Below are 115,343 nucleotides of genomic sequence, written 5' to 3' on the forward strand. Positions count from 1 at the left end.
TGGTTTGTCGGAGGCGGAGGCTTTGGCCGAGGCCGAACGGACCGGTGAGCCGGTGGAGATATCCGCACTGCGCGGTGAGAGCCGTGAGGTGTTCGCGACCCCGGAGGGTGAGTTCGATGCGCGCGAGTACTTGCGTCCTGTATGGGCTCGGACAGGGGGTGGCTGGCAGCGTGTTGACACGGACTTGGTGGCTACGCGGGACGGGACTGTCGCGCCGAAGGCGTCGACGGTGGGACTGGAGTTCTCCGGCGGTGGCAGGGTGCCGTTGGTGCGGATGGAGCGCGCCGGGCGGGTGCTGAGTTTGTCGTGGCCCACGGCATTGCCGGAGCCGCAGGTGCAGGGAGCGGTGGCCACGTATCCGTCGGTGCTGCCCGGTGTGGATCTGCGGATGACGGCGCAGGAAGACGGGTTCAGCCAGCTTCTGGTCGTCAAGACGGCTCAGGCCGCGGCGAGTACGGACCTGGCGGAGCTGCGCATGAAGATGTCCGGCGAGGGCCTTGATGTTCAGGAGACGGATGAGGGCGGTCTTAAGGCGCGGGACGTGGGCGCCCAGGGGGCTGTCTTTGAGGCGCCCAGGCCGATGATGTGGGACTCGAGCCCGGGCGGGACGGCCACGCGGACTGCCTCGGCCGGCAGGGCGGTTGCCTCGGATGTGGCTGCCTCGGATGCAGGAGCCGAGCCGGGCGCGGCGGAGTCGGGCAAGCTGGCGGCGGTCGGTGTGGAGGTGCCGACCGGGCAGGACGAGCTGGTGCTGACCCCGGATGCCGATGTGCTGAAGGGTGAGGACACGACCTATCCCGTCTACATCGACCCGCAGTGGTATTCGCCGCGGGCGTCGGCATGGACGATGGCGTCGAAGTACTGGGCGTCGTCGCCGCAGTGGAAGTTCAACGGGGATGCGGACGCCGGACTGGGCTATTGCAACTGGTCGTACTGCAACCCCAATGACACCAAGCGTCTCTTCTACCGCATCCCGGTGTCGACGTTCGCAGGCAAGTCGATCCTGTCGGCGGAGTTCGTGGTGCGCAACACGTGGTCGGCGTCGTGTTCGGCCCGTTCGGTGGAGCTGTGGCAGACCAAGGACATCTCCTCGTCGACCACGTGGAACAGCCAGGACGCCTCAGGCTTCTGGGTCAAGCAGCTGGACTCGGCATCGTTCGCGTACGGCTACTCGGGCTGTGCCGCCAAGGACGCCGAGTTCGACGTGAAGTCGGCGGTACAGGCAGCGGCCAACTCCAAGAGTTCCACGATGACCTTCGGACTGCAGGCGGCCAGCGAGTCGGACGCGTACGGGTGGAAGCGGTTTTCCGACAAGGCGTATCTGCGGGTCAAGTACAACCGTCCGCCGTCCCAGATCAAGCTCTCGCAACTCACCATGAGCCCTGGCGGGTCGTGTGTGCCGGCCGACAAGATGGTGCGTATCCGCTCCACGGCGACGGTCCGCGCGAACGACGTCACCGATCCTGACGGGGACGCGGTCTCGGTGCAGTTCCAGGCGTCCTGGGACGCGGGTGACGGCGCGGGGTGGAAGGCCCGCTGGACCTCGGCCAGGACGACGAGCAAGGCGAGCGGTTCGGACTTCTCGATCGTGCTGCCCAGCAGCATCCCCAAGAACAAGCATGTCGACTGGCACGTCCGCTCCTACGACGGAGCGCAGTGGTCGTCCTGGAGCTACAGCGGGGCACACGGCTGCCACTTCATCTACGACACCTCCGTACCGGTCGGCCCAGTGATCACTTCCGCACAGTACGGGGCATCCGATTCCGAGGACCCGGACGATCCCTGGTGGGACGGTGTCGGGCGGTACGGCACTTTCAGTGTCGGAACCACGTCCACAGACGTGACGAAGTACTGGTTCGGCATCAACACCTCTCCCAGCAGTGCCAACACCCTGACCACCACGGGCGGCGGCGTCAAGACGATCAAGTTCATGCCGACCAGGCCGGGCGTCAACTTCATCACCGCGCAGGCATTCGACGCGGCCGGCAACGGATCCGAGCCCACCACGTACACCTTCAGGGTCCGCGCCGGCCAGCCCGATCGGGTCACCTGGCAGATGGACGAAAACTCCGGCGCAGCCAAGGTGGCAGGAGCAGGCGGTGACTGGCCGGCCGTACTCCACGGAGCCACTCCCGGCGGACCGGGCGTGGCCGGGAGCGGCCTGACGCTGGACGGTACCGACGACTACGCCGCCACCGTCTCGCCTGTGCTCAACACCGGCAAGAGCTTCACGGTGTCGCTGTGGGCCAAACTGCCCGGCACCGACCCCGGCCGCCCGAGTGTCGCGCTGTCCCAGCCCGGCCAGAACCACAGCGGCTTCGAGATCTACTACTCCTCCGCACTGGGCGGCTGGGTGTTCCTGCGGCACGCCGACGACGCCTCCTCCGGAGGCACGGCCGCGCGGGCGGTGCAGCCCGCCTGCGCCGCCGGCGACACCCCGTGCGTCACCAGCCGGCTGAGTGAGTGGACCAACCTGGTAGGGGTCTTCGACAATCCGAATCAGCAGATCAGGCTGTATGTGGGCGGCAAGCTCGTCGGCAGCGCCGCCTACAGTCGGCCCTGGGACGCCCGCGGGGGGACCATCCTGGGTGCGGCCAAGCACTACGGCGCGCTCGCCGACTACTTCCCCGGATCCCTCGACGACGTCGAACTCTTCGACTACCAGCTCACCGACACACAGGTGGCGAAACTCGCTGCCAGATCGCCGGTTGACACCGGTCGGCCCGCCAAGCTGGTGTGGCCGCTGGACGAAGCCGCCAACGCCACCGCCGTAGTAGGCCGCGGCCAGGCTGCCGACGCGGTACTCAAGGGCGGCGCCGCCACCGGCACCGCAGGGGTGAGCGGGCGCGCCGTGTCGTTCGACGGCGTCGACGACCACGCCACCACTGGCCGCCCGCTCCTGGACACCTTCCAGAGTTTCACCGTCTCGGCATGGGTGCAGCTGCCCAAGGACAAGGAAGCCAGGGCCATGACCGCCGTGTCCCAGCTCGGCACCGTACGGCGCAGCTTCGAGCTGTACCACTCCTCCGCATTGGGCGGGTGGGTCTTTTCGCGGCCCGAGTCCGACGTTTCGGGTGCGGCCATCGTCCGCGCCACCCACACCGCCTGCGTCGCCAACACCAACTGCGCGGCCGGCCGCTTCGGCGAGTGGAACCATGTTGTCGGCGTCTACGACGCAGACGCCGGCAAACTGCTGCTCTACGTCAACGGCACCCTGCAGGCCAGCACACCCTTCAGCAGCCGCTGGTCGTCCGAGGGCCCGGTGAGCATCGGCAGCGGCCTCAACCCGGACGGCGCGGTGGCCAGCCCGCTCAAGGGCAGCACTGACGACGTGCGGCTCTACGACCGGGTCGTATCGGGTGACGAGGTGCAGCAACTGTTCAAGCAGCGTCCTCTGGTCAAGAGCCGCTGGACCTTCGAGGAGACCGCAAACGCCACACCCGTCACTGTCCCGGATGCCGCTGGTACGGGAAACGTGCTCACGATGAACGGCGGCGCGAGCAAGTCCGACACGGGATTCATCGACTTCGGCGCCATGGAACTCGACGGAACGTCCGGCTACGCCTCCGCGAGCAGCATGCCGGTCGACACCTCGGGCAGCTTCACGATGACCGCGTGGGCCCAGGCCGCGGCCATCCCCGCAGGAACGGTGGCCCTCACCAGCGCCGAAGGCAGCAAGCAGAGCGCCTTCACGGTCCGGTTCGTGCCCGATGCGGCCGACCCCGAGAACAGCCCCGGACGCTGGCAACTGACCGTGGCCGACAAGGACGCCACCGACGCCGAAGTGGTGCAGGCCGACAACGGTGGGTTTTCTGACGCCCGTGAGTGGAACCACCTGGCCCTGGTCTACGACGGCTTCGCCAAGGAAGCCCGTCTCTACGTCAACGGCGGCCTGGCCGGGGTGGCTTGCCCCGACACCGACGGTGACGGCGTCAGCGACAGCGACACCTGCGCGGACCAGGTCCCCTGGGCGGAGAACGCGCTGTCTTTCAAGGCCACGTCACTACAGATCGGTCGCAGCGGAACCGGCAGCAGCGCCGGTTCCTACTTCCCCGGTCTGGTGGACGACGTGTGGACCTTCCAAGGCGCGCTGAATGACAGTCAGATCGCCGAACTGGCCGGTTCCTTCTTCGACATCCCCACCGAAGTGCCCGCCGGTTCCTGACTGCCGGTTCCGAGGCAGCGTGCGTGCTCCGGAACCTGTCTTCCCGATTTCCCTGCTCATCCCGGCTGCCGAGAACGCAGCGCATCCGACCTGGAAACGTGCCCGGACCACCTCTCCACCGCACAGTCGGACGGCTGCGGTCAGCCACCTCGGTCCTGTCCACCTCCATAGCCCACCCTTTCCCGGCGACGCGTGTGCTTCACGACTCGAGCACCGGCACGCCACTCAGCCATGGACGGCATCACGCATGAGACGCAAACCATCACGTCTTTCATCCAGAGCGCTGCACAGGCCGGTATCCCTGGTCATGTCCGCGCTCATGGTCGGCGGACTGATCCAGGCCGCCGCCTCACCCACCGCGGCTGCCTCCGGACACCCGTTGCCGAGTGTGCCCAGGGCCGACAAGCCCGTGGCCGGCACCGACGGGCTCAAGCCCCGGCCCCGACGGCTTACCAAGGGCCCGCGGACGCCGGTCGAACCGCCCCGGCGTTCCTGGCCGAAGCCCGGCACCGCCACCGTGAAGATACCCAAGCACGGCTCCGGCCGGGCCGGTGACCTCCCGCTGCGCATAGCCCCGCCGAAGAGGCCGAAGGACGCTGTCCAAGGCACCGTCGAAGCCCGTCTGCAAAGCAGAGGACAGGCCGAACGCGCCGGTGTCGACGGACTGCTGTTCACCCTCAGAACCACGGACCGCCCGAAGAAGGACGCTGCGAGCGGCTCCGCGAAGGCATCCGCCTCGGGCAGCGCGGGCGAGGTCGCTGTGACCGTCGACTACGCCAGCTTCGCCCAAGCCTACGGTGGCGGCTACGCATCACGGCTGCACCTGGTCGAACTACCCGCCTGCGCCCTGACCACCCCCGCCAAGGACGTCTGCCGCAGGAGCACCCCGCTCGCCACGCGCAACGACACCGACCGCCACACCTTGACGGCGAACACGGTGCCCTTGCGCTCCGGAGCGGTGACCGTCCTGGCTGCCGAGCCGGAGACCGGTGGTGAGAAGGGCGACTTCAAAGCCACCTCTCTGTCACCGTCGGCGACCTGGAGCACCCAGCTCAACACCGGCGACTTCACCTGGTCCTACGACATGCCGGTGCCGGACGTCCCCGGCGACCTCACCCCGGAAGTGGGCCTGGACTACTCCTCCGGCTCCATCGACGGCCGCACCGGCACCACCAACAACCAGGGCTCCTGGGTGGGTGACGGCTTCGAGCTGTCACCCGGTTTCATCGAGCGCCGCTACAAGCCGTGCGCCGAGGACGGGGAGAAGAACGCCGACGGCAACAAGCCGGGCGACCTGTGCTGGTCGTACGACAACGCCTACTTGACCTTCAACGGCAAGGGCGGCGAACTGGTCCCCGCCGGAAACGACGAGTTCAAACTGCAGCAGGACGACGGGACCCGGATCGCCCGCCTGACCAGCGCCGAGCGCGGCAACGGTGACAACGACGGCGAGTACTGGCGGCTGACCGCTCCCGACGGCACCCGCTACTACTTCGGCTACCACCGGCTGCCCGGCTGGACGGACGGCAAGGAGACCACCGACTCGACGTGGACCGTGCCGGTCTTCGGAAACAACACGGGCGAACCGTGTCACGCCTCCGACTTCGCCGGATCCTGGTGCCAGCAGGCCTGGCGGTGGAACCTCGACTACGTGGTGGACACCCACGGCAACGCCATGGGCTACCACTACGCCAAGGAGACCAACTCCTACGGCCGTAACCTCAAGGCCGACGATGACACCCCCTACACCCGCGGCGGCTACCTGCGGCGGATCGACTACGGCCTGCGCTCCTCACGCATGTTCGCCGACAAGCCGCTGGCCCAGGTCGTCTTCGACAGCGCCGAGCGCTGCCTGCCCCAGGACGGCGTCACCTGTGCGGCCGACACCATCGACAGCAAGTCGTCCTACTGGTATGACACGCCATGGGACCTGAACTGCAAGCCCGGCACCAAGTGCGACAACGGCCGACTGACACCGTCGTTCTGGACCCGCAAGCGGCTGACTGCGGTCACCACTCAGCTCCTGAAGTCCGACGGCTCCTACGGCAAGATCGACTCCTGGCAGCTCACCCACCGCTGGGGCATGGCGGACACCGACTACCAGCTGCTCCTCGACGGTGTGCAGCACACCGGCCACACCGCCACCCCGTCGATCACGCTGCCCAAGACCACCTTCGCCTACACCCAGCTGGCCAACCGGCTGGACCGGATCGGCGACGGCTACGCCCCCTTCATCAAGTCGCGGCTGTCCACTGTTGCGGACGAGTCTGGCGGTCAGATCGACGTCAACTACTCCGCGCCGGCTTGCGACGCCGACGCACTGCCCACCCCCGAGACCAACACGACCCGTTGCTTCCCGCAGTACATCGGCGGCGACAGCAGCGACGCCCCGGACCGCGAGTGGTTCAACAAGTACGTCGTCACCTCCGTGACGGCCACCGACCGTACCGGCGGTGCCCCGGACCAGGTGACCGCCTACGAGTACCTCGACGGTGCCGCCTGGCACTTCGATGACGACGACGGCCTCACCAAGGAGAAGTACAAGACCTGGTCGCAGTGGCGCGGCTACGGGCATGTGCGGGTCAAAGGTGGCGGCCAGGGCGGCGCCGCCGCCATGAGGTCGCAGCAGGACCACTACTTCCTGCGCGGCATGGACGGCGACCGCAAGACGCCGACGGGCGGCACCAAGTCCGTGACCGTCACACTCGGCGCCGGCGAGGGCGATGCCATCACCGATCACGAGTCGGCCACCGGCTTCGAGTACCGCACCGTCACCTTCGACCGGCCCGGCGGCAAGGTCCTGGACAAGACAGTGAACCGGCCCTGGCATCACGAGACGGCCAAGAAGGTCCGCGGCTGGGGCACCGTCACCGCCAACTTCACCGGCACCTCCGAGACGAAGGACTACACGTCGCTGGACGACGGCGCCGGCGCCAAGTGGCGTACGACCGCCACCTCCACCAGCTATGACACCGTTGCCGGACGGGCTACCCGGGAGGAGGACCAGGGAGACACCTCCACAGCGGACGACGACCAGTGCACCCGCACGACCTACGCGACCAACGCCGACAAGAACATCCTCCTGCTGCCCGCACGCGTGGAAACCGTTGCCAAGGCGTGTGACGCCACGGTCGACCGGACCGAGGATGTCATCGATGACGTCCGCACCGCCTACGACGGCGGCTCCTACGGCGCGGCCCCGACCAAGGGCGACGTGACGGCGACCGCGCCGCTCAAGAGTGACAACGGCACGAAAGCGACCTACCTGGAAGCGGGCGCCACCTACGACGACTACGGACGCGAACTCACCGTCACCGACCTGACGGCCGACGTGACCGTGACCGGCAGTGCAGACCCCGTGCGCACCACCCGCACCGACGGCCGTACCACCACGACGACCTTCCTCCCGGCCATCGGCCTGCCCACCCAGACCAAGACCACGACGCCGCCCGCCAACCCGAACAACCCGGCGAGCGCCCAGACCGTCACCAAGGACCTCGACCCGCTGCGCGGACTGCTGCTGAAGCAGACCGACACCAACGGCAACGTCACCAACTACGCCTACGACGCCCTCGGCCGCTCCATCAAGGTGTGGCTCGCCGACCGCGCCACGAGCGGTGTGTCGACGTACGAGTACGCCTACTCGGTAACGGAGGGCAAGCCCGTCACCGTTGCCACCAGACTGCTCAACAACGAGGGCGGTCAGATCACGTCGTACAAGCTGTATGACGGGTTCCTGCGCGAGCGTCAGTCCCAGGCGCCCGGCCCGAGCGGTGGCCGGATCATCTCCGACATCTTCTACGACGAGCGCGGACTGACCGCCAAGACCTTCGCCCCCTACTACGCCATGGGCAGCCCTGTCGCCGAACTCTTCAAACCCGACGACGCGTTGGGCGTGGAGAACCAGACCCGCACGGACTACGACGGCCTGGGCCGCCAAGTCGAAGTACGGCAGATCGCCGGTAACGGCGACGGCGGAACCGTCCTGTCCACGACAAAGACGATCTACGGCGGTGACCGCACCACACTGATACCGCCGGTCGGCGACACCACCGTCACCTCCCTGGTCGACGCCCGCGGCAACGTCACCGAACTGCGCCAACATCACACCCGAGACCCCCAGTCCGCCTACGACACCACCACCTACGACCACACCCCCTCGGGCGACCTGCTGAAGGTCACCGACCCGGCCGGCAACAACTGGAGCTACACCTACGACCAACTCGGCCACCAGATCTCCTTCAGCGACCCGGACCGAGGCCGCACCGACACCAAGTACGACGACCACGGCCAGGTGATCTCCAGCACCGACCAGCGTGGTACCGCCCTGTTCAACACCTACGACGGACTGGGTCGCAAAACCGAGCTGCGCGAAGGCTCCGCAACCGGAAACCTCCGGGTCAAGTGGACCTACGACACCGTCACCGGCGCCAAAGGCCAACTCGCCGAGTCCACCCGCTACGTTGACGGCCAGGCGTACACCGCCGCGGTGACCGCCTACGACAAGCTGTACCGGCCCACCAGGACCGCGACGGTGATCCCCGCGTCCGAGGGCGCGCTGGCCGGCACCTACCAGTCCGGCACCGCCTACAAGCCCTCCGGCCTGGTCGCCTCGCTCAGCTACTCCGCAGCCGGCTCCCTGCCGGGCGGATCGATCAGCTACACCTACGAGGACCAGACCCTGCGGCCGATCGCCGTCTTCGGCCAGGGCATGACCTCGAGCGCCACCTACAGCCACACCGGCAAACCGCTCATCTACACCTTCGGCCTGACCAACGGCGGGCAGAAGACCCAGGTCACCAACACCTACGAGTTCGGCACCCAGAGGCTGTCGAGCACGCGCGTCGACCGCGAGGGACAGGCGGGCGTCGACCAGAACGTCACCTTCCGCTATGACGAGGCCGGCAACGTCCTCTCCTTGCGCGATACCTCCCGTACCGGCACCGACAACCAGTGCTTCACCTATGACTACCTGCGCCGGCTCACAGAGGCGTGGACCCAGGGCGACCAGACCTGCGCGGACTCCCCGTCCGCAGCCAAACTTGGCGGCCCCGCCCCGTACTGGCAGTCGTACACCTATGACAAGGCCGGAAGCCGACTGACCGATACCCGCCACGACATCGGAGGCGACACCGCCAAGGACGTCAAGCGCACCTACGAGTACCCTCCTGCGGGCCAGCCCAAGGCGCACCAGCTGTCCGCGCTCACCACCCAGGGACCTGCCGGCACCAGCCGAACCGACTACGTCTACGACGCGACCGGCAACACCACCGACCGCGGCGCGCAGCACCTGGACTGGGACGCCGAAGGGCTCCTCGCCAAGGTCACCGAACCCGTTGACGGCAAGCCCGACAAGGTCACCGAGTACCTGTACGACGCCAATGGCAACCGGCTCATTTCCCGCACGGGCGACCGGACCACCCTGCACCTCGGGCACACCGACGTCACCCTCGACAAGGGCGCGAGCAAGCCGAAGGCGACCCGCTACATCGACCTCGGCAGCGGCCACCAGGCGGTCCGCGCCGACGACGGCAGCTTTTCCTTCACCCTCGCCGACCATCACGGCACCGGCCTGCTCGCCGTCGCCGCTGCCGACCTGGCCCTCACCCAGCGCCGGGTCACGCCCTTCGGTGAGACCCGCGGCACGGCACCAGCCGCATGGCCCGGAACGAAGGGCTTCGTCGGCGGTATCGACGAGACCAAGGACACCGGCTTCACCCATCTGGGCGCCCGCGAGTACGACCCCCAGACCGGCCGGTTCCTGTCCGTCGACCCGATCATGGACCTCGCCGACCCTCAGCAGATGAACGGCTACACCTACGGCAACAACAACCCGCTGGTGTACGCCGACCCGGACGGGAAGTTCTTCGGCTTCCTGGAAATGTTCAAGCTGGTGAAGAAGGCCATCAGCCTGCTCCTCAACAAGGTGCCCAACAAGAACCCGGGCTTCATGCGGCCACGGGCACAGGCACCAGCGGTGAGTAATGGGAAGCTGCGCGGAGCGCTCCAGCAGATCTACCCCAAGGCCCAAGCCAAGAAGGTCTTCGGCGACGGCAAGCTGTCGACGGCCGTCATCCATGAATTCAACACGGGTAAGCCCCTGCCGTCCAAGACTCAGCTGCATCTGCAAAAGGGCTGGGAAACCATGAACGCTCTCTCAGAGATCCTGGAAAACAACCGCAAGGCCAGAGAGACGGGCAAGAGCACAAAGAAAACTCCTCTGCTGTCCGACAGCGATCTGAAGGTGGCCAAAGCCGAGGCCCAGGAACTGTGGGAAGCGCTCAACTCACGCGACGTCACCGGCAGTATCAAGAGGCGGATGGACGCCGACGTCGGCATGAAGAGCGCCGTCAAGACGAGCTTCGATCAGGTAGCCAAGACGCCCGCCGTCAAGGAACTCACGGGGACCGAGTTCAAGCCGGTCCAGTACAAGAGTCCCCAGCCGGTCGGCCAGCCCACCAGGTTGCGTGGCTTCTCCAGGACACTCGGTATCGTCGGCGGTATCACGACAGCCGCCCAGGCTCCCTCTTACGTACACGAGTACGGCTGGGACAGGGGCGCGTGGGAATTGGCCAAGGACATCGTGGACCCGTTCGGGTTCCACGAGGCCCTGGAACCGCCGAAGACGAGTGGAGGCATGTGCCCGCCCGAGAGCTGCGCCTGACCACGAGGCCGGCAGGCTGTCCGTGACAATGAGTCCGGCAAGCCGCGCCCGAAAATGGAGGACGGGGCCCGTCGTACATCCCGCACGCCGGGCCCCGCGCCTGTGACAGCGACCCCCACACCCGACAGGAAGACATGAGCGACACCCCCGCCAAGGAGATCCGGGCCGATGAGATCCCCTCGCTGCTGCTGCGCATGATCCCGGAGTCCGCCGACTCCATCACCGAGACGTACCACCGGCCCGCGAAAGCGGCTGTAGTGACCGAGGAAACGTGGGTGCGGCCGTATCGGCTGCTGGCCGAGTGCTTCACGATGCCTGTGCTGATGCCCGAGCTGGAGAGCGACAGCCCCGACACCGAACTGCTCAGCAGGTGCTGGGAGTTTGTGGAGCGCATCGTGGCCCACCCCACGGAGCATGTCAGCGGCGCTGTCTACTTCGAGGTACTCGAACAGCTTCTGAACGCCCCCGGCTTGGTAGAGGCCGCCTGGCCCTACATGAAGGAACGGACGCGGGCGCGCACTCTGAAGATGCTGGACTCCTACGACGTCCGCCTGCCCGGGATCAACTGGCGCTAGCGACCATGAGGACGGGGCCTGCCGCGCACCTCGCACGACGGGCCCCCGACCCTCAAGCTCCGCTGATGCTTCGCCCCCGGCGCTCCGGCGGTGGTCCCACTCCCGCAGCTGGTGGGCGGGAGTGATTCGCACCGGACTCCACCGTGCGGCTGAGCTGGTTCCGTGGCACCGGGGCGGACTTCACCGCCGCAGCGGGACGCATGGCCGGCCAGGGCAATGTCGCCCTCGGCCTCGACCGGGAGCTTCCGGCACAGTTCCGGCCGCCGTACCGGCTGCTGACGTATGTGTTCGAGCGGCGCGGTGCAAACCCACCGCTGCGGCCTGATGGACCTGGATCCCGGCCTGCGGAAACGGACTGCCTCCCTGCGGCTCGTCCCGCGCAGCAGACGCGAGCGTCCCCGGGGCCGGCTCATGGCTCCCGATCCGGAGCCGGACGACGAGGCACTGCGTCGCTGGTTGACACCGTGTGCGGACAGTGTCATTGACGGCATGAGCGGGTGGGTGGACACGACCCACGTCGAACGCCTGGACGCAGCCGCTGAAGTGCTGTGGCGGCTGGCCAGTGGAAGCAGCCTCCAGCTGGTCACAGGCCCGGAACGAAACCCCGTACAGGAACGCTACGCCGCCGATCTGGCCTTCCTGAGCGGGCTTGGCCTCGGCATTCGTTTCCTGCTCCGTGCCCTGGTCCGCTGGATAGTGGAGTCCGATGACTTCCGAGCCATACAGCGGGGATTTCGGGCACATCGAGGAGCCGGAGGCATGTGCGCGTGGACGTGTTGGTTCCGTCGGCACTCTCACCGCACCGTCGGTCGTGAACCGTCCCCGTTCAGGTCGTGTTCGGGCGGGCCAGGCCGTGGTCGTAGGCGAAGATCACCGCCTGGACGCGGTCGCGGGCGCCGATCTTGGCGAGGATGCGTCCGACATGGGTCTTGACGGTGGACTCCGCGAGGACGAAGTGCGCGGCGATCTCGCCGTTGGTCCAGCCCCTGCCGACGGCGACGAGGATCTCCCGTTCGCGGCCGGTCAGGGCGTCGAGCCTCGGGTCCGCGGCCGAGTGGCCGGTGCCGTACGCCGGGGGGTGACGGGTGAACTCGTCCAGGAGGCGGCGGGTGAGCGCGGGGGCGATGATCGCGTCGCCCGCCGCCACCGCCCGGATCCCGGCGAGGAGTTCCTCGGGCCGCGCGTCCTTGAGCAGGAAGCCGCTGGCGCCCGCGCGCAGGGCCGCGTGCACGTACTCGTCGAGGTCGAACGTGGTCAGCACCAGGACCCGCGAGCGGTCGCCGGCGGCGACGATGCGACGGGTGGCCTCGATGCCGTCCATGCCGGGCATGCGTACGTCCATGAGCACGACGTCGGGCCGCAGTTCCGCGGTCATGCGGACGGCCTCCGCGCCATGGGCGGCCTCCCCGAGCACCTCCGTCTCGGGGATGGAGTCGAGCAGCATCCGAAACCCGTAGCGCTGGAGCGGCTGATCGTCCACAACGAGCACGGTGGTCATCGGGCACCGCCCGGGGAAGTGGGGGCGTGGGTGGTCTTCGGACGTCGGGCGCTGTTCGTTGGCGGCCTCGCGGCGACGTTCTGGGTGGGCACGGTGGTCATCGGGTGCCGCCCGGGGAGGTGGGGGCGTGGGTGGTCGCCGGCCGCTGGGCGCCGTTCGTCGGCGGCCTCGCGGTGACGTCTCCGGTGGGCGTGGTGGTCATCGGGCACCGCCCCGAGGTGTGAGGGGTGTGGGCGTCATCGGGTGCCGTCCCGGGGTGTGAGGTCGAGGGTGGTTTCGACCAGCCAGCCGCCGTCCGGTGTCGGGCCCGCGGTGACGTCTCCGTCGTAGAGCGCGGCCCGTTCACGCATGCCCACCAGGCCGTGGCCTTCCTCGTTCGGTGTTTCCGGGCGGACGGCCGGGCCGCTGTCCCTGACCCGGATGCGCAGCCGGTCGTCCTCGACGAGGACCGCCAGCCGCACCCGGGTGTCGGAGCCGGCGTGCTTCAAGGTGTTCGTGAGGGCCTCCTGGACGATGCGGTAGACGGTCAGCTGGACCCCGCCGTCCAGCGCCTCCACGTCGCCCGCGGTGCGGTAGACGACGTCGAGACCGGCGCCGCGCACCCCCGCGCACAAGGCGTCGATGTCCGCGATGCCGGGCTGCGGGCTGAGCTCCGGCCGCTGCGCGGAACCGTCCGCCTCCCGCAGCACGCCGAGCACGCGCCGCAGCTCCCCGAGGGCCTGCCGGCCGGTGTCGCCGATGAGCCGCAGCGCCTCCGTGCCGCGCTGCGGCTCCCGGTCACCGGCGTAGGCGCCCGCGTCGGCGAGGGTGATGATGACGGACAGGTTGTGGCCGACGATGTCATGCATCTCCCGGGCCACCCGGGCCCGCTCGGTCGCCGTCGCGAGCCGGCTGCGCTGGTCGCGTTCGATCTCCAGCCGGGCCGCCCGCTCGCGCAGCCCGGCCAGCTGGGCCCGCCGGATCCGTACCATCAGACCGAGCGCCACGGCGGCGGTCGCCGTGCTCAGCAGCAGGAACAGCGCGTCCCAGACGGACACCGCGGCCGCCGCCCGCACCGCGACCAGCACCATCGCCGCCGCCATCACCCCGCAGGCCCACGGCAGCTGCCGGGGCCGCCCGTGCAGGGCCAGGCTGTACAGCGCGATGAACAGGGCGACGTCCGCGCGCAGCGCCACGTTCAGCGACCACTGGAGCGCGAACACCGCCGTGATCACGCCGAAGGCCGCCGCGGGCCTGCGCCGCCGCCACAGCAGCGGCAGCACCAGCCCGGCCTGCAACGCCAGCACACCCGCCACGGGCGGATGGGCGAACACCAGCCGGAACCGGTGCGGCCCGTCCTCGTCCCCGGAACCCGGGCTCACCAGGTCCGGCAGGCAGAACATCAGGAAGACGACGACCACCACCGCGGTGTCCAGCACCCAGGGCCGCGCGCGGTCGGCACGGCGCAGCCGCTGGCCGGCCCGGCTGAAGAAGCCGACCAGCGAGCCCGTACCGAGGACGTCGTCGGTGGTGGTCACGGAGGTCACCTGCCCATGGTGCAGGCTCAGACGTCGCTGCGCCGCAGCCGGTACGCCGCGCCCGCCAGCGCGAGCGCCGTCCAGCCGAGGAAAACCAGCAGTCCGGCGCCGGGGGAGAGGGCGGTGGAGTCGTGTGTCAGGGCGAACATCGACTGCCCCGCGTTGCTCGGCAGATAGCGGTTGACGTCGTCCTGCCAGGAGCTGGGCAGCAGCGACATCAGCCCGGGGACCAGCATCAGCGCGGCGACCAGCACCGAGATGCCGCCGGCCACGGACCGCAGCAGCGCGCCGAGCGCGGCGCCGATCACACCGACCAGGCCGAGATAGAGCCCGGCGCCCAGCAGGCTGCGGACGACACCGGCGTGCGACAGGTCCATGGCCGCGGGGGTGCCGGAGACGATGCCGCCGCCGATCAGAAAGGCGACGAACGCCCCGACCGTCCCGACCACCAGCGCGACCAGCCCGAACACGCCAGCCTTTGACCACAGCACGGGCAGCCGGCGCGGCACCGCCGCCATCGTCGAGCGGATCATGCCGGTCGAGTACTCCCCGGCCGTGACCAGCACCCCGAGCACTCCGAGGGCGAGCTGGGCGAAGTTCGTACCGAAGAGGGACAGGCTCACCGCGGTGGCGTGGGCGAAGTCACCGTCGAGGCGGCCGGAGTCGTATCCGGAGCGGTAGCGGGACGCGGCGATCAGCCCGAAGGCCACCAGGAACAGCAGGCCGAGGGCCAGCGTGATCCACGTCGAGCGCAGCGACCACAGCTTGGCCCACTCCGAGCGCAGCACCCGCGGCCCGGTCACCCGGTAGGCGGGGCGCGCGCCGAGGGTCCGGGGCGGTTCGGCGATCGTGGCCGGGGCGCTCATGCCGCCCTCCCCAGGGTCTCCGGGCCGGTGGTCGAGCCGTGGTACTCCACGGCGTCCCGGGTCAGTTCCATGAACGCCTCCTCCAGCGACACCGTGCGCGCGCTCAGCTCGAACAGCGCGATCCCGTGCTCGGCGGCCCGCAGCCCGATCTCCCGCGCGGTCAGGCCGGTCACCTCGAGTTCCTCGGCGCCGATCCGGCCGGTGACCTCGACACCCGGCCCGGCCAGCACCTCACGCAGCCGCGCCGGGTCCTGCGTCGCCACGTGCACCGTGTCCCCGCCCGCCTCGCGGACCAGGTCCCGTACGGTCGTGTCGGCCAGCAGCCGCCCCCGGCCCACGATGATCAGGTGGTCCGCCACCAGCGCCACCTCGCTCATCAGATGCGACGAGACGAACACCGTGCGGCCCTCCGCCGCGAGCGACGTCAGCAGGGTACGGATCCACAGCACGCCCTCCGGGTCGAGACCGTTGACCGGCTCGTCGAGCATCACCGTCTGCGGATCGCCCAGCAGCGCCGCCGCGATGCCGAGCCGCTGTCCCATGCCGAGCGAGAAGGCACCTGCCCGCTTCTTCGCCACGGCGCCGAGCCCGGCGAGGTCGATGACCTCGTCCACCCGGCCGAGCGGGATCCCGTGCGTCAGCGCGAGCGCCTTGAGGTGGTTGTACGCCGAACGGCCCGGGTGGATCGACTTCGCCTCCAGCAGCGCCCCGACCTCCTGGAGCGGTGCCCGGTGCCCGGCGTAGGGGCGGCCGTTCACCGTCACGGAGCCGCCGGTCGGGGCGTCCAGCCCGACGATCATGCGCATCGTGGTCGACTTCCCCGCGCCGTTGGGGCCGAGGAAGCCGGTCACGGTGCCCGGTTTGACGACGAAATCCAGCCGGTCCACGGCCGTCTTCTCGCCGTACCGCTTGGTCAGCTGCGCTGCCTCTATCACGCGTACTCCCTCGCTCGGGCCCCGGGCGCCGACAGCCGGTGCCCCAGGAACAACGCTAAGAACGAGCCGCCCTCGAACCGGTCGTACCGCGGACGGAACCCCGGCCCGGACGTCGTACCGGGGTACTACGACCGGCCGGCCGGCGGGCGACCGCGTACGGTGCCGAATCCCGCCACACCGGATCACTCCACCTGATCGGGCCCGCCGGCGGATGCCACGATGCACGGCATGACCTACCAGTTGCAGCCGATCAGCCCCGAGCAACACCTGACCTTCATCGCGTCCCGGCACCATCTGCTGGGTCTGCTGCGGTTCAAGGTCGGTACCGGTGGGCTCGGCCTCTACATGTCGCGCCGCTGAGGGGGCGGGGTGGTGGACGGCGCCGGGCCGAGTGAGCGGGCGGTGACCCGGGCGAGGTGGCGGGTGAACTCCTCCTGGGCGTCCGGGGTCAGGGTGCGCAGCGCGACCAGCGCGGTGATGACGACGTCGCAGAGTTCGGCCCGGACGTCCGCCCAGGTGTGCGAGACGCCCTTGCGCGGGTTCTGCCCGGTCGCGCCGATCACCGCCTGGGCGACCTCGCCGACCTCCTCCGACAGCTTCAGTACCCGCAGCAGCACGGCCTGCGGCGGGTCGTGCCGGTCGTGCGCGTCCAGCCAGGCCCACAACTCGTCGATGGCGGTCCAGAGATCCGCGGGCGCGGGTGTGCGCGTGTCCTGATCGGTCATGGACGCAGCCTGCCACGACCACGGCTACTCCTCGAACAGCGTCCCCTGCCGGCCCGCCGCCTCCTCGGCCGTCCGCCGCACCCGGCAGTTCCGGGCGCCCACCACGGCCGCGGTGACCGCCGCGGTCACCCCGAGCGCCGCCGGGACCATCCAGCCGCGGTCGAAGACATGGCCGACGGCGTGGTCGAGGGAGAGCCGGCCGGGGCCCGCGACGGCGAGGCCGGCCGCGGCCAGGCCCAGGGTCGCCGCGTACTCGTAGCCGCCCTCCTGGGCGAAGAAGCCGTTCGGCACGTGCACCGCCGCGGCGCCCGCCATCGCGCCGGCCGCCGCCGCACCCGCGGCGGGCGTGGCGAGGCCGAGCGCCAGCAGCGCGCCGCCGCCCGTCTCGGCGAGCCCCGCCGCCGTCGCGCTCGCCCGGCCCGGCGCATAGCCGACGGACTCCATGAACTGGCCGGTGCCCTCGATGCCGTGCCCGCCGAACCAGCCGAACAGCTTCTGCGCGCCGTGCGCGGCCAGCACTCCGCCGGTACCCAGCCGGAGCAGCAGCAGGCCCAGATCACGTCGGTCGTAACAGCTCACGGTGGCTCCCCATGCGGTTCGGGTCGACGGCCGGAACAGGGCTCCTGCCCGGGTGTCCACCGTCGCATCCGGGACCGCGGGGCAGCCCGCCCGGGCCGCCGTTCGGGTGGCGGGGCCCGCGGGGACAGTACGGCGGGTGCGGCCCACTTGTCTGGGGTGGCTCGCGTGTTGTCTGGGACGGTCGGTGTGGCTGGGGTGGCTTGCATGGGGGGTGTGGTGGGGCGGTAGTGCGGCGGGTAGGGCGGGTAGGGCGGGTGCGGGTCCACGGGGGCGGCCCGCCGTGGCTGGGGTGGTTCGCCTGGCGGGGTGCGGGGGCGCGGCGGGTGTGGTCTGTGCGGTGGGGTGGCCCGTGTCGCGGATGGGGTGGGCCCGGTCCACTCGGCTGGGGTGGCTCGTGGCGCGGAGTGTTTCCTGGGGTTGTCCTCGTGCGCGCTTCAACTCCTAGGCTCCCCTCGCATGGAGACCACCACCAGGACACTGGGACGCAGCGGTATCGAGGTGAGCGCCCTCGGCTTCGGCTGCTGGGCCATCGGGGGCGAGTGGGAGGACACCGAGGGCCGGCCGCTCGGCTGGGGCAAGGTCGACGACGACGAGTCCGTACGGGCCGTCCACCGCGCTCTCGACCTCGGTGTCACCTTCTTCGACACCGCCGACACCTACGGCACCGGGCACAGTGAGCGGGTGCTGGGCCGCGCGCTGGGCAAGCGCCGGGACGATGTCGTCGTCGCCACCAAGTGGGGCAACGTCTTCGACGAGCGCACCCGCACTCGCACCGGCGGCGACGACTCCCCGGCCCACGCCCGTCGCGCGCTCACCGCCTCGCTGCGCCGCCTCGGCACCGACCACATCGACCTCTACCAGCTGCACCTGTCCGACGCCGACCCGGCCCACGCGGCCGAACTGCGCGACCTGTGCGAGGAGTTCGTGGCACAGGGCCTCATCCGCGGCTACGCCTGGAGCACCGACGACCCGGCCCGCGCCGCGCTCTTCGCCGAGGGCCCGCACTGCACGGCCGTCCAGCACCGGCTCAACGTCCTCCAGGACGCGCCGGAACTCCTCGCGCTGTGCGAGGAGTTGGACCTGGCGAGCATCAACCGGAGCCCGCTGGCCATGGGGTTGCTGACCGGGAAGCGGCACGGGCCGCCGCCCGCCGGTGACATCCGCAGCAGGCCGCCGGCCTGGCTCCCGGGGTTCGGCGACGGCTCCGGCGCCGACCCGCAGTGGCTGGCCCGCGTCGACGCGCTGCGCGACGTCCTCACCAGTGACGGGCGTACGCCCGCCCAGGGCGCCCTCGCCTGGCTCTGGGCGCGCAGCCCGCGCACCGTGCCGATCCCGGGCTTCCGTTCGGTCGCCCAGGCCGAGGAGAACGCGGGCGCGCTCGCGAAGGGGCCGCTCACCGCCGGGCAGCTGGATGAGGTAGACCGGATCCTCGGCAGGTGAGCGGCCCGGGCGGCGACGGACGAGTCATGGGTGCCCTCGTCGACGAGCAGCACCGCAAGGCTGCAGCCGGGACCCCGCGAGCTGCGATTTTCATAAGACAGCAAATTCCTGGGGCGGTGCGGGCCCACTGACACGGAAGCCGTGTCGGATGCGTGTACGGTTCCCGGGATGCGTGAATGTTCCCGGCTCACGCGGCGCGCCGCCCTCGGCCTGGCGGCCGCCGCCCTCCCCCTGTCCGCCGCCGCCCCCGCGGCCGCCGCCCCGACCGTGATCGGCGGTGAGCTGCTGGCCCGCCCGGGCGTCCAGGTTCGCGGTGCCCGCGGGCTGCCCGGGAAGCTCACGGCCCGCTCGTGGCTGGTCGCCGACTGCGAGAGCGGGGAGGTGCTCGCCGCGTACGGCGCGCACACGCGGCTGGCGCCCGCGTCCACGCTGAAGATGCTGTTCGCGGACACCGTGCTCCGGAAGTTCGACCGCGCCGAGCGGTACAAGGTGACCGAGGCGGATCTGGCCGGGATCCCGGCGGGCTCCAGCCTCGTCGGTGTCAAGCCCGGGATCACCTACACCGTCGAGCAGTTGTGGCAGGGCGTGTTCCTGCGCTCGGGCAACGACGCGGTGCACGTACTGGCCCGCATGAACGGCGGGGTCGCCAGGACGGTCGCCGAGATGCAGGCCAGGGCGGAGGATCTGCAGGCCCTGGACACCCATGTGGTCAGTCCCGACGGTTTTGACCACGCGGGGCAGCTGTCGTCGGCGTACGACCTGACGCTCTTCGCCCGGCACGGGCTGAAGGACGCCGACTTCCGCGGTTACTGCGCCACCAGGACCGCCGACTTCCCGGCGGGCGGCAAGAAGACGTTCCAGATCCAGAACACCGACAGGCTGCTCACGGGGGCGTGGGGCCTGGACAGCTACGAGGGCCTGATCGGGGTGAAGAACGGCTACACCAGCAACGCGGGCAACACCTTCACCGGTGCCGCCACCCGGGACGGGCGCACCCTGCTGGTCACCGTGATGCACCCGGGCAACGGCGGCAACATCGTCTACGAGGAGACGGCCGCGCTGCTCGACTGGGGTTTCGGGAAGGGAAGTTCGGCGCCGGCGGTGGGTGCGCTGGTCGATCCGCTCAGCGAGGGCGGAGCGAGCGCGAGCCCGGAGCCGACGCGACGGTCGGCCCGGGCCGCCGCGGTACCCGTGGCTGAGCCGGCCAAGGAGACCTCGTCCTGGCGCCTGCTGGAGGGCGCGGCGGGCACGGTCGCACTGCTCGGCGCGGGCACCTGGGCCCTACGCCGCCGCAAGTCGGCTGCGCCGACGGAACCGACGGAGGCACCCCCGACCCCCGAGCGCGGCGGCCGCCACCGCAGCTGACGGTCTTTTTTCAGCGGGGGCGAGACACGGCGTCGGCGCGGGACCGCAGCTGCGGCGCCGAAGAAGACCTTGTCCTGCTGTCTTGCGGGGTGCGGCGAATTCGGCCGCGTTGCTCGGTGCGGGTGGAGCGGGCGCGAGCCTCGGGGCCGACGCGGTGGGCCCCCGGCTGCGGTGCCGTAGGTCGGCTGTGGCGGCGGGGGCCGCCTCGAACCGTCGGCGCGGGACCCCGGCTGCGGTGCCGTAGTCGCGCTGCTCGGGAATGGGGCGGCAGCCGTTCCGTGCCCGGTGCGTACCTCTGTTGTGAGGTCCACCCCCACCCGGGCTCGGTGGAACGGCTGCCGCTTCCCCCCCTCGGAGTGGTCCAATTGTGAAGCTCTGATGGAGGAAAGTTGAGCATAGGCTGCCGACCGGCCGCAAGAGGGCGGAGGTTCGAATTCCGGTTGTGCAGGTGGGGAGTTGGCGGGCGTGCGGCCGCTCAGCCCCGCCCCACGTACGGCATCGCCGTCGCCAGCACCGTCGCGAACTGCACGTTCGCCTCCAGCGGCAGCTCGGCCATGTGCCGCACGGTGCGGGCCACGTCGGCGACATCCATCACCGGTTCCGGGGCTACCGCCCCGTTGGCCTGCAACGCCCCCGTCTCCATCCGCACCGTCATGTCGGTGGCCGCGTTGCCGATGTCGATCTGGCCGACCGCGATGCCGTACGGCCGCCCGTCCAGCGAGAGCGACTTGGTCAGGCCGGTCAGCGCGTGCTTGGTCGCGGTGTAGGCGACCGACTGCGGGCGGGGCGCGTGCGCCGCGATCGAGCCGTTGTTGATGATCCGGCCGCCCCGAGGGTCCTGCCCCTTCATCTGCCGGTACGCCGCCTGCGCGCACAGGAACGCCCCGTTGAGGTTGGTGTCCACCACGTGCCGCCAGGCGTCGTAGGGCAGCTCCTCGACCGGGATCCCGCCAGGACCGAACGTGCCCGCGTTGTTGAACAGCAGGTCGACCCGGCCGAAACGGTCCACGGTCGCCGCGAACAGCCCGGCCACGTCGTCCGGCCGTGCCACGTCCGTGCGCACGGCGAGCGAGTCGCCCTCGGGGGCGAGCGCCGCCGTCCCCGCGAGCCGCTCGGCCCGCCGCCCGGCCAGCGCCACCGCCCAGCCCGCGCGCAGCAGCTCCACGGCCACCGCCCGTCCGATACCGGACCCGGCGCCGGTCACCACCGCGATCTTCGATTCCCTGTCGGTCATGGCACCGCAGCGTAGGCGCCGACTCCGTCAGGCGGAATCCGCCATCCGCCATCCGACCGGCAGGCGGTCGGCCCAGCCCGTCCTCAGACGGGCACGGCCTCCCCCGGGTACCGCACCCCGACCCGTTCCCGGATCGCGTCCAGCGTGCGCATCACGGCGAGCGTGCCGGACAGCGGCACGAGCGGGGACTCCGGCTCGCCGGCCCGGAGCGCGCGCATGACCTCCGCCGCCTCGTGCCGCAGGGTGTGCCGCGGGCCGTCGGACGGGTCGAGGACGAACTCCTCGGCATCGCGGCCGTCGCGGTGCAGCACGAACCGCTCCGGGTGGAAGAAGCCGCTCGGTACGTCGATCCGGCCGAGCGACCCGGTCACCGACGCGGTGACGGACGTACCGCCGACGATCGAGCAGTGCACCGCGGCCAGCGCCCCGCCGTCCCAGGACAGCAGCGCGCCCGTCTGGAGGTCGACACCCTCCGCGGACAGCACCGAGCGGGCCTCGACACCGGCCGGCTCGCCGAGCAGCAACTGCGCGAACGACACCGGGTACACGCCGAGGTCGAGCAGCGCGCCGCCGCCCAGCGCCGGGTCGCGCAGCCGGTGCGCGGGCGGGAAGGGGCCCGCGAGCCCGAAGTCGGCCTGCACGGTGCGGACTTCACCGATCGCTCCGTCGTCGACCAGCGCCTTCAGCCGGCGTACCAGCGGATTGCAGTACATCCACATCGCCTCCATCAGGAAGCGTCCCCGCTCGCGCGCCAGCGCGACCAGCTCCTCCGCCTCGGCCGCGTTCAACGCGAACGCCTTCTCGCACAGCACGTTCCGGCCGGCCTCCAGGCACAGCCCGGCCGCCGCCCGGTGCGCCGAGTGGGGGGTGGCGACGTACACGACATCGATGTCCTCGTCCCGGGCCAGCGACTCCCAGTCGCCGTACGCCCGCGGGATCCCGAACCGCTCGGCGAACGCCCGCGCCGAGTCCTCGGTCCGCGAGGCCACCGCCACGATCTCGGCGTCCGGCAGATCCACCAGATCCGCCGCGAACGCGGCCGCGATGCCGCCCGTCGCCAGAATGCCCCACCGCACGCTCTGCTCCGCCATTCCGGCCCCGCCCTCGCTCATGACTGCCTCGGCACTGTGTACGAACTGAGAGCATAGGTGCCTGTTCCACCGGACGGGGCGGCCGCACAGGCCGCAAGGGGAGGGGACCCATGCCCGAGCGCGCGACGGCGCCGACACCCGAGTCGGCACCGACACCCGAGAAGGCACCGACACCCGAGAAGGCACCGACACCCGAGACGGCACGCCCGGCCGCGGGAGGCGAACCCCGCCGCTCCGCGGCACGCCGCACCGGCCTGCTCGTCACCCTCGTCCTCGGCGGCCTCACCGCCACACCCCCGCTCGCGCTGGACATGTACCTCCCGGCGCTGCCGGAGGTCACCCGCTCCCTGCACGCGCCCGCCGCCACCGTCCAGCTCACCGTCACCGCCTGCCTGGCCGGCATGGCGCTCGGGCAACTCGTCGTCGGCCCGATGAGCGACCGCTGGGGCCGCCGCCGCCCGCTGCTGGCCGGCCTCGCCGTCTACGTCGTCGCCACCGCCCTGTGCGCGGTGGCGCCCACCGTCGAGGCGCTGGTCGCGCTCCGGCTGGCGCAGGGCCTCGCCGGCGCGGCCGGGATCGTGATCGCACGGGCCGTCGTCCGCGACCTGTACGACGGCATCGCGATGGCCCGCTTCTTCTCCACCCTGATGCTGATCTCCGGCGCCGCCCCGATCGTGGCACCCCTGATCGGCGGTCAGATCCTGCGGGTGACGGACTGGCGGGGCGTGTTCGCCCTCCTCACCGTGGTCGGGGCGGCACTGACGACGGTGGTCTGGCTGCGGCTGCCCGAGACGCTGCCGCCCGGCGAACGTCACAAGGGCGGGGTCGGCGCGGCCCTGCGCGCCATGCGCGGGCTCCTCGCCGACGCGCCGTTCACCGGCTACCTGCTCACCGGCGGCTTCGCCTTCGCCGCCCTGTTCGCCTACATATCCGCCTCGCCGTTCGTCATCCAGAACATCTACGGCGCCTCCCCGCAGACCTTCAGCCTGCTGTTCGGCCTCAACTCGGTCGGCCTGGTCGTCGCCGGGCAGATCAACGGCAAGCTGCTGGTCGGCCGGGTCAGCCTGGACCGGGTGCTGGCCGTCGGCCTCGCGGTCACCGTCCTCGCGTCGAGCGCCCTGCTGCTGATGTCCCTCGGCGCCTTCGGCCCGGTCGGCCTGGCGCCCGTCGCCGCCGCGCTCTTCGTGCTGATGTCCGCGATGGGCCTCACCCTCCCCAACGCCCAGACCCTCGCCCTGCTGCGCACCCGGCACACGGCAGGATCCGCCGCCGCGCTGCTCGGCTCCTCCACCTTCCTCATCGGGGCGGTCGCCTCCCCGCTCGTCGGCATCGCCGGGGAACACACCGCCGTGCCGATGGCCGTCGTCCAACTGGCGGCCGCAGCGGTGGCCGTCGCCTGTTTCGTGGGAATGTGCCGTCCATGGAAGGCGCACGCGGGCGCACCGCGCGCGGGCATCCGCCCGTCGGGCGTGGCCGAGCACACCAGGGAGGAGAGCTGAGCGCACCGAGACTGCGCGTCGACACACCGGAACGGGCCGGACTCGACCCCGCGGAACTCCGGCACCTCGTCCAGGAAGCGCACGCCCTCACCGGCGGCGACCGCCCCTGGGCGCCGGGCGTCGTCGTGGTCGCCGGGCGCGGGCCGGTGATCGCCGTGCAGGAGGCGGCGGGCTGGGCGGTCCGGTACACCGCGTACGACCCCACGACGGACCGCGGTGTCGAGCCGGCGCCCGCGGACCGGGTGCCGATGACCCTCGGCACGCCCTTCGATCTGGCCTCCGTCACCAAGCTGTTCACCGCCGTCGCGGCCGTGCAGCAGATCGAGCGGGGCACCCTGGGCATCGACGCGCTGGTCGGCGCCTATCTGCCGGAGTTCCGCGCGGCCGCCCGGCACCGCGTCACGGTGCGTCAGCTGCTCACCCACACCTCCGGGCTGCGGCCCGAACTGCCGCTGTACGACTGCCCGGACGACACGGCCCGGCTGGCGATGCTCCGCGCGGAGGCGCCCACGGCGCCGGCGGGCAGATACCGCTACTCGGACCTGAACCTGCTGCTCCTCCAGCTCCTGCTGGAGCGGATCACCGGCCGCACCCTCGACGTCCTGGTCCACCAGGGGATCACCCGGCCGCTGGGGATGACGGCGACCCGGTTCGGACCCTGCCCGGACGCGGCGGCGACCGAGGACCAGCGGCGGCCGTGGGCCAAGGCCGACCGGGGCATGCTGCGCGGCGTTGTCCACGACGAGAACGCCTGGGCGCTCGGCGGGGTGGCCGGCCATGCCGGGCTGTTCTCCACGGGCCGGGACCTGGCGGTGTTCTGCCGGACCCTGCTGGCCGGCGGACAGTACGGGCCGGCCCGCATCCTCGGCCCGGACTTCGTGGAGCTGCTGCTGACCCCGCCGGGGCTGGGGTTCGCCCTCGACCAGCGGTGGTTCATGGGGGAGCTGGCGGGCCGGGGAGCCGCCGGGCACACGGGCTTCACCGGCACCTCACTGGTCCTGGACCCGGCCACCGACACCTTCCTGGTGCTGCTGGCGAACACCGTGCACCCGCGCAGACGCGAAGCCGGCAGCACCCCACGCGCCCGCGCCGCGACCCGACTGGCCCGCGCCGTACGCCGCACGCCCCACCGGGACTGAACCCCGGGCACGGCAGCGCACGCGGCCCACCGGGGCGCGGCCGGCACGGTTTCGGAGGGGTGTGCGGGGGCTCTTACAATCGGCTGGTGAACGAGCCTGTACGTCCGGCCGAACGACTCCGGGCCGCGCTGGCGGAGCTGCTCGACGGGCTGCCGCCGTCGCAGGCGGCCTCGGCCGTGGAGCGGCTGATCGCCAACTATCGCGGGGCCACCCCGACCGACGCGCCGATCCTGCGGGACCGCGCCGACGTCGCCGCGTACGCCGCGTACCGGATGCCCGCGACCTTCGAGGCGGTGCGCTCCGCGCTGGCCGCGTTCGCGGCGGCCGTGCCCGGCTGGGCGCCGGCCGGCCACGCGGATGTCGGCGGCGGGACCGGCGCCGCGACCTGGGCGGTCAGCGCCACCTGGGCGGGCAGCCGGCCGGTGACCGTGCTGGACTGGGCCGAGCCCGCGCTCGCCCTGGGCCGGGAGATCGCCGCCGCCCACCCGGCACTGCGCGACGTCCACTGGCGGCGGGCCCGGATCGGCGCCGGGCTCACCCTCGACGCCGTCGACCTCGTCACCGTGTCCTACGTCCTCAACGAGCTGTCCGCGGCCGACCGCACCGCCCTCGTCGACGCGGCCGCGACCGCCGCGCAGGCCGTCGTGATCGTCGAGGCCGGCACCCCCGACGGCTACGCCCGCGTCATCGAGGCCCGGGACCGGCTGATCGGCGCCGGGTTCCGGATCGCCGCGCCCTGCCCGCACAGCGCCGGCTGTCCCATCGTGCCCGGCACGGACTGGTGCCACTTCGCCGCCCGGGTCAGCCGCTCCTCCCTGCACCGGCAGGTCAAGGGCGGCTCGCTGCCGTACGAGGACGAGAAGTTCAGCTACGTCGCCGCCACCCGCGCCCCGGCGGGACCGGCGCCCGCGCGGATCGTCCGGCGCCCGCAGATCCGCAAGGGACAGGTCCTGCTCGACCTGTGCGAGACCGGCGAACGGCTGCACCGCACGACGGTCACCAAACGCCACGGCGACCTGTACAAGGCGGCCCGGGACGCCGAGTGGGGCGACCCCTGGCCGCCCGCCGCACCGGATCCCATGGGTTAGCTTCACCCCATGGTCAAGAAGCCCGCCCCGGACGCCAGCCGACGCAGCGAGAGGTCGCGCCGCGCCATCTACGCCGCCGCCCTCGCCCTCGTCGTCGAGGTCGGGTACCCGAAGACCACCGTCGAGGCGATCGCCGCCCGCGCCGGGGTCGGCAAGCAGACCATCTACCGGTGGTGGCCGGCCAAGGCGGACGTCCTGCTGGAGGCGTTCCTGGACCTCGCCGAGCAGGCGGCCCGGGAGCTGGGCCAGGAACCGTACGCGATCCCCGACACCGGGGACCTCGCCGCCGACCTCCGGGCGGTGCTGCGGGCCACCGTCGACGAACTGCTCGACCCCCGGTTCGAGGCGCCCTCCCGCGCCCTCGCCGCCGAGGGCGTCGTCAACGAGCAGCTGGGCCGGGAGTTCGTCGCCAAACTGCTCGAACCACAGCTCCAGCTCTACGTCGACCGGCTCCGCTCCGCCCAGGACGCCGGGCACGTACGGGCCGACGTGGACCCGCGGATCGCCCTGGAGCTGTTCGTCTCGCCGCTGGCCCAGCGCTGGCTCCAGCACACCGGACCGATCTCGCACGCCTACACGGACACCCTCGTCGACTACGCGCTGAACGGCCTGGCCCCGCGCTGACCGCACCCCCCGGACGGGGCCGCGGTCTCCTGCGGCGCCGAATGGTGGGACCATGGGGCATGTTGTCCGCACTCCAGCGAGGCGAGGGGATTGATGAGCGCGACGTTCGGCGGCCGGTCCGGCCGGCAGGGCAAACTCTCCCAGTGGCTGCGGGGCCGCCGCACGTCACCGACCGCCGACACCGGCGGCCGTGAGGAACTGCTGCTCGCCGCCGCCGCAGCCGGACTGCCCCTCGCACCCGCCGCCCACCCCGCCCCCGGGTACCGCTGTTCCTGCGACCGGGTCGGCTGTCCCACCCCCGCCCGGCACCCGGTGTCCTTCGCCTGGCAGACGCAGTCCACCACGGACCACGCCCAGATCGAGCGCTGGGCCCGGCACCAGCAGCAGGCCAACTTCATCACCGCGACCGGCATGGTGCACGACGTCCTCGACGTGCCCCTGGAGGCCGGCCGGCAGGCGCTGCGGCGGCTGCTCGACTCCGGCGTCGAGGTCGGCCCGGTCGCCGAGAGCGACGACGGCCGCCTGCTGTTCTTCACCCTCACCCGCGGCACCCCCGAGGACGAGGACGAGTGGTGGCCGTGCGAGCTGGACTGCCACCCCGAGACCATGGACGAGCACCCCGGGCTGCGCTGGCACTGCCGCGGCTCGTACGTGCTGGTGCCGCCCGCCCGGCTGCCCGGCGACGACGACCAGCAGGTGCGCTGGGTGCGCGGCCTTGAGCATGCGCTGCCCGACCCGCTGAGCCTCCTGGAGGCCCTCACCGACGCCTGCGCCCGGCACGCGCACGAGGAGACCGACCACGCGGGCACGGGCTGGCCGCTGCGCCACTAGCGCAGTCCGCGGGGTGGGACCGTGGCCCACTGCGCGGCACGGCCCATACAGCCTCAGTTGCCCTGGGCCGCTGTCAGTCCCTGGATACGGCCCAGCAGTGACACCTGTCCGCTCCCGGCGCCGCGCTTCGGGTCGAGGGCGACCTCGTTGGAGACGAACTCCAGGGTCAGCGACTGCTTGACCTCGCCCTTCGTCAGGGCCTGCACGTCCTTGCCCGGGGCCGGCACGGAGGCGCCCGCGGCGGCGGTCTGCTTCTCGAAGTGGCGTGTGGTGAAGAACACCAGCGCCCCGCCGTCGGCCGTGCGCAGCGCCAGCGGCGCGTAGTCGCCACCGGTCAGCGGCTCGTCGATGTACTGCCGGGCCAGCCCCGGCTTGCTGGCCTGCCGGGCGCGCGTGGCGCGCCAGTCGCTGGTGTGCACACCGTCCGCGAAGGCGCTGCCGCCGCTCTTCAGGTACGTCGCGTACTGCTCGCTCAGTTCCTTGGGCGGTACGGCCAGGTCGGCCGAGCCGGTCGGGACGGCCTCGGCCCAGCCGTCCTCGTCGAGCTCGAACTCCGGCAGGCTGTCCGGGGCGACCAGCGTGAGATACGCCACCTGGAACGGCTCGCTCAGGTCACCGCGGGTGAAGACGAACAGCCAGCGGGCGCTGCCGCCCTTGTTGGCGGCGGTGTCGGCGACGAACCAGCGCGGCCAGCCGGCCTTCTTGGGGATGGTGAACTCGGCGTCCGACAGCTTCAGCGGCTGGTGTCCGGAGTTGCCGCCGGGGCTGTTCGCGTGCCCCGCCGTCAGCCGGGCCTCGTCGATGTCGGCGAGCGCGCCCGTGATGTAGTCGGCGTCCAGGGAGCTGTCGAACGCCTTGTCCGCCGCGTTGTAGGCGTCCGTGAACTTCTCCAGCGCCTTCGCCGCCTCGGCCTTGCTGGTGGCCGGGAGCACCTCGCGCTCTCCGTGCACCACCACGCATCCGCTCGCCGTCAGCGACAAAGCGGTCAGCGAGGCCGCTATGAGTGCCTTCCGGCCACGCCTGCGGAGCCCTTGCGGGCTGCGATCCCTGGTCATGAGGTGCCGTCACCTTCCCCTTCCCGGAGCCGAACCCTACCGGGCGTTTCACCGGCTCGGGACAGCCCGCTCGGGCGTCGTGGGTTGGGGTGCCGTTCCGTGGGCTCGGACTGGCCGTTCGGGCCGGGTGGTGGGGTGGCTGCGGGTGTGTCGTGGCTGAGCGCGCAGTTCCCCGCGCCCCTTCGGGGCGCGGGCGTATCACCGGGCTGTGGTGGTGTTGTGCGGGCCCGTGGCTGTGACCGGGAGGGTTGGCTGTTGTGGCGGGGGAGTTGACCCTGAGGTGCCGTTCCGCGGGCTCGGACTGGCCGTTCGGGGCGGGTGGTGGGGTGGCCGCGGGTGTGTTGTGGCTGAGCGCGCAGTTCCCCGCGCCCCTCCGGGGCGCCGGCGTATCACTGGGCTGTGGTGGTGTCCGGGCTCGTTGGTTGGGGGGCGGCTTCGGTGGGGGTGGATGGGCGGAGGAACAGGGTCAGGGTGGGGATCAGGTACAGGAGCCATACCGTGACCTGGATGATCGTCGGGTCGGGCTGGAAGTTGAGGACGCCCTTCAGGAGAGTCCCGTACCAGCTGTCCGGCGGAATCGTGTCGCTGATGTCGAAGGCCAGGTCCCGGATGCCCGGGATCCAGTTGGCCTCCTGGAGGTCATGGACGCCGTACGCGAGTACGCCCGCCGCGACCACCACGAGCATGCCACCGGTCCAGGTGAAGAACTTGGCCAGGTTGATCTTCAGCGCGCCCCGGTAGAACAGCCAGCCGAGCAGCACCGCGGTGGCCAGCCCCAGGGCGACGCCGATCAACGGCCGCGGGGTCCCGTCGCCCGCCGCGTGCACGGACGCCCACACGAACAGCGCGGTCTCCAGCCCCTCCCGGCCCACCGCGAGGAACGCCGTGGCGACCAGCGCCCCCGTGCCCATGGCCAGCGCCGCGTCCAGCCTGCCGTGCAGTTCGGACCGCAGATGCCGGGCGGTGCGCCGCATCCAGAAGACCATCCAGGTCACCAGCCCCACCGCGAGGATCGACAGCGAACCGCCGAGCGCCTCCTGGGCCTCGAACGTCAGCTCCTGCGAGCCGAATTCGAGCGCGCACCCGAAGCCCATGGCGATGGCCACCGCGATGCCGATGCCGATCCAGATCGGCCGCAGGGCGTCCCGGCGCCCGGTCTTGACCAGATAGGCGATCAGGATGCACACGACGAGGCTCGCCTCGAGCCCCTCGCGCAGACCGATCAGATAGTTGGAGAACACGGGCTACGCCTCCTCGGTCAGCAGCGTCCGGCCCCACCAGTCGTCCGCGTCGCGGACGCCGGGCGGGATCGCGAAGACAGCAGAACCCACATGCTGGATGTACTCGTTGAGCGCGTCCGACGCCGCCAGTCGGCGCTGGAGCGGAATGAACCCGGTGCGGGGGTCGCGCTGGTAGGCCAGGAAGAACAGGCCCGCGTCCAGCCGGCCGAGCCCGTCGGTGCCGTCCGTGAAGGAGTAGCCCCGGCGCAGGATCGTCACCCCGTCGTTGGCGTCGGGGTGGGCGAGCCGGACGTGCGCGGTGGGCTTCATCGCCTTCAGGAACGGCTCGTCGTGCTCCTTCGGCTTGCCGGCCGGCGCGCCCTCGCCCTTGTCCCGGCCGAAGACGTCCTCCTGCTCCTGGAGCGAAGTCCGGTCCCAGGTCTCGATGTTCATACGGATGCGCCGCGCCACGAGATACGACCCGCCGGTCATCCAGGCGGGCCCGTCCCCGTCCCCGACCCACACGAACCGGCTCAGCCGGTCCGTCTCGGTGCCCGCGATGTTGCGGGTGCCGTCCTTGAACCCGAAGAGATTGCGCGGGGTCTGGGCGTCCGGGGTCGTCGACGACGTCTTGCCGAAGCCGAGCTGCGACCAGCGGACGGCGACCTTGCCGAAGCCGATGCGGGCCAGGTTACGGATGGCGTGCACGGCGACCTGCGGGTCGTCGGCACAGGCCTGGACGCACAGGTCGCCGCCGGTGCGCGCGCGGTCGAGATTGTCGCCCGGGAACTTGGGCAGGTCGACGAGGGAGGCGGGCCGCCGGTCCGCGAGCCCGAACCGGTCGAAGAGGGACGGCCCGAACCCGACGGTGAGCGTCAGCCGGGACGGCCTCAGCCCCAGCGCCTCGCCGGTGTCGTCGGGCGGCGCCTCGGCCAGCCCGCCGTAGGCGCCCGCGCCGACCGTGCCGCCCGCGGTCATCCGGCGGGCGGCGGCCGTCCAGTCCTTGAGGAGCCGGACGAACGCGGCCCGGTCGTCGGTCTTCACGTCGAACGCGGCGAAGTGCAGCCGGTCCTGCACGGGCGTGGCGATGCCCGCCTGATGGGCGCCGTGGAAGCCGACCGCGGTGCCCGCCTCGGCGGCGGCCGGGTCGGCGTCCTGGCCGGCCCGGGTCATCGCGACGGCACCGCCGGCCGCGGCGGCGCCGAGCGCGAGCCCGGCACCGCCCCAGCCGATCAGCGCGCGGCGCGAGGGGCTGTGGCCCCCCTGGGTCTCCGTCATCTGCGTCCCCGCCTACTTCACGACCGCGGCGGCGAGCTTGGACAGCGGCTCGGCGAGCGCGTTCACCGCGTCCGACAGCTCCTTGCGCTGCTCCTCGGTGACCTTGTCGTACGAGACGAACTCGTACGAGGCCCGGTCCGAGCGGTACTTGTCGAGCAGGGCGTCGAGCGCCGCGAACTGCTTGTCCAACTCCCCGGTCAGCACCGCGTCGTTCGCCGAGGCGACCGGCTTGAGCAGCTCGTACGCCCGCTGCGCGCCCTCGACGTTGCCCTTGAAGTCGACGAGGTCGGTGTGCGCGTAGCGGTCCTCCTCGCCGGTGACCTTGCCGGTGGCGACCTCGTCGAGCAGCTCCTTGGCGCCGTTGGCCATGGAGGTCGGGGTGATCTCGGCGGTGCCGACCCGCTTCTGCCAGTCCTTCAGGTCGGTGACCAGCTGGTCGGCGAGGGTCTTCTCCTCGGCGCCGATCTTCTTGTCGTGCCAGAGGGACTTCTCCAGGCGGTGCCAGCCGGTCCACTTCTGGCCCTCTTCGAGCCCGTCCTCGCGGACGTCGACCTTGGGGTCGATGTCGCCGAAGGACTCGGCGACCGGCTCGGTGCGCTCCCAGCCGAGGCGGGAGGGGGCGTAGGCCTTCTTGGCGGCCTCCAGGTCGCCGTCCTTGATCGCCTGCGCGAAGGTCTCGACCCGCGGCAGCGTCTCGTCGGCCTGGTCCTGGGCGTACTGGCGGTACTCGGCGACCGCCTTGTCCAGCTTCGGGTCCCGCTTGGCGGTGCTGCCGCCGGTGACCGTCAGCTTCTGGCGCACGCCGTGGCCCTTCATCCCCGGGCGGCAGGCGATCTCGTACGAGCCCGCCTTCACCTCGGCGGTCAGCGTGTACTTGGTGCCCGGGCCGATGTTCTCCTTCTCGGAGACGATCCGGTCGTCCGGGAAGAGGATCTCGACCTCGGTGGCCCGGGAGCCCTTGTTCTCTATCTGGAGGGTGACTTGGCCGGCCGGCACCGACTTGGTCGAGGTGTCGCACGTCGAGTCGGCCGCGGTCACCTGGATCGCGTTGCCGTCCGCGGCATCGCTCTTCGCGGTGCAGGCCGTGAGGGCGGTCAGGGCGGCCACGGCCGTGGCCGCGGTGACGGTGAGGCGGACGGCACGCATGCAGGCTCCAAGCGGGAAGCAGTCTGGTGAGGCTGGCCTAACTTACCTGAGCCTTACCTCACACATACCCGCCCGGACGGTGATTCAGCTCTCACTGAAAGATCACAGACACGGCTTGATCTCGACGACTCAAAATCGCCGCCAAGGGCGGGTAACGGAGGGGTCAAGTCATGCGCCGCGGGACGATCAGGACGGCCCCGGTGCGGGGGTGCGGGAACACCTCGACGGGCTGCTCGTAGACGTCCGACAGCAGGTGTTCGTCGAACACCTCCGCCGGCGGGCCCTCGGCCGCGACGCGCCCCGCGCTGAGGATCGCGACCCGGTGCGCGTAGGCCGCCGCCAGGGCCAGATCGTGCAACACCACGACCACCGCGTCACCGGCGTGCGCCCTTTCCCGGCACAGCCGCAGCACCGACTCCTGATGCTTGAGGTCGAGGGCGGCGGTCGGCTCGTCCAGCAGGAGCAGCGGTGCGTGCTGGGCGAGCACCCGAGCGAGCGCGACCCGGGCGCGCTCCCCGCCGCTCAGCGCGGAGAACGGCCGCAGCGCGAAGCCGGTGACCTCCGTCGCCGCCATCGCCCGGGCCACCGCGAGGTCGTCGTCCGCGGGGGAGGAGGCGTGCGGCGCGCGGCCCATCCGGACCACCTCCGCCACCGTGAAGGGGAAGGACAGCGTCGACGACTGGGGGAGCACGGCCCGGCGCAGGGCGAGTTCGGCCGCGGACCACTGCGGGGCGGGGCGGCCGTGGATGCGTACGACGCCGGCGGCCGGCGCGAGATCCGCCGCGAGGGCGCTCAACAGGGTGGACTTCCCGGCCCCGTTGGGGCCGACGAGGGCGAGGAGTTCACCGGCGCGGGCGGACAGGTCGACGCCGTCCAGCACGGTGCGGGTGCCCAGGCGGACGCGCAGGCCCTCGGCCTCGGCGAGCACGGCACCGGGGACGGCCGGGGCGGGGGCGGCCGGCCTGGCACGCAGCAGTCTCACGGACGAACCCTTTCGATCGAACACCCGAGGGCGCGTCGGCGGACCTGGGCGGTGTGGGCAGGCGGTGGGCGTCATGCCCAACCCCCCTGTCTGCGGCGGGTTCTGCGGAGCAGCCAGAAGAAGAACGGGCTGCCGAGCAGGGCGGTCAGCACGCCGAGCGGAAGTTCGGCGGGCGCGGCGACCGTACGGGCCGTCAGATCGGCGCCGAGCAGGACCAGCGCGCCGAGCAGCGCGCTCGCCGGGATGAGGAAGCGGTGGCCGGGCCCGGCCAGCATCCGCAGCAGATGCGGTACGACGAGGCCGACGAAGGCGATGATCCCGGCGACGCTCACGGCCGCCGCCGTCAGCAGCGCGATGACCAGCACCAGCACGAGCCGCAGCCGCTCCACGTCCACGCCCAGATGCCGTGCGGGCCGCTCGCCGAGCGCCAGCAGGTCGAGCCGGCGGGCGTGGCCCGGGGCCAGGGCGAGCCCGAGCACCGCGCAGGGCAGCACGGCCAGCACCTTGGGCCAGGTCGCCTGGGACAGCGAGCCGAGCTGCCAGAAGGTGATCTGGTTCACGGCGGCGGTGTCCGCGAAGAACAGGAACAGCCCGATCAGCGCGCCCGCGAAGGCGTTCACCGCGATCCCGGTGAGGATCAGCGTCACCACCTCGGTACGGCCGCCGGACCGCGACATCCCGTACACCAGCAGGACCGTGCCAAGACCCGCCGCGAACGCGAACGCCGACACCGTCCAGTCGCCCAGGAAGTCGAGGCCGAACGCGATCGCCGCCACCGCGCCGACCGCCGCGCCCGAGGAGACGCCGATGACGCCGGGCTCGGCGAGCGGATTGCCGAACACGCCCTGCATCAGGGCCCCGGCGCAGCCCAGTGAGGCGCCGACCAGCAGCGCCAGCACGATGCGCGGGAAGCGGACGTTCCACAGGACCGACTCGGCCACCCGGTCGAGCGCGGAGCCGCCGACGCCCATACGGTGCAGCACGGAGCCGAGCACGTCGCCGGTCGGGATCGGATAGGCGCCCAGGCCCGCGGCCACCGGGACGAGCACCAGCAGGGCGGCGATCAGCCCGGCGGTGAGCAGCCAGGCGGTGGAGCGCCCGCGGCGCGCGGGGGGTTCGGCGGTCCGTTCGGCCGGTTCGCCGAGCACGGTCACTCGGCACCGTCCCGGTACAGCTGCGCGACCACCGTGGTGAGCACCTGGTCGGTGCGCGGACCGTAGTTCAGCAGCACCCCGTCCTCGACGGACACGATCCGCCGGTTCATCCCGGCCGGCGTCTGCGCGACGCCCGGGATCTTCACCAGTCCGTCGGTCCCGCCGACCGATTCGAGTCCCTTGGCCATCACCAGGATCGCGTCCGGCGCGGCCGCGGCGAGCGCCTCGGTGGTGATCGCGGTGAAGTCCTTCGTCAGGCCCGACTCGGCCCCGGCGTCGACCGCCCCGGCGGCCTCCAGCAGCGAGGTCGCGCCGGACCCCTTGCCGCCGATGAGGTAGACGGAGGCGGAGCCGCGCAGATAGAGGAAGGCGACCCGGGGCCGTTCGGTGTGGTCCGGGACCGTCCCGCGCACGGCGGCGATCCGCTGCTCGGAGCGCCGGGTCAGTTCCGTCCCGGCGGCCGGGACGCCGAGCGCGCCGGCCACCGCCCGGATGCGCGGGCCCACGTCGTCAAGGCCCCGGGCCGCGGCGACGACGAGCACCGGCACCCCGGCCGCGCGGATCTGGTCCATGGCCTCCTGCGGGCCGCTGGTCTCCTCGGCGAGGACCAGGTCGGGCCGCAGGGAGAGCACGCTCTCCGCGGACACGTCGTGGTTGCGGGTCACCACCGGGAGCTTCGCCGCCTGTTCGAAGGTGGCGGTGATGTCGCGGGCGACGACCCGGTCGCCGAGCCCGAGGGTGAACACGATCTCGCTGAGGCTGCCGGAGAGCGGGACGATGCGCCGCGTCTGGCGCACCGTCACCGTGCCGCCGTCGGCCGAGGCGACGGTGACGGGGAGTTTCGGTGCGGGGGTGTCCGGCAGCGGCTCGACGCGGTCGGCCGTGGTCGTCGTCGAGGTCCCCCCGGTCCTTCCCGGCTTCCCGGTCGCGTCGGCGGCTTCGGGGGAGCCGCCGCAGCCGGTCGCGGCCAGGGTGAGGGCGAGCACGGAGACCAGTGCTCCCGCCAGTCGGGTGCGCAAGCGTCGCACGGTCCTGTCCCGTTCCCTTCGGTTGCTTCCGAAATCTGCAAGGTTGAGCTTAGGTTAGCCTTACCTTTAATCGCTACCGGCTGTCGCATCCGGAGGACCTCCCATGCCCACGCCCCTACGGCACCCGTCTGCCGTGTTGTGCGCGGCCGTTCTGGGAGCGCTGCTGCTCTCGGTCCCCGCCGCGCACGCCGAGAGCCGTACCGTCCAGGGCGGCCGCCTCGACTGGGGCGTCAAATCGTCGTTCCAGAGCTATGTCACCGGGCCGATCGCCAAGGGCAGTTACTCGCTCACCGGCGGCGCGGCCACCGTGGGCAGCAGCCAGTTCCGCTTCCCCTCGGCGACCGGCAGCTACGACGGCGCCACCGGGGCGTTCGCCGCGTCCTTCGCGGGCGGCGTGCACTTCGTCGGCCACCGGAAGAGCGACGGCTCGTACCAGCTCGACCTCACGCTCAGCCGCCCCACCGTCCGGATCTCCGGCGCCACCGGCACGCTCTACCTGGACGTCACCAGCAAGGCGAAGGACACCGGGACGGTCACGACGTCCGCACAGGTGCCCTTCGCCTCCCTCGCCCTCGGCGGTATCGACATGAAGGGCGGCGGCACCGCCGTCGTCCTGAACAATGTGCCCGCCACGCTGACCGCCCAGGGTGCCACGTCCTTCGCCGGGTACTACTCGGCCGGGACCGCCCTCGACCCGGTCAGCCTGGCCGCCGACGTCAAGCCGGCCGCGCGGCCCACACCGACGGCCACGCGTACCCCCACCGCGACCGAGTCGCCCGCGAAGAAGGCGCCGTCGAAGGGCGGCGCGATCGCGGACGGCGCCGTCGACTGGGGGGTGCGCCGCACCTTCCGGGAGTACGTCACCGGCGACATCGCCCGCGGCAAGTGGACGCTGAGCGACGGCGCCCGGGACGGCGGAGCCCTCTTCCGCTTCCCGGCGGGCGAGGGCACCTACCGCAAGGGCGAGCTGACCGCGAGCTTCGACGGCGCCGTACGCTTCACCGGCGAACACGGCCTCGACCTGCGGCTGAGCGGCGTCCGGGTCACCGTCGCGGACGGCCGGGGCACCCTCTACGCCGATGTGAGCGGCGACGACCTCACCGGGAAGAAGATGCCGCTGGTGACCTTCGCCGCACCGGACTTCGCCGCCCGTGACGGACTGGCCTCGGTCACCGAGGCACCGGCGAAGCTCACCGCCGAGGGCGCCCGGGCCTTCGGCGGGATGTATCCGAAGGGCACCGAGATGGACCCGGTCTCGCTGGCCGTCGCCCTCACCGACGACGCCACGCTGCCCGCGCTGCCCGACCTGGGCAGCGTGGCCGACCCGACGCCGTCGGCCACGCCGACCCCGACCCGGGACGCCACGGCGGAGCCGGTCGCGGGCGAATCCGCCGACGGCGGCGCCCCCGTCCTGCCCCTCACCCTCGCGGCGGCCGGCCTGCTGCTGGCCGGTGCGGGCACCGCGGTCGCCGTCCGCAGGCGCCGCGCCCGCCCGGCCGCCGACGAGGACTGACCACCCCGACCCACACCCCGACGAAGGAGACGCAACCTCCCATGCCTGCCACCACCCCAAGGCGCCTCGCCCTCGCCGCCGCCCTCGCGGTCACCCTGGGCGCCGGCGCGTTCACCGCGACCAGCGCCTCGGCCGCCGAAGTCCCGCTCAGCGGTTACGAGTTGACGTGGGGCATCAAGCAGTCGTACCGCACGTACGTGACCAGATTCGCGGCCGGCACCTTCACGCCCGCGGACGGTGCGAGCCAGGCGGCCGACAACGGTGCCTTCACCTTCGTCCGGGGCACCGGCGGCTACGACTCCGACGCGCACACCGTGTCCCTCGGCTTCGAGGGCAGCCTGGCGATCGAGTCCAAGCTGCACGGCTTCGAACTGACCCTCAGCGACGTCAGGTTCGACAGCAAGGACGCCGAGATCACCGCCGACGTCACCCGCGGCGGCAGCACCACGCAGGACGTACCGCTCGCGACGGTCGCCGTCACCCGCCAGATGACGGACATGACGACCACGCTCACCAAGGAGGCCGCGGACGTCTTCGGCAGCGCGGGCTACGAGGGCGCGGCCGGCGACCCGCTGACGGTCGTCCAGACGACGTCCCCGTCCCCCTCCCCGTCGACGTCCGAGACGACCTCGCCGACGCCGTCCCCGACCCCCAGCGCGACCGAGAGCACCTCTCCGTCCCCGTCGGCGACCGGGAGCACGACGCCCTCCCCGACGGCCACGCCCGGCGGTTCCCCCTCCGAACCGGCCCCCGCCCAGGGCGAGATAGCCGACGGCACGCTCGCCTGGGGCGTCAAGGAGTCCTTCCGCAAGTACGTGGTGGACGGCGTGGCCCAGGGCACGATCACGGTGTCCGACGGCGCCACCCAGGCCGACGGCAACGGCGCGTTCACCTTCCCCGACGCGACCGGAAGTTACGACACCGACGCCGGCACCCTCGACGCCGCCTTCGACGGCGCCGTCAACTTCAAGGGCCACGAGAACAACGGGAGTTACGGCCTCGACCTGACCCTCGACGGCCTCCGCGCGACGCTCGACGGCGGTACGGGCGAGCTGACCGCCGATGTCACGAGCCTCGGCGAGAAGTCGGCGGACGTGGTGCTGGCCGACCTGAAGGCGCCCTCGGCGGACCTCACCGCGACGGACGACGTCATCACCGTGAAGGGCGTCACCGCGACGCTCACCGAGGCCGGCGCGAAGGCCTTCGGCGGCTTCTACCAGGCGGGCACCGAACTCGACCCGGTCGACCTGTCCGTGGCCCTGACCGACGACGCCGAACTCCCTTCCGACGACGGTGGTTCGGGCGGCTCGGACATCTCGGGCGGCACCGGCACCTCCGGCGGCACCGGCACGGCGAGCGGCGGCGTCACCGGCTCCACGACCGGCGGCGCGACCGGCAGCCTCGCCACGACCGGCTCGGAGGTCCCGGCGGGCGCACTGGGCGCGGGGGCCGCGCTGGCGGTGGCCGCGGGAACCGGAGTGGTCCTCGCGGTACGCAGGCGTCAGGTGCCGGTACCGGGGAACGCCCGCTCCTGAACCGGACCTGTACAACGGGGCGGCCGGCCGCCGCGACGGCCGGCCGCCCCCGGTGCTTGAATGCCTGGGTGACTGACTACGACGTGCTGCGCGTCTTCTGCGCGCCGAACGGCGGCTACGGCAACGAACTCGGCGTGGTCCGGGACGGCTCGGTGCTGCCCGAGCGGAGCGACCGGCAGGCGTTCGCCGCCAAACTCGGCTTCAGCGAGACGGTGTTCGTGGACGACCCGGAGCGCGGCGTCGTCGACATCTACACCCCCACCCTGCGCCTGCCCTTCGCGGGCCACCCCTGCGTCGGCACGGCCTGGCTGCTCGACGTGCCCGAACTGGTCACGCCCGCGGGGGTGGTCGGCGCCCGGCAGGACGGCGAGTTCAGCTGGATCGAGGCCCGCCCGGAGTGGGCGCCGCCGCGCACGCTGCGCCAGTACGCGACGGCCGCCGAGGTCGACGCCCTGCCGGTGCCCGAGCCCGGCACCTGGATCTACGCCTGGGCCTGGGAGGACGAGGCCGCGGGCCGCGTCCGCGCCCGCGCGTTCCCCGGCCGCGACGACGGAATCGACGAGGACGAGGCGACGGGAGCGGCGGCCCTACTCCTCACGGCCGAACTGAACAGAGCCCTCAACATAACCCAGGGCAAAGGCTCCCAACTCCTGACGGCCCCCCAACCAAACAACTGGATAGAACTAGCAGGCAGAGTAACCCTAGAAACCTAACCCACCCCCGAGCAACCCCGAAAAACCGCAAGCCAACCCTGAACCACGATGATGCGCCCCCCAAAGGGGCGCGAGGAACTGCGCGCCAAGCCACGACGAACCCGCACAAAACCACGAACGTGCCGCCCCCCAGGGGCGCGGGGAACTGCGCGCCAAGCCACAACAAACCCGCACCGAACCACGATGATGCGGCCCCCGAGGGGGCGCGAGGAACTGCGCGCTAAGCCACGACGAACCCGCACCCAACCACGAACGTACCGCCCCCGAAGGGGGCGCGGGGAACTGCGCGGTCGGCTGCAAACAAGCCGTACAGAACCAAAAACATCCACGGCACGCACATTTTCCCCGAACCCAGCGGAGCGCTCACGCGCTGAGAGAAAACTCCGCCCCCAACCCCCGAAACACACCGGAATTCAAAGCGAACGCACCCTGACACTCGGCCACGATCCGCTGCTTCTCCAGATCATCAACCCGCACCGCGTCCAGCAGTTCACGGTACCCACGCTTGAACGCGGCCGGATTGTCGATGCCCTCGAAGACATAGAACCGCACCCCGTCGCCCTTCTTCGCGAAGCCCCACGTCCGCTCCGCCTTGTCGCGGATGATCTGACCACCGGACAGGTCGCCGAGGTAACGGGTGTAGTGGTGCGCGATGTACCCGGCGGGCCACTGCTCCGCGCACTCCCGCACCCGGTCCGCGTAAGCCACCGTGGCGGGCAGCGCGGAGAGCCCGGCGCGCCAGTCGGGCCCGCGCAGATGGGCCAGGTCGTGCTCCAGGGCGGCCAGCCGGAACAGCTCAGGTTTGATGAAGGGGCCGGCCACGGCGTCGGAGGCCAGCTGCTCGGCCCCGGACTCCAGTGCCTCGTACACGAACCACAGCTGCTCGGTGTAGCGGGCGTACGCGTCGACGCCGAGCCTGCCGCCGAGCAGGTCGCTCATGAACGTCGAGGTCTCCGCCTCCACGTGCTGCTCATGGGAGGCGGTGCGGATGACTGTCGAGAAGGACTCCATAGAACGAATCATCTAAGGTTAGCCTTACCTAAGTCAATACTTTTCCCGACGCATTGTCGGTAAAAGAGTAACAAGAAAAGGCCCGCCACCACCCGTGGCGGGCCCCTCGGGCGCTTCCGGGTGCTACGGCAGGGTGAGGATCTCCGCCCCCGAGTCCGTGACCACCAGCGTGTGCTCGAACTGCGCGGTCCGCTTGCGGTCCTTCGTGACCACCGTCCAGCCGTCGTCCCACATGTCGTACTCGTACGTGCCCAGCGTCAGCATCGGCTCGATGGTGAACGTCATCCCCGGCCGCATGACCGTCGTCGCGTGCGGGCTGTCGTAGTGCGGGACGATCAGCCCGGAGTGGAAGGACGAGTTGATGCCGTGGCCGGTGAAGTCCCGTACCACCCCGTAGCCGAAGCGCTTGGCGTACGACTCGATGACCCGGCCGATGACATTGATCTGCCGGCCCGGCCGGACCGCCCTGATCGCGCGGTCGAGGGCCTCCCGGGTCCGCTCCACCAGCAGCCGCGACTCGTCGTCCACGGCGCCGACCGGATACGTCGCGTTGTTGTCGCCGTGCACCCCGCCGATGTACGCCGTCACGTCCAGATTGACGATGTCACCGTCGCGCAGCACCGTCGAGTCCGGGATGCCGTGGCAGATGACCTCGTTGACGCTGGTGCACAGCGACTTGGGGAAGCCTCGGTAGCCGAGCGTCGACGGGTAGGCGCCGTGGTCGCACATGTAGGTGTGCGCCACCGCGTCCAGCTCGTCCGTGGTCACCCCGGGCGCGATGATCTTCGCGGCCTCCGCCATCGCCTGCGCGGCGATCCGGCCCGCGACGCGCATCGCCTCGACCGTCTCGGGGGTCTGCACCTCCGGCCCGGTGTACGGCGTCGGCGCGGGCTTGCCGACGTACTCGGGGCGGCGGATGTTTCCGGGTACCGAACGGGTGGGAGACAGCTCCCCTGGTACGAGCAACGACTGGCCAGACATGCCAGCGAGTCTAACCAGCGGACATGGGGGACCATGTCCCTGGCGAAAGGAGCCGGTCATGGCCCTGTTCAAGAAGCGGACGGTCGGAAAGCCGGGCGAGTGGTACTACTGCCTCGAACACAAGAAGGTCGAGGAGGGGCCGGAGTGCCCGGCCAAGGACCGCATGGGCCCGTACGCCACCCGCGCGGAGGCCGAGCACGCGATGGACACCGCCCGCGAGCGCAACCTGGAGTGGGAGAACGACCCACGCTGGCACGACGCCGCCGGCCGCGCCACCGACGACGACTGACCGCCCGCCTCGGCCCGGCTCTCCCCGCCGCGCCGGTGCCAGGGGCTACCAGGACGCGGGCGGCGGGGCCGTCAGGGTTTCGGTGAGGGCGGTCAGGCGGTCGCGGAAGGTGCGGCGGCCCCGTGGGGAGGGGACCGCGTTCTCGCCGGCCGCCGCGCTCACCAGGTGCTGCACCGTGTCCAGGTCCAGCTCGCCGTCCTCCGGCACCGCCAGCGTCTCCTGCGCCATCGCGGCCAGCTCGCCCCCGCCCGAGCCCAGGGCCAGCACCGTCACCCCGGCCCGCCGCGCGTCGTGCACCCGCTCCAGCAGCGGCGCCGGCTCCCCGGGCGCCACGACGAGCAGCGTCTCGCCCCGCCGCGCCGCCGCGATCCGCCCCGGTCCGACGGCCAGATGCGCGGGATCCGTGGGGCGCGCGTCGTGCCGTACCAGCGTCGGGGCCAGTTCGGGCGTGCCCGACCAGGCGGCCTCGTCCACCAGATGCGCCGCCAGATGCCACGGCTCGTACTCCGGCGTGCCCACCAGCAGCAGACCGCCGCCGTGCGCCACCACCGAGCCGCGCAGTACGCCCCCGAACCGCCGGGTGGCCCCCAACCACTCGGTCCCGGCGAGCACTTCGCGCAACAGCGCCACCCGTACGGCATCCATGCCACCGCATCCTGCCGCAACCGGCCGCTTGTGACGCGGAGTTCACCCTGAATTCGCCCGACCCGGGGAAGGAGCCCAGTCCCTGAGACCGAACCTGAGACGGAACCTGAGACGGAACCTGAGACGGAACCTGAGATCGAAGAGGAGCAGGCCCATGACCGACGTCAGTGTCCCCTTCCGCGCGGGCCACGAGGGCTACGCCGGCTACCGGATCCCGGCCGTGGTCGTCACCCGCCCCGGCACCGTGCTGGCCTTCTGCGAGGGCCGCCGCGACTCCGCGTACGACCACGGCCGTATCGACATCGTGCTGAAGCGCTCCACCGACGGCGGCCGCACCTGGGGCCCGCTCCAGGTCGCCGCGCCGGGCGGCGGGGAACTGGCCGGCAACCCGGCGCCCGTCGTCCTCGGCACCGGCCGGATCCTGCTCGTCCACGTCCGCTCCGCCGCCCGCGCCACCGAGGACGCCGTACGGCGCGGCGAGGTCCCGGACGCGGACGGCCGCCGGGTCTGGGTGCGGCACAGCGACGACGACGGCGCGACCTGGTCCGCGCCCAGGGAGATCACCGCGTCGGTGAAACCGCCCGGCTGGCGCTGGTACGCCACCACCCCCGGCCACGCGCTCCGGCTGAGCACCGGCCGGATCGTCGTCCCCGCCAACCACTCCCTGCCGCCCACCGGCGACGACACCGGCACGGAGCCCCACTACTACGGCGGCCACTGCCTGCTCAGCGACGACGACGGCGCCGGCTGGTACCTCGGCTACCTCGCCGACGACATCACCGGCGACGTCCACGCCAACGAGACCAGCGCCGCCGAACTCCCCGACGGACGCGTCTACTTCAACACCCGTACCGCCTCCCGCACGGCCGCCGCCCGGGCCGACGCCCACTCCGCCGACGGCGGCCGCACCCTGACCGGGCCGTTCCGCCCGCAGCCGGGCCTGCCCGGCCCCGTCTGCCAGGCCGCCGTCCTCCAACTGCGCGCCCCCGACCTGCTGCTCTGTTCCGGCCCCGGCGCCCCCGGCGCCCGCGCCCTGATGACCTTGCGCGTCTCCGCCGACGGCGGCACCACCTGGCGCCCGGCGCACACGGTCGACGACCGGCCCGCCGCCTACTCGGACCTGGCCCGGATCGACACCGCGACCATCGGGCTCCTCTACGAGACCGGCGACCGCGGCGCCTACGAGACGGTCACGTTCCGCCGGGTGCCCGTCACGGCGCTCACCTGACAGCGTGGGCGCACGGCGACGGACGTAGAGTCGGCCGCATGACCTCTACCGACAGTGCACAGCAGCCCACCGTGACACCCGCCGGGACGCCCGCCAAGGACCCCTGGGACCTGCCCGACGTCTCCGGGCTCGTCGTCGGCGTGCTCGGCGGCACCGGACCGCAGGGCAAGGGCCTCGCCTACCGGCTCGCCCGGGCCGGCCAGCAGGTGCTCATCGGTTCGCGGGCCGCCGAGCGCGCCCGGGCCGCCGCCGGTGAACTCGGGCACGGCGTCGAGGGTTTCGACAACGCCGAGACCGCACGCCGCAGCGATGTGGTGATCGTCGCCGTGCCCTGGGACGGCCACGGCAAGACGCTGGAGTCGCTGCGCGGGGAACTGACCGGCAAGCTGGTCGTGGACTGCGTCAACCCGCTCGGCTTCGACAAGAAGGGCGCCTACGCGATCAGGCCCGAGGAGGGCAGCGCCGCCGAGCAGGCCGCCGCACTGCTGCCGGACTCCCGGGTCACCGCCGCCTTCCACCATCTGTCCGCCGTGCTGCTCCAGGACCCGGAGATCGCCGAGATCGACACCGATGTGATGGTCCTCGGCGAGGAGCGGGCCGACGTGGAGATCGTGCAGGCGCTGGCGGGGCGGATCCCGGGCATGCGCGGCATCTTCGCGGGGCGGCTGCGCAACGCCCACCAGGTGGAGTCACTGGTCGCGAACCTGATCTCCGTCAACCGCCGGTACAAGGCGCACGCGGGGCTGCGCATCACCGACGTGTGAGGCGCGCCGGCCCATGGGGGACACTGGTGGCGGTCCGACAGGTCCAGCAGGTCCAGCAGTGTCCCCGACAGGAGCCATCCCCATGTCCCCCTTGCTCCCGCCCGGCCCGACCCGGCGGCTCGCCCTCTACACCCTCGTCGTCTGCGTCCTCGCCGCGGCCGCGGCCGTCGTCTCGTTCGTCCAGGGCAGCTGGCTGGGCATCGTCTGGGTGCTGCTGGCCGGGCTGTCCAGCAACATGTGCTGGTACTACGTGAAGCGGGGCAGGACCGGCCACCGGCCGTCCGTCACGGGCTGACCGAGCAGTAGGCGTTGCTGCCCAGCCAGAAGCGATAGAGCTCATGGCCGCAGTACTGATCAAGGGCGCCGATCCCGAGGCCGCGCAGGATCGCGTCGACCAGGTCGAAGAACGCGCCGTTGAGCGACGGGATCCACAGCAGCGCGAACACGAACAGCAGCCCGAACGGCGCGAACGGCTCCACCTGGCGCTTGATGCCGTACGACAGCCACGGCTCGAGCACGCCGTAGCCGTCCAGGCCCGGCACCGGCAGGAAGTTCAGGATCGCGGCCGTGACCTGGAGCAGCGCCAGGAAGGCCAGCGCGTACCGGAAGTCCCGGGGCACCCCGTCCAGGGCGTCCAGCCAGAACGGCGCCGTGCACACCGCCGCGAACAGCACGTTCGTCAGCGGGCCCGCCGCCGAGACCAGGCTGTGCCGCCAGCGGCCCCGGATCCGGCCGCGCTCGATGAACACGGCACCGCCCGGCAGGCCGATGCCGCCCATGATCAGGAACAGCACCGGCAGCACGATGCTCAGCAGCGCGTGCGTGTACTTCAGCGGGTTCAGCGTCAGATAGCCCTTGCTGCCCACCGTGATGTCGCCGCTGTGCAGCGCGGTGCGCGCGTGCGCGTACTCGTGCAGGCACAGGGAGACGATCCAGGCCGCCGTCACGAACAGGAACACGGCGACGCCCGGCTGCTGGGCGAACCCCGTCCAGGTAGCCCAGCCGGTGACCGCGGTGACGGCGAGCAGCCCGAGGAACACGGGACTGATCCTCCGGTCACTGCGGCGAGTGGTGACGGTGGTCATGCGGCGGGCTCCTGACGGGGCGTGTCGGGCGGGGCGGGGTAGACCGTACCGGTGCTGTGGGGGGAACGTCCCGCGGACCGGTGCGGGTTCCTGGTCCACCGGTGCTCGCGGTCCGGCCTCTTCGGCGTCCCGGGCCCTTCGGCGTCCCGGGCCCTTCAACAACGAGATCGGGATCCCCATGGCGGTCCGGACGCCCGTCCTCGACTCCCCGCCGTTCACGCGGGTGTAAACCCGGAGGCGGCGCCCTGGCGTCTCCGGGGACAATGGACCCCGTGCGCTATCGGATCCTCGGCACCACCCAGGCGCTCCGCCCCGACGGAACTCCCGTCCCGGTCGGCGGGGCGCGGCTGCGTGCCCTGCTCACGGCGCTGGCGCTGCGGCCCGGCCGCACCGCACCGCCGAGCCTGCTGGTCGACGAGGTGTGGGGCGCGGAGCCGCCCGCCGACGCGACCGGGGCGTTGCAGGCGCTGGTGGGCCGGTTGCGGCGGGCCCTGGGCGCCGAGGCCGTCGCCTCCGCGGACGGCGGCTACCGGCTGGCCGCCCCGGCTGACGACATCGACCTGTACCGCTTCGAGCGGCTGACCACCGACGGCCTGCGCGCCCTGGCCGACGGCGACCCGCGGAAGGCGGCCGGTGCCCTCGACGACGCCCTCGCCCTGTGGCAGGGACCGCCGCTCGCCGACCTGCCCGACCGCACCGCCGAGGCGGCCCGCCTGGACGCCCGGCGGCTGGACGCGCTGCGCGCCCGGCACACCGCCGCCCTCGCGCTCGGCCACGCCGAACAGGCGCTGCCCGAGCTGACCGCCCTGTGCGACGGCCACCCCCTGGACGAACCCCTCCAGGTGCTGCGGCTGCGCGCACTGCGTGACGCGGGCCGTACGGCCGAGGCGCTGGCCGGCTACGAGGACGTACGACGGCTGCTCGCCGACCGCCTCGGCTCGGACCCCGGACCTGACCTGCGCGCCCTGCACGCCGAACTGCTGCGGACCGGGGAGCCCACCGGCCGCGCGCCCGGATCCGGCCCGGCCGGCACCGCGGGCGCGCCCGGCGTGCGGCGCCCGAACGGCGGCGGGCCGCAGGCCGGCCCGTCCGGCGGGCGCGGCGGCCCGTCCGGCGGGCGCGGCGGCCCGTCGGTCCCCGGGAACCTGCCCGCCCGGCTCACCTCCTTCGTCGGGCGCGAGGGCGACATCGAGACGATCCGCGGGGACCTCGCGGCGGCCCGGCTCGTGACGCTGCTCGGGCCCGGCGGGGCCGGCAAGACCCGGCTGTCGCTGGAGGCCGCCGAGAGCATGCGGCACACCGTCCCGGACGGGGTGTGGCTCGCCGAACTGGCGCCCGTCGACGGCCCGGCCGCCGTACCGGAGGCCGTGCTCACCGCGATCGGCGCCCGCGAGACCGTGCTGCACGGGGCCGGCGCCGAGGGCATGCGGGCCGTCGGTGACCGGCACGACGACCCCGTCGGCCGGCTGGTCGAGCACTGCGGCAGACGCCGCATGCTGATCGTCCTCGACAACTGCGAGCACGTCGTGGACGCGGCGGCCCGGCTGGCGGCCCGGCTCCTGGAGCGCTGCCCCGGCCTGACCGTGCTGGCCACCAGCCGCGAACCCCTCGGCGTGCCGGGCGAGTTGGTCCGGCCCGTGCAGCCGCTGCCCGAACCGGCCGCGCTCAGGCTGCTCGCCGACCGGGGCGCCGCGGCCCTGCCCGGCTTCCGCGTCGAGGCCGACGAGGAGACCCGGGCGGCCTGCGCCGAGATATGCCGGCGCCTCGACGGGCTGCCCCTCGCCATCGAGCTGGCCGCCGCCCGGCTGCGCCTGATGACGCCCCGTCAGATCGCGGACCGGCTCGACGACCGCTTCCGGCTGCTCACCTCCGGCAGCCGCACCGTACGGGCCCGCCAGCAGACCCTGCGGGCCGTCGTCGACTGGTCCTGGGACCTGCTGGACGAGGACGAACGGGACGTGCTGCGCCGGCTGTCGGTCTTCGCGGGCGGCTGCGACCTCGCCGCCGCCGAGGCCGTCTGCGGCCCGGTCGCCCTCGACGCGCTCGGCTCTCTCGTCGACAAGTCCCTCGTGGTGGCGGCCCCGGCCGCCGACGGCACGATGCGCTACCGGCTCCTGGAGACCGTCGCCGAGTACGCGGCCGAACGGCTCGAGCAGGCCGGACAGCGCCCGCAGGCCGAGCGCGACCATCTGACGTACTACCGCGAACTCGCCCGCACCACCGACCCGTTGCTGCGCGGCTCCGGCCAGCGCGCGGCCATCCGACGGCTGGAGCTGGAGTACGAGAACCTGCGCACGGCCCTGCGCCGCGCGGTCGCCGCGCGCGACGAGCAGGAGGGCCTCAGCCTGGTTCTCTCCCTGGTCTGGTACTGGCAGATGCGCGATCTGCGCGGGGAGTCCCGGCACTGGTGCAGCGAGGTCATGGCCCTCGGCCCCGACCCGTTCAGCGAACCCGTTCGCCCCGCCCAGCCGGTCTGGCAGCGCTGCACCGACATCCCGCCCCCGCTGACCGGCGAACTCCTCACCGAGGCCCGGCGCGGTGTCCACCTCGCCCATGTGGCCGCCATGGAGGCCGAGGTGGACGCCCTGGACAGCCCCGGGACCCTGGAGAAGCTGCACACCATCTCCCGGACCTACGCGCCCGGCCTCCCGCAGGCCTGCCGCGCCCCCGGGATGGTCTGGGCCTACGCCGTGGTCCTGACCGGTGACATCGAGCGGCTGCACCTGATCCTGGACGCCTCTGTGCGCGTCTGCCGGGAGACGCCGGGCTACGAGTGGGACCTCGCCTGCGCCCTCCAGCTCCGTGCCGGCATGCGCGCCAACCGCACCGCCTGGGCGGGCGACGCCGTGCGCGACGCCGACGAGGCCCTGGAGATCTACCGGCGCCTCGGGGACGACTGGGGCACCGCGGAGGCGCTGTCCGCGCGCGGTGAGGGCCATGAACGAAAGGGCGAGTTCGAGGCCGCCGCGGCCGACTACACGGCGGCCATCGAGCACGCCGAACTCCTCGGCGCCCGCGCCCAGATGGCGGTGCTGTCCGCCCGGCTCGGTGGCGTGCTCATCGAAGCGGGCGAGACGGAACGCGGCGAGCGGCTGCTGCGCGAGGTGCTCGCCCGTGAGGACAGCGCCGGCAACGACGCGCTGCCCGCCGCCCGGATCTTTCTCGCGGGCTGGCTCGCCGCGGACGGCCGCGTCGCCGAGGCGCGCGAGCAGCTCCGGCTGCTCCGTGCGGAGTTCAAGATCGCGCACTTTATCGTGTTCGACACCATGCTCCTGGGCCAGGAGGCCTGGGTGGACGCCGTCGACGGCCGGCACGAGGAGGCCCTGGACAAGATCCGCACCTCGCTGCGGCAGTGCGCCGAACCGCTGGCCCGGGTGATCGTCCCGCAGCTCTCGTCCGTCAACCTGACCGTCGCCGCGGTGTCCCTGGCCCGCGTCGACGGCGGCAGCCGTGCCGCGGACGCCGCCCGCTGCCTGGGCGCCGCCGACGCGCTGCTGCCTGTCGGTCATTTCGCGGCGGGTATGGAGCGTGCGGTGCGCGGCCGGGCGCGGGAGGGGATCCGGGCGGTGCTCGACGAGGCGGCGTATCGGTCCGCGTACGAGGAGGGCGGTGGCCTCTCTCTGGCGGAGGCCACCGCGTTGGTCTGACCCGCGCCCCGGGCGGGGCCCGCTGTCTGGAGGCTGCCGATGCGCTGCTGCCCGTCGGCCATTCGAGCCGCGTACGCGGAGGGCGGTGGCCTCTCCCTCGCGGAGGCCACCGCTCTGGTCTGAGCGTGTGTCAGCTCTTGGTGCGGAACTTGTGGATCGCGACCGGTGCCATCACCGCCGTGATCAGCACCGACCAGGCGAGCGTCACCCACAGGTCGTGCGCGACCGGCCCGCCCACCATCAGTCCGCGGGCCGCGTCCGCGAGCGAGGACAGCGGGTTGTAGTCGGTGAACGTCCGCAGCCAGCTGGGCATCGAGTCCGTCGGCGCGAAGATCGACGAGCCGAACTGCAGCGGGAACAGCACCAGGAAGCCCATCGCCTGCACGGACTGCGCGTTCTTCATGACCACGCCGAGGGTGATGAACACCCACATGATCGCCGAGGCGAACGCCGCGGACAGCCCGACGGTCGCGAACAGCCCCGGCCAGTCGGTGATCCGGAAACCCACCGCGACGGCGACGATCATCAGCACCGTGGTCGCGAACAGCATCCGGACCAGCTCCACCGCGATCTTGGCGAACAGCACCGAGCCGCGGCCGATCGGCAGGGCCCGGAAGCGGTCCATGACACCGCTGTTGAAGTCCTGGTTGAAGCCGGTCCCCACGCCCTGGGACAGGGTCATGCTGGTCATGGCGAGCATGCCGGGGATGACGTACTGCACGTACCCGTCCTGCCCGCCGCCGAGGGCCTGCCCGATCGAGCCGCCGAAGACGTACACGAACAGCAGGGTGAAGACGACCGGCATCAGCAGGGCGTCGAACATCGACTCCGGGTCCTGTCGGATCCACAGCAGGTTGCGGCGGATCAGCGCGCCCGTGTGCCGCAGATGGCCGCGCAGCGGGATCCGGGCGTCGGCGGTCAGCGGGGTGACGGAGCTCATACGGCGACCTCCTGGCGGGTGTCGGCGGGCTCGGGGTCCTGCGGGGCACTGGCGCGGTGGCCGGTGAGCGACAGGAACACCTCGTCCAGGCTGGGGAGTTCGGTGGTGATCGAGGAGATGGTGATGCCGCGCGCGGTGACCGCGCCGACCACGGCGGTCAGCTGCTCGTCGCTGAGGATCGGCACCAGCAGGCTGCCGGCCTCGCTGTCCACGGTCGTCGTGGCGAGCCCGGTGATGCCCAGGTCGTCGAGCATCCCGGCGAGCGGGTGCAGCTCCAGCGGGTCGGCGGGCCTGACCCGCAGCGTCCGGCCGCCGACGCGGGCCTTCAGCTCCTCGATGCCGCCGTTCGCGATGACCTTCCCGCGGTCCACGACGGTCAGCTCGGAGGCCAACTGCTCGGCCTCCTCCATGTACTGAGTGGTCAGCAGGACGGTGACGCCGTCCCCGACCATGGTCTTGACCTCATCCCACACCTCGTTGCGGGTACGGGGGTCGAGGCCGGTGGTCGGCTCGTCGAGGAACAGCACCTCGGGCCGCCCGATCATGGAGGCGGCCAGGTCGAGCCGCCGCCGCATGCCGCCGGAGTAGGTGCCCGCGGGCCGCTTGGCCGCCTCGGTGAGCGAGAACCGCTCCAGCAGTTCGTCGGCGCGGGCGCGGGCGTCCCGGCGGGACAGGTCGAGGAGGCGGCCGATCAGATACAGGTTCTCGCGGCCGGAGATCTTCTCGTCCACGGAGGCGTACTGCCCGGTCAGGCCGATCACCCGGCGCAACTGCCGGGGCTGGCGTACGACGTCGTAGCCGGCGACGGTCGCGCGGCCGGAGTCGGGGGCCAGCAGGGTGGACAGGATCCGTACGATGGTGGTCTTGCCGGCCCCGTTCGGCCCGAGCACACCCATCACGGTGCCCTCGCGCACATCCAGGTCCACACCGTCCAGCGCCTTGGTCTCGCCGTAGTGCTTGACCAGCCCCCGTACGGTCACGGCGTCGCCACGGCCGCTGGGCTTGTTGTCGATTCGCGTCATGCCGAAGAAGGTGCCAGCCCCCACCGACAAACGACCGACAGCACACCGACACCCCCGCGCTGCACGGCCGGACGGCCCGCCGACGGGGGAAGATCGGCGGGCCGTCCTGGTGGTGCCGTGGTGGTCCGGGGCGGGTCCGCCGCCTAGCCGCCTAATGGACGGAGTGCTCCTCCTGGGGGAACGTTCCGCCGACGACGTCCTCGGCGAAGGCCTTGGCCGCGTCGCCCATGACGGCCCGCAGATCGGCGTACTTCTTCACGAACTTCGGGACCCGGCCGCCGGTGAGGCCCAGCATGTCGGTCCACACCAGCACCTGCGCGTCCGTCTCGGGTCCGGCGCCGATGCCGACGGTCGGGATGTGCAGCACCCGGGTCACCTCGGCCGCCAGCTCCGCCGGCACCAGCTCCAGCACCACCGCGAACGCGCCCGCGTCCTGTACGGCCTTCGCGTCGCGCAGCAGCTGCTGGGCCGCCTCCTCGCCGCGCCCCTGTACGCGGTAGCCCATGGAGTGCACGGACTGCGGGGTCAGGCCGATATGGGCCATGACCGGGATGCCGGACTCCACCAGCAGCCGGATCTGCTCGTGCGAGCGCTCGCCGCCCTCCAGCTTGACGGCGCCGACCCCGGCCTCCTTCACCAGCCGGGTCGCCGAGCGCAGCGCCTGCACCGGGCCCTCCTGGTACGAGCCGAAGGGCAGGTCGCCCACGATCAGAGCGCGCTGGGTGCCGCGCACGACCGCGGCCGACAGCATGGTCATCTCGTCGAGGGTGACGGGCACGGTGCTCTCGTACCCGAGGTGGCAGTTGCCCGCCGAGTCGCCGACCAGCATCACCGGGATGCCGGCCTCGTCGAAGACGGACGCGGTCATGGCGTCGTAGGCCGTGAGCATGGGCCACTTCTCGCCCCGCTCCTTGGCGAGGGCGATGTCGCGGACGGTGATGCGGCGCGTGCCCTTGCCCCCGTACAGCGCTTTGCTGCCGTCGGAGGGCTTGGTCTGGGCAGCCGAAAGCTGCGTCATGGCAACGGCTCCTTCAGTCATCTCGAAGCGCCCTGACGGCGTCTCCGGATCGTGTCCATGGTGGCATCTCGTGCCAGGGACGGCCAGGGGACCCCCGTGTGTTCCCCTCGGCATCCCGGCACCGGCCCGGCGGGGTAAGGTCTGGGCAAAGGAATAAGATACGAGACGGTTCCGTATCGAAATGGTCCTAGAGTCGTTCCCATGACAACTCCTGCCGTCCCCGCCTCCCGGATATCCGAAGAGGTGCACCGGCGCCGCTGGGCCATCCTCGGCGTCCTGATGCTGAGCCTGCTGATCGTGGTACTGGACAACTCGATCCTGAACGTCGCGGTCAAGACGATCTCCATGCCCGCGCCCACCGGTCTTGGCGCCACCCAGAGCGAGATCGAGTGGGCCATCAACTCCTACACCCTCGTCTTCGCCGGCCTGCTGTTCACCGCGGGCCTCGTCGGCGACCGGATCGGCCGCAAGAAGATCCTGCTCGGCGGCCTCGTCGTGTTCGGCATCGGCTCGGCCCTGGCCGCCGAGTCCGGCTCCCCGGGCGAGCTCATCGCCTACCGCGCGCTCATGGCGCTCGGCGCCGCCTTCGTCATGCCCGCCACCCTCGCCGTGCTCATGAACGTCTTCGAGCGCGAGGAGCAGCCCAAGGCCATCGGCATCTGGGCGGGCGGCGTCGGACTCGCCATCGCCATCGGCCCGATCACCGGCGGCGCGCTGCTCGACCACTTCTGGTGGGGCTCCGTCTTCCTCATCAACGTGCCGATCGTGATCCTCGCGGTCGCGCTGATGGTCTGGCTCGTGCCCGACTCGCGCGACCCGAAGCCCGGCCGTGTCGACCCCGTCGGCGTCGTGCTCTCCGTGATCGGCCTGGTCCTGCTCGTCTACGGCATCATCAAGGGCGGCGAACTCGCCGACTTCACCGACCCGACCGTGCTGGCCACCGTCGCCGCCGGACTCGCCGTCCTGGTCGCCTTCGTCCTCTTCGAGAAGCGCAGCGACCACCCGTCCCTCGACGTCACGTACTTCAAGAACAAGGTCTTCTCGGCCGCCATGAGCGCCATCGCGCTGGTCTTCTTCGCGCTGATGGGCGTGACGTTCTTCGGCGTCTTCTACACCCAGAGCGTGCGCGGCTACTCGCCGCTGGAGTCCGGCTTGCTGATGCTGCCGCTGGCCGTCGCGCAGATGATCTTCGCGCCGCGCGCCCGGCTGGTCGTCGACCGGTTCGGCAACCGGGCCACCACCACGGCCGGGCTGATCCTGATCGCCGCGACCCTGGCCGTCTTCGCCACCTTCGAGGCGGACACCCCGATCTGGCTGCTGGAACTGGTCTTCTTCCTGATGGGCACCGGCATGGCGCACATCATGACGCCGACCTCCGTCGTCATCATGCAGGCCCTGCCGCGCGAGAAGGCCGGGTCCGCCTCCGCGCTGAGCAACACCTTCCGCCAGGTCGGCGGCGCCCTCGGCATCGCCGTCCTCGGCTCGGTGCTGTCCGCCGCGTACCGCAGCGGCATCGAGGACAAGCTCGGGCCGGTGCCGGCCGGACTGCGGGACACCGCGGCCGGGTCCATCGAGGCCACCCTCGGCGTCGCCGCCAGGCTCGGCCCGCAGGGCAAGGCGCTGGTCGGCCCCGCCAACGACGCGTTCCTGCACGCCATGCACGTCACCGCGCTGTGCGGGACCGGTGTCGCGCTGCTCGGCGCCCTGGTGGTGGCGCTCTTCCTGCCGGGCCGGCCGCCGGCCGATCAGCAGGGCGAGCGGGAACAGGAGTTGATCGCCGCCGCGGACTGAACGGTCCGCGCGCGTCCGGAGAGGCAACAGGGGGGAAGGAGGCTGCTGCGGGACAATTCCCGCAGCACAGCGAAAGGACGCAGTGACGTGAGCCTTGCCGACAGCCGCCCGCAGCAGCGCGGCCCCGCCCGGGGCCGTCCGCGCAGCGAAGCCGTGGAACGCGCCATCCTGGAAGGTGTGATGAAGCTCCTGGAGGACGGCGTGTCCCTCGCCGAGCTGTCCATCGAGCGGATCGCCCGTACGGCCGGCGTCGGCAAGGCCACGATCTACCGCCGCTGGAGCGGCAAGGAGGAACTGTTCGTCGACGTCATGCGCGCCGCCGAGCCCCCCGACCCCGAACTCCCCGGCACCTCCATGCGCGACGACCTGGTCGTGCTGCTCGAATCGATGCGCCTGCGCGGCCTGGCCAACCGCTCCTCGGCGATCATGCACAACGTCCACGCGCAGATGAAGAGCAGCCCCAAGATCTGGGCCGCCTACAACACCAGCGTGATAAGGCCCCGGCGCGAGCGGGGTCTGGAGATCCTGCGCCGCGGGCAGCGCGACGGCGAACTCCGCTCCGACATCGACCTCGAACTGGCCAACGACATGTTCGTCGGACCCATGCTCGTCCGCGCCGTGCTGCGCCCCGACATGGAACTTCCCGAGGGTCTCGCGGAGCGGATCGTCGACACCGCGCTGGCCGGCCTACGGCCCGTCAGCCCGCCCGGCGGATAGCCCGAATGTGCGCGTTTCGTCACAGTCCACACCCGCCCCGGAAGCCACCGGAACTCCCGGCACCCGCCTGGTCGTCCTCGACTTCCGTACGGCCGTCATGGGACGGCGAGAACGGAGCCGATCATCCCCTAGGGTCGTAACCCAGGGGGACGACGGTGTGCACGGCAAGTTGTGAGGCGACGGTATGGCGCAGCAGGCGTACGTGACGGAGACGGACGACGGCGGCTCGGGTCCCGAGCAGCGGGGCTCCTGGTTCCGGCGTCTGTTGCTCCGCCTGCGCCACGGCTGGCGTGACCGGGGCATCTGGCGCCGCGGCATCGTCCTCGCCGCGCTCGCCCTGCTCCTCGCCCTGGTGATGCTGCTGCACTCGCACATCCCCAACACCGTGGGCAACCTCGGCAGCCTCACCGAGACCTTCCTGCCCTGGCTGGGCCTGCTCGTCCCGGTGCTGCTGGTGCTCGGGCTCGTCCGCCGGTCGGCGACCGCGCTGATCATGCTGGTGCTGCCGTCCGTGGTGTGGCTGAACGTCTTCGGCGGGCTGCTCACCGACCGCACGGTCGGCGGGGGCGATCTGGTGGTCGCCACGCACAACGTCAACGCCGACAACCCGGACCCGTCCGGCACCGCCCGCAACGTGGCCGCCTCCGGCGCGGACGTGCTGGCGCTGGAGGAGCTGAAGGCGTCCGCCGTCCCGGTGTACGAGAAGGCGCTGGCGGCGACGTACAAGTACCACTCGGTCGTCGGCACGGTCGGGCTGTGGAGCAAGTACCCGATGACCGCGGTCCGGTCCGTCGACATCGAGCTGGGCTGGAAGCGCGCCATGCGTGCCACGGTCGCGGCGCCCGACGGCCGGGTCGCGGTGTACGTCGCCCATCTGCCCTCGGTGCGGGTGAAGGTGGCGTCCGGATTCACCGCCCGGCAGCGGGACAAGAGCGCCGACGCGCTGGGCGAGGCGATCGCCGACGAGTCGCTGCAGCGGGTCGTGCTGCTCGGTGACCTGAACGGTACGATGAACGACCGCTCGCTCACCGCCGTCACCTCCCAGATGCGCTCCACGCAGGGCGCGGCGGGCAGCGGGTTCGGGTTCAGCTGGCCGGCGTCCTTCCCGATGGCGCGGATCGACCAGATCATGGTGAAGGGGGTCGAGCCGGAGAGTTCGTGGACGCTGCCGAGGACGGGCAGCGACCATCTTCCGGTGGCGGCCCGTGTGAAGGTCGACATGTCCGCTTAACCCGCCGGAATACTGAGCCTGCGATGCTTTGTTCCGAAGCTGAACATAAGCTGTCCCGCTCCCTTCTTCGAAAGGCACAGGCTCCTTCATGCCCCTGGCCCTGCTCGCCCTCGCCGTGGGCGCCTTCGGCATCGGTACGACCGAGTTCGTGATGATGGGCCTGCTGCCCGACGTCGCGGACGACCTGCACATCTCCCTCCCCACCGCCGGGCATCTGGTCTCCGCGTACGCGCTGGGCGTCGTCATCGGCGCCCCGCTGCTCGCCGCGGTCACCGCGCGGATGTCCCGCCGTACCGTCCTCATCGGCCTCATGGCCCTGTTCGTGGTGGGCAACGTGCTGTCCGCCCTCGCCCCCGGCCAGGAGTCCCTGCTGGCCGCCCGGTTCCTCAGCGGCCTGCCGCACGGCGCGTTCTTCGGCGTCGGCGCCGTGGTCGCGACGACCATGGCCGCCCCCGAGCGCCGGGCCCGCTCGGTCTCGCTGATGTTCCTCGGCCTGACCTTCGCCAATGTCGCGGGCGTCCCGGCGGCGACCCTGGCCGGCCAGCACTTCGGCTGGCGGGCGACCTTCCTCGGGGTGAGCGTGATCGGCCTGGCGGCCATCGCCTCCCTCGCCCTGCTGATCCCGCCCGACCACACCCACGCCCCCGCGACCGGCCTGCGCGGCGAACTGGCCGCCCTGCGCTCGGTGCCGGTGTGGCTGGCTCTCGGTACGACCGTGGCGGGCTTCGGCGCGCTGTTCGCCGCGTACAGCTATGTCACACCGATGCTCACGGACGCGGCCGGGTTCGCCGAGTCCGGGGTGACGCTGCTGCTTGCGCTGTTCGGTGTGGGCGCGACGGTGGGCAATCTGCTCGGCGGCCGGCTCGCCGACCACGCGACGCGCGGCACGCTCTTCGGCGGGCTCGCCTCGCTGGTGCTGGTCCTGGCGCTGTTCCCGGTGCTGATGCGGGCGGAGTGGAGCGCGGCGCTCGCGGTGGCCCTGCTCGGCACGGCCGCGTTCGTCACGGGCTCGCCGCTGCAGCTGATGGTCATGGAGAAGGCGGCGTCGGCACCCTCCCTGGCGTCCTCGGCCAACCAGGCGGCCTTCAACCTGGCGAACGCCGGGGGAGCGTGGATCGGCGGCCTGGCGCTGGCCGCGGGCTTCGGCGTGACCTCACCGGCGGTCGCTGGGGCGGCGCTCGCGGTGCTGGGGCTCGGGGTGGCCGGGGTGGCTTATGCGGTGGACCGTCGCCGTGGCCTGCCGGCCGCTCGGGAACACCTGGTCGCGTCCCATGTTCCGGATCAGCAGGAGTCGGTGCGGCCGTGAATCTGGGCGGGGTGTGTTGTGGCTGGGCGTGTGGTTCCCTGCGGCTGCGCCTTCGGCGCGGGGGTGGGGGGGGGTGCGTTGTGGCTGAGTGGTTGGGGGTGGCTGCGGGTTCGTTGTGGCTGGGTGCGCAGTTCCTCGCGCCCCTGTCGGGGCGCGTTGGTGGCTGCGGGTTCGTCGTGGCTGAGCGCGCAGTTCCCCGCGCCCCTATCGGGGTGCTGTTGGTGGGTGGCTGCGGGTCCGTTGTGGCTGGGCGTGCAGTTCCTCGCGCCCCTGTCGGGGCGCGTTGGTGGCTGCGGGTTCGTCGTGGCTGAGCGCGCAGTTCCCCGCGCCCCTATCGGGGTGCGTTGGTGGCTGCGGGTTTGTTGTGGTTGGGCGCGCAGTTCCTCGCGCCCCTTTCGGGGCGCCGCCTGCCCCGCGTTGGAACCGGCGGAGCTATTCTCGCCAGCTGTTGGTGATGGGGAGGCGGCGGTCCTTGCCGAAGCCCTTGGCTGAGGTCTTTGTGCCCGGTGGGTACTGGCGGCGCTTGTACTCCGCCGTGTCCACCATGCGCAGCGTCCTGGTGACCAGCTCCGGGTCGAAGCCGACGGCGACGATCGTGTCGGCGCCCTTGTCGTGGTCGACGTACAGGTCGAGGATCGCGTCCAGGACCGGGTAGTCCGGCAGCGAGTCCGTGTCGACCTGGCCGGGGCGCAGTTCGGCGCTCGGCGGCTTGGTGATGGAGTTCTCCGGGATCGGCGGGGTCTCGCCGCGCTCGGCCGCCGCCCGGTTGCGCCACTCGGCGAGCCGGAACACCGATGTCTTGTACACGTCCTTGATGGGGCCGTACGCGCCCACCGAGTCGCCGTACAGCGTCGAGTAGCCGACCGCCAGCTCCGACTTGTTGCCGGGAGCCAGGACGATCTGGCCCTCCTGGTTGGAGATCGCCATCAGCAGCGTGCCGCGCAGCCGTGACTGGAGGTTCTCCTCGGCCAGCCCGGTCAGCTCGGTCGACGCCATGTACGCGTCGAACATGGGGGCGATCGGGACGGTCCGGAAGTTGAGGCCGGTGCGCCGGGCCAGCTCGGCCGCGTCGTCCTTGGAGTGCTCCGAGGAGTACTTCGACGGCATGGACACGCCGTACACATGCTCCGCGCCCACCGCGTCGCAGGCGATCGCCGCCACCAGCGCCGAGTCGATCCCGCCGGACAGACCGATCAGCACGGACCGGAAGCCGTTCTTGCGCACATAGGCGCGCAGGCCGGTCACCAGCGCCTGGTAGACCTCCTCGTCGTCGTCGAGGCGGTCCGCGTAGCCGCCGGTCCGCTCCGGCGGGTACGCGGGCAGCGGGTCCGCGGAGAGGATCACCCGGTCGATGCGCAGGCCGTCGTCCACCACTCCGGTGGGCGGCTGCGCGGAGGCCGCGGGCAGGTCCAGGTCCAGCAGCACACAGGTCTCCTCGAACTGCGGCGCCCGCGCGATCACCTCGCCGTCGGCGTCGACGACGATCGAGTCGCCGTCGAAGACCAGCTCGTCCTGGCCGCCGATCATGGCGAGGTAGGCGGTCGTGCACCCCGCCTCCTGGGCGCGCTTGCGCACCAGCTCAAGACGGGTGTCGTCCTTGTTGCGCTCGTACGGGGAGGCGTTGACGGACAGCAGCAGGCCCGCGCCCGCCGAGCGCGCGGCGGGCACCCGGCCGCCGTCCTGCCACAGGTCCTCGCAGATGGCCAGGGCGACATCGACGCCGTGCACCCGCACCACCGGCATGGTGTCGCCGGGTACGAAGTAGCGGAACTCGTCGAAGACGCCGTAGTTCGGCAGGTGGTGCTTGGCGAAGTTCAGGGCGACCGCGCCGCGGTGCAGCACCGCCGCCGCGTTCTGCGGGGCACCGGCCGGCTGGCCGTACCTCGGCTGGGCGCTCTCGCTGCGGTCCAGGTAGCCGACGATCACCGGCAGCTCCCCGAGGCCCTCCTCCGCGAGCCGCGCCGCGAGCGAGCGCAGCGCGGCCCGGGACGCCGTCACGAACGACGATCTGAGGGCCAGGTCCTCGACGGGGTATCCGGTCAGCACCATCTCGGGGAACGCCACGAGATGCGCTCCCCGCTCGGCGGAGTGCCGGGTCCAGCGGAGGATCGTCTCGGTGTTTCCGGCGAGGTCGCCGACGCGCGAGTCGATCTGGTTGAGGGCGAGACGAAGTTGAGGCACCCGCCCAGTGTAATCGTCAGAGCGACGCGATGGGGGTGGCACGGAGTGTGGTGCACCCCACGCCGGTCACGTCGTCGTAGCCCCGTACGGCCTTGAGCGAGCTGTCCCGGTGATCAGGAACGGGGCGCCGCTCCGCGCTTCTTCAGCATGTCGTCCATCAGCGCGATCTCGGACTGCTGCGCCTCGACCATGCCCTGCGCGAGCCGCTTCTCCACCCCGACCGTGCACCGGGTGACACACCCCTCGGCCATGTGCACACCGCCCTTGTGGTGGTCCGTCATCAGCTGGAGGTAGAAGACCTCCGCCTGCTCGCCCGACAGCGTGCCCAGCTTCGTCAGCTCGGAGTTGGTCGCCATGCCCGGCATCAGCGCGCCGTCCTTGCCGGCGGGCATGCCGCCCATGCCCATCCAGGTCATCGGCGGCTCGGCCGACACCTTCGGCAGCCCCCACAGATCCAGCCAGCCGATCAGCATGCCCCGCTGGTTGGCCTGCGTCTGCGCGATGTCGTAGGCGAGCCGCCTGACCTCCTCGTCCTTCGTGCGGTCGCGCACGATGTACGACATCTCGACGGCCTGCTGATGGTGGACCGCCATGTCCCGCGCGAACCCGGCGTCCGCGGACTCGGCGCCCGGTACCGCCGTGCCGGAGCCGCCGTCCTCGGCGACCGCGTAGGTGATCGCGCCGGCCGCGACCAGCGCCGCCGCCGCGGCCCCGGCGACCCAGGCTATGTGCCCCTTCACCGCGCCGCCCTCACTTCATCGTCCCGCCGGTGCACGAGGCACCCGGCTCGGGCGTCTGCTCGCCCTGTACATACGTCGAGAAGAACGTGGCCACCGCCGGGTCGTCCGCGCTCTTCACGGTCAGCTGGTGGCCCCACGCCGACAGCATCAGCGGGGCCGCCTGGTCCTCGTACGGGCTCATCAGCGAGTACGGGGTCTGCTTCACCTTGGCCGCGAGCGCGTCCACGTCCGCCTTCTGCGCAGCGGCGGTGTACGTCACCCAGACCGCGCCGTGCTCCAGCGAGTGCACCGCGTTCTCGTTCTTCACGGCCGAGGTGTAGACATCGCCGTTGCAGTTGAGCCACACCGGGTTGTGGTTGCCGCCCACGGGCGGCTGCATCGGGTACGTCACGCTCTTCTCCACGTGGTTGCGCGCCAGGTCGCCCTTCCAGGTGCGCACGCCGTCCGCGCCGGTCGTGAAGCGCCCCGAGTCGCCGGCGTTCTTGGCGTCGTCCGACGCGCTGTTCGTGGAGTCGGACTGTGCGTTCACGAGGACGACACCGCCGACGACCAGACCGGCGACGACGACCACGCTCGCGGCGACGGTGAGCAGCCGGTTGCGGCGCTCGCGGGCGCGCTCGGCCCGCTGCATCTCCGCTATGCGGGCCTTGCGCGCCGCGCTGCTGTTGTTCTTGGCGGAACCCATGAGGCGTGTCCTTCTGGGGGAAAGGGTCGGGGGCGTGGTACGGAGGTGGCGCTCGCTGATCGTAATGGGCGGGGGGTGGCGTTTCGTAGGGCGGGCACAGGAATCGGGGGGACGCCAGGGAATCGAAGCGCGCGTACATGCCGCCTCGGCGACGCGCACCAAAACGGGCGGGAACGATCGGGATCGGCCATTACGGATGGCGGTCCGGACAGGCAAGATGGGCGGCAGAGCAGTACACCAGCCGGACCCGGCGCGTTCAGCGCGAGGTCGGCCGGGCGATCAAGGTCCGCAACGCGCATGAAATGGTGTTGTGGTGGGATGCTCAGGTGCCCGACCGCCTCCGGTGGCACCGGGGAGAGGCGGCCTGACCAGCAAGGATGGGGAAGCGGAAGATGGACAAGCAGCAGGAGTTCGTGCTCCGGACCTTGGAGGAGCGCGACATCCGGTTCGTACGCCTGTGGTTCACGGACGTGCTGGGCTTCCTCAAGTCCGTCGCCGTGGCCCCCGCCGAGCTTGAACAGGCGTTCGACGAGGGCATCGGCTTCGACGGCTCCGCCATCGAGGGCTTCGCCCGGGTCTACGAGTCCGACATGATCGCCAAGCCGGACCCGTCCACCTTCCAGGTGCTGCCCTGGCGCGCCGAGACCCCCGGCACGGCCCGCATGTTCTGCGACATCCTCATGCCGGACGGCTCCCCGTCCTTCGCCGACCCCCGATACGTGCTCAAGCGCGCCCTGGCCCGCACCTCCGACCTGGGCTTCACCTTCTACACCCACCCGGAGATCGAGTTCTTCCTGCTGAAGGACCGCCCGCTCGACGGCTCCCGGCCCACCCCGGCCGACAACTCCGGCTACTTCGATCACACCCCGACCAACGTCGGCATGGACTTCCGCCGCCAGGCGATCACCATGCTGGAGTCGATGGGCATCTCGGTCGAGTTCTCCCACCACGAGGGCGCCCCGGGCCAGCAGGAGATCGACCTGCGCTACGCCGACGCGCTCTCCACGGCCGACAACATCATGACGTTCCGCCTGGTCATGAAGCAGGTCGCGCTGGAACAGGGGGTGCAGGCGACGTTCATGCCGAAGCCGTTCAGCGAGCACCCCGGGTCCGGCATGCACACCCACCTCTCCCTCTTCGAGGGCGACCGGAACGCGTTCTACGAGTCGGGCGCGGAGTACCAGCTCTCCAAGGTCGGCCGCTCCTTCATCGCCGGGCTGCTCCGGCACGCGGCGGAGATCTCCGCGGTCACCAACCAGTGGGTCAACTCCTACAAGCGCATCTGGGGCGGCTCCGAGCGCACGGCGGGCGCCGGCGGCGAGGCCCCCTCGTACATCTGCTGGGGCCACAACAACCGCTCGGCCCTGGTCCGGGTGCCGATGTACAAGCCGGGCAAGACGGGCTCCGCGCGCGTGGAGGTCCGCTCCCTCGACTCGGGCGCGAACCCGTACCTGGCCTACGCCGTCCTGCTGGCCGCCGGCCTCAAGGGCATCGAGGAGGGCTACGAGCTGCCGCCGGGTGCCGAGGACGACGTCTGGGCCCTCTCCGACGCCGAGCGCCGCGCCATGGGCATCGAGCCGCTGCCCCAGAACCTCGGCGAGGCCCTGACCCTGATGGAACGCAGCGACCTCGTCGCCGAGACCCTCGGCGAACACGTCTTCGACTTCTTCCTCCGCAACAAGCGCGCGGAATGGCACGAGTACCGTTCGGAGGTCACGGCGTTCGAGCTGCGCAAGAACTTGCCGGTGCTGTAGGCGCGGGTCAGCGCGGGCCGACGGTCACGGACCGTCGGCCCCACGGCGTCGAGCCCTTCCCTACGGGCGTACGCGGATGACTGTCTTCCCGCTGCGTCGCGTGGTCGGGTCAAGGGCACCAATGGCATCGTCGAAGCTCGCGACGTCACCGATGTTTGTCCGCAGCCGTCCGTCCCGCACCCGCTGCACGATCTCACCCAGGTCGACACGATCGGCCTCGACAACGAAGTCCACCGCGAGGCCGTCCGTGGGCCGCGCCTCGGCCGGGCCGACGACGGACACCAGCGTTCCTCCGGCCTTGACCAGGGCAGCGGACCGCTTCTGAACGTCGCCACCGATGACATCGAAGACCAGATCGACGCTCCCGACGTCTTTCAGCGCGTCGTTCTCGAGGTCGACGAACTCATGCGCGCCGAAGTCGAGTGCCTTCTCACGGCCGGCGGCGCGTCCGGTGCCGATGACGTGAGCGCCGGCCTCACGTGCGAGCTGGGTCACCATCGTCCCGACTGCCCCGGCTGCGCCATGGGCGAGGACGGTCCGGCCGGCCTGAAGGCGGCCGTGCCGGAACAGTCCCTGCCACGCGGTCAGACCCGAGATCGGCAGGGACGCGCCTACCGCGAAGTCGACGTCGCCGGGCAGTGGTGCGAGGTTGCGTGCTTCGATCGCCACGTACTCCGCAAGGGTGCCGTCGCGGTACCAGTCGGCGAGGCCGAACACCCGCTGCCCGAGCGACAGCCCCGTCGTGCCGTAGCCGAGGGCGGTGACCACTCCGGCCAGCTCGTGGCCGGGGATCGACGGTGTCCTGTCACGGCCGGCGCGATCGGTCCAGGTCGATGGCCACTCCATCTCGGTCGGGACGAAGCCCGATGCGTGAATCTGAACGATGACGTCGTTGATCGCTGCGGGCGGCTCGGGCCGCTCCGTGAGCGTCATCCCGGCCGTTCCCGCGGCCTGGTCGGTCACCACAATGGCTTTCATCGAGATCGTCCCTTCCTCGTCTGAGCGTGTAACACGATCACGAGCGGTGCTTCTCCAACCGCCTCGGGCATCACGCCTGGTGGGCACAGCCATCGGCCACGCAGGAGGCCACCCGCCATGACCAATCCCAGCGCCGCCCACCCCGGTCCGCCACCGCACACAGCGGCGGACGAAGGACGGCTGGTGGGAGGCGCGGGGAGCGTTTCCCGCCTTGTGGGCGAGTGGGGTCGACCGCTCCGCGACCGTCGGCCTCAGCGCCTGTCCACTGCTCCTGGGTTCGCCGGTATCGGCTTGGATGAGCACGTGACTGTCTACGACGTAGCCCGCCGGCTCCCCGGCATCGCCGAGCTGCGGGATTTGTGCCGTTCACTGGCGATGCTCGATGCGATCCTCAGCCCGAGCTGGGAAAACCGGTACTACTCCATGAACGCCGGTCGGGCCGACGGTGAGGAGATGGCCTCGATGCGCAACGGGTCGGGAAACGAGTACGCAATCGTGTTCTCGACTGCCGGGGTTTATGTGCGCGGCTTCGACCATGAATCGCCGATGAGCCCGTATGGCAACGACGGCGAGCCCTGGCCGGGAGTGATCGACGAGGTTCCCGAACTCTTCCGGCCTTTCGTCGAGGAATCAGCGTTAACCGACGAGGACGGCGTCCCTGTCGTGACGGCCTGCCTGTGGCGGGGCGCGACGGACGATCGGTGGCATCACGGGACGATCGCCTTCCCTGATCGCGCCGTCGATCCTGACGGGGCGACGGGTCTGTTCGAGCTCCTGGTCGACCGCTCGCCGGAAGCGTTCCAGCGCTACGCCGAGGACTACTACGAGGTCCCCGTGGACCTGGCGGCCGTGAGCCAGGTGTATGCCTTGCGGCCGCTGACGCAGGAACTCGTGTTGCTGCTGAACCCCGAGATCAGCGTGACCGACCTGGCCCAGGACATCACTGAGGCCGGCTATCCACAGCCGAAGCAGTAACCGGCCTGAACACCAGCTGCCGGCACGCGTTCGTCGCCCGGGTGCTCTGGCTGGCGGGTGGTCAGTTGAGGTATGTGGGGGAGACCGCTGCCGTGGTGATTCGGTGGGGGGTGGCCGTGTTCGTTGTCGGGAGCTGGTACAGGTCGGCTCCGTAGTCGCCGGGCAGTGCGTAGACCAGGGTGTGCGTGTCTTGCCATACTGCCTGGTCGTCGACGCTGCGGCGTTCCGCGAGGGGGGTCTCGCGCAGGGTGCGCAGGTCGAGTACGTAGAGGCGCCAGGGGGCGTCCGCGGGCAGGCCCGGCACGCGCTTCTTGTAGGCGATACGGGTGCCGTCGGGGGACAGCGAGGGGCACTCCACGTTCTGGTGCAGCGTCGTCACCGTCTCGGCCGTCAGGTCACCCCGGACCAGATACGTCCTCCCCTTCGTCGCCAGGGTCGCGTAGAAGGTGCGGTCGTCCGCCGCGAACGTCACCCCCCAGAAATTGACGTCCGGGGAGGCGTAGGCGCGGCCGTCCTTCACGATGCGGAACCGCTCCAGCGACGGGATCAGCCGGCCCGTGCCGGTGTCCACGACGGCGGTGCGGGTGGAGAAATCCGTGCCCGCGTACGAGTCACCCCCCACGAACGCCGTCCACGCGGCGAAGCGGCCACTGGGGGAGACCCGGGCGCGGGAGGGGATGCCGGGCACGTCGTAGCGGGCCGTCGTGCGCAGCCGGGCGTCCAGGATCAGGGCGCGGTAGCTGTCCGAGACCGGTCCGTGCACCGCCTGGAGGCACACACCGGTGCCCGAAGCGGCGTGGAAACGCAGGCACTTGACGCCCGAGGCGGTGCGCGGCCCGGCCGGGGCCGCCGCCGGTACCGCGGTCAGCTCGTCGCGGTGCGGGCCCCAGGCCATGCTGCGGAACACCAGCAGTCCGGGGTCCGTGAGCGTGACCCGGCCCGGGGTGACCCGCGGGCCGCCCGCCTGGATGTGGTCGCGGCGCTCGGCACGCGCCGACGCGTGCAGGACGGCCGCCAGCGCGACCGCCGTCAGCACGACGACGGCCGACGCCAGGACCAGGATGCGGGACCGCAGGGTCATGAGGTGTGCTCCCGGGCCGGGCGGAGGGCGTACGAGAAGGCCGCGCAGACCGCGAGCGCCACCGCGGCCGCCGCCAGCGCCGCGCGGTCGCCCCACACCGTCCATGCCGCGCCGAACAGCAGCGAGCAGGCGAACCGGGCCAGCGCCTGCCCGGTCTGTACGACGGCCAGCCCGGACGAGCGCAGCGCCTCGGGCACGCCGTCCGAGGCCGCCGCCATCAGCACGCCGTCGGTGGCCGCGTAGAAGCCGCCGTGCAGGGCGAGGACCGCGTACGGCAGGGCGGTGCCGTGCCAGGAGGTGAGCAGCAGGCCGTACGCCAGGAGCAGCGCCCCGTGGCCGGCCAGGAAGATCCGCCAGCGGCCCACCCGGTCGGCCAGCCGGCCCAGCGGCACCGCGAGCAGCAGGAAGGCGGCGGCCGTGCCGAGCGGCAGCAGCGCGAACCAGCGGTCGGGGACGCCCAGCCGGCGTTGCAGCAGCAGGTACACGAAGGAGTCGCTGACCGTGGCCAGGCCCAGCAGCAGGGCGCAGACCGCGATCCGGCGCAGGTCGCGGCGGCGCAGCAGGCCGAGGGCGGCGCGCAGCGTGGGCCGCGCCCCGCCGTCGGCCGGCGTCGTGTCACCGGTCGGCTCCGTGCAGCCCGGTACGGGGGTCCGGCCCGTGCCGCCGGGTACGAACAGGACCAGGACCAGCACCCCGGTCACGGCCACGCAGCAGCTCACCGTGAACACGGCGTCGTAGCCGTCGACCGTGGCCCGCAGGATCAGGAAGGCGACGAGCGGGCCGAGCAGGGCGCCCGCCGTGTCCATCGCGCGGTGCACGCCGAAGGCCCGGCCGCGGGTCTCCGGCGTGCTGGAGAGCGAGATCAGGGCGTCGCGCGGGGCGGTGCGCAGGCCCTTGCCGGTGCGGTCGGCGGCCAGGATCAGGCCGATCGGGGTCAGGGTGTGGGCGAGCAGCAGCAGCGGCTTGCACAGCGCGGAGATGCCGTAGCCGAGCCCGGCGACCCACTTGTGCCGGCCTCCGCCGCGGTCGGCGAGGTGGCCCCCGGCGAGCCGGACGAGCGCGGAGAAGCCGTTGTAGATGCCGTCGAGGAGTCCGAAGCCCAGCGGCGACAGGCCGAGCCCGGCCACCAGGTACAGCGGCAGTACGGCCGTGACCATCTCCGAGGAGACATCGGTGACCAGGCTGACCGTGCCGAGCGCGAGGACGGTGGGCGCGACCGCGGGGCGGCGCCGTCCGGCACGACCCGGCCGGACGGCGCCTTGCGCGGACGGCGTGCCGGCCCGGCTGTCCGCTACGTACACGTCAGGACGCCCAGATGCCGGTGATGTCCTTCGCGGCGGCCGCGTTGCCCGCGTGTGCCGTCAGGCCCTGCGAGTCCTCCAGGGTGCGCAGCAGGTCGTAGTGGTTGTAGGTGGTCGAGGAGCTGGAGCCCGCCGTGACGGGCTGGCCGTACAGGACCGTCGGGATCCGGTTGCCGGCGAGCCGGTTGTCCTCGTCGAAGGTGACGACGAGGAGGCTGTTGTGCGTCCTGGCCCAGGTGGCGTAGGCGCCCAGGTTGTTCTTCAGCCAGGTGTCACCGGTGGACACCGAGCAGTCGTGCATGTCGCTGCACAGGTTCGGGACCACGAAGGAGAGCTGGGGCAGCGTCGCGTAGTCGGCCGGGAACTGGGTGAACGTCTTGGCGGTCGAGGTCGGTACGTTGCTGAAGCCGAACCACGGGTTGTGCTTGCGGGCGTAGTTTCCGCTGCTGCACGTGGTGGAGCCCTGGCTGGGCAGGGTCTCGTTGTAACTGGCCCAGGTGCGGCCCGCGGCGAGCTGCTCGGCGGCCAGATTGGCGGCCGAGGAGAAGCCGGGGGTGTAGCAGCTGTCGTCGGTGATGCCCTGGGTGGAGCCGGAGAACAGGGCGAAGTAGTTCGGCTGGCTCGGGTGGGTCTCGGCGTAGAACTGGCTGAGGTTGGCGCCGCCGGAGACCAGGGAGTTGAGGTACGGGGCGCTGGAGGAGCCGATGACCTGGCTGTACGCGTGGTTCTCGAAGACCACGACGACCACGTGGTCCGGGGTCGGAACGGCGCCCGCGGCGTGCGCGGACTCGTCGCCGAGGCCGGTCCACAGCCCGAAGCCGACCGCGGCGAGGGCCGCTGCGGACGCCACGACGGTACGGGCACGGCGGAGCACGGAACTGCCGGACACATCAACCTCCGGTGGGGGGAAGGAAGGCCAACGGTGCGCGTCAGATCATGCACACGCCAAAACGCCCCGGCCGCACATCAGACGCCCCGACGGATGAAAACCACATGAACTACTGTCCCGCCCCCCTTGCTACCCCGCCTCGACAGAGCTTCCGAGCGGGGCCGTGCCGGGCGGGCTCGTTGTACTCGGCGTCCCGCTCCGACGCGTGTCCGGGGCGGTCGGTCTCCCGGCGGGGGCGTGGGGCGAGGGGTGTTGAGCTGGTACTCAGTCGGTCCGGGCGGGTCCGCCGGCCGCGGCGTCCTGGGCCGGCGCGTGGCCGGTCCTGCCGGTTTCTCGGGCATGCCCAGCCCGGACACGCGCCACCTCGGGCCCCCCGGCCCACGCCCCAGGTTGCGCGCCCCGCGCTCCCGCGTGTCGGTGCAGAAGTGCGACGACCCGTCCCCCGGACCGCGCGCAGCAGCGCCTCCGCCTCGGCGCCCGCGCTGGAGTAGCGGCGGTCCAGTTCGCCCTCGGGTTCCGCATGGCGCCTCCCCGCTGATCCGACGGTCCCTGCGCAGTACGGACCGGTCGGGCGCGCGGAACTCAGCGCCGTCCGCCCCGGCGCTCGGCCGGGGCTCTCCGGATAGGCTCTGGCCAGGACGAGCCTGATCCGACCCGATCCGAGGGGAGGCCGCGGATGACGCCGGGGCGCAGAAGCAGCACCTTCACGCGACTGCTGCGGCACGGCTTCACCGACCCCTCCGGCGCCGAGCGGCTCCTCGACGGCGCCGAGCTCGCCCCCGTCCGCAGCGACCCGGTCCTGCTGGAGGCGCTGGGCGCGACCGCCGACCCGGACCTCGCGCTGGGCGGCCTGGTACGGCTGCTCGAGGCCCAGCCCGACCCCACCGCCCACCGTGAACTGCTCGACACGCTGATAGCGGCCAAGCCGCTGCGCGACCGCCTGCTCGGTGTGCTCGGCGCTTCCACCGCCCTCGCCGACCATCTGGCCCGGCACCCACGGGACTGGGCGGAACTGGTCACCTACGAGCCGCGCGACCTGCACCCCGGCGTGGAGGAGTTCGAGCGGGGCCTGGCCGAGGCCACCGACCCCATCTCGCTGCGCGTCGCCTACCGCCGCTGCCTGCTGTCCATCGCCGCCCGTGACGTGTGCGGCACCACCGACGTCGCCCAGACCGCCGCCGAACTCGCCGACCTCGCCACCGCCACCTTGCGCGCCGCCCTCGCCATCGCCCGCGGCGCCGCCCCCGACGACGCCGCGCTGTGCCGGCTCGCGGTGATCGCGATGGGCAAGTGCGGTGGCCACGAGCTGAACTACGTCTCCGACGTGGACGTGATCTTCGTCGGGGAGGCCGTGGACGGCGCCGACGAGGCCAAGGCGCTCAAGGCCGCCACGAAGCTCGCCTCGCACATGATGCGGATCTGCTCCGAGACCACGGTCGAGGGCTCCATCTGGCCGGTGGACGCCAACCTGCGCCCCGAGGGCCGCAACGGCCCGCTCGTGCGCACCCTCAGCAGCCATCTCGCCTACTACCAGCGCTGGGCGAAGACCTGGGAGTTCCAGGCGCTGCTCAAGGCCCGCCCGGTGGCCGGTGACATACAGCTGGGGGAGGAGTACGTCAGCGCGGTCGAACCCCTGGTGTGGACGGCCGCTGAGCGCGAGAACTTCGTCCCCGACGTACAGAAGATGCGCAGGCGCGTCGTCGAGAACATCCCCGCCGCCGAGATCGAACGCGAGCTGAAGCTGGGCCCCGGCGGTCTGCGCGACGTCGAATTCGCCGTCCAGCTCCTGCAGTTGGTGCACGGCCGGGCCGACCCCGCGCTGCGCAGCGGCACCACCCTGGACGCGCTGCAGGCGCTGGCCGCCGGCGGCTACGTCGGCCGCGCCGACGCCGCCCGGCTCGACGAGGCCTACCGCTTCCTGCGCTGTCTGGAACACCGCATCCAGCTCTACCGGCTGCGCCGCACCCACCTCGTCCCCGACGACGAGGCCGACCTGCGCCGCCTCGGCCGCTCCCTCGGTCTGCGCACCGACCCGGTGGACGGGCTGATCCGCGAGTGGAAGCGGCACACCGGCGTGGTCCGCCGCCTGCACGAGAAGCTCTTCTACCGCCCGCTGCTCGACGCGGTCGCCCAACTCGCCCCCGGCGAGGCCCGGCTGAGCGCCGAGGCGGCCCGGGAGCGGCTGGTCGCCCTCGGCTACGCCGACCCCGCCGCCGCGCTGCGCCACCTGGAGGCGCTGGCCGCCGGCGTCACCCGCAAGGCGGCCATCCAACGCACCCTGCTGCCCGTCCTGTTGGGCTGGTTCGCGGACTCGGCCGACCCGGACGCGGGCCTGCTCAACTTCCGCAAGGTGTCCGACGCGCTCGGCAAGACCCCCTGGTATCTGCGGCTGCTGCGGGACGAGGGCGCGGCGGCCGAGAACCTGGCCCGGGTCCTGTCGGCCGGCCGGCTCGCCCCCGACCTGCTGATGCGCGCCCCCGAGGCGGTGGCCCTGCTCGGCGACGGCGACGGGGCCGGCCTCGAACCGCGCGGACGCGCGGGCCTGGAGCAGGAGATCCTGGCCGCCGTGGGCCGCGCGGAGAACGCCGGACAGGGGGTCACCGCGGCCCGCGGCGTCCGCCGCCGGGAGCTGTTCCGCACCGCCGCCGCCGACATCGTCGACTCCTACGGCACCGAGGCCAATCCCGTCGAGGCCGACCAGGGCGCGCTGGTGGACCGGGTGGGCGGCGCGGTCTCCGACCTGACCGCGGCGACCCTCGCGGGCACGCTGCGCGCCGTGGTCAGGGCCGGCTGGGGCGACACCCTGCCGACCCGCTTCGCGATCATCGGCATGGGCCGCTTCGGCGGCCACGAACTGGGCTACGGCTCCGACGCCGACGTGGTCTTCGTGCACGAACCGCAGGACGGCGTGGGCGACCACGAGGCCGCCGCCGCGGCGGGCAAGGTCGTGTCCGAGATGCGCCGGCTGCTCCAGCTGCCCAGTGCGGACCCGCCGCTGCTGATCGACGCCGATCTGCGCCCCGAGGGCAAGTCGGGTCCGCTCGTGCGCACCCTCAAGTCGTACGAGGCCTACTACCGGCGGTGGTCGCTGGTCTGGGAGTCACAGGCGCTGCTGCGGGCCGAACCGGTCGCCGGGGACGCGGACCTGGGCCGCCGGTTCATCGAACTGATCGACCCGCTGCGCTACCCGGCCGAGGGCCTGGGCGACGAAGCGGCCCGGGAGATCCGCCGGCTGAAGGCCCGCATGGAGTCCGAACGCCTGCCGCGCGGCGCCGATCCGAAGCTGCACACCAAGCTCGGCCCCGGCGGCCTCTCCGACGTCGAGTGGACGGTCCAGCTGCTCCAGCTCCGGCACGCCCGGGCCGAGCCGGGCCTGCGCACCACCCGCACCCGCGAGGCCCTCGCCGCCGCCCGCGTGGCCGGTCTCCTCACCGCGGAGGACGCGGCGACCCTGGACGAGGCGTGGGTGCTCGCGACGCGGGTGCGCAACGCGGTCATGCTGGTCCGCGGCCGGGCCGGCGACACGTTCCCCACCGACCCCCGCGAACTCGCCGCCGTGGGCCGCTACCTCGGCTACACCTCGGGCCACGCCGGAGACATGCTGGACGCCTACCGCCGTACCGCCCGCAGGGCCCGTACGGTCGTGGAGGAGCGCTTCTACGACGCCTGAGCCCACGACGGCGAGCGGCGTTCCGGCGGCTTCGCCGGCACCAGGCGGGGCAGGGCGTACGGCAGGGAGCCGTACCACAGCCGGGCCAGGGCGTAGCCGAACGAGAGGCACAGCATGCCGCCGACCGCGTCGAGCCAGAAGTGGTTGGCGGTGGCGACGATGACCACGAGGGTCGTCGCCGGGTACAGCAGGCCGAGCACCCGCACCCAGGGCACCGTGGCCAGCGCGAAGACGGTCAGCCCGCACCACAGCGACCAGCCGATGTGCATCGAGGGCATCGCGGCGTACTGGTTGGACATGTGCTTCAGATCGCCCGAGGCCATCGAGCCCCAGGTCTGATGGACCAGCACCGTGTCGACGAAGCGGGTGCCGTCCATCAGCCGGGGCGGGGCGAGCGGATACAGGTAGTAGCCGACCAGTGCCACGCCGGTCGTCGCGAACAGCACCAGGCGGGTCGCCGCGTAGCGTCCGGGATGGCTCCGGTACAGCCAGACCAGCACCACCAGCGTCACCACGAAGTGCAAGGTCGCGTAGTAGTAGTTCATCCCCACGATCAGCCAAGTCACCGAGTTCACGGCGTGGTTGATCGATTCCTCGACGGCGATGCCCAGCCGGTGCTCGGTCTGCCAGATCCAGTCGGCGTTGCGCAGCGCCTTGCCCCGCTGCTCCGGGACCGCGTTGCGGACGAGTGAGTACGTCCAGTAACTCACCGCGATGAGCAGGATCTCGAACCACAGGCGGGGCCGTCGCGGGGTGCGCAGCCGGCCGAGGAAACGCTGCTCGCCCTCGCCCGTGACGGCCTGCGGAACGGCCTCCTCGCGACCTTCCGACTGTGTCACGGTCGAGTCACTCATAGGCACAGAGTCTGCCAGAAAAGCTATCTCCGGCAGATCATCCCAAGGTCGGGTCCGCAACGCATGTTCTACGTCACCGGGAGGCCCCGGACTCCTACTGACGTACGGCCCGACAACCGTCCTCTCAGCCCTGCGGACGAGGCCCGCACCGTCAGGGGCGGGGGGCCGATGCTGTCGAACCGCGTACCACCAGTTCCGGCATGAACACGAACTCGCTGTGCGGGGCGGGAGTTCCGCCGATCTCCTCCAGCAGCGTACGCACCGCCGCCTGTCCCATCGCCGGCACCGGCTTGCGGATCGTGGTCAACGGCGGGTCGGTGAAGGCGATCAGCGGGGAGTCGTCGAAGCCGACCACCGAGACGTCCCGCGGGACGTCACGACCGTGCTGCCGTGCCGCCCGTATCGCGCCGAGCGCCATCATGTCGCTGGCGCAGACCACGGCCGTGCAGTCCCGGTCGATCAGCGCGGCGGCCGCCGCCTGGCCGCCCTCCAGCGTGTAGAGCGAGTGCTGGACCAGCTCCGTCTCGATCGCCTGCGCGGTGAGCCCCAACTGGTCCTGCACCGCCCGCACGAAACCCTCGATCTTGCGCTGCACCGGCACGAACCGCTTCGGCCCCAGCGCCAGCCCGATCCTGGTGTGCCCGAGCGACACCAGATGGGTCACCGCCAGCGTCATCGCCGCCCGGTCGTCGGGCGAGATGAACGGCGCCTGCACCTTCGGCGAGAAGCCGTCGACGAGGACGAACGGCACGCCCTGCGCGCGCAGCCGCTCGTAGCGCTGCGTATCGGCGGTGGTGTCCGCGTGCAGCCCGGAGACGTAGATGATCCCGGCGACCCCGCGGTCCACCAGCATCTCGGTCAGCTCGTCCTCCGTCGACCCGCCCGGGGTCTGGGTGGCGAGCACCGGCGTATAGCCCTGGCGGGTCAGCGCCTGCCCGATGACCTGTGCCAGGGCGGGGAATATCGGGTTCTCCAGCTCCGGGGTGATCAGCCCGACCAGGCCCTCGCTGCGCTGTCGCAGCCGTACCGGCCGTTCGTAGCCGAGCACGTCGAGCGCGGCGAGCACCGACTGGCGGGTGGTGGCCGCTACGCCCGGCTTCCCGTTGAGGACGCGGCTGACGGTCGCTTCGCTCACCCCCGCCTGCGCAGCGATGTCCGCAAGCCGTGTGGTCACGCCACCGGACTGTACCGGGCGAGTCTCTCCCTGCCCACCGATCGGACGCCGGGCGCGACCCGTCGCACGGCTCGCTGCGGATTGCTGCGTCATCGCGATCCCTCGTCCCTCTCGTCGGCCTCGGATGGCAAGAGATTGCAGAGTCTTGCACAAGCTGCCCCGGGCCCGCTGATCGGCCTCGTCGCAGGGTCGCGGACGGGTCGAGGAGCGGTAACGACAGGGTAACCCCCGAGATCTCTTGCGCTTTTTTTCTGCAAGGTCTTTCGCGCCGCTTACATCGCTGTTACGTTCACGTCGCCCGGCGGACGCAATGGCGCAGTCGGCAAGTCGCGGGAGCGGCGGACGGGGCCGTTTCCCGCACCACTCGGGCATTTCACCCTCAAGGAGAACTCATGCGGCGTGGCATAGCGGCCTCCGCGCTGGTGGCGTCCCTCGCCCTCACGGCGACGGCGTGCGGCGGGAGCGGCAGCGACAACGGCGGCAACGCCGACGGCCCGGTCACCATCACCTGGTGGGACACCTCCAACGCCACCAATGAGGCGCCGACGTACCAGGCCCTGGTCAAGGAGTTCGAGGCCGCCCACAAGGACATCAAGGTCAAGTACGTCAACGTCCCCTTCGACCAGGCGCAGAACAAGTTCGACACCGCCGCCGGCGCCAAGGGCGCCCCGGACGTGCTGCGCTCCGAGGTCGGCTGGACCCCGGCCTTCGCCAAGAAGGGCTACTTCCTGCCACTGGACGGCACCACCGCCCTCGCGGACCAGGACGCGTTCCAGCCCAGCCTGATCACCCAGGCCCAGTACGAGGGCAAGACCTACGGCGTGCCGCTGGTCACCGACACCCTCGCGCTCGTCTACAACAAGGATCTGTTCGAGCGGGCCGGCATCACCGAGGCCCCCAAGACCTGGGACGAGCTGAAGTCCGCCGCCGCCAAGGTCAAGGACAAGACCGGCGCCGACGGCTACTGGGGCTCCACCCAGGCCTACTACGCCCAGTCCTTCCTGTACGGCGAGGGCACCGACACCGTCGACGCCTCCGCCAAGAAGATCACCATGAACGCGGCCGCCGCCAAGAAGGCCTACGGCACCTGGCTGAGCCTGTTCTCCGGCAAGGGCCTGCACAAGGCCGACACCACCGCCGACGCCTACGCCCACATCCAGGACGCGTTCGTGAACGGCAAGGTCGCCGCGATCGTCCAGGGCCCGTGGGAGATCACGAACTTCTACCAGGGCTCCGCCTTCAAGGACAAGGCCAACCTGGGCATCGCCACCGTCCCGGCCGGCTCCACCGGCAAGGCGGGCGCCCCGACCGGCGGTCACAACCTCTCGGTCTACGCCGGCTCCGACAAGGCGCACCAGGAAGCGGCCCTGACGTTCGTCAACTTCATGACCTCGGCGAAGTCCCAGGCGACCGTCGCCCTGAAGAACTCCACGCTGCCCACGCGCGACGACGCCTACACGGCCGAGGTGAAGGCCGACCCCGGCATCGCCGGCTTCCAGGGCGTGCTCGCCGCCGCCCAGCCGCGTCCCGCGCTGCCCGAGTACAGCTCCCTGTGGGGCCCGCTGGACACCGAACTGCCCAAGGTCGCGGGCGGCAAGGAGTCCCTGGACGAGGGGCTGGGCAACGCCGAGGTCGCGATCGAGAAGCTGGTCCCGGACTTCAGCAAGTAAGGCCCCGCGTGGCCGTCGGATCCGCCCCCGGTGCCCGACTCCGCTCGCAACGGCGGAACCCGGGTACGGGGCAGGGATCCGGCGGCCACCGGCCTGCGCCCGCCCCACCCCCCGAACCGCAGACCTGCGAGAAGGTTGTCGAACCATGACAGTCGCCATCGACCGCGCGACCGGCAAGCGCCACGGTGACCGCGCGCCTCGGCCCGGGCTGGGGCAGCGCCTGAAGCACGGCTACCAGAAGCACTGGTACGCCTACGCCATGATCGCCCCCGTGGCCGTGGTGCTCGGCGTCCTCGTGCTCTACCCCCTGGTGTACGGCCTCTACCTCACCCTCACCGACGCCGACAGCCTCAACACGGCGCGCACGATCGGCGTCAACCACATCGCCGCCACCTACGAGTTCATCGGCCTGGACAACTACAAGGACGTCCTGTTCGGACCGACGGCCTACGACCGCTTCTGGTCGCACTTCCTCTGGACGATCGTCTGGACCGCGCTGTGTGTCGCGCTCCACTACTGCATCGGCCTGGGCCTCGCCCTGCTGCTCGACCAGCGGCTGCGCGGCCGCACCGCCTACCGGCTGATCCTGATCCTGCCGTGGGCCGTGCCCACCTTCGTCACTGTCTTCGGCTGGCGCTTCATGCTCGCCGACGGGGGCGTCATCAACTCCGTCCTCGGCACGCTGCACCTGCCGACGCCGCTGTGGCTGGAGGACACCTTCTGGCAGCGGTTCGCCGCCGTCATGGTCAACACCTGGTGCGGGGTGCCCTTCATGATGGTCTCGCTCCTCGGCGGCCTGCAGTCCATCGACACCGCCCTCTACGAGGCCGCCGAGATGGACGGCGCGAACGCGTGGCAGCGGTTCCGGTATGTCACCCTGCCGGGCCTCAGATCCGTCAGCTCCACCGTCGTACTCCTCGGCATCATCTGGACCTTCAACCAGTTCGCCGTCATCTTCCTGCTGTTCGGCACCACAGCCCCCGACGCGCAGATCCTCGTGACCTGGGCCTACTACCTGGGCTTCGGACAGCAGCCGCGTGACTTCGCGCAGTCGGCCACCTACGGCATCCTGCTGCTGGCCATCCTGATCGTCTTCACCTCGTTCTACCGCCGCTGGCTGAACCGCCATGAGCAGCAGCTCGCGATCTGAGGCAGGAGTTCCCATGAGCACGACCACCGTCGAGACCTCCGCCACGGTGACCGAGGACCGTCCGGCGCCCGCCGGCCGCAGGCGCCGCGCCCGTGGAGAGCGCAGCCTCTCGGCGTCCCTCGCCGCGCACGGCATCCTGATCGCCGGGAGCGTCGTGGCACTCTTCCCGGTCGCCTGGCTGGTGTTCCTGTCCCTCGGCCCGGACAAGGACGACTATCTGCACCCGGGCGGCATCTGGCGGAAGATGACGTTCGACAACTACACGTTCGTCCTCCAGCACACCAACTTCTTCGACTGGCTGAAGAGTTCCCTGATCGTCTCGCTCGGCACCACCGTGCTCGGCGTGCTGGTCGCCGCCACCACCGGATACGCGGTCTCCCGCATGCGCTTTCCGGGCTACCGCAAGTTCATGTGGGTGCTCCTGGTCACCCAGATGTTCCCGGTGGCCGTCCTCATGGTGCCGATGTACCAGATCCTGGCCGACCTCCAGCTCATCGACAGCTACCTCGGCCTGATCCTCGTGTACTGCACCACGGCCGTGCCGTACTGCGCCTGGCTGCTGAAGGGCTACTTCGACACCATCCCGTTCGAGATCGACGAGGCGGGACGCGTCGACGGGCTGACCCCCTTCGGCACGTTCGTGCGGCTCATCCTGCCGCTCGCCAGGCCGGGCCTCGCGGTCGCCGCCTTCTACAGCTTCATCACCGCGTTCGGCGAGGTCGCCTTCGCCACCACCTTCCTGCTGGACGACCAGAAGTACACGCTCGCCGTCGGCCTGCAGAGCTTCATCAGCGAGCACGACGCCCAGCGCAACCTGATGGCCGCCACCGCGGTGCTGATCGCGATACCCGTCTCCGCGTTCTTCTACCTCGTGCAGAAGAACCTGGTGACCGGCCTCACCGCCGGCGGCACAAAGGGCTGACGCCCGCGCCGCGCCCGAGCCCCTGAACGACCCGAACTCCGTTACGTACCAAGGACGCCATGAGCCAGCACTCCGCCGACCCGGCCCCGAACACCGCCCTCGCCACCGTCGCCGGCCACCGCGACTGGTGGCGGGACGCGGTGATCTACCAGGTCTATCCGCGCAGCTTCGCCGACAGCGACGGCGACGGCATGGGCGACCTGGAGGGCATCCGCTCCCGCCTTCCCTATCTGCGCGCCCTCGGTGTGGACGCCGTGTGGCTCAGCCCCTTCTACGCCTCGCCGCAGGCCGACGCGGGCTACGACGTCGCCGACTACCGGGCCGTCGACCCCATGTTCGGCAGCCTCCTGGACGCCGACGCGCTGATCCGCGACGCCCACGCGGAGGGACTCAGGATCATCGTCGACCTGGTGCCCAACCACTCCTCCGACCAGTACGAGTGGTTCAAGCGCGCACTCGCGGAGGGCCCCGGCTCCCCGCTGCGGAACCGCTACCACTTCCGCCCCGGCAAGGGCGTCGACGGTGAACTCCCGCCCAACGACTGGGAGTCCGTGTTCGGCGGCCCGGCCTGGACGCGGGTGCCCGACGGCGAGTGGTACCTGCATCTGTTCGCCCCCGAGCAGCCCGACTTCAACTGGGAACACCCGGCCGTCGGCGACGAGTTCCGCTCCATCCTGCGCTTCTGGCTGGACATGGGCGTGGACGGCTTCCGTATCGACGTCGCGCACGGTCTGGTGAAGGCGGCGGGCCTGCCCGACCTCGGCACGCACGACCAGCTCAAGCTGCTGGGCAACGACGTCATGCCGTTCTTCGACCAGGACGGCGTGCACGCCGTCTACCGCGACTGGCGCAAGATCCTCGACGAGTACGCGGGCGAGAAGATCTTCGTCGCGGAGGCATGGACCCCGACCGTCGAGCGCACCGCGAACTACGTACGCCCCGACGAACTGCACCAGGCCTTCAACTTCCAGTACCTGAGCACGGACTGGGACGCCGAGGAGCTGCGCCGGGTCATCGACCGCACCCTGGAGGCCATGCGCCCGGTCGGTGCCCCCGCCACCTGGGTGCTGTCCAACCACGATGTCACCCGGCACGCCACCCGGTTCGCCAACCCGCCCGGCCTCGGCACCCAGATCCGCACCGCGGGCGAGCGCGAGCTGGGCCTGCGCCGGGCCCGCGCCGCCACCCTGCTGATGCTGGCGCTGCCCGGCTCGGCCTATCTCTACCAGGGCGAGGAGCTGGGCCTGCCCGACGTCGTCGACCTGCCGGACGAGGTCCGCCAGGACCCGGCGTACTTCCGCAGCGCGGGACAGGACGGCTTCCGCGACGGCTGCCGGGTCCCGATCCCGTGGACCCGCGAGGGCTCCTCGTACGGCTTCGGGCCGGGCGGCAGCTGGCTGCCGCAGCCGTCGGTCTGGGGCGAGCTGAGCGTGCAGGCGCAGCAGGGCGTGCCCGGCTCGACGCTGGAGCTGTACCGCTCGGCGCTGGCCGTGCGGCGTGCGCGGCCGGACCTCGGCGCGGGCGAGACGGTGGAGTGGCTGCGCGCCCCCGAGGGCGTGCTGGCCTTCCGGCGCGGGGACTTCGTGTGCGTCGCGAACACGACGGGGGAGCCGGTGACGATCCCGGCGTACGGCCGGGTGCTGCTCGCCAGCGGTGAGGTGACCGAGGCGGACGGCGAGGCGCGGGTGCCGGGCGACACCACGGCCTGGTGGGCGAGCGCCTGACGGTCCGTCACCACGAAACCTCTTGCAGCAACTTTCGCCGGCCCGCTGCCCTTTTGGGCGGCGGGCCTCTACTATCTGCGCCACCGCAAGTTTTCCGGAATGTTTCAGCAAGAGCCTTCAATGATGAAGGGACCCCCCATGGCACGCAGATCCCTCTCCGGGGCGCTCGCCCTCGCCGCCGCCACCCTTGTCATGACCCCGACTGCCGCGGAGGCGTCGCCGCCCGGCACCAAGGACGTCACCGCCGTCCTCTTCGAGTGGAAGTACGCCTCGGTGGCCCGCGAGTGCACCGACACCCTCGGCCCCGCCGGCTACGGCTACGTCCAGGTCTCCCCGCCCGCCGAGCACATACAGGGCGGGCAGTGGTGGACGTCGTACCAGCCGGTCAGCTACCGGATCGCCGGCCGCCTCGGCGACCGCACGGCCTTCCAGAACATGGTGAACACCTGCCACGCGGCCGGCGTCAAGGTCGTCGCCGACGCGGTGATCAACCACATGTCGGCCGGTTCCGGCACCGGCACCGGCGGCTCGTCGTACACGAAGTACGACTACCCCGGCCTGTACTCGGTCCACGACTTCGACGACTGCACCGCGCAGATCTCCAACTATCAGGACCGCTGGAACGTCCAGCACTGCGAACTCGTCGGCCTCGCCGACCTGGACACCGGCGAGGAGTACGTCCGCACGACCATCGCCGGCTACCTGAACGACCTGCTGAGCCTCGGCGTGGACGGCTTCCGTGTCGACGCCGCCAAGCACATCCCGGCCGAGGACCTGGCCGCCGTCAAGTCCCGGCTGACCAACCCCTCCGCCTACTGGAAGCAGGAGGTCATCTACGGCGCGGGCGAGGCCGTCCAGCCCACCGAGTACACGGGCACCGGCGACGTCCAGGAGTTCCGCTACGCCTACGACCTCAAGCGCGTCTTCACCAACGAGAAGCTCGCCTACCTGAAGAACTACGGCGAGGGCTGGGGCTATCTGAACAGCGCGGTCGCGGGCGTCTTCGTCGACAACCACGACACCGAGCGCAACGGCAGCACCCTCAGCTACAAGAACGGCGCCGACTACACGCTGGCCAACGTCTTCATGCTCGCCCTCCCGTACGGCGCCCCCGACATCAACTCGGGCTACGAGTGGTCCGACCCGGACGCGGGCCCGCCCAACGGCGGCACGGTCAACGCCTGCTGGCAGGACGGCTGGAAGTGCCAGCACGCCTGGCCTGAGATCAAGTCGATGGTCGCCTTCCGCAACGCCACGAGGGGGCAGTCGATGACGGACTGGTGGGACAACGGCGCCGACGCGATCGGCTTCGGCCGGGGCGCCAAGGGTTACGTCGCCATCAACCACGAGTCCTCGTCCCTGACCCGCACCTACCAGACCTCGCTGCCCGCGGGCACGTACTGCAACGTCCAGAACAACACGACGGTGACCGTGAACTCCGCGGGGCAGTTCACCGCGACCCTGGGCAGCAACACGGCCCTGGCGCTCCACGCGGCCAAGCCGTCCTGCTGACCCGTCGGGCGGGATACGCCCGGTGAAATCCCTTGCCACGAATTGCACGGCTCCTGCTGCAAACCTTCCAGCAGCGGAGCCGTGCCACACACCCCAGCGGCGCCGTACACGTCGGAGCCGGGCCCCCGAAGGAGCCGTAGAGCGCCAGGAGTTCAGGCCCGTGATTCCGAGCCGGCAGCCGCCCCGGACGCGCCGCGCCCGCCACGTCAGGGGGCGCGGCCGCCGCCGTCGTACCGCCTCTTGCCGCCCGCGCGGCCACCCGGCCCGCACCCCTCCGACGCGCGGCTCGCCGCCGAACCCGCCCGGCCCGACCGGTCGGCTCGACCACATCAAGGCAACGGCCGCACGGGCAGGCCGACGCGGTCACGCACCGGGCGATGACGAGCCCCCTCGCCGACGGGCCGCGTCGGCCCCTGCGTTGAGCGAGCCGCGTTGTCCTGGCCCGAACGGTCCGCGGTCAGCCGGCAGCTGGCTTCTGGGGCACCCGGGGCTCCTTGCTGATCCGGGCGATCAGCCCGTCCAGTACCTGCTGCGCCTGCTCCGGGTCGAAGTCCTCGCCCAGCCTCTTGCGTACGCCGTCATCGCTGAGGAGATGGTGCACGGCCGGCGTCACACCGTGCCGGGCAAGGCAGTTGCGGGCACACTGCAGCACGCACCCGTCAATGGCGATGACCGGCCGGTCACTCTGCGCCTTGCGGACCAGACTCGGCACGTCCCCGCCCACGCCGGCGATGCACGACATCTCGGCGATGCCCCGCCGATCCAGCTGGATCGCGAGCCAGTTGGTCATCTGAGCCGCGCTCGAACAACCCGAACAGGAGTAGACGAGCGGCAGATCACGGCGGCGTTTCAGGGGAGCCTCACAAGCCTCATGACAAGAGCGGTCGGTCGATCCGAGCCTATGCCGGGGCGACCGCCGAGGGCATGGGACCCATGGGGTCCCGACCAGGGCCGTTCGGTCCATGCCCCCGTGCGCTCACCGCACGTGGAAGACGCCGTGCGCACCCCGTTCCGCGTCGCTCATGATGTGCGTGACGAACGGATAGTCGCCGGCCTCCGGGAAGGACAGCTCGACGAATCCACCCGAGGCGGGAGCGAGATCGAGGACCTGCGCGCCCCCGCTCCGCGACCCTCCCCGTCGCAGGTCGTACGCACCCTCACGGAACACCGTGTCGAACTGGCCGCCCACGACATGGAAGGCGCTGGGCTCGTTCGGCCCGGCCGCCAGCACCCAGATCCGTACGCGCTCACCGGGCTCGGCGGCCAGCGGGTCGTGATCGTACTGGTTGGCACAGCCGTTGAAGGCGACCATGTCGTAGTCCTTGGCGTTCACCTTGGCGGGGTCGGCCGTACCGCCCTGCTTGCCCAGGTAGAACTCCGACTGGACCAGCACGTATTCACGGTCCACCGCGAGCAGCCCGGGCGGGTCGATGATCACCGCGCCGAACATGCCGTTGGCGATGTGCAGGGACATCGGCATGGTCGAGCAGTGGTACATCCACACGCCACTGCGGGTGGCCGTGAACCGGTACGTCAGGGACTCGCCGGGCTTGATGGTGCGCATCGGCCCGTTCGGCGCGAGCGCTCCGGCGTGGAAGTCGACCGAGTGGCCGATCGATCCGTCATTGACGAGGGTGATCTCGAAGGTGTCGCCGACGCGTCCGCGCAGCACGGGTCCCGGGGCCGTTCCGTCGAACGTCCACAGCTTCTGCCGTACGCCGGGGGCGACTTCCCTCGTCACCTCCTTCACGGTGATCGTCCGCTTGTGCACCCGGGGGCTCGCTCCGCCGGTGGCGGGCGGGAGTTGGGCGTCGCGGGCGGTGAAGCCGGCGGCCGGTTCGGCCATCGGGTCGAACGCCTTCGCGGCGGTGTCGTCCGTGGCCGCGGACGTGCTGCCGCCGCCGCTGTGGGCGTGGGCGCTCCCGCCGCTGTCCGTGCCGGAGTCCGAACCGGCCCCGGTGACGCCGGTGACGCGCACGGCGAAGACCATCCCCATCTGCCGGTGCCCGACCACGGAGCACCAGCCCTCCAGGCTCCGGCCGACGACCCCCGCGTCCAGCGTGCCCTGCTGTCCCGGGCTGAGCCGTCCGGTGCGGGCGCCGGTCTCCAGCACCAGGTCGTGGGTGTCGGTACCGGTGTTGTGCAGGGTGATCACCAGGCGGTTTCCGGCGGGCACGGCGACGGAGGACGGCGAGAAGCGCATATCGCGGATCGTCACTGTGACCCTGGTGGTACGGCCGGTGGGCGTCACCGCGCCACCGTCGGCGCTCGTGGCGGCGGACCGCTCAAGGACCGGCAGCGACCGCACGTCCACCGCCCCGCCGCCCGCGACGGCCAGCAGCACGACTGCGAGCCCGAGGGCCACGCCACCGAGCACCCGGTGCGGTCGCGCGGGGACCTCGGCCGGAGCCCGCACAGGATCTCCCTGCGCCGCCCTGCGGCGGTTGCGCATCCCCCGTACGACCGTCAGCACGAGCAGCACCAGGAAGAACAGCAGCATCACCAGCAGCAGCACCGAGCACGCCACCCGCACCGTCGACGGCACCGGCAGCACGCACAGCAGCAGCGCGGCGTTGGTGACGGCCAGCCGGGCCGGCCAGGCCCGTTCGAGGCTCGCGGTGGCGGCGCGTACGGCAGCGGGGCCGCCGCCCAGGACCACGGGGACGAGGAAGCTCAGCGCGCCGAGCAGTACTTGGGCGATCCAGCCGGCGGCGAGCGGCGCGGTCAGCAGCGACGTCCGCTCACCCACCGTGATCCAGGAGGTCGTGGAGACGAGGATGCCGGCCAGGACGGTCAGGGAGCCGGCGAGCCATCCGCATGCCGCTGCCACCGACCACGCGGCGAAGGAACGCGGTGCCTTCGCCCGGGCCTCACGCAGCCAGGGCCGGCCCGCGACGACCAGCCCTGCGGCGTAGAGGGCCACGCCGGGGGCGGCCAGGGGCGGCGGGCCGAGCAGGGTGCCGGCGACGGCGGCACCGAGCCCGGTGAGCAGGACGGGAAGGGCGGCGCGGCCCGCCCGTTCCGCGCCGTCCGCCACCCGCGTGCGCAGCATCGTCGGCCACAGGGTGATGAGTGTTCCGGCGACGGTGAGGCCGACCCAGCCGAGCAGGTTGACCGTCTCGTGGGCGATCCGCAGCCGTTCGGGCAGCTCACCGGCGAGGTCACCGCGAGCCATGACGACTCCGAGCGCGGCGCCCACGGGCAGCAGGGCGGAGGCGGCCACGTAGTAGCGCACGGTCATGGAGAACCGGCCGGGCAGCGCCCGCCGCATCAGCCGTATCAGCCAAACGGCGTGCGCCGTGACGGCCGCCGCGACCAGGCAGCCGCCGGCCAGGACGACGTACCACCGGTCGGCGAGCATGCCGCCGATCACACCGACCGCGCCGGCGTTCAGGCAGACCAGGCGCAGTGCGGCCGGGGTGCCCCGGTTCGCCTCGGGCAGCCGCAGGACGGAGGCGGCGAAGTGGCCCGACCAGATGACGATCGCGTTGGTGACCGCCCCGAGCAGCAGCACATGGACGAGCAGCCAGAAGGCGTGCGGCAGAAAGTGGTGGGCGCTCCCGACCGCGGCGAAGAGGGCGAGCCAGCCGACCACGATCGCGTTCACACCGAGGTGCCAGAGGGCGCGCGGGGAGCGGCCGGGGGGCTTCGGGGCGGATCCGCTCGCCGTGGCGGGAGACAGGTTCGTGGTCACCGGGGAGTCCTCGGATCGTCGGAGGGAGATGGCGCTGGGGCGGCGGCGGAGGCCGTTGCCTTCGCTGACGCACGCCGGGTGGCGGCGACGGAGGCGGTGGCCGCCGAGACGACGAACAGCAGCACGGCGACGATGTTGAGCACCCCGCCGAGCTGCCACGCGCCGCGGACGTCCCGCAGGTCACCGACCACCACGCGCAGCGCAAGCGACAGATGCAGCAGCCAGGCCGCCACCGCGAGCGCCGGACGGTAGGGCAGGGGACGGCGCAGGACGGCGGGCAGGATCACCGGGGCGTGCGCCATGATCATCGACATCACGAAGCCCAGGAACACGGCGTGCACCACCGCGTCGTACCGCGTTCCCTCGGTGACCGGCCCGGTGAGCAGCCACAGGGCCCCGGCCAGCCCCAGCCAGGCGTACCCGGCGAGCAGGCACGCCGCGGTGAAGCGGGGCAGGCCCGTGGCGCGCAGCAGCCGGCGGGCGACGTCGTGCACGACGAGCCAGGCGACCAGGGCGAGCAGCGCGGCGCCGAGCAGCACGGTGCCGATCGCGGGCCACAGCAGGGTGGCGGCCACGCCGGCGGTGACCGCGCCGACGCAGGCCAGGAACGTCCGTTCCGCCGAGGGCGCCAGGACGGCCACCCGGGCGAGTTCCAGGCGTTCCCCCGCGATGGTCAGCACGAGGAAGGCCACCAGCCAGGGCAGCATGCGCGGTACGTCGATCCCGCCCAGCCACAGCAGCGCCGCGCCCAGTGCCGACACGGCGCCCGCGGCCTGAGCGATCAGGGCGGCGCTCGGCTGCCGGCGCCAGAAGCGTACGTACAGTGCGACCAGGGCCGCGCATCCGGCGACGAACAGCAGCCGGGGTACGACCAGGTCGACCGGGCCGAGCAACAGCAGGCCCCCGGCGCCGAGGCAGCCGGGGGCCGACCAGGCCCAGGGGCGGCCCAGGGCGACGGCGCGTTCCAGAGCGACCAGCGTGCCGGCGAAGCCGAGCACCATCAGCATGCCGTGCACCTGCGGGAGCCGGCCGGCGCTGACCGGGGCCGGGAGGCCGAGCAGGCCGAGGGCGGCGTCGAGACCGGCGAGGAGGCAGAGCCCGGCGGCGAGCAGCAGGGGTGCGCGGCGGGCGCCCACGCGCCGGGCGGCGGCGCTGCCGGGGGCGGAGCCGGACACCGGGGTCACCGGTGCGCCTCGGGCGGGCCGGCCGGGGCCGGGTGCTCGGCAGTGTCCTCGTCGTCCTCGCCGGTGGTCTGCTCGGTCATGCCCAAGTGCAGCCGGCACGCGTCCGGTTCGGCGAACGGCAGCAGCTCGACCTGCTGCGGGGCCGGGCCCAGCGCGGCGAGCCCGGCCCGGGCCAGTCCTTCGTGAACACCGCAGATGACACCGGGGTGTTCACGTGCCGTCTCCACGAACGGGCAGCGGGGCAGCCGGACCTGGTGGGCGTCCGCGTCCGCTTCCGGGGCGAAGCCGATCTCCTCCAGGAGGTCGAGCAGCCGGGTCCGCGCCTCCTTGGGATCTGCCGTCGGCGGCTGCCCCGCGGTGAGGAGGCGCCCCCATTCCGCGCCGGCGGCGAGGGCGTCCCGGCGCGGGTCGGCGCTGGAGCCGGCGATCTGCGCGGCGAGGACGGCGGCGAGCCCGGCGTATTCGCGTGCGGGCGACTCCTGCGGCGGGCGGGCCCGGTAGCGGAAGGCGGGGCGGCCGCGTCCGGCGGGGCTGGACCGTTCGCGAACGGCGAGGCCGTCGTCCACCAGGGCGTCCAGGTGCTCGCGGACGGTGTTGACGTGCAGCGCGCACACCTGGGCGAGCACGCCCGCGGTGACGGGGGCGGCCTGGCCGCGCAGGTACTGCAGGACACCGCGGCGCTGCCGGGACAGCGGTACGCGGTTCGTTCCGCTGCCGGGAAGCGGCCCGTTATTTTCCACGGTCATGTCCGTACTATATTGCAGTCATCGGCCCGGGCCGGAACGGGAACGGGCTGCCGGCTGCTGGAAGGACGACCTCTCATGAGCACCTTGACCATCGCATCGGACCCCCAGGACGCGGCGGCCGCCGAGGCCGTCGAGGCGCATCACACGCAGTTGGCGGGTGAGCTGGCCGGACGCGTCGCGATGCTGATCGCGGCCGCGGACGCCGACCCGGCGGTGGCCGACGGGGTCCGTGCGGGACTGGTCGACTTCTGCGACCGCGACCTGCTGCCGCACGCGGCCGCCGAGGAGGAGACCCTCTACCCCGTCGCCCACGACCTGCCCACTGCCCGCCTGCTGATCGACGGCATGCTCGCCGAGCACCGCAGGCTCACCGCGCTCGTCGACGCCCTGCGCACCACCGGCTCGGCCGTGCGGGCGGCGACGGACAGCCGGGCGCTCCAGGTGCTGTTCGAGGAGCACCTGGAGAAGGAGAACACCCTGGTCCTGCCGCTGCTGGCCGGCGCCCCCGACATCTCACTCGCCGGACTCCTCGCGGGCATGCACGACCTCCTCGGCCACGGCCACGAGCACGGTGACGCCGGCGAAGCGGCCACGCCCGGCGGTGGCTGCGGCGGCGCCTGCGGCTGCGGGGGTGCGGACGAGGCGGAGGTGCCCGAGCTGGACGTGCGCGACGTCCCCCACTCGCTGCGGCACGCCACGGTGTTCGGCGCGATCGCCGCGGTGCCCTCCGGGCGCGCGATGATCCTGGTCGCACCGCACGACCCACTGCCCCTGCTGGGCCAGATCGAGGACCGCCACCCGGGCGCGTTCGCGGTGGACTACCTCCAGCGCGGCCCGGAGGCGTGGCGCCTGCTGCTCACACACCGCTGACCACGTTCCCGGGCCGCCACCGGCTGCGCCCGGCCCGGGTGGCGAACTAGGGTGAGGCCGTCGCCGTAGAACAGGAGCGCTGATGCCGCAGATCACCGTCGACTACTCCCGCACCCTGGAGCACGGGTTCGACCGCGCGGCCTTCGCGCGGGCGCTGCACGAGGCGACCGTCGAGATCGCGGCGGCCAAGCCGGAGGCGTGCAAGACGCAGTTCCGCCCCAGCGCGGTCACGGCGTTCGGCTACGCCGACCCGGACGAGCAGGAGCACGCCGTCGTGCACGTCACCATCGGGCTCCTCGCCGGCCGCAGCGACGAGACGAAGGCGCGGCTGACCGAGGCCGTGCTGGAGCTGCTCGGTACGTATGTCGAGGCCGAGGGCGCCGCCGTGCACGCCTCCGCCGAGGTCCGCGATCTCGACCCGTCCTACCGCAAGTTCGACCGCTGAGCGCTCCGCGGGACGGGCCGTGATACGGCGTCGGCCGGCTGCGGCGGGATGGGGGCCGGTCGCGCCCGCGCGGCGGAGCCGCATATTGATACAGCCCCGCGCCCCTTCGGGCGCTGCCGAACCACACCGGAATTCGCCCGACCCGCTCAGGGCCGGTCCCGGAGTCTCCCTAGGCGGCCAGGGCTACAAGCCGACCGATCAGGACCGCGAACGGGCCGTCGGCCGACTGCGGCGGGATGGGGGCCGGTCGCGCAGTTCCCCGCGCCCCTTCGGGCGCTGTCGAACCACACCGGACTTGGGGTCGGTCCCAGGACCTAGGAGGCCAGGGCCACGAGTCGGCCGATCAGGTCCGCGAACGGGCCGTCGGGCGGCTCGTCCTTGACCATCTGGCGCAGCAGCGTGGCCATCTCCTCGTCGTAGGCGGCGCTCACCGCGGCCAGCGCGGCGAAGTCGTACACGAGCTGGGCCTCCAGCTCCTTCCGCGGGATGCGCCGTCCGTCCAGCCAGATCAGGGCCGTCGACTCGGCGAGCGAGATCCAGGAGCGGACGACCAGCTCCAGCCGCGGGGGCGCGTCCACGATCCCCATGTGCGAAAGGATCTGGTCGTACGCGGCCTGCCGTACGGAGTCGATGAGCACGTTCGTCGCGGAGGCACCGACCGCGGGACCACCGCGCATCAGCGCCGAGAAACCGCGGCCGTGCTCGTCCACGAAGTCGAAGAACCGGCGCATCACCCGCAGCAGCCGGCTGCCAAGCGAACCCTCGTGCGGCTCCACGAACCGGTCCGCGAGATCTTCCGCGGCCCGCTTCAACGCGGCCTCGTACAGGCTGAGTTTGCCCGGGAAGTAGTGGTAGACGAGCGGGCGCGAGATGCCCGCCGCCGACGCTATCTCGTCGATGGAGACCTCATCGGGGGAGCGGCGGCTGAACAGTTCGAGGGCGACGCCGATCAACTGCTGCCGCCGCTCGTCGACTCCCAATCTGCGGCGCCCGGTACTCATACGAACACCTTACCGATCGAATCCGGCCCTTCAGGGGCCGGACCCGTCCCGGTGTCCGCCGATATTCGTCACATGTCCAGCACGAGCCGCTCGCCACGGGCCCGGGACACACAGATCAGCATCGAGTCGGCCCGCTCCGCGTCCGTCAGCAGCTCGTCCCGGTGCTCCACCTCGCCCGCCAGCACCCGCTGTTGGCAGGTCCCGCAGAAACCCTGCGCACAGGAGTACGCGGTGTCCGGCAGCTCGGCCCGTACGGCGGCCAGCACGGAGGAGTCCGCCGGCACGGTCACCGTGCGTCCGCTGCGCCGCAGTTCGAGCTCGAAGGCGTGGGAGCCGTCGGACGGCGTACGCGGGGCGAACCGCTCCAGATGCAACGCGGCCCCTGCGGGCAGCCGCTGCGCCACCGCCTCCAGCAGCCCTTCAGGACCGCAGCAGTACACGGCCGTGCCCTCGGCCGTCTCCGCGAACAGGCCGTCCAGGTCCGGCCGTCCGTCCTCGTCCGCTGCGACCACGGTGACCCGGCCCCGGGTTCCCGCCGCCGACGCCTCGACCTCCTGGACGAACGGCATGGACGCCCGCGTCCGCCCGCAGTACAGCACCTGCCGGTCGGCGTCCCGCGGCAGCGCCCGCAGCATCGGCAGGATCGGTGTGATGCCGATGCCGCCGGCGACGAACACATACGCGGGCGCCGCGACCAGCGGGAACCGGTTGCACGGCCCGCGCACCTCCAGCTCCGTGCCCGGGGCCAGCTGCTCGTGCACCTCGCGGGAACCGCCCCGCCCGTCCGCGACCAGCCGCGTGGCGAGCGTGTACGACGAGGTGTCCGCCGGGTCCCCGCACAGCGAGTACTGCCGCACCAGCCCGGACGGCAGCACCACATCGAGGTGCGCGCCCGGCTCCCACGGCGGCAACCGCCGCCCCTCCAGACGCAGTTGTACGACCCCCTCGGCCACGCTCTCGTGCGCGGCGACCCGCAGCCGCAGCGCCCGCGACCGCGGCCGGCCGGACACCGGCGGATCGAGCGCGGGCAACGGCCAAAGGGGCGTGGGGAACCGCGGATTCACGGCACCGGCGCCCCGATGGGGCGCGGGGAACTGCGCGACCGGCCGCGACGCACCGGTGGCCGCCCGGCGAGCCACCGCACCGCCCCCTTCTCCGCGGCGAGCGGCCAGATAGGCGACGGCCTGTGCGGTGGAGCCCTGCTGCGAGGGGTGGTACGTCCGGCTCAGATAGCGCGGCACGGTCCTGAGCAGGGCGCCCGTGCCGGGCAGCGTGCCCCGGCGGCCCGCCCGGCGGAACTCCTTGAAGCTCGCCCTGCCGTTCACGAGCGTCGGGTCGTGCTCCATGAAGAAGCGCGCCCCGCGCTGCCACAGGAACAGCAGCGCGGCGCAGGCCGTCGCCCAGCTGCGCACCCGGCGCCGATAGCCGCCGTCGACGTGCAGGAACAGATCGAAGGCGACGGACCGGTGCTCGACCTCCTCCGCCCCGTGCCAGCGCAGCAGATCGAGCATGGTCGGGTCGGCACCGCGCCGGTCCAGTTCGGCGGCGTTCAGCACCCAGTCGCCGAGGAAGGCGGTGTAGTGCTCGATCGCCGCGACGAGCGCCACCCGCTCCAGCAGCCACCATCTGCGCGTCCTGCCCGGCGGCAGGGTGCGGTCGCCGAGCAGCTTCTCGAAGAGCCAGTCGACCTGCGCGGTGTACGGGGTCGGGTCGAGGCCCAGGTCCCGCAGGTGCGGCAGCACCTCGTCATGGGCCTGGGAGTGCATCGCCTCCTGCCCGATGAACCCGATGACGTCCTCGCGCAGCCGGTCGTCCCGGATCAGCGGCAGCGCCTGCTTGTACACCTGCACGAACCACCGCTCCCCGGCGGGCAGCAGCAGGTGCAGCACATTGATGGTGTGCGTGGCGAACGGGTCGCCGGGCACCCAGTGCAGCGGTGTGTCCTGCCAGGCGAAGGACACCTTGCGGGCCTTGAGCGCTGTCCGCTCGGACGCCACCGGCCGGGGCTGCTTGTTAGACATGATGTCAATATATGGACGAGCAGGCCCGAGCAGAAGCCCTGCGCCCCGATGGGGCGCGGGGAACTGCGCGATCAGCCAACGATGCCGCGGCCCTTGCCGCGGAGTGCTCAGCGCAGCGCGGCGAGCGGAGTCCCGTCGTCCAGGGTGCCCGTCAGTGTCGCCTGCGTCCCCTGCTTGGTCCGGGCGGTGAGCACACGGCCCTGCGCGGACGCGGTGACCCCACCGGTCGTACGGATCGACGCGGTGTCGCTGCTGCCCGCGGCCAGCAGATACCAGGACCCGGCCTCGGACTTCCAGAGCACCCCGGCCAGCACATGCGGATCACGCGGACCGCACGCCGTCACATCGGTCGCCTTGGCCGCGACCGCCCCGTACCGGCCGCCCGGCGTGTGGAACTGGGCCAGCACCGCCGTGCCCGCGCCCCGCCAGGTCTCCGCCCGCGTGCACACCCAGTCCGCCGTCCCGGCCGCCTCGGGCAGCGCCTGGTCGGCGTACGCCCAGGCGTTCACGCTCCGCACGCCCCCCGAGCGCTGCGCGGCCAGCGAGCAGGCGAACGGCGCCCAGGTGGCCAGCGCCTCCGTGCCGGTCGACTTGGCGGCATCCGCGGAGCCGGGCCGGCCGGAGGTGAGGCGGGCCGGGACCAGTTCGCCGAGATCGGTGGAGAGGTGGGTGCCGGACGCGTCGGTCAGTTGCAGCACGTTCCACGCCGTGCAGGCCTCGGGCTGCTGCACCGGGCTGGCCTGCGGCGCCGTGACCCCGTCGGTCAGGTCGAGGTCCATCGCGCCGCTGCTCGGCTTGCGCAGGTCCCGCTCGGCGGCCTTCGTCACCCAAGGGGCGGTCAGATAGCGCACGTTGCCGTCGGCGCGGCTCAGCACGAGGGCGCTCGCCTCGGGGCCGGCCGCCCCGTCCACCCGGGCGAAGTCGAGCGCGGCGCCGTGCGTACCGTCCTTCGGCTCGGCGTAACGGGCGATGCGCAGGCCGTCGTGGAGGAGCACCACGCGGGCGTTGTCCACGTCGCCCGCGTACAGCAGTTGGGGCGGTCCCGCCGGGCCGCCGGTCTGGGTGCCCGGGGTGGCCGAGACGCGGACCGACTCACCGGGGCGGGCCCAGACGGCGAGCGCGCGGCGCAGCAGCCCGGTGTCCTGGGCGAGGGCGCCGCGGGCCGGCCACACGGAGAAGTCGGTGCGCGCCGACGACTTCCACGCCGTCGGGGCGACCCGGATCAGCCGGCCCGGGTCCAGGGCGGCCTCGGCGGCCGGATTCTGCGCGTACACGGGTGCCGCCGCGCCGTCCGGGCCCCAGCCGTCGCCCGGCAGCGCGACGAGGGCGCCGCACACCGCGATCGCGGCTGCGGCGGCGATCGCCGCCTTGGTGTGCTGCCTGCGCCGCATCAGATCGGTGGGCCGGGCCTGTAGCGAACAGGGGTCGAACTCGGGGGAGTCGAGCAGCGCGTACTGCGCCGGGACGGCGTTCGCCTGTGCGAGCGCCGCCTCCGGGTCCGCTACGCCGGCGGCCGTCAGCACGCGGTGCGCGTCCGCGTCCGGCAGCTTCTCCAGACCGCGCAGCACATAGGCGGCGCGGGCCGGTCCGCTGAGGGCGGCGAGCCGCTGGTCCAGGGCGAGTTCATCGGCGCCGCCGGAGCGTGGGAACAGTCGCAGGCCCCAGACCTGGGGGAGCAGCGGCGGCAGCTGGGACCGCTTGGGCCACGCCCGGCGCCGGAGCGGTAGCCCCGCCTCCAGGGCCGTACGCACCACCCTCAGGCGCACGAAGGCGTACCCGGCGTCGCCGTCGCGCCCTGTCGACTGCGCCGGGATCACCGAAGCCGACGTCCGGCCCCGGGGCAGCGCCCGCTGGACGAGGGCGTGCGCGGTCAGGACGCGCCGGCTGCGGCCGATCCCCGGCGGCAGCACCAGATAGGCGAGCCGGACCAGCCGCGGATAGTGCTCGACGAGAGCGGCCTCGGCCTGCTCGACATCGACGACCGGGTCGGCGGTTCCGGTCGAGGTGGGGGCATGACGCTGGGCTACATCCTGTGGCTGCACGTCCGGGAGAACGATCGGAACGGGGGTTGGTCACCGTGGGTCGGCTGCGGCGCCGTCGTGGCTGGTCGCGCAGTTCCTCGCGCCCCTTGGGTGTGTTGCCGTGTAGGGCGTCGTCCAGGTTGCCCTGGTCTGTGTTCCGGTTGCGCCGGTGCGGTCGTGGAGGGAGGGGTTATGGTGCGTCGTCTGGTCGGCTGCGGCGTCGTTGTGGCTGGTCGCGCAGTTCCCCGCGCCCCTTCGGGGCGCTGCCGTGTGGGGCGTTGTCCGGCTTGCCTTGGTGTGTGGTCCGGTTGCGTCGGTGCGGTCGCTGTCGGCGTATGGTGCGTCGTCGGTCGGCTGCGGTGGCGTCGTGGCTGGTCGCGCAGTTCCCCGCGCCCCTTTGGGGCGTTGCCGTGTAGGGCGTTGTCCAGGATTTGAGCGGGACGTGGGTGTCGTGCGTATCGATGGGTGGGGTCCCTCGTCGGGGCTTCCTGCGGCATGCTGTCGCCCACCGGGACCGGAGGAACACATGAGGTTGACGCGACCGATGCTCGCCGTGACGGGTGTCGCGGCCGTACTGGCGCTGGCGGGCTGCGGGTCCGGCGGCGACACGCGGGCCGTGCCGCCCACGGCCACGGGCAGCCTGGAGAGCCTGGCCGCCGAGGTGAAGTGCGCGCCCGACATCCAGACCGACGCCGACGAGATCCGGCAGGCCCTCTGCAAGAACCGGAACGGGAAGTTCGTCCTCGCCACCTTCGCCACCGATCGCGGCCAGCGCGAGTGGATCAACGACGCGAAGGACTACGGCGGTTACTACCTGGTGGGCCGCAAGTGGGTGGCCGTCGGCGAGGACGGAGTGGTCAAGGAGCTGCGCGGCACGCTCGGCGGCGACCTGGAGATCGGCACCGACCACCGCGCCCACACCGGCTGACACACGGCCCGGGCATACGACGAAGGCCGGTGGCGGGAGAACCCGCCACCGGCCTTTCATCGCGATCCGGCTCAGCCGATCACTGGCACCGCTGCCCGCGGTTGACACAGTTTGCGATCTTGTTGGCCAGCCCACCGGTCGTGACGCTGATGAAGTCGTCGTGGTCGGTGGACGGTTTGTGCAACTGCTCCGGGAAGCCGTCCACCGCGTAGGCGTTCTTCACCACGCCGTTCTGGATGCTCGGCTGCGGAAGGCTGTACACCAGGCGCATCGTCAGCTGCGGGATCGCCTTGAACCCGTTCTGGCAGTTGCCGGCCGCGTCCGCGAAGGCCACATGCGTGCGGTGGTTCGCGCTGTCGACGTTCTGGCCGTCCCAGCAGCTCTGGAAGGCGAAGGTGCGGACCATCTGGCTGCCCCGCGGGCAGATCGGGTACTGCTCGGTCAGCTGCACCTTGTTCTCGAAGCCGGTGCAGCTCCAGTGCGCGTTGGCGTTGGCCAGGCCATTGGTGGTGGTCTTGGCGTCACCGGTGATGATGCGCAGGAACTGGGGCATCGCGACGACCTTGGAGGTCGGGCTGCCGACGTACTTGATCTCCGCCTGCTTGGGGACCAGGATGCGGCCGACGTTGCCCTCCTTGCCACCGCCGTCCGCGTTCTGGTCGAAGTCCTGCGTGCCGTCCTGGACGCGGACCACCGGCCAGTAGTACGACGACAGGTCGCTCTTGTTCTGGCAGCTGGTGCCGCCCTGCAGGAACGTGTCGTTGCTGGAGAACGCGTCGACCTTCTGGTTGCCGACGTAGTCGTGCAGGTGGTGCGCGCCGTTGGCCACGCCGGGCGCCACGATCACGTTGTCGGTGTTGTGGTTCTTGTTGGCGTTCACTCCGCAGCGGGTGGTGAACGTGCCGGTCGACGCGCTGCGGGTCTTGCGCGGCTTCGCCTTGACGTTCGGCTGCACCTTGGTGATGTCGACGAAGTCGGCGGCGACCGGGCCGTTGCCCGCCTGCCCGCCGTTTCCGCCCTGCTGGCCGTCGCCGCCGTTCTGGCCACCGCCCTGCTGCTGGCCGTCGCCCGGCTGCGCACCGCCGCCCTGCTGTTGATCACCGCCCTGCTGCTGACCGCCACCGTTCTGACCGCCACCGTTCTGGCCACCGGCGTTGGTCTGGTTGGCGGCCTGCGTGGTGCAGGCGGAGAGCTGGGCCAGCGAGGTGTCGAAGGATCCGCCGACCCGCTGGATACCGATCCTGATCCGGTCGATCGTCGCGGAGCGCTTCTCCTTCAGGGGGCCGACGATCGCGTTCTGGACGAAGTTCGTGTCGTTCGCCTGCGCCTGGCGGGTCGAGGCGAGTCGGGCGTAGGCCTCGGTGATCTGCTTGTCGAGGTTCGCCAGCTCCGTCGCCACCCCGGGGCGCGCCGCGTTCGGCACGTTCGTCAGCTTCTGGCCGACGTCCGGGCAGGAGATCGTCGCCACCTGCGCGGCGGCGGCCTTCGTCTGGTTCTGCGCCGAGTTGTTCGTCTCGTGGGCAGAGGCATAGAAGTTCGCCCAGATCAGCCCGCCCCCACCGAGCGCTAGGGCCGCCGATGCGGCTATGGCCTTGGTGGCCAGCGGCGTACGGCGTTTTCGTGTGTTGCGTCCCATGGAACTCCTCTGACTTCCTTGCGGGGCAGCATCGAGGCGCCCGACAGGAGTGAAGCGGCGCCCATTCATACGGACCCGGCCCCGGGGGTGTTCAGCCTTCCTGTGAATTCATCAGAGGTTTGACGGCCCAGCGGGGCTCAACAGCCCCTTGAGCAGCAGGAGTTGCCGAACAACTCGGGGCAGGACGGAGGTTTCAGCGGTCCCGGTCGAGGTAGGCGAGCACCGCAAGGACGCGTCGATTGTCGTCGTCCGACACCTCAAGTCCCAGTTTGGCGAAGATGTTGGAGGTGTGTTTGGCGATCGCCCGTTCCGTGACGACGAGCTGCCCGGCGATCGCCGCGTTCGACCGGCCCTGCGCCATCAGCTCCAGGACCTCCAGCTCCCGCGGGGTCAGCCCGCCGAGCGGCCGGTCGGCGGCGGACCGCCGGGACAACAACTGCTGGATCACCTGCGGGTCCATCGCCGTGCCGCCCGCCGCCACCCGCCGTACGGCGTCCACGAACTGCTCCGCGTCGAACACCCGGTCCTTCAGCAGATAGCCGACCCCGCCGTTGCCGTCGGCGAGCAGCTCGCGCGCGTACAGCTGCTCCACGTGCTGCGAGAGGACCAGCACCGGCAGCCCGGGCCGGTCCCGGCGGGCCGCGAGCGCGCACTGCAACCCCTCGTCGGTGTGCGTCGGCGGCAGGCGTACGTCGATCACCGCGACGTCCGGTCGCAGCTCGGCCAGCGCGCGGGTCAGCTCCGGGCCCGACTCGACGGCCGCGGCGATCTCGAAGTCGTAGGCCGCCAGCAGCCGGACAAGACCGTCGCGCAGCAGGAACAGGTCTTCGGCTAGGACAACGCGCACGGAATCTCCATGGTCACCATGGTGGGACCGCCCGCGGGGCTGCTGACGGCCAGGATGCCGTCGAATGTACCCAGCCGCCGCTCGATCCCGGGCAGCCCGGAACCGGCCCCGAGCGCGGCGCCGCCCCTGCCGTTGTCGGTGACCGCGATCCGCAACTGGCCGCCGTCCTCGGGCACATGGTGCAGGTCGACCCAGATCCGGTCGGCGCCGGAGTGCTTGACCGCGTTGGTCAGCACCTCGCTGATCGCGAAGTACGCGGCCGACTCCAGCGGCGCGTCCGCCCGCCCGTCCAGCTCCACGCTCACCTCGGTGGCCACCGGCAGCCGCAGCGCCAACGCCCGTACGGCGTCGCCGAGTCCGCGCTCGGCCAGCACCGGCGGATGGATGCCGCGCACCAGGTCACGCAGTTCGCCGAGCGCCTCGACGGAGTTGCGGCGGGCCTGCGCGAGCAGCTCCCGCGCCCGCGCCGGATCCTTGTCCAGCAGCGCCTCGACGGTCCCCAGGTCCATGCCCATCGCGACCAGCCGGGCCTGCGCGCCGTCGTGCAGGTCCCGTTCGATGCGGCGCAGTTCGGCCGCCGAGGTGTCCACCGCGTCCCGCCGGGTCTCGGTCAGCACCCGCACCCGTTCGGCGAGTTCGCCCTGACCGGGGGAGAGCACCGCACGGGTCAGCAGGAAGTGGCAACGCAGCAGCGGCGGGGTGAGGACGTAGGCGGCGGCCAGCAGCGCCGCGCCGAGCAGCCCGGCGAGCAGCGCGCTGCCCTGCCCCGAGACCGGCACGAAGCCGTACCACCAGCCGACCCGGCTGCCGTCCGTGAACACCCGCCACAGCCCGGCCGCCAGCGCGAAACCCTCCACCGGATAGATCAGCAGGGCGGCGGGCAGCAGCGCGGTGACGAACCCTGCCGTCATGTCGACCAGGAGCCAGCCGAGGTCCCGCCAGGTCGCCGGGTCGCCGAGCAGCCCGAAGGCGCGCCCCCACGGGCTGGCCCCCTCGGGGAGCGGCCGGTACGCGCGCGGGATCCGCACCCCGCACCACTGCGCGGCCACCAGCCGCCGCCAGTCGGCGAAGGCCCGCACCCCGGTCAGCACCCAGGGCGTCGTGACGATCCCGATGCCCAGCGGGACGAGCGCGATCGACACGACGGACAGCACGAACAGGGTGATCGAACCGGTGAGCGCGACGACCGCGAGGGCGAGCCCCCGCGCTCCGGCGGTCACGACGGCGCGGGTCCGGCCGCCGGCGTCCCTGGAATCCCTGCTCCTCGTGTCCATGCCGTCAGTGTCGTCGAACCGGGGGCGCCGGTCACGGGGCGAAACCCCCGGTCAGGAGGTGGTGTCAGCTACACCCCCGGCAGCGGCGAGCACCGCGGCCTCCACCTCCGGATCGAGGCCCTTGCGGGTCCGGTCCGGGCGCTGCGGCGCCGTGCCGCCGATCTCCCGCAGCCACGCCCAGGTGTCGGCGACGGTCTCGCCGACCGGACGGCACACCAGCCCCGTCGCCAGCGCCCGTGCGACGTCCGCGCGGTGCAGGGCCCGGTACAGGTCACTGCCCGGCGGCACCCACACCGGCAGCTCGACCCACGGCTCGATCCCGGCGTCCAGGACGACCTGCGGATCGGTCCAGCACAGCCGCGCGTCCGCGCCGGTGGCCTCGGCGCACGCCGCCAGGAACGCGCCCATGGTGGTGTGCCCGGGCGGGCTCACCAGGTTGTACGGGCCGCCGAGCCCCCGCTCCACCGCCCCGGTCGTCCAGTCGGCCAGATCGCGCACGTCGACGTACTGCAGTGGCAGGTCGCGCGGTCCGGGCGCCAGGACGGGGCCGCCCCGGGCGATCCGGGTCAGCCACCAGGGCAGCCTGCCGACGTTCTCGTACGGACCGAGGATCAGCCCGGCCCGCACCAGCAGGGAGCCGTCCGCGCCGAACGCCTCCACAGCGGCCAGCTCGCCGCCCCGCTTGTCCCGCGCGTACTCGGTCTGCCCGGCGTCGGCCGCGGCGCCCTCGACCAGCGGCGCGTCCTCGCCGGTCCCGCCCGCCGGAGGAAAGGCGTACACCGAGCGGCTGGACACATACACGTACCGGCCGGCGCGGCCCCGCAGCAGCCGCGCCGCCTCCCGCACCGCGCGGGGCGCCGCCGACCAGGTGTCGACGACGGCGTCCCACGGGCCGCCGCCGGTGAGCGCGGCGAGCCCGTCGGCGGTGGTGCGGTCGCCGCGCAGCGACCGCACCCCCGGTGGGGGCGCGTGCCGGCCCCGGTGGATGACGGTCACCTCCCAGCCGCGCCGGAGCGCCGACTCCACGACGGCCCGCCCCACGAACTCCGTTCCGCCCAGCACCAGAAGTCTCATGCGGCGACCCTGCCCGGTGCGGCCGTCGAGCGTGCCCGGATCTGCCGAGAGCAGACGGGGGAGGCTGGCGTGGTCAGCGTCCGGTCGGCGGCGTGTACTTGTAGCCGACGCGGCGCACCGTCTGGATCGTCCGGCGGTGCTCGGCGCCCAGCTTGCGGCGCAGCCGGGCGACATGGACGTCGACGGTGCGTCCGTCGCCCACGTGGCCGTAGCCCCAGACCGTGGTGACCAGTTGGTCGCGGGTGTGCACCCGGTGGGGGTGCGCCACGAGGTGGGCCAGCAGCTCGAACTCCAGGTAGGTGAGGTCGAGGTCCCGGCCCGCCACCTGGGCGGTGCGCCGCACGGTGTCGATGCGGACCAGCGGGTCACCGGTGGCGTCGGGGGCGGCGGCCGGCCCGGTCTCCGGCCGGTCCGGCACCGCGACCGGCGGGAACGCCGGCTGCCGGTCGGCCGGGACCAGCACCAGGTAGCCGACCATCGGCGGCTGTCCCGGCAGGCTGGGCACGGTGTGCTGCGGTGCCGGCAGCCAGGTGGCGCCCGGCGGCAGCAGATCCGCGACGGTGTGCAGGCTCTCGACCGGGTTGGGGCGGGGGAGGGCCCATTCCTCGTCCCGGTCGACGGCGCGCAGCCGGTGCCGGGCGCCGGATGCCGGGGACGGGGCGGGAAGGGCGGCGGTGGGGAGAGGACGAGTGGTCGCCATGAGAGGTCAGCTCTTTCGCGCGAGAAGTTCGTCGGGTAGGTCGACGGCCGCGATTCGTGGTCGGGGCGCGCCGGGGACGTTCGTCGTTCCGCGCTGGCCGAAGGCCGGGGTGTACGGCTTTAGAGGGCCCGCGCGTTCCACGCGCGGCAACACACCCGGTCGAAGTCGTGATGCTGACGGGAAGGCCAGAAGGGCTCGAGGTCAGGGCGACCCGTCGCGGTGTACTTCTGGATGCTGGCCATACGCCCATTGAAGCAGACACCGGCCCGCAACAGGACCCTCCTCTCACTGCTCGGACGCTTCCTTGGCGGGAAGTTGACGTCGCGGGCCTCCCCCTCTCAGGTGTTCGTACCAGGTCAGGTGCTTGATCGTGACTGTCAAGCGTCGTCCGCCGTTCCACATGGCGGACAGCCCGCCGGCTCCCCGCGTCCCACGGGACGCCGCCACGACGACACGAAGGGGCGCCCGGTGGCGGGCGCCCCTTCGGAGTTGTGGCGTGGATCAGACCTGGCCGGCCTTCTCCAGCGCGGAGCAGCACGTGTCGACCAGGAGGCGGGTCACCACGTACGGGTCGACGTTGGCGTTCGGACGGCGGTCCTCGATGTAGCCCTTGCCGTCCTTCTCGACCTGCCACGGGATACGGACCGAGGCGCCGCGGTCGGAGACGCCGTAGGAGAACTTGTCCCACGGGGCGGTCTCGTGCAGACCGGTCAGCCGATCGTCGATGCCGGCGCCGTAGTACTTGACGTGGTCGAGCGGCTTGGAGCCCTCGCCGAGCGACTCGCACGCGGTGATGATCGCGGCATAGTTCTCGCGCATCGCCTTGGTGGAGAAGTTGGTGTGCGCGCCGGCGCCGTTCCAGTCGCCCTTGACCGGCTTCGGGTCGAGGGTGGCGGAGACGCCGAAGTCCTCGGCGGTGCGGTAGAGCAGCCAGCGGGCCACCCACAGCTGGTCGGAGACCTCCAGCGGGGACAGCGGGCCGACCTGGAACTCCCACTGGCCGGGCATGACCTCGGCGTTGATGCCGGACAGGCCGAGGCCGGCCTTCAGGCAGTTCTCCAGGTGGGCCTCGACGATCTCGCGGCCGAAGATCTCGTCGGCGCCGACCCCGCAGTAGTAGCCGCCCTGCGGCGCCGGGAAGCCGCCCTCGGGGAAGCCGAGCGGACGGGCGCCGTCGAAGAAGGTGTACTCCTGCTCGATGCCGAAGATCGGCTCCTGCGCGGCGAACTTCTCCGCGACCTCGGTCAGCGCGGCGCGCGTGTTGGAGGCGTGCGGGGTGAAGTCGATGTTCAGGACCTCGCACAGGACGAGGACGTCGTCGCCGCCGCGGATCGGGTCGGGGCAGCTGAAGACCGGCTTCAGCACGCAGTCCGAGGCGTGGCCCTCGGCCTGGTTGGTGGAGGACCCGTCGAAGCCCCAGATCGGCAGCTCGGCGCCCTTCGCGTCGTCGCCAAGAATCTTCGTCTTGGAACGCAGCTTGGCCGTCGGCTCGGTGCCGTCGATCCAGATGTACTCAGCCTTGAAGCTCACGGGCCACATCCTTCGAGGTGGGTCTGGGCGCACTTGCGGGTGCTGCGGCGGCGGCGCTGCGGCACCGCGGGATGATGCTCGGCAGCCTGTCAACAGGCGATTTCCCGATCATTGCCCGGATGTGAACCCCGTGTTACCCACCTGTTCGGTGCGCCGGTTCAGGTTGTGAGGCGGCCCGGCCCGGGTAGGAGGGACCGTTCGGGTTGCCTACGACCTGGCCGCGGCGGGGCGGACCGCGTACGACGGAGGGCGCTTCGCGGTGCCCTGACGCGCCGGTCCTGCCGCCTCCGGCCGGAAGCGGCAGGACCCGGGACACCTGCCTCATCGGTCCGGCACGGGTCCGGCGCTCACCCCACCTTCTCGATCAGCGCACGACGGATCAGGAACTTGCCCGGTTCCCTGACCTGTTCGAAGGCCGCGTCGTTCAGCAGCGCACAACTGCCGGACACGGACGTCACCTGCACGGTCGTGGACTTGCCGTTGTCCAGGTTGGTGACCCTCAGCGTGGTGCCCGCCGGGAACTGGTTGCTGGACGCCGCCGGGGCGCCGGCCTCGCCGGAGAGCGTGACGGTGGAGCCGTTGCACACCTGCTGTCCGGTGGCGGTGTCCGCGCCTCCCGTGCCCGCGCCTCCCGTCCCTGTATCTCCCGTTTCCGTGCCTCCCGCGGAGGCGGTCGGGGCGGGCTGCGCGTCCTGCCCGCCGTCCTGCTGTCCGTTCTGGGCCGGTGTCGAGTGGGAGCCCTGAGCCGACTCCCCGACGACGCAACCGGACGCCTTCTGCTGGACCTTGATCTGCTCGATGACCGCCTCGCGGTTGGCGATCCGCGCCGTCGACTGGGCATCCGGAGCGGCCCGTTGGCCCTCGATGAACCGCTCGTTGTTGCCGAGCGCGGTGGCCAGCCCCTGACAGACCGTCGAGTCCGCGGCGGACAGGGTCCGCGGGCTCTGCGCGGCGTTGGACGTGGCCGCCATGGCGAAGGCCCCGCCGCCGGCCACCGCGGCGGCACTCGCCAGCAGCGCGATCTTCTTCCTGGTGTTGAGCGTTCTCCTGCGCGACATGCGCGCCTCCTGAAGGGATAGGGGAGCGTACGCCGCTATGTACGAGATACCGAACGACGTCACTCAGCCGTCACCGGAGTCGGTGGAGTGACCTGTGCCACAGGGGGCAGGGTCGTGCCCGGGTCGCCGTATGCCAGCTGTTCGAATTCCCCGCCGTCCCTCACGTCTCTCGCCGAACCCCTGTGACGTACCGTCAATTCCGCTTCTCACCTGGTCGTTCGAGAGGATTCCCGGACTCCTCGATTGTCAGTGCCGGGCAGTAGACTGGAGTCAGTGTTCGAGAACGCGACAGGAGGATGCCCGTGCCCGCTGCCGCACTGAAGCCGAAGCCGTTGCCGACCCAGTCCACCGCGAAGCGCCCCGTCCCACTCGACCTGCCGTACACCCCCGTGATGAAGCGTCCGCTGCCACCCGGACGTCCGCGCGAGTGGTACGTCACGCACAACCGCCGCCTCAAGGCGATGCGGCTCGCCATAGCCCTGCTCGACTCGGGCGTCTACGTCCCCAACCAGGCCCGCAACGAGACGATCCGCAGCACGGCCCAGCGGATCGGTGTCCATCCGCCGTCGGACACGACGTGCCACATGGTGCGGGCGTTCCTGCGCTACAACCGCTGAGACCGGTGCCGCGTGCCGGGCGCCCCGGTTCCCGGGGTGCCCGCCGCCGTGCCGTCAGGCCGCCGACTCCCGCTCCGACGGCGCACGGAAGCGCGGCGCCACCCGGGCCGCGCCCGGCCGGCTCCGCAGCCGCTCCGCCTCCCGTGCGATCGCCGCCCGCGCCCCACACCCGAGCCCACCCCGCCGGCCAGGATCCGCCACGCGATCTCCCCGCCGGGCCGCTGGGCCCAGCCGCCCGCCATCCGTCGCGTCCGCCGTGCGGCCACCGCGTCCCGGGCATACGTTTGCCCACCGCACCGGCCACCGCCCGCCCCGACCACGGGCAGGCCCGTCACCCGTTCGCTGGGCTGGACATGCGCGGGCCCGCCCTCCCGGACTTGACTTCGATCAGATCAGGAGGTGACGGGAACCAGGGAGGCGTGCCGCATGACCACAACCGCCGAGCACGTCGACAGCGGCAAGGCCGCCCGCAAGCGGGTCCCCCGCTCCGGGCACGCCCGCTGGCTGCCGCCCGTCGACCGGCCCGACCCGGTCGCCGTGCTGGAGCGGCAGGGCCGGGACCGGCTGCCGGAGCTGCTGCCGATCCGGTACGGGCGGATGACCGCCTCGCCGTTCGCCTTCCTGCGCGGCGCCGCCGCCGTCATGGCCGCCGATCTGGCCGGGCAGCCGCACACCGGGCTCACCGTGCAGCTGTGCGGCGACGCCCATCTGCTCAACTTCGGCGTGTACGCGTCCCCGGAACGCTCCCTGCTGTTCGACCTCAACGACTTCGACGAAACCTTCCGCGGCCCCTTCGAGTGGGACGTCAAACGGCTCGCCGCCTCCGTCGCCGTGGCCGCCCGCGAGAACGGGCACCCCGCCCACCGGGCGCACCGGGCAGTCCGGGAGACCGTGGCCGGCTACCGCACCGCGATCCGGCGGCTGGCCCGGCTCGGCGAGCTGACCGTCTGGTACGAGCGCGTCGACGCCGCCGGCCTGCTGCCCCTCGTCCGCCCGGCCCGCCAACCCCGGCACCTGGGGTCCAGCCTCACCCGCGCCCGCCGCCGCACCAGCCTGCAGGCCCTCGGCAAGCTCACGGAGGTGGTGGACGGGCGGCGGCGCATCATCCACGACCCGCCGCTGCTCGAACCCGCCGGGGCCGGCGACGCGGCCTCGCTGCGCAAGATCTTCAGCGACTACCGCTCCACCCTGCCCGAGGAGCGCCGCCTCCTCCTCGACCGGTACCGCTTCGCCGACGCCGCGCGCAAGGTCGTCGGCGTCGGCAGCGTCGGCACCCGCTGCTTCCTCGTGCTGCTCACCGGGCGCGGCGCAGGTGACCCGCTGTTCCTGCAGATCAAGGAGGCCCGCAAGGCCATCCTGGAGGACCACCTGCCGAGCGGGCCGTATCTCCACCCCGGGCACCGGGTCGTGGCGGGGCAGCGGCTGCTCCAGGCCGCCGGCGACATCTTCCTGGGCTGGATGACGGGGCCGCAGGGCCGCGCCTTCTACGGGCGCCAGCTGCGCGATGTGAAGGGCGTCGCCGATGTGGCGGGCATGAACCCGAACCGCCTCCTGGCGTACGGGCGGCTGTGCGGCACCGCCCTGGCCCGCGCCCACGCCCGCTCGGGCGACCGTATCGCCATCGCCGCCTACCTGGGCACGGCCGACACCTTCGACCGCGCGGTCGCCGACTTCGCGCTGTGCTACGCCGACCAGACCGACGCCGATCACGCGGCGCTCGGCGCCGCCGTCGTGGCGGGCGTGGTCCCGGCCGCCCCGGGCGTCTGACGACCGGCCGGCCGCCCCGCGCGTCTCCCGCACATACCGACGCCCCTGCTCCGGACGGCGGTCCCGGTCGCGGCGTCGTTCCGCGCTCGATGGCGGCCCCGGCCTGGCGGCCCCGGCCTGGCGGCCCCGGCCTGGCGGCCCCGGCCTGGCGGCCCCGGCCTGGCGGCCCCGGCCTGGCGGCCCCGGCCTGACGGCCCGCCGTTGGCTTCGGGGCGGGCCCGGTCCCCGCGGAGCCCTCGACCCGGGCGGCGGTGCTGCCCCGCGCCCGGCGGCTCGGGTGACGACCGGCCGCCGCGCACAGCCCCGGGTCACAGCCCGGGGGCGCCCCACACCGGGAACCAGCGGCTCAGGTCCTGCTCGATCCGCAGATCGTTCGCGAGGGCCGCCTTCACCTGCAGCTCCAGCGCGTTGTCGCGCCGCTGGGTGGTGCCGGGCAGCGGCGCGAACGGGTAGAAGGTGCCCCGCTTGTAGAGGTAGACGAGGGCGAGCCGCCGGGCGCCGCCCGCCGCGTCCTTGTTCTCGAATCCGGCCAGGGAGCACAGCAGCTGCGGGCCGAAGCCGTTGGCCTCCATCGAGCTGTTCACCGCGTGCAGGTCGTTCACCAGATCCGGCAGCTGGTCCGGCGTCCGCTGCGACACCAGCCAGGAGTAGCCGTAGTCGTCCTGCCGCAGCTCCACCGGCAGGGCGCCGCCGGGTTGCGCGCCCCGCTCGCCCAGCGCCGATCCGCCGCGCTCGGCGTCCGCGTCCAGCAGCGCCCGGACCTCGCGCTGCGTCTGCTCGAAGGCCGCGCCCTCGACCGACGCGAAGCACACGGCGCCGCCCCCGGTCGGGGTGAACCCCGCCGCGACCTCCAGCGTCACGGCCGCCGAGGGCAGCGCGAACAGCTGGTCGAGATCGGGTGCGACGGGTTTCGTACGGCCGAGCAGGATGTCCAGGAGCCCCATGCTCAGCCCGCCTTCCCCGGCATCGCCGCCTCACCCAGCTCGGCGGAGATCCGGCCCAGCTGCTCCAGCCGCTGTTCCAGGCTGGGGTGGGTGGAGAAGAGCCGGGACAGGCCGGGCTCGGCGCCCAGGGCCGGGGTGAAGTAGAAGGCGTTGAAGGCCTGTGCCGTGCGCAGGTCCTTCGTCGGGATCCGGGCGATGTCACCCGAGACCTTGGTCAGCGCGGAGGCCAGGGCCGAGGGCCGTCCCGTCAGATGGGCGGCGGCCCGGTCGGCGGCCAGCTCGCGATACCGGGACAGCGCCCGGATCAGCAGGAAGCTGATCGCGTACACGGCCGCGGAGACGCCCATGATGGTGGCGAGGACCACGAGGGTGTTCTGGTCCCTGCGGCCGCGGAAGAGCTGCGAGTAGAAGGCGAACCGCACCATCAGACCGGCGAGGACACCGAGGAACGACGCGACCGTGATCACGGCGACGTCCTTGTGCGCCACGTGCGACAGCTCGTGCGCCAGCACGCCCTCCAGCTCCGCGGGCTCCAGCCGGCGCAGCAGGCCGGTGGTCACGCAGATCACCGCATGGTCGGGGTTGCGGCCGGTCGCGAACGCGTTCGGCATGTCGATGTCCGACACGGCGACCACCGGCTTCGGCATGTCCGCCTGTGCGCACAGGCGGTCGATCACCCCGTGCAGGTCCGGATACTCCTCGCGCTCCACGATCCGGCCGTGCATCGCGTACAGCGCGACGCGGTCGGAGAACCAGTACTGCGCCACGAGCAGCGCTGCCGCGAGCACCACGACCAGTACCCAGGACTTCAGCAACGCGATCAACACGGCCACGAAGGCCACGTACAGCAGCCCGAGCAGGAACAGCGTGACCACCATGCGCACGGTCAGCCGTCGGTCGCTCTGGAAGCGGCTCTGCATCTGCATCACCCCGCAGTAAGGCACTCGTCCCGCTGTCCAGTGTGCACCTGGCGAGGTCGGCGCCGACCCCGGGACGGGCAAAGATTCCCCCGGGGCCCAGCGGTCCTCCGCGCCCCCGGCACCGCCCCGCCGGTCCCGCGTGCCCTAGTGGACCGACCGCATCTCCAGCCAGCCCAGCAGCAGGATCACCGCGGCGATGCAGCCGAGCACGATCACGGTCGACACCCAGGGCGAGCGGCGCGGCGCGGCCCGCTCCGGGGCGGCGCGGAACGGGGCCGGGTCCGGCGGGTTCTCCTTCCACCGGGCGGCGAGCATCCTGGCCCGGGCCGAGGGCTCCTTGTGCTCGGCGTCGTCCGCCCACTTCAGATCGAAGTCGCGCTCGCCGTCGTCCTGTCCGGACATCCCTGCGTCTCCCCGTGTCCCCTGTCGAACAGCTGTGCAGTAAACGATACGGCGACACCCCCGTCCGGCGAAACGGGGCGCCCCCGTTCCGCACGGCAGAACGGGGGCGCCGAAGGCTCACACAGGGGCCGGTCACACGTCGAAGTACAGCTCGAACTCGTGCGGGTGCGGGCGGAGCTGGAGCGGAGCGATCTCGTTCGTGCGCTTGAAGTCGATCCAGGTCTCGATCAGGTCGGACGTGAAGACGTCGCCCGCGAGCAGGAACTCGTGGTCGGCCTCCAGGGAGTCGAGGACCGCCGGGAGCGAGGTCGGGACCTGCGGGACGCCGGCGTGCTCCTCGGGGGCCAGCTCGTACAGGTCCTTGTCGATCGGCTCGGCCGGCTCGATCTTGTTCTTGATGCCGTCCAGACCCGCGAGGAGCAGCGCCGAGAAGGCGAGGTACGGGTTGCCGGAGGAGTCGGGCGCGCGGAACTCGACGCGCTTGGCCTTCGGGTTGGAGCCCGTGATCGGGATACGCATGGCCGCGGAGCGGTTGCGCTGCGAGTAGACCAGGTTGACCGGGGCCTCGAAGCCGGGCACCAGACGGTGGTACGAGTTCACCGTGGGGTTGGTGAAGGCCAGCAGCGACGGGGCGTGCCGGAGGATGCCGCCGATGTAGTAGCGGGCGGTGTCCGACAGGCCGGCGTAGCCCTGCTCGTCGTAGAACAGCGGGTCGCCGCCGCTCCACAGCGACTGGTGGACGTGCATGCCCGAGCCGTTGTCACCGAAGATCGGCTTCGGCATGAAGGTCGCGGTCTTGCCGTTGCGCCAGGCGACGTTCTTCACGATGTACTTGAAGAGCTGGAGGTCGTCGGCGGCGGCGAGCAGCGTGTTGAACTTGTAGTTGATCTCGGCCTGTCCTGCGGTGCCCACCTCGTGGTGCTGGCGCTCGACCTTCAGACCGGCCCTGTCCAGTTCGAGGGAGATCTCGGCGCGCAGGTCGGCGAAGTGGTCGACCGGCGGGACCGGGAAGTAGCCCCCCTTGTAGCGGACCTTGTAACCGCGGTTGTCCTCCAGGGCACCGGTGTTCCAGGCGCCGGCCTCGGAGTCGATGTGGTAGAAGGACTCGTTCGCGCTGGTGGCGAAGCGGACGGAGTCGAAGACGTAGAACTCGGCCTCGGGGCCGAAGTACGCGGTGTCCGCGATCCCGGTGGAGGCGAGGTACGCCTCGGCCTTCTTCGCCACGTTGCGCGGGTCACGGGAGTACTGCTCGCCCGTGATCGGGTCGTGGATGAAGAAGTTGATGTTGAGGGTCTTGTCCCGGCGGAACGGGTCGACCCGGGCGGTCGACAGGTCGGCGCGCAGCGACATGTCGGACTCGTGAATGGCCTGGAAGCCACGGATCGAGGATCCGTCGAAGGCGAGCTCCTCGTCCGGGTCGAACGCCTCGACCGGCACCGTGAAGTGCTGCATCACGCCCGGCAGATCGCAGAAGCGGACGTCGACGAACTTGACGTCCTCGTCCGCGATGAACTTCTTGGCCTCGTCGGCGTTCTGGAACATCCAGCTCCTCCTACTCCCGACCGTCCTGTCGCCGGGGTGGTAGTTCGTTCGTGCGGCCAGTGCGGTGGCACACGCTGGCTCGACACTAGGTTCGGGTGATTTCTCGGGCGTGACCCATTTGTTTCGCTGAAGTTAACCGGCCCGGCTTCCACGGTAGCCCCGACGACCCCGCCGTCCCTCGGTCAGGCGCGGGCGCAGTACCGTGGACCGGTGGACAACAGGCAAGCAGTGGGATCGTGGCTCTCCGGGCCGCGCGCGGCCATGGAGGACGCCGGTGCCGACTTCGGATACCGGGGTGAACAGCTCGGTCTGCCGGAGCAGGGGCCGGGTTCGATCGCCCGTCCGGGCCGGCGGCTGGGCGCGCTGGCCGTGGACTGGGGGCTGTGCCTCTTGATCGCATACGGCCTGATCACGGACAGCTACAACAGTGCGGCCCAGGTCTGGGCCCCGGTCATCCTCTTCGCGCTGATCCTGCTCACCGTCGGCACGGTCGGCTTCACGCCGGGCAAGCGGCTCTTCGGCCTCCGGGTGGCCGCGCTCGACACCGGTCGCGTCAACCCGCTGCGTGTCCTGCTGCGCACGGTCCTGCTGTTCCTCGCCCTTCCGGCGCTGATCTGGGACCGCGACGGCCGCGGCCTCCACGACCGCCTGGCCGGCACGGTGGAGGTCCGCGTCTGAGGCCGCACAGGGGCAGGTACGACGAAGGGGGCACCCGGAGTGATCTCCGGGTGCCCCCTTCGTCGCACAGCGGACCCGTTTCCGGCCCTCGCCGTGGGTGTCGCGGTCTTGTGCCGCCATCTCCGGCACGGTCGCGGACCGCGAGGTGGGGGTCAGCGGGCCTTCGGGCCGCCCTTCGGCATCCGCATGCCCTTCGGCATCGGGCCCTTCGGCAGCGGCATGTTGGTCATCAGGTCACCCATGGCGCGCAGCCGGTCGTTGGTGGCGGTCACCTGCGGGCCGGACAGGACGCGCGGGAACTTCAGCATGGTCGTGCGCAGCTTCTTCAGCGCGACCTGCTCCTCGCCCGTGCCGACGATCAGATCGTGCACCGGCACGTCCGCCACGACGCGGTTCATCTTCTTCTTCTCGGCGGCCAGCAGGCTCTTCACCCGGTTCGGGTTGCCCTCGGCCACCAGCACGATGCCGGCCTTGCCGACGGCCCGGTGCACCACGTCCTGGCTGCGGTTCATCGCCACCGCGGGGGTCGTCGTCCAGCCCCGGCCGATGTTGTCGAGGACCGCCGCGGCGGCGCCCGGCTGGCCCTCCATCTGCCCGAAGGCGGCCCGCTCGGCGCGGCGGCCGAAGACGATCGCCGTCGCGAGGAAGGCGAGCAGCAGGCCCAGGATGCCGAGATAGACCGGGTGACCGATCAGAAAGCCGATCGCGAGGAAGACACCGAAGGTGGCGATGCCGACAGCCGCGAGCACAAGACCGATCTTCTTGTCGGCCTTGCGGGTCATCTTGTACGTCAGGGCGATCTGCTTCAGTCGCCCGGGGTTCGCAGCGTCCGCTGCGGTTTCCTTCCTCGCCATGCGACGAAGTCTACGTGGCCCCGGAAGCGCCTTCGACGGCAGTGTCCCGACGGCGCTGTCCGGATGGGTGGCGGGGCCGTCAGGAACGGATGGCGGCCTGCTCCAGGACGCGCTGTGCCTCGACCCGGTCCTGGGCGCGGCGGCGGTCCTCGAGGACGGAGGTCCAGGCGTTGCGGCGGGCGGTGCGCTGGCCGCCGCTCATCAGCAGCGACTCGACGGCACGGAGCGCGTCGGTGAAGCTCGGGATGGCGGTGGCGCGAACGGGTACGGCCTGCATGGAGGTCCCCCCTCGATACGGCTCCGGGAACGGGTGCGCATGGCGTGGATCCAGGGTCACTGTTCGGTGTTACCAGGGCGTGACCTGCCGGTCAAACACCGATGAAGCCTGGACACGGGGGCCTGAAACGGTGACGCGGCCCCGACGCGCGCCTCTCAGCTGCGAGGACGGTCGGGGCCGCGGCTCACCGGACTCTACCGGCGGGTAATGGGGTGTGCGCGAACTCATACGAGCCCGGGTTCCCTTTCCGCGCAAAGGAAGTGACGGGCCGTCAGACCGCCTGGGCGGCGACGAAGGCACCGCGCTTCTCGACGGCCATCTGGTAGAGCCGCCCGGCGCGGTAGGAGGACCGTACCAGCGGCCCCGACATCACGCCCGAGAAGCCGATCTGCTCGGCTTCCTCCTTCAGCTCGACGAACTCCTGCGGCTTGACCCAGCGCTCCACGGGGTGGTGCCGCACGGACGGACGCAGATACTGCGTGATGGTGACCAGCTCGCAGCCCGCCTCGTGCAGCTGCCGGAGCGCCTCGCCGACCTCTTCGCGGGTCTCGCCCATGCCGAGGATCAGATTGGACTTGGTGACCAGGCCGTAGTCGCGGGCCGCGGTGATGACCTTCAGGGAGCGCTCGTAGCGGAAGCCGGGGCGGATCCGCTTGAAGATCCGGGGCACGGTCTCCACGTTGTGCGCGAAGACCTCGGGGCGGGCGGCGAAGACCTCCGCCAGCTGCTCCGGGACGGCGTTGAAGTCGGGGGCCAGCAGTTCGACCTTCGTACGGCCGCCCTCGCGCTCCGCGGTCTGCTGGTGGATCTGGCGCACGGTCTCGGCGTACAGCCAGGCCCCGCCGTCCGCCAGGTCGTCGCGGGCGACGCCGGTGACGGTGGCGTAGTTCAGGTCCATGGTGACCACGGACTCGCCCACCCGGCGCGGCTCGTCGCGGTCCAGTGCCTCGGGCTTGCCGGTGTCGATCTGGCAGAAGTCGCAGCGCCGGGTGCACTGGTCGCCGCCGATGAGGAACGTCGCCTCGCGGTCCTCCCAGCACTCGTAGATGTTCGGGCAGCCGGCTTCCTGGCAGACCGTGTGCAGGCCCTCGCTCTTGACCAGGTTCTGCATCTTCGTGTACTCGGGGCCCATTTTCGCCCGGGTCTTGATCCACTCGGGCTTGCGCTCGATGGGGGTCTGGCTGTTGCGGACCTCCAGGCGCAGCATCTTGCGTCCGTCTGGTGCGACTGCGGACACGACCGGCTCCCTAGCGATTGATTCTTCGGCGACTTTCAGGGTACGCCCGTTGATTTGCATGCCCGGCGGTGGTGCTGGCCTCCCGGGGGCTGCCGCCCCCAGGCCCCCGCTTTCGGCCTGGACGGCCTTGTCCTCAAGCGCCGGACGGGCTGTTGGTGTCGGGTCTTGTGGTCAAGTGCCGGTCCCAGGGGCTGCCGCCCCCGGACCCCCGCTTTCGGCCTGGACGGCCTCGTCCTCAAGCGCCGGACGGGCTGGTGGTGCCGGGCCATGTCGTCCAGGGGGGTGTCCGGCTATGTCGTCCGGGGGCGAGCCGGTCTATGCCGCCGGCTTGCGTTCGATTTCCCGGGGGCTGGGTTCCGCGTTCTCCAGGATGTCCCTCAGGTGCCGTTCGACGGTCGGCAGTACCTGCTCGACCGTGAGGTCACGGCCCAGCTCCGCGGCGAGCGAGGTGACGCCCGCGTCCCGGATGCCGCACGGGATGATCCGGTCGAACCAGGTGGTGTCGGGGTTCACGTTGAAGGAGAAGCCGTGCATCGTGACGCCCTTGGCCACGCGGATCCCGATCTGGGCGAGCTTGCGGTCCTCGCGGCGCTGTCCTGCGTTGGACGGGGCGTACTCCGGGCCGTTGAGGCGCGGGTCGAACTCCTCGTCGGTGAGGCGCGGGTCGAAGTCCAGGGAGAGCCCCCCGATCGCCGGGCGCCGCTCGACCGGGTCGCCGAGCACCCACACCCCGCTGCGGCCCTCGACCCGGGTGGTCTCCAGGCCGAACTCCGCGCAGGCGCGGATCAGCGCCTCCTCCAGGCGCCGCACGTGCGCGACGACGTCGACCGGGCGCGGCAGCTTCTGGATCGGGTAGCCGACGAGCTGGCCGGGGCCGTGCCAGGTGATCTTGCCGCCGCGGTCCACGTCGACGACCGGGGTGCCGTCGAGCGGGCGTTCGCTGTCCTCGGTGCGCCGGCCCGCGGTGTAGACGGGCGGGTGCTCCAGCAGCAGAACGGTGTCGGGGACCTCGTCGGCGAACCGCGCCGCGTGCACCCGGCGCTGTTCGTCCCACGCCTCCTGGTACTCGACGGCTTCCGCGCCGAACCCCATGCGGACGAACCGCAACTCACTCACGGCAAGCGCCTCCCTAGGCGATGTGTCAGGCACGTAACGCGCCCAAGCCACTGTACGTCCGGCCGTCACGCGTCAGCTCCGCGGTCCATGCTCACACGATCGAATGAATGAGCGTCGAGATGTGCGAACGGCTGCTCACTCTCCGCTACATTCGCGCCGTTCATGAGGCCATAAGGGCTGCTCACAGGCAATCCGGGCATGTCGGCCCGGGAGGCAGGAGACCGTACCGCATATGACGGAACGACCCGTGCAGCGCACTCCAAACCGCCAGCTTGCCGCGCTCATCACGGAAGCGGGGTTCTCCAACGCGGGTCTGGCCCGTCGTGTGGATCAGCTCGGGCTGGAACACGGACTGGACCTCAGATACGACAAGACGTCGGTGACCCGATGGCTTCGGGGGCAGCAGCCCAGGGGCACCACGCCCGCCCTGATCGCGGAGGTCTTCACCCGCCGGCTCGGGCGCCGGCTCACCGCCCTGGACCTCGGCCTGGACGCCTGTGCCCCCGTCTACGCCGGGCTGGAGTTCGCCGCAGGCCCCGAGGAGGCCATCGACATCGTCAGCGGGCTGTGGCGCAAGGACTCCGGCAGCCACGCCGAGCTGCGCAAGATCGCGTTCACCGCGGCGGGGCTCGTGGTGCCCAGCCGGGACTGGCTGATCGGCCGGGCCGACGACAGGGTGGCCCGCGAAGAGCCCGCCCCCCGGGTGCCCGCGCAGGGCGGCCCCCTGTCGTCGGCGCGGTCCGCGGTACCCGCGGAGCGTTCGGCCTACGTCCCGCCGCGCCCGCGCGGCCAGGCGGACCGCGAGGCCGCCCACAAGGTCACCGGTGGTGACATCGCCGCGCTGCGCTCGGTCGGCGAGCTGTTCCGCGCCCTCGACGACCAGTACGGCGGCGGCCACGCCCGGCAGGCGCTCGTGCGCTACCTGGAGCACGAGTGCGAGCCGATGCTGCGCGGCGTCTACGGCGAGCAGACCGGCCGCCGGCTGTTCGCCGCGGCGGCCGATCTCACCCGGCTCGTCGGCTGGACGTCGTTCGACATCGCCGCGCACGGGCTGGCCCAGCGCTACTTCGTGCAGGCGCTGCGGCTCGCCCAGGCGGCGGCGGACCGGGCCTACGGTTCCTACGTCCTGGTCACCATGAGCCGGCAGGCCGTCTACCTCGGGCACGGACGGGAGGCCGTCCAGCTGGCGCGGGTGGCGCAGCAGGGGGTCGGGACCGGCGCCCCGCCGGTGATGCAGGCCCTGCTGCACTCCGTCGAGGCGCGTGCGCACGGCGTGCTCGGCGAGGTGCGGGCGTGCACGGGAGCGCTGGTGCGGGCCGAGCGTGCCCTGGAGGCGGCCCGGCCCGGTGACGAGGTGCCGTACTGGGCGCGCTTCTTCGACGAGGCGCAGCTCGCCGACGAGTTCGGGCACTGCCACCGCGACCTCCAGCAGTTCCGCGCCGCCGCCCAGCACGCCGAACGCTCCCTGCGGCTGCGTGCCCCGGCGTACGCCCGCAGCCGGCTGTTCTGCCGGGTCGTCCTCGCCACGGCCCGGCTCGGCCTCGGCGAGCTCGACCAGGCGTGCGTGCTGGGCGCGGAGGCGGCCGGGCAGGCCACGGAGATGCGCTCGGTGCGCGCGCTGGAGTACGTCAGGGACTTCGAGCGGCGGCTGGAGCCGTACAAGGACGCGGCGCCGGTGCGCGGGTACCGCGAGAAGGTGGCGGCCCTCGGCTGACCGGGGGCCGTCCCGGGCCGGCCCGGCTCAGGCCGCCTTCCGGAATGCGGGCAGCGGGTCGGCGCGGTGCATCGACCCGGTCGCGCCCAGGTCCGCCAGGACGGCCGCGGCGGCGCGGCGGGCCGAGTGCAGCGCGCCCTGGACGGTGCTGGTGTCACGGTGGTCGCCGCACACGTACAGGCCCGCCAGCAGCCGTACCGGGCGGTGCAGATCGTGCGGCGGGCGCATGGCGGGCACCGCCTCGGGGATGTGGTGCACGGCGAGGGTCTCCCAGCGGTCCGTCGGGGTGCCGTAGAGCCGGGACAGATGCATGCGTACGGCCGTGTCGACGCCCTCCGGGGGAGCGCCCAGGACCGTCGAGGAGACCAGTGCCCGGCCCGCGGGCGCGCGGCTCGGGTCGACCTCGCTGACGACCGCGGTGTGTGCGACCGGGCCGCCGCGGTCGGCGTCGAGCAGCAGCGAGGTCCCCGTCGCCGGGGGCTCGTCCGTCGTGTGGTGCACCACGGTCACCGGATGGAAGTCCGGCACCCGCAGGCCAGGCAGCAGTTCGGCGGCGGCGCGCGCGTCGGTCGCCAGCAGGACGGCCCGGCAGCGGATCTCGCCGTGCTCGGCGGTGGTCACCGAGGTCGTGGAGACGGAGGTGACCCGGACCCCGGTGTGCACGGTGCCCGGCGGCAGCGCGCCGGCCAGCAGCTCCGGCAGCACCTCGGCCCCGCCCTCCGGCACGCACAGCCGGCCGGCGGCGAACGAGCGCAGCGCGAGGTCGGCGCACCGGCTGGAGGTGGTCAGTTCCGGGTCGCAGAGCAGGGCGGCGAGCAGCGGACGCAGAAAGCCGTCGACCGTGCGGGCCGGTGTGCCGCGGGCCACGAGCGCCTGGGCGGCGGGGAGTTCGGGGCGGGCGAGCAGACGCTCCACGGGGGTCGTGGCGATCCGGCCGAGCAGGGCGCGCAGCCGCAGGGGCGTGCCGATGTCGAGGGAGCGGGCGCCCGTTCGTGCGCCGGGCGCGGCCGAGCCCCTGGGGGCGCCCGCCAGGGCGCGCACCGCATGGAGTGCGCCCCTTGCGCTCCCCGTGCCCGCCGGTGCGCCCGCGCGGTGCCGGCGCCCGTCGTGGTGCAGCAGTACGCCCGGCGCGAAGCTGCGCAGGACAAGGGCGTCGAGCCCGGGCGTCAGGCGTAGTTCGGGATACGACGTGGACAGGAGCTGTCCGAACCGGTCGAGCCGGAAGCCGTCGACCTTCTCCGTCGACATGCGGCCGCCGACACAAGGGGCGGCCTCCAGGACCGCGGTCGTCACACCTGCGCTGGTGAGGTGATGGGCCGCCGACAGTCCGGCGATCCCGGCTCCGACGACGACGACGTCCGCCTGGTACACGGGCTCAAGCACGAGGCTCCTCCTCGACGTTGCGCGGCCGGTGGGGACCTCGTGCCCCCGACAGGCAGCAGAAATACCCGAGTTCGGGTCGAGGGTAGGGCCGCGACCGGTCAAGGACAGTCGCGCACTGACAGGGCACGGTCGCACGACGGTCGCATAGGGCCACAGGAGTCCGTCACGCCGCGCGGATCGCGTCCTCGATCCCCGGGAAGGCAAAGGCGAAGCCCGACTCCAACAGCCGCTTGGGCACCACCCGTTGGCTGCCCAGCACATCCCCGGCCAGCTCGCCGAGCACCACCCGCAGCACGGGAGCCGGCACCGCGCAGCGCGCCGGCCGGCGCAGCACCCGGCCCATGGCCGCGGTGACCTCACGGTTCGGCACCGGCTGCGGGGCCGTCAGATTGACCGGTCCTGACAGCTCCTCGGTGTCGATGAGATGACGCAGCGCGGCGACCGTGTCGTGCAGCGCGATGAACGACCA

General features: G+C 71.9%; 92 protein-coding genes and 2 pseudogenes (2 of these 94 running past the window's edge). 38 read left to right on the top strand and 56 right to left on the bottom strand.

The window, feature by feature from the left end; translation table 11 throughout:
* The 3 genes from CTZ28_RS03740 to CTZ28_RS03750 all read left to right on the top strand — a co-directional run.
* A protein-coding gene (locus CTZ28_RS03740) for a LamG-like jellyroll fold domain-containing protein (RefSeq protein ID WP_121887756.1) crosses the window boundary here: on the top strand, positions 1–4,165 show its 3' portion. Its footprint begins 164 nt before the window's first position; the window shows 4,165 of its 4,329 coding nt (coding positions 165–4,329); its start codon lies off the left edge, out of view; the stop codon is at positions 4,163–4,165.
* Between the two features lie 307 nt (positions 4,166–4,472).
* The gene (locus CTZ28_RS03745) at positions 4,473–10,829 is read left to right on the top strand and encodes an RHS repeat-associated core domain-containing protein (protein WP_259471467.1); all 6,357 of its coding nucleotides are present in this window, start codon (positions 4,473–4,475) and stop codon (positions 10,827–10,829) included.
* A 134-nt stretch (positions 10,830–10,963) separates the two neighbouring features.
* Positions 10,964–11,404, top strand: a complete 441-nt coding sequence (locus CTZ28_RS03750; RefSeq protein ID WP_121887758.1) for a hypothetical protein — start codon at positions 10,964–10,966, stop codon at positions 11,402–11,404.
* 826 nt (positions 11,405–12,230) lie between these two features.
* On the opposite strand, the gene CTZ28_RS03755 is transcribed toward CTZ28_RS03750, so the two are convergent.
* From CTZ28_RS03755 to CTZ28_RS03770, 4 genes are all read right to left on the bottom strand, one after another.
* Positions 12,231–12,902, bottom strand: a complete 672-nt coding sequence (locus CTZ28_RS03755; RefSeq protein WP_121887759.1) for a response regulator — start codon at positions 12,900–12,902, stop codon at positions 12,231–12,233.
* A 236-nt stretch (positions 12,903–13,138) separates the two neighbouring features.
* Positions 13,139–14,428 carry a sensor histidine kinase gene (locus tag CTZ28_RS03760; RefSeq protein ID WP_121887760.1) on the bottom strand — a complete coding sequence of 430 codons (1,290 nt, stop codon included), beginning with the start codon at positions 14,426–14,428 and terminating at the stop codon, positions 13,139–13,141.
* Between the two features lie 17 nt (positions 14,429–14,445).
* Positions 14,446–15,285, bottom strand: coding sequence for an ABC-2 transporter permease (locus CTZ28_RS03765; RefSeq protein ID WP_121887761.1), 840 nt, complete (start codon positions 15,283–15,285; stop codon positions 14,446–14,448).
* Positions 15,282–16,220: an ATP-binding cassette domain-containing protein gene (locus CTZ28_RS03770; protein ID WP_121887762.1), complete on the bottom strand. Its 939-nt coding sequence runs from the start codon at positions 16,218–16,220 to the stop codon at positions 15,282–15,284. Before CTZ28_RS03770 ends, CTZ28_RS03765 begins: the two co-directional genes overlap by 4 nt.
* Before the next feature lie 228 nt (positions 16,221–16,448).
* On the opposite strand from CTZ28_RS03770, the gene CTZ28_RS48005 reads away from it, so the two are divergent.
* Positions 16,449–16,580, top strand: coding sequence for a hypothetical protein (locus CTZ28_RS48005; RefSeq protein ID WP_259471468.1), 132 nt, complete (start codon positions 16,449–16,451; stop codon positions 16,578–16,580).
* Here CTZ28_RS48005 and CTZ28_RS03775 read toward each other — a convergent pair.
* The gene (locus CTZ28_RS03775; protein ID WP_121887763.1) at positions 16,562–16,945 is read right to left on the bottom strand and encodes a MazG-like family protein; all 384 of its coding nucleotides are present in this window, start codon (positions 16,943–16,945) and stop codon (positions 16,562–16,564) included. The two genes, CTZ28_RS48005 and CTZ28_RS03775, sit on opposite strands and share 19 nt — an antisense overlap.
* A 24-nt stretch (positions 16,946–16,969) precedes the next feature.
* Complete coding sequence (locus tag CTZ28_RS03780) at positions 16,970–17,524, bottom strand: DoxX family membrane protein (RefSeq protein WP_121887764.1); 555 nt, start codon at positions 17,522–17,524, stop codon at positions 16,970–16,972.
* 456 nt (positions 17,525–17,980) lie between these two features.
* On the opposite strand from CTZ28_RS03780, the gene CTZ28_RS03785 reads away from it, so the two are divergent.
* Together CTZ28_RS03785 and CTZ28_RS03790 are read left to right on the top strand one after the other, a co-directional pair.
* Positions 17,981–18,964 carry an aldo/keto reductase gene (locus CTZ28_RS03785; RefSeq protein ID WP_121887765.1) on the top strand — a complete coding sequence of 328 codons (984 nt, stop codon included), beginning with the start codon at positions 17,981–17,983 and terminating at the stop codon, positions 18,962–18,964.
* Positions 18,965–19,132: 168 nt separating this feature from the next.
* On the top strand, positions 19,133–20,329 hold the full coding sequence (locus CTZ28_RS03790; RefSeq protein WP_121887766.1) for a D-alanyl-D-alanine carboxypeptidase family protein: 1,197 nt from the start codon (positions 19,133–19,135) through the stop codon (positions 20,327–20,329).
* A gap of 475 nt (positions 20,330–20,804) precedes the next feature.
* On the opposite strand, the gene CTZ28_RS03795 is transcribed toward CTZ28_RS03790, so the two are convergent.
* Both CTZ28_RS03795 and CTZ28_RS03800 read right to left on the bottom strand, forming a co-directional pair.
* The gene (locus CTZ28_RS03795; RefSeq protein ID WP_121887767.1) at positions 20,805–21,563 is read right to left on the bottom strand and encodes an SDR family oxidoreductase; all 759 of its coding nucleotides are present in this window, start codon (positions 21,561–21,563) and stop codon (positions 20,805–20,807) included.
* A gap of 83 nt (positions 21,564–21,646) precedes the next feature.
* Entirely contained in the window at positions 21,647–22,654 is a 1,008-nt protein-coding gene (locus CTZ28_RS03800; RefSeq protein WP_121887768.1) for a Gfo/Idh/MocA family protein, read from the bottom strand.
* A 110-nt stretch (positions 22,655–22,764) separates the two neighbouring features.
* On the opposite strand from CTZ28_RS03800, the gene CTZ28_RS03805 reads away from it, so the two are divergent.
* The 5 genes from CTZ28_RS03805 to CTZ28_RS03825 all read left to right on the top strand — a co-directional run bounded on the left by CTZ28_RS03805 (position 22,765) and on the right by CTZ28_RS03825 (position 27,835).
* Positions 22,765–24,153: a multidrug effflux MFS transporter gene (locus CTZ28_RS03805; RefSeq protein ID WP_121887769.1), complete on the top strand. Its 1,389-nt coding sequence runs from the start codon at positions 22,765–22,767 to the stop codon at positions 24,151–24,153.
* Positions 24,075–25,292: a serine hydrolase domain-containing protein gene (locus CTZ28_RS03810; RefSeq protein WP_121887770.1), complete on the top strand. Its 1,218-nt coding sequence runs from the start codon at positions 24,075–24,077 to the stop codon at positions 25,290–25,292. Before CTZ28_RS03805 ends, CTZ28_RS03810 begins: the two co-directional genes overlap by 79 nt.
* Positions 25,293–25,378: 86 nt before the next feature.
* The gene (locus CTZ28_RS03815) at positions 25,379–26,380 is read left to right on the top strand and encodes a small ribosomal subunit Rsm22 family protein (protein WP_121887771.1); all 1,002 of its coding nucleotides are present in this window, start codon (positions 25,379–25,381) and stop codon (positions 26,378–26,380) included.
* 9 nt (positions 26,381–26,389) lie between these two features.
* Complete coding sequence (locus CTZ28_RS03820) at positions 26,390–27,004, top strand: TetR/AcrR family transcriptional regulator (RefSeq protein WP_121887772.1); 615 nt, start codon at positions 26,390–26,392, stop codon at positions 27,002–27,004.
* Positions 27,005–27,097: 93 nt separating this feature from the next.
* Positions 27,098–27,835, top strand: coding sequence for a bifunctional DNA primase/polymerase (locus CTZ28_RS03825; protein WP_121887773.1), 738 nt, complete (start codon positions 27,098–27,100; stop codon positions 27,833–27,835).
* 53 nt (positions 27,836–27,888) lie between these two features.
* Here CTZ28_RS03825 and CTZ28_RS03830 read toward each other — a convergent pair whose 3' ends face one another.
* The 7 genes from CTZ28_RS03830 to CTZ28_RS03860 all read right to left on the bottom strand — a co-directional run bounded on the left by CTZ28_RS03830 (position 27,889) and on the right by CTZ28_RS03860 (position 35,689).
* The gene (locus CTZ28_RS03830; protein WP_121887774.1) at positions 27,889–28,890 is read right to left on the bottom strand and encodes an SCO2278 family lipoprotein; all 1,002 of its coding nucleotides are present in this window, start codon (positions 28,888–28,890) and stop codon (positions 27,889–27,891) included.
* Between the two features lie 389 nt (positions 28,891–29,279).
* Entirely contained in the window at positions 29,280–30,131 is an 852-nt protein-coding gene (gene efeU, locus CTZ28_RS03835) for an iron uptake transporter permease EfeU (RefSeq protein ID WP_121887775.1), read from the bottom strand.
* A gap of 3 nt (positions 30,132–30,134) precedes the next feature.
* Positions 30,135–31,388: an iron uptake transporter deferrochelatase/peroxidase subunit gene (gene efeB / locus CTZ28_RS03840; RefSeq protein ID WP_121887776.1), complete on the bottom strand. Its 1,254-nt coding sequence runs from the start codon at positions 31,386–31,388 to the stop codon at positions 30,135–30,137.
* A gap of 12 nt (positions 31,389–31,400) precedes the next feature.
* Positions 31,401–32,534: an iron uptake system protein EfeO gene (efeO, locus tag CTZ28_RS03845; RefSeq protein ID WP_121887777.1), complete on the bottom strand. Its 1,134-nt coding sequence runs from the start codon at positions 32,532–32,534 to the stop codon at positions 31,401–31,403.
* 163 nt (positions 32,535–32,697) lie between these two features.
* On the bottom strand, positions 32,698–33,516 hold the full coding sequence (locus CTZ28_RS03850; RefSeq protein ID WP_259471469.1) for a heme ABC transporter ATP-binding protein: 819 nt from the start codon (positions 33,514–33,516) through the stop codon (positions 32,698–32,700).
* A gap of 71 nt (positions 33,517–33,587) precedes the next feature.
* Positions 33,588–34,670 carry a FecCD family ABC transporter permease gene (locus CTZ28_RS03855; RefSeq protein ID WP_121887779.1) on the bottom strand — a complete coding sequence of 361 codons (1,083 nt, stop codon included), beginning with the start codon at positions 34,668–34,670 and terminating at the stop codon, positions 33,588–33,590.
* On the bottom strand, positions 34,667–35,689 hold the full coding sequence (locus CTZ28_RS03860) for a heme/hemin ABC transporter substrate-binding protein (RefSeq protein ID WP_183154256.1): 1,023 nt from the start codon (positions 35,687–35,689) through the stop codon (positions 34,667–34,669). Before CTZ28_RS03860 ends, CTZ28_RS03855 begins: the two co-directional genes overlap by 4 nt.
* Before the next feature lie 112 nt (positions 35,690–35,801).
* Between CTZ28_RS03860 and CTZ28_RS03865 the strand changes: the two genes are divergently transcribed.
* The 3 genes from CTZ28_RS03865 to CTZ28_RS03875 all read left to right on the top strand — a co-directional run bounded on the left by CTZ28_RS03865 (position 35,802) and on the right by CTZ28_RS03875 (position 39,459).
* A complete protein-coding gene (locus CTZ28_RS03865; RefSeq protein WP_121887781.1) occupies positions 35,802–37,211 on the top strand; it encodes an HtaA domain-containing protein in 1,410 nt (469 codons plus the stop codon).
* 41 nt (positions 37,212–37,252) lie between these two features.
* On the top strand, positions 37,253–38,746 hold the full coding sequence (locus CTZ28_RS03870; RefSeq protein WP_121887782.1) for an HtaA domain-containing protein: 1,494 nt from the start codon (positions 37,253–37,255) through the stop codon (positions 38,744–38,746).
* Positions 38,747–38,814: 68 nt separating this feature from the next.
* Complete coding sequence (locus CTZ28_RS03875; RefSeq protein WP_121887783.1) at positions 38,815–39,459, top strand: PhzF family phenazine biosynthesis protein; 645 nt, start codon at positions 38,815–38,817, stop codon at positions 39,457–39,459.
* A gap of 363 nt (positions 39,460–39,822) precedes the next feature.
* Here the strand turns inward: CTZ28_RS03875 and CTZ28_RS03880 are convergent, their stop codons facing one another.
* Positions 39,823–40,470, bottom strand: a complete 648-nt coding sequence (locus tag CTZ28_RS03880; protein WP_121887784.1) for a biliverdin-producing heme oxygenase — start codon at positions 40,468–40,470, stop codon at positions 39,823–39,825.
* A 123-nt stretch (positions 40,471–40,593) separates the two neighbouring features.
* Positions 40,594–41,451: a type I methionyl aminopeptidase gene (gene map / locus CTZ28_RS03885; protein WP_121887785.1), complete on the bottom strand. Its 858-nt coding sequence runs from the start codon at positions 41,449–41,451 to the stop codon at positions 40,594–40,596.
* Positions 41,452–41,509: 58 nt separating this feature from the next.
* Between map and CTZ28_RS03890 the strand changes: the two genes are divergently transcribed.
* Positions 41,510–41,740, top strand: coding sequence for a hypothetical protein (locus CTZ28_RS03890; protein ID WP_121887786.1), 231 nt, complete (start codon positions 41,510–41,512; stop codon positions 41,738–41,740).
* 45 nt (positions 41,741–41,785) lie between these two features.
* Here CTZ28_RS03890 and CTZ28_RS03895 read toward each other — a convergent pair whose 3' ends face one another.
* Positions 41,786–42,385 carry a hypothetical protein gene (locus CTZ28_RS03895; RefSeq protein WP_121887787.1) on the bottom strand — a complete coding sequence of 200 codons (600 nt, stop codon included), beginning with the start codon at positions 42,383–42,385 and terminating at the stop codon, positions 41,786–41,788.
* Positions 42,386–42,539: 154 nt separating this feature from the next.
* Here CTZ28_RS03895 and CTZ28_RS03900 point away from each other — a divergent pair, with 154 nt between their 5' ends.
* The 3 genes from CTZ28_RS03900 to CTZ28_RS03910 all read left to right on the top strand — a co-directional run bounded on the left by CTZ28_RS03900 (position 42,540) and on the right by CTZ28_RS03910 (position 44,672).
* Complete coding sequence (locus CTZ28_RS03900; RefSeq protein WP_121887788.1) at positions 42,540–43,613, top strand: sialidase family protein; 1,074 nt, start codon at positions 42,540–42,542, stop codon at positions 43,611–43,613.
* A gap of 38 nt (positions 43,614–43,651) precedes the next feature.
* Positions 43,652–44,377, top strand: a complete 726-nt coding sequence (npdG, locus tag CTZ28_RS03905; protein WP_121887789.1) for an NADPH-dependent F420 reductase — start codon at positions 43,652–43,654, stop codon at positions 44,375–44,377.
* Between the two features lie 82 nt (positions 44,378–44,459).
* Positions 44,460–44,672: a hypothetical protein gene (locus CTZ28_RS03910; RefSeq protein ID WP_121887790.1), complete on the top strand. Its 213-nt coding sequence runs from the start codon at positions 44,460–44,462 to the stop codon at positions 44,670–44,672.
* On the opposite strand, the gene CTZ28_RS03915 is transcribed toward CTZ28_RS03910, so the two are convergent.
* Positions 44,662–45,462: a site-2 protease family protein gene (locus CTZ28_RS03915; protein WP_121887791.1), complete on the bottom strand. Its 801-nt coding sequence runs from the start codon at positions 45,460–45,462 to the stop codon at positions 44,662–44,664. The two genes, CTZ28_RS03910 and CTZ28_RS03915, sit on opposite strands and share 11 nt — an antisense overlap.
* Positions 45,463–45,725: 263 nt before the next feature.
* On the opposite strand from CTZ28_RS03915, the gene CTZ28_RS03920 reads away from it, so the two are divergent.
* Complete coding sequence (locus tag CTZ28_RS03920; protein ID WP_121887792.1) at positions 45,726–49,109, top strand: AfsR/SARP family transcriptional regulator; 3,384 nt, start codon at positions 45,726–45,728, stop codon at positions 49,107–49,109.
* 130 nt (positions 49,110–49,239) lie between these two features.
* On the opposite strand, the gene CTZ28_RS03925 is transcribed toward CTZ28_RS03920, so the two are convergent.
* The 3 genes from CTZ28_RS03925 to panB form a co-directional block, all read right to left on the bottom strand.
* Positions 49,240–50,049, bottom strand: coding sequence for an ABC transporter permease (locus CTZ28_RS03925; protein ID WP_121887793.1), 810 nt, complete (start codon positions 50,047–50,049; stop codon positions 49,240–49,242).
* Positions 50,046–51,071 (bottom strand): ATP-binding cassette domain-containing protein, encoded by a 1,026-nt coding sequence (locus CTZ28_RS03930; protein ID WP_183154257.1) that lies wholly within the window; start codon positions 51,069–51,071, stop codon positions 50,046–50,048. Before CTZ28_RS03930 ends, CTZ28_RS03925 begins: the two co-directional genes overlap by 4 nt.
* A 151-nt stretch (positions 51,072–51,222) precedes the next feature.
* Positions 51,223–52,089 carry a 3-methyl-2-oxobutanoate hydroxymethyltransferase gene (gene panB, locus CTZ28_RS03935; RefSeq protein ID WP_121887795.1) on the bottom strand — a complete coding sequence of 289 codons (867 nt, stop codon included), beginning with the start codon at positions 52,087–52,089 and terminating at the stop codon, positions 51,223–51,225.
* Positions 52,090–52,290: 201 nt separating this feature from the next.
* Here panB and CTZ28_RS03940 point away from each other — a divergent pair, with 201 nt between their 5' ends.
* The 4 genes from CTZ28_RS03940 to CTZ28_RS03955 all read left to right on the top strand — a co-directional run bounded on the left by CTZ28_RS03940 (position 52,291) and on the right by CTZ28_RS03955 (position 57,134).
* A complete protein-coding gene (locus tag CTZ28_RS03940) occupies positions 52,291–53,880 on the top strand; it encodes a DHA2 family efflux MFS transporter permease subunit (protein WP_183154258.1) in 1,590 nt (529 codons plus the stop codon).
* A gap of 87 nt (positions 53,881–53,967) precedes the next feature.
* Complete coding sequence (locus tag CTZ28_RS03945) at positions 53,968–54,597, top strand: TetR/AcrR family transcriptional regulator (RefSeq protein ID WP_121887797.1); 630 nt, start codon at positions 53,968–53,970, stop codon at positions 54,595–54,597.
* Between the two features lie 184 nt (positions 54,598–54,781).
* Positions 54,782–55,828 (top strand): endonuclease/exonuclease/phosphatase family protein, encoded by a 1,047-nt coding sequence (locus CTZ28_RS03950; RefSeq protein ID WP_121887798.1) that lies wholly within the window; start codon positions 54,782–54,784, stop codon positions 55,826–55,828.
* Between the two features lie 88 nt (positions 55,829–55,916).
* Positions 55,917–57,134 (top strand): MFS transporter, encoded by a 1,218-nt coding sequence (locus tag CTZ28_RS03955; RefSeq protein WP_121887799.1) that lies wholly within the window; start codon positions 55,917–55,919, stop codon positions 57,132–57,134.
* A gap of 432 nt (positions 57,135–57,566) precedes the next feature.
* Here the strand turns inward: CTZ28_RS03955 and CTZ28_RS03960 are convergent, their stop codons facing one another.
* From CTZ28_RS03960 to CTZ28_RS03970, 3 genes are all read right to left on the bottom strand, one after another.
* Positions 57,567–59,315, bottom strand: coding sequence for an NAD+ synthase (locus CTZ28_RS03960; RefSeq protein ID WP_121887800.1), 1,749 nt, complete (start codon positions 59,313–59,315; stop codon positions 57,567–57,569).
* A gap of 113 nt (positions 59,316–59,428) precedes the next feature.
* Entirely contained in the window at positions 59,429–60,055 is a 627-nt protein-coding gene (locus CTZ28_RS03965) for a DUF305 domain-containing protein (RefSeq protein WP_121887801.1), read from the bottom strand.
* A gap of 10 nt (positions 60,056–60,065) precedes the next feature.
* Positions 60,066–60,740 carry a DUF3105 domain-containing protein gene (locus tag CTZ28_RS03970; RefSeq protein WP_121887802.1) on the bottom strand — a complete coding sequence of 225 codons (675 nt, stop codon included), beginning with the start codon at positions 60,738–60,740 and terminating at the stop codon, positions 60,066–60,068.
* Between the two features lie 392 nt (positions 60,741–61,132).
* On the opposite strand from CTZ28_RS03970, the gene glnA (CTZ28_RS03980) reads away from it, so the two are divergent.
* Entirely contained in the window at positions 61,133–62,494 is a 1,362-nt protein-coding gene (gene glnA / locus CTZ28_RS03980; RefSeq protein WP_121887804.1) for a type I glutamate--ammonia ligase, read from the top strand.
* A gap of 60 nt (positions 62,495–62,554) precedes the next feature.
* Here glnA (CTZ28_RS03980) and CTZ28_RS03985 read toward each other — a convergent pair whose 3' ends face one another.
* Positions 62,555–63,472, bottom strand: coding sequence for an NADP-dependent oxidoreductase (locus CTZ28_RS03985; protein WP_121887805.1), 918 nt, complete (start codon positions 63,470–63,472; stop codon positions 62,555–62,557).
* A gap of 303 nt (positions 63,473–63,775) precedes the next feature.
* Between CTZ28_RS03985 and CTZ28_RS03990 the strand changes: the two genes are divergently transcribed.
* Complete coding sequence (locus CTZ28_RS03990; protein ID WP_183154259.1) at positions 63,776–64,447, top strand: hypothetical protein; 672 nt, start codon at positions 63,776–63,778, stop codon at positions 64,445–64,447.
* Positions 64,448–64,508: 61 nt separating this feature from the next.
* On the opposite strand, the gene CTZ28_RS03995 is transcribed toward CTZ28_RS03990, so the two are convergent.
* The 3 genes from CTZ28_RS03995 to CTZ28_RS04005 are packed head-to-tail and all read right to left on the bottom strand — an operon-like array spanning position 64,509 to position 67,718.
* A complete protein-coding gene (locus tag CTZ28_RS03995; RefSeq protein WP_121887806.1) occupies positions 64,509–65,528 on the bottom strand; it encodes a TolB-like translocation protein in 1,020 nt (339 codons plus the stop codon).
* Positions 65,525–66,829 carry an MFS transporter gene (locus CTZ28_RS04000; RefSeq protein WP_121887807.1) on the bottom strand — a complete coding sequence of 435 codons (1,305 nt, stop codon included), beginning with the start codon at positions 66,827–66,829 and terminating at the stop codon, positions 65,525–65,527. Before CTZ28_RS04000 ends, CTZ28_RS03995 begins: the two co-directional genes overlap by 4 nt.
* 1 nt (position 66,830) lies before the next feature.
* Entirely contained in the window at positions 66,831–67,718 is an 888-nt protein-coding gene (locus CTZ28_RS04005) for an alkaline phosphatase family protein (RefSeq protein WP_121887808.1), read from the bottom strand.
* Between the two features lie 676 nt (positions 67,719–68,394).
* Between CTZ28_RS04005 and CTZ28_RS04010 the strand changes: the two genes are divergently transcribed.
* A complete protein-coding gene (locus CTZ28_RS04010) occupies positions 68,395–71,388 on the top strand; it encodes a bifunctional [glutamine synthetase] adenylyltransferase/[glutamine synthetase]-adenylyl-L-tyrosine phosphorylase (protein WP_121887809.1) in 2,994 nt (997 codons plus the stop codon).
* Here the strand turns inward: CTZ28_RS04010 and CTZ28_RS04015 are convergent.
* Together CTZ28_RS04015 and CTZ28_RS04020 are read right to left on the bottom strand one after the other, a co-directional pair.
* Positions 71,376–72,242 carry a phosphatase PAP2 family protein gene (locus tag CTZ28_RS04015; RefSeq protein ID WP_121887810.1) on the bottom strand — a complete coding sequence of 289 codons (867 nt, stop codon included), beginning with the start codon at positions 72,240–72,242 and terminating at the stop codon, positions 71,376–71,378. The two genes, CTZ28_RS04010 and CTZ28_RS04015, sit on opposite strands and share 13 nt — an antisense overlap.
* A gap of 151 nt (positions 72,243–72,393) precedes the next feature.
* Positions 72,394–73,416 (bottom strand): LacI family DNA-binding transcriptional regulator, encoded by a 1,023-nt coding sequence (locus CTZ28_RS04020; protein ID WP_121887811.1) that lies wholly within the window; start codon positions 73,414–73,416, stop codon positions 72,394–72,396.
* A gap of 392 nt (positions 73,417–73,808) precedes the next feature.
* Here CTZ28_RS04020 and CTZ28_RS04025 point away from each other — a divergent pair, with 392 nt between their 5' ends.
* The 5 genes from CTZ28_RS04025 to CTZ28_RS04045 all read left to right on the top strand — a co-directional run bounded on the left by CTZ28_RS04025 (position 73,809) and on the right by CTZ28_RS04045 (position 80,394).
* Positions 73,809–75,086 (top strand): extracellular solute-binding protein, encoded by a 1,278-nt coding sequence (locus tag CTZ28_RS04025; protein WP_121887812.1) that lies wholly within the window; start codon positions 73,809–73,811, stop codon positions 75,084–75,086.
* Positions 75,087–75,231: 145 nt separating this feature from the next.
* The gene (locus tag CTZ28_RS04030; RefSeq protein WP_121887813.1) at positions 75,232–76,236 is read left to right on the top strand and encodes a carbohydrate ABC transporter permease; all 1,005 of its coding nucleotides are present in this window, start codon (positions 75,232–75,234) and stop codon (positions 76,234–76,236) included.
* A 13-nt stretch (positions 76,237–76,249) separates the two neighbouring features.
* Complete coding sequence (locus CTZ28_RS04035) at positions 76,250–77,158, top strand: sugar ABC transporter permease (protein WP_121887814.1); 909 nt, start codon at positions 76,250–76,252, stop codon at positions 77,156–77,158.
* Between the two features lie 59 nt (positions 77,159–77,217).
* Positions 77,218–78,882: a glycoside hydrolase family 13 protein gene (locus CTZ28_RS04040; RefSeq protein ID WP_121887815.1), complete on the top strand. Its 1,665-nt coding sequence runs from the start codon at positions 77,218–77,220 to the stop codon at positions 78,880–78,882.
* A 138-nt stretch (positions 78,883–79,020) separates the two neighbouring features.
* Positions 79,021–80,394, top strand: coding sequence for an alpha-amylase (locus CTZ28_RS04045; RefSeq protein WP_183154260.1), 1,374 nt, complete (start codon positions 79,021–79,023; stop codon positions 80,392–80,394).
* A gap of 457 nt (positions 80,395–80,851) precedes the next feature.
* Here the strand turns inward: CTZ28_RS04045 and CTZ28_RS04050 are convergent, their stop codons facing one another.
* From CTZ28_RS04050 to CTZ28_RS04065, 4 genes are read right to left on the bottom strand one after another with little or no spacing between them, the layout of a single operon-like run.
* Positions 80,852–81,358, bottom strand: coding sequence for a putative zinc-binding protein (locus tag CTZ28_RS04050; protein ID WP_121887816.1), 507 nt, complete (start codon positions 81,356–81,358; stop codon positions 80,852–80,854).
* 12 nt (positions 81,359–81,370) lie between these two features.
* The gene (locus CTZ28_RS04055; RefSeq protein WP_220795304.1) at positions 81,371–84,088 is read right to left on the bottom strand and encodes a multicopper oxidase domain-containing protein; all 2,718 of its coding nucleotides are present in this window, start codon (positions 84,086–84,088) and stop codon (positions 81,371–81,373) included.
* Entirely contained in the window at positions 84,085–85,272 is a 1,188-nt protein-coding gene (locus CTZ28_RS04060; protein WP_220795305.1) for a hypothetical protein, read from the bottom strand. The genes CTZ28_RS04055 and CTZ28_RS04060 overlap by 4 nt, the downstream gene beginning before the upstream one ends.
* Positions 85,269–86,018: a helix-turn-helix transcriptional regulator gene (locus CTZ28_RS04065; protein ID WP_121887817.1), complete on the bottom strand. Its 750-nt coding sequence runs from the start codon at positions 86,016–86,018 to the stop codon at positions 85,269–85,271. The genes CTZ28_RS04060 and CTZ28_RS04065 overlap by 4 nt, the downstream gene beginning before the upstream one ends.
* 75 nt (positions 86,019–86,093) lie before the next feature.
* Here CTZ28_RS04065 and CTZ28_RS04070 point away from each other — a divergent pair, with 75 nt between their 5' ends.
* Positions 86,094–86,888: a DUF2249 domain-containing protein gene (locus tag CTZ28_RS04070; protein WP_121887818.1), complete on the top strand. Its 795-nt coding sequence runs from the start codon at positions 86,094–86,096 to the stop codon at positions 86,886–86,888.
* 82 nt (positions 86,889–86,970) lie between these two features.
* Positions 86,971–87,333, top strand: a complete 363-nt coding sequence (locus CTZ28_RS04075; RefSeq protein WP_121887819.1) for a 5-carboxymethyl-2-hydroxymuconate Delta-isomerase — start codon at positions 86,971–86,973, stop codon at positions 87,331–87,333.
* A 314-nt stretch (positions 87,334–87,647) separates the two neighbouring features.
* Here the strand turns inward: CTZ28_RS04075 and CTZ28_RS04080 are convergent, their stop codons facing one another.
* From CTZ28_RS04080 to CTZ28_RS04095, 4 genes and pseudogenes are all read right to left on the bottom strand, one after another.
* Positions 87,648–88,334 (bottom strand): TetR/AcrR family transcriptional regulator, encoded by a 687-nt coding sequence (locus tag CTZ28_RS04080; RefSeq protein ID WP_259471470.1) that lies wholly within the window; start codon positions 88,332–88,334, stop codon positions 87,648–87,650.
* Between the two features lie 68 nt (positions 88,335–88,402).
* A pseudogene (locus tag CTZ28_RS04085) lies at positions 88,403–89,380 on the bottom strand (PDR/VanB family oxidoreductase); the annotation flags it as partial.
* 72 nt (positions 89,381–89,452) lie between these two features.
* Positions 89,453–90,355: pseudogene (locus tag CTZ28_RS04090) on the bottom strand (metal-dependent hydrolase); the annotation flags it as partial.
* A 107-nt stretch (positions 90,356–90,462) separates the two neighbouring features.
* A complete protein-coding gene (locus CTZ28_RS04095) occupies positions 90,463–92,397 on the bottom strand; it encodes a hypothetical protein (RefSeq protein ID WP_121887821.1) in 1,935 nt (644 codons plus the stop codon).
* Positions 92,398–92,902: 505 nt separating this feature from the next.
* Here CTZ28_RS04095 and CTZ28_RS04105 point away from each other — a divergent pair.
* Positions 92,903–93,304, top strand: a complete 402-nt coding sequence (locus CTZ28_RS04105; RefSeq protein WP_183154261.1) for a hypothetical protein — start codon at positions 92,903–92,905, stop codon at positions 93,302–93,304.
* Positions 93,305–93,383: 79 nt separating this feature from the next.
* Here CTZ28_RS04105 and CTZ28_RS04110 read toward each other — a convergent pair whose 3' ends face one another.
* The 7 genes from CTZ28_RS04110 to CTZ28_RS04140 form a co-directional block, all read right to left on the bottom strand.
* Positions 93,384–94,940: a DUF1996 domain-containing protein gene (locus CTZ28_RS04110; protein ID WP_121887824.1), complete on the bottom strand. Its 1,557-nt coding sequence runs from the start codon at positions 94,938–94,940 to the stop codon at positions 93,384–93,386.
* Between the two features lie 193 nt (positions 94,941–95,133).
* The gene (locus CTZ28_RS04115; protein ID WP_121887825.1) at positions 95,134–95,787 is read right to left on the bottom strand and encodes a LuxR C-terminal-related transcriptional regulator; all 654 of its coding nucleotides are present in this window, start codon (positions 95,785–95,787) and stop codon (positions 95,134–95,136) included.
* The gene (locus CTZ28_RS04120; RefSeq protein ID WP_121887826.1) at positions 95,772–97,061 is read right to left on the bottom strand and encodes a sensor histidine kinase; all 1,290 of its coding nucleotides are present in this window, start codon (positions 97,059–97,061) and stop codon (positions 95,772–95,774) included. Before CTZ28_RS04120 ends, CTZ28_RS04115 begins: the two co-directional genes overlap by 16 nt.
* Before the next feature lie 51 nt (positions 97,062–97,112).
* Positions 97,113–98,135 carry an SDR family oxidoreductase gene (locus CTZ28_RS04125; protein ID WP_121887827.1) on the bottom strand — a complete coding sequence of 341 codons (1,023 nt, stop codon included), beginning with the start codon at positions 98,133–98,135 and terminating at the stop codon, positions 97,113–97,115.
* A gap of 73 nt (positions 98,136–98,208) precedes the next feature.
* Positions 98,209–98,835, bottom strand: coding sequence for a winged helix-turn-helix domain-containing protein (locus tag CTZ28_RS04130; RefSeq protein ID WP_121887828.1), 627 nt, complete (start codon positions 98,833–98,835; stop codon positions 98,209–98,211).
* A 501-nt stretch (positions 98,836–99,336) separates the two neighbouring features.
* Complete coding sequence (gene glnII / locus CTZ28_RS04135; RefSeq protein WP_121887829.1) at positions 99,337–100,365, bottom strand: glutamine synthetase; 1,029 nt, start codon at positions 100,363–100,365, stop codon at positions 99,337–99,339.
* A 347-nt stretch (positions 100,366–100,712) separates the two neighbouring features.
* Positions 100,713–101,423 carry an RlpA-like double-psi beta-barrel domain-containing protein gene (locus CTZ28_RS04140; protein ID WP_121887830.1) on the bottom strand — a complete coding sequence of 237 codons (711 nt, stop codon included), beginning with the start codon at positions 101,421–101,423 and terminating at the stop codon, positions 100,713–100,715.
* Positions 101,424–101,725: 302 nt separating this feature from the next.
* Here CTZ28_RS04140 and CTZ28_RS04145 point away from each other — a divergent pair, with 302 nt between their 5' ends.
* Both CTZ28_RS04145 and CTZ28_RS04150 read left to right on the top strand, forming a co-directional pair.
* Positions 101,726–102,040 (top strand): hypothetical protein, encoded by a 315-nt coding sequence (locus tag CTZ28_RS04145; protein WP_121887831.1) that lies wholly within the window; start codon positions 101,726–101,728, stop codon positions 102,038–102,040.
* A 426-nt stretch (positions 102,041–102,466) separates the two neighbouring features.
* Entirely contained in the window at positions 102,467–103,807 is a 1,341-nt protein-coding gene (locus CTZ28_RS04150; RefSeq protein ID WP_121887832.1) for a DUF2252 domain-containing protein, read from the top strand.
* A 308-nt stretch (positions 103,808–104,115) separates the two neighbouring features.
* Here the strand turns inward: CTZ28_RS04150 and pspAB are convergent, their stop codons facing one another.
* The 4 genes from pspAB to glnA (CTZ28_RS04170) all read right to left on the bottom strand — a co-directional run bounded on the left by pspAB (position 104,116) and on the right by glnA (CTZ28_RS04170) (position 107,615).
* A complete protein-coding gene (gene pspAB, locus CTZ28_RS04155) occupies positions 104,116–104,751 on the bottom strand; it encodes a PspA-associated protein PspAB (RefSeq protein WP_121887833.1) in 636 nt (211 codons plus the stop codon).
* Positions 104,752–104,753: 2 nt separating this feature from the next.
* The gene (htpX, locus tag CTZ28_RS04160; RefSeq protein ID WP_121888096.1) at positions 104,754–105,671 is read right to left on the bottom strand and encodes a zinc metalloprotease HtpX; all 918 of its coding nucleotides are present in this window, start codon (positions 105,669–105,671) and stop codon (positions 104,754–104,756) included.
* Between the two features lie 144 nt (positions 105,672–105,815).
* Positions 105,816–106,073 carry an SCO2583/SCO2584 N-terminal domain-containing protein gene (locus CTZ28_RS04165; RefSeq protein WP_121887834.1) on the bottom strand — a complete coding sequence of 86 codons (258 nt, stop codon included), beginning with the start codon at positions 106,071–106,073 and terminating at the stop codon, positions 105,816–105,818.
* A 132-nt stretch (positions 106,074–106,205) separates the two neighbouring features.
* The gene (glnA, locus tag CTZ28_RS04170) at positions 106,206–107,615 is read right to left on the bottom strand and encodes a type I glutamate--ammonia ligase (RefSeq protein ID WP_121887835.1); all 1,410 of its coding nucleotides are present in this window, start codon (positions 107,613–107,615) and stop codon (positions 106,206–106,208) included.
* Between the two features lie 210 nt (positions 107,616–107,825).
* Here glnA (CTZ28_RS04170) and CTZ28_RS04175 point away from each other — a divergent pair, with 210 nt between their 5' ends.
* The gene (locus CTZ28_RS04175) at positions 107,826–108,293 is read left to right on the top strand and encodes an RDD family protein (protein WP_121887836.1); all 468 of its coding nucleotides are present in this window, start codon (positions 107,826–107,828) and stop codon (positions 108,291–108,293) included.
* Between the two features lie 152 nt (positions 108,294–108,445).
* On the opposite strand, the gene CTZ28_RS04180 is transcribed toward CTZ28_RS04175, so the two are convergent.
* From CTZ28_RS04180 to lipB, 4 genes are all read right to left on the bottom strand, one after another.
* A complete protein-coding gene (locus tag CTZ28_RS04180) occupies positions 108,446–109,147 on the bottom strand; it encodes a DUF4191 domain-containing protein (RefSeq protein ID WP_121887837.1) in 702 nt (233 codons plus the stop codon).
* A gap of 79 nt (positions 109,148–109,226) precedes the next feature.
* Positions 109,227–109,424: an SCO2195 family GlnR-regulated protein gene (locus tag CTZ28_RS04185; RefSeq protein ID WP_121887838.1), complete on the bottom strand. Its 198-nt coding sequence runs from the start codon at positions 109,422–109,424 to the stop codon at positions 109,227–109,229.
* A 271-nt stretch (positions 109,425–109,695) separates the two neighbouring features.
* The gene (gene lipA, locus CTZ28_RS04190) at positions 109,696–110,661 is read right to left on the bottom strand and encodes a lipoyl synthase (RefSeq protein ID WP_121887839.1); all 966 of its coding nucleotides are present in this window, start codon (positions 110,659–110,661) and stop codon (positions 109,696–109,698) included.
* A gap of 315 nt (positions 110,662–110,976) precedes the next feature.
* On the bottom strand, positions 110,977–111,777 hold the full coding sequence (gene lipB / locus CTZ28_RS04195) for a lipoyl(octanoyl) transferase LipB (RefSeq protein ID WP_121887840.1): 801 nt from the start codon (positions 111,775–111,777) through the stop codon (positions 110,977–110,979).
* Positions 111,778–112,009: 232 nt separating this feature from the next.
* On the opposite strand from lipB, the gene CTZ28_RS04200 reads away from it, so the two are divergent.
* On the top strand, positions 112,010–113,491 hold the full coding sequence (locus tag CTZ28_RS04200) for an NsdA family TPR-like regulatory protein (protein ID WP_121887841.1): 1,482 nt from the start codon (positions 112,010–112,012) through the stop codon (positions 113,489–113,491).
* Between the two features lie 27 nt (positions 113,492–113,518).
* Here CTZ28_RS04200 and CTZ28_RS04205 read toward each other — a convergent pair whose 3' ends face one another.
* Positions 113,519–114,874: an NAD(P)/FAD-dependent oxidoreductase gene (locus CTZ28_RS04205; RefSeq protein WP_121887842.1), complete on the bottom strand. Its 1,356-nt coding sequence runs from the start codon at positions 114,872–114,874 to the stop codon at positions 113,519–113,521.
* A 163-nt stretch (positions 114,875–115,037) separates the two neighbouring features.
* A protein-coding gene (locus tag CTZ28_RS04210; RefSeq protein ID WP_121887843.1) for a TIGR01777 family oxidoreductase crosses the window boundary here: on the bottom strand, positions 115,038–115,343 show its final stretch. Its footprint extends 588 nt past the window's final position; the window shows 306 of its 894 coding nt (coding positions 589–894); its start codon lies beyond the right edge, outside the window — the gene reads right to left on this strand; it ends in the stop codon at positions 115,038–115,040.

Source organism: Streptomyces shenzhenensis (genome assembly GCF_003688995.1).
Lineage (GTDB): Bacteria > Actinomycetota > Actinomycetes > Streptomycetales > Streptomycetaceae > Streptomyces > Streptomyces shenzhenensis_A.

What these genes read in the sequence shown, in the direction of transcription:
- CTZ28_RS03745 (WP_259471467.1), top strand. Translation starts at nt 4,473, where the DNA reads ATGTCCGCGCTCATGGTCGGCGGACTGATCCAGGCCGCCGCCTCACCC.
- CTZ28_RS03750 (WP_121887758.1), top strand. Translation starts at nt 10,964, where the DNA reads ATGAGCGACACCCCCGCCAAGGAGATCCGGGCCGATGAGATCCCCTCG.
- CTZ28_RS03755 (WP_121887759.1), bottom strand. Translation starts at nt 12,902, where the DNA reads ATGACCACCGTGCTCGTTGTGGACGATCAGCCGCTCCAGCGCTACGGG.
- CTZ28_RS03765 (WP_121887761.1), bottom strand. Translation starts at nt 15,285, where the DNA reads ATGAGCGCCCCGGCCACGATCGCCGAACCGCCCCGGACCCTCGGCGCG.
- CTZ28_RS48005 (WP_259471468.1), top strand. Translation starts at nt 16,449, where the DNA reads ATGACCTACCAGTTGCAGCCGATCAGCCCCGAGCAACACCTGACCTTC.
- CTZ28_RS03775 (WP_121887763.1), bottom strand. Translation starts at nt 16,945, where the DNA reads ATGACCGATCAGGACACGCGCACACCCGCGCCCGCGGATCTCTGGACC.
- CTZ28_RS03785 (WP_121887765.1), top strand. Translation starts at nt 17,981, where the DNA reads ATGGAGACCACCACCAGGACACTGGGACGCAGCGGTATCGAGGTGAGC.
- CTZ28_RS03790 (WP_121887766.1), top strand. Translation starts at nt 19,133, where the DNA reads ATGCGTGAATGTTCCCGGCTCACGCGGCGCGCCGCCCTCGGCCTGGCG.
- CTZ28_RS03795 (WP_121887767.1), bottom strand. Translation starts at nt 21,563, where the DNA reads ATGACCGACAGGGAATCGAAGATCGCGGTGGTGACCGGCGCCGGGTCC.
- CTZ28_RS03800 (WP_121887768.1), bottom strand. Translation starts at nt 22,654, where the DNA reads ATGGCGGAGCAGAGCGTGCGGTGGGGCATTCTGGCGACGGGCGGCATC.
- CTZ28_RS03805 (WP_121887769.1), top strand. Translation starts at nt 22,765, where the DNA reads ATGCCCGAGCGCGCGACGGCGCCGACACCCGAGTCGGCACCGACACCC.
- CTZ28_RS03810 (WP_121887770.1), top strand. Translation starts at nt 24,075, where the DNA reads ATGGAAGGCGCACGCGGGCGCACCGCGCGCGGGCATCCGCCCGTCGGG.
- CTZ28_RS03820 (WP_121887772.1), top strand. Translation starts at nt 26,390, where the DNA reads ATGGTCAAGAAGCCCGCCCCGGACGCCAGCCGACGCAGCGAGAGGTCG.
- CTZ28_RS03825 (WP_121887773.1), top strand. Translation starts at nt 27,098, where the DNA reads ATGAGCGCGACGTTCGGCGGCCGGTCCGGCCGGCAGGGCAAACTCTCC.
- CTZ28_RS03830 (WP_121887774.1), bottom strand. Translation starts at nt 28,890, where the DNA reads ATGACCAGGGATCGCAGCCCGCAAGGGCTCCGCAGGCGTGGCCGGAAG.
- efeB (WP_121887776.1), bottom strand. Translation starts at nt 31,388, where the DNA reads ATGACGGAGACCCAGGGGGGCCACAGCCCCTCGCGCCGCGCGCTGATC.
- efeO (WP_121887777.1), bottom strand. Translation starts at nt 32,534, where the DNA reads ATGCGTGCCGTCCGCCTCACCGTCACCGCGGCCACGGCCGTGGCCGCC.
- CTZ28_RS03865 (WP_121887781.1), top strand. Translation starts at nt 35,802, where the DNA reads ATGCCCACGCCCCTACGGCACCCGTCTGCCGTGTTGTGCGCGGCCGTT.
- CTZ28_RS03870 (WP_121887782.1), top strand. Translation starts at nt 37,253, where the DNA reads ATGCCTGCCACCACCCCAAGGCGCCTCGCCCTCGCCGCCGCCCTCGCG.
- CTZ28_RS03880 (WP_121887784.1), bottom strand. Translation starts at nt 40,470, where the DNA reads ATGGAGTCCTTCTCGACAGTCATCCGCACCGCCTCCCATGAGCAGCAC.
- map (WP_121887785.1), bottom strand. Translation starts at nt 41,451, where the DNA reads ATGTCTGGCCAGTCGTTGCTCGTACCAGGGGAGCTGTCTCCCACCCGT.
- CTZ28_RS03890 (WP_121887786.1), top strand. Translation starts at nt 41,510, where the DNA reads ATGGCCCTGTTCAAGAAGCGGACGGTCGGAAAGCCGGGCGAGTGGTAC.
- CTZ28_RS03895 (WP_121887787.1), bottom strand. Translation starts at nt 42,385, where the DNA reads ATGGATGCCGTACGGGTGGCGCTGTTGCGCGAAGTGCTCGCCGGGACC.
- CTZ28_RS03900 (WP_121887788.1), top strand. Translation starts at nt 42,540, where the DNA reads ATGACCGACGTCAGTGTCCCCTTCCGCGCGGGCCACGAGGGCTACGCC.
- npdG (WP_121887789.1), top strand. Translation starts at nt 43,652, where the DNA reads ATGACCTCTACCGACAGTGCACAGCAGCCCACCGTGACACCCGCCGGG.
- CTZ28_RS03910 (WP_121887790.1), top strand. Translation starts at nt 44,460, where the DNA reads ATGTCCCCCTTGCTCCCGCCCGGCCCGACCCGGCGGCTCGCCCTCTAC.
- CTZ28_RS03915 (WP_121887791.1), bottom strand. Translation starts at nt 45,462, where the DNA reads ATGACCACCGTCACCACTCGCCGCAGTGACCGGAGGATCAGTCCCGTG.
- CTZ28_RS03920 (WP_121887792.1), top strand. Translation starts at nt 45,726, where the DNA reads ATGGACCCCGTGCGCTATCGGATCCTCGGCACCACCCAGGCGCTCCGC.
- CTZ28_RS03925 (WP_121887793.1), bottom strand. Translation starts at nt 50,049, where the DNA reads ATGAGCTCCGTCACCCCGCTGACCGCCGACGCCCGGATCCCGCTGCGC.
- CTZ28_RS03930 (WP_183154257.1), bottom strand. Translation starts at nt 51,071, where the DNA reads ATGACGCGAATCGACAACAAGCCCAGCGGCCGTGGCGACGCCGTGACC.
- panB (WP_121887795.1), bottom strand. Translation starts at nt 52,089, where the DNA reads ATGACGCAGCTTTCGGCTGCCCAGACCAAGCCCTCCGACGGCAGCAAA.
- CTZ28_RS03940 (WP_183154258.1), top strand. Translation starts at nt 52,291, where the DNA reads ATGACAACTCCTGCCGTCCCCGCCTCCCGGATATCCGAAGAGGTGCAC.
- CTZ28_RS03950 (WP_121887798.1), top strand. Translation starts at nt 54,782, where the DNA reads ATGGCGCAGCAGGCGTACGTGACGGAGACGGACGACGGCGGCTCGGGT.
- CTZ28_RS03955 (WP_121887799.1), top strand. Translation starts at nt 55,917, where the DNA reads ATGCCCCTGGCCCTGCTCGCCCTCGCCGTGGGCGCCTTCGGCATCGGT.
- CTZ28_RS03970 (WP_121887802.1), bottom strand. Translation starts at nt 60,740, where the DNA reads ATGGGTTCCGCCAAGAACAACAGCAGCGCGGCGCGCAAGGCCCGCATA.
- glnA (WP_121887804.1), top strand. Translation starts at nt 61,133, where the DNA reads ATGGACAAGCAGCAGGAGTTCGTGCTCCGGACCTTGGAGGAGCGCGAC.
- CTZ28_RS03985 (WP_121887805.1), bottom strand. Translation starts at nt 63,472, where the DNA reads ATGAAAGCCATTGTGGTGACCGACCAGGCCGCGGGAACGGCCGGGATG.
- CTZ28_RS03995 (WP_121887806.1), bottom strand. Translation starts at nt 65,528, where the DNA reads ATGACCCTGCGGTCCCGCATCCTGGTCCTGGCGTCGGCCGTCGTCGTG.
- CTZ28_RS04010 (WP_121887809.1), top strand. Translation starts at nt 68,395, where the DNA reads ATGACGCCGGGGCGCAGAAGCAGCACCTTCACGCGACTGCTGCGGCAC.
- CTZ28_RS04015 (WP_121887810.1), bottom strand. Translation starts at nt 72,242, where the DNA reads ATGAGTGACTCGACCGTGACACAGTCGGAAGGTCGCGAGGAGGCCGTT.
- CTZ28_RS04025 (WP_121887812.1), top strand. Translation starts at nt 73,809, where the DNA reads ATGCGGCGTGGCATAGCGGCCTCCGCGCTGGTGGCGTCCCTCGCCCTC.
- CTZ28_RS04030 (WP_121887813.1), top strand. Translation starts at nt 75,232, where the DNA reads ATGACAGTCGCCATCGACCGCGCGACCGGCAAGCGCCACGGTGACCGC.
- CTZ28_RS04035 (WP_121887814.1), top strand. Translation starts at nt 76,250, where the DNA reads ATGAGCACGACCACCGTCGAGACCTCCGCCACGGTGACCGAGGACCGT.
- CTZ28_RS04040 (WP_121887815.1), top strand. Translation starts at nt 77,218, where the DNA reads ATGAGCCAGCACTCCGCCGACCCGGCCCCGAACACCGCCCTCGCCACC.
- CTZ28_RS04045 (WP_183154260.1), top strand. Translation starts at nt 79,021, where the DNA reads ATGGCACGCAGATCCCTCTCCGGGGCGCTCGCCCTCGCCGCCGCCACC.
- CTZ28_RS04050 (WP_121887816.1), bottom strand. Translation starts at nt 81,358, where the DNA reads ATGGACCGAACGGCCCTGGTCGGGACCCCATGGGTCCCATGCCCTCGG.
- CTZ28_RS04065 (WP_121887817.1), bottom strand. Translation starts at nt 86,018, where the DNA reads ATGACCGTGGAAAATAACGGGCCGCTTCCCGGCAGCGGAACGAACCGC.
- CTZ28_RS04070 (WP_121887818.1), top strand. Translation starts at nt 86,094, where the DNA reads ATGAGCACCTTGACCATCGCATCGGACCCCCAGGACGCGGCGGCCGCC.
- CTZ28_RS04075 (WP_121887819.1), top strand. Translation starts at nt 86,971, where the DNA reads ATGCCGCAGATCACCGTCGACTACTCCCGCACCCTGGAGCACGGGTTC.
- CTZ28_RS04080 (WP_259471470.1), bottom strand. Translation starts at nt 88,334, where the DNA reads ATGAGTACCGGGCGCCGCAGATTGGGAGTCGACGAGCGGCGGCAGCAG.
- CTZ28_RS04105 (WP_183154261.1), top strand. Translation starts at nt 92,903, where the DNA reads ATGAGGTTGACGCGACCGATGCTCGCCGTGACGGGTGTCGCGGCCGTA.
- CTZ28_RS04110 (WP_121887824.1), bottom strand. Translation starts at nt 94,940, where the DNA reads ATGGGACGCAACACACGAAAACGCCGTACGCCGCTGGCCACCAAGGCC.
- CTZ28_RS04120 (WP_121887826.1), bottom strand. Translation starts at nt 97,061, where the DNA reads ATGGACACGAGGAGCAGGGATTCCAGGGACGCCGGCGGCCGGACCCGC.
- CTZ28_RS04125 (WP_121887827.1), bottom strand. Translation starts at nt 98,135, where the DNA reads ATGAGACTTCTGGTGCTGGGCGGAACGGAGTTCGTGGGGCGGGCCGTC.
- CTZ28_RS04130 (WP_121887828.1), bottom strand. Translation starts at nt 98,835, where the DNA reads ATGGCGACCACTCGTCCTCTCCCCACCGCCGCCCTTCCCGCCCCGTCC.
- CTZ28_RS04140 (WP_121887830.1), bottom strand. Translation starts at nt 101,423, where the DNA reads ATGTCGCGCAGGAGAACGCTCAACACCAGGAAGAAGATCGCGCTGCTG.
- CTZ28_RS04150 (WP_121887832.1), top strand. Translation starts at nt 102,467, where the DNA reads ATGACCACAACCGCCGAGCACGTCGACAGCGGCAAGGCCGCCCGCAAG.
- pspAB (WP_121887833.1), bottom strand. Translation starts at nt 104,751, where the DNA reads ATGGGGCTCCTGGACATCCTGCTCGGCCGTACGAAACCCGTCGCACCC.
- htpX (WP_121888096.1), bottom strand. Translation starts at nt 105,671, where the DNA reads ATGCAGAGCCGCTTCCAGAGCGACCGACGGCTGACCGTGCGCATGGTG.
- CTZ28_RS04165 (WP_121887834.1), bottom strand. Translation starts at nt 106,073, where the DNA reads ATGTCCGGACAGGACGACGGCGAGCGCGACTTCGATCTGAAGTGGGCG.
- glnA (WP_121887835.1), bottom strand. Translation starts at nt 107,615, where the DNA reads ATGTTCCAGAACGCCGACGAGGCCAAGAAGTTCATCGCGGACGAGGAC.
- CTZ28_RS04180 (WP_121887837.1), bottom strand. Translation starts at nt 109,147, where the DNA reads ATGGCGAGGAAGGAAACCGCAGCGGACGCTGCGAACCCCGGGCGACTG.
- CTZ28_RS04185 (WP_121887838.1), bottom strand. Translation starts at nt 109,424, where the DNA reads ATGCAGGCCGTACCCGTTCGCGCCACCGCCATCCCGAGCTTCACCGAC.
- CTZ28_RS04200 (WP_121887841.1), top strand. Translation starts at nt 112,010, where the DNA reads ATGACGGAACGACCCGTGCAGCGCACTCCAAACCGCCAGCTTGCCGCG.